At 70.6% G+C, this 95,043-nt stretch carries 87 protein-coding genes, 3 tRNA genes and 2 pseudogenes; 31 read left to right on the top strand and 61 right to left on the bottom strand.

What is annotated here, in order from left to right; translation table 11 throughout:
• On the top strand, window positions 1-900 hold a 900-nt coding region (locus IMZ11_RS20445), incomplete at its 5' end, for a beta-galactosidase trimerization domain-containing protein (RefSeq protein ID WP_228643801.1).
• 153 nt (window positions 901-1,053) lie between these two features.
• Here the strand turns inward: IMZ11_RS20445 and IMZ11_RS20440 are convergent.
• Window positions 1,054-4,623, bottom strand: coding sequence for a serine/threonine-protein kinase (locus IMZ11_RS20440; protein ID WP_228643799.1), 3,570 nt, complete (start codon window positions 4,621-4,623; stop codon window positions 1,054-1,056).
• A 426-nt stretch (window positions 4,624-5,049) separates the two neighbouring features.
• Between IMZ11_RS20440 and IMZ11_RS20435 the strand changes: the two genes are divergently transcribed.
• Together IMZ11_RS20435 and IMZ11_RS20430 are read left to right on the top strand one after the other, a co-directional pair.
• On the top strand, window positions 5,050-5,229 hold the full coding sequence (locus IMZ11_RS20435) for a hypothetical protein (protein ID WP_061257366.1): 180 nt from the start codon (window positions 5,050-5,052) through the stop codon (window positions 5,227-5,229).
• Between the two features lie 40 nt (window positions 5,230-5,269).
• Entirely contained in the window at window positions 5,270-5,911 is a 642-nt protein-coding gene (locus tag IMZ11_RS20430) for a pyridoxamine 5'-phosphate oxidase family protein (protein ID WP_228643797.1), read from the top strand.
• A gap of 5 nt (window positions 5,912-5,916) precedes the next feature.
• Here the strand turns inward: IMZ11_RS20430 and IMZ11_RS20425 are convergent, their stop codons facing one another.
• Complete coding sequence (locus IMZ11_RS20425) at window positions 5,917-6,327, bottom strand: winged helix DNA-binding protein (RefSeq protein ID WP_228643795.1); 411 nt, start codon at window positions 6,325-6,327, stop codon at window positions 5,917-5,919.
• Window positions 6,328-6,399: 72 nt separating this feature from the next.
• Here IMZ11_RS20425 and IMZ11_RS20420 point away from each other — a divergent pair, with 72 nt between their 5' ends.
• Entirely contained in the window at window positions 6,400-6,876 is a 477-nt protein-coding gene (locus IMZ11_RS20420; RefSeq protein ID WP_228643793.1) for a MarR family winged helix-turn-helix transcriptional regulator, read from the top strand.
• 18 nt (window positions 6,877-6,894) lie between these two features.
• Here IMZ11_RS20420 and IMZ11_RS20415 read toward each other — a convergent pair whose 3' ends face one another.
• The 3 genes from IMZ11_RS20415 to IMZ11_RS20405 all read right to left on the bottom strand — a co-directional run bounded on the left by IMZ11_RS20415 (window position 6,895) and on the right by IMZ11_RS20405 (window position 9,178).
• Window positions 6,895-7,407 (bottom strand): hypothetical protein, encoded by a 513-nt coding sequence (locus IMZ11_RS20415; protein WP_228643791.1) that lies wholly within the window; start codon window positions 7,405-7,407, stop codon window positions 6,895-6,897.
• Window positions 7,404-8,201 carry an SDR family oxidoreductase gene (locus IMZ11_RS20410; RefSeq protein WP_228643789.1) on the bottom strand — a complete coding sequence of 266 codons (798 nt, stop codon included), beginning with the start codon at window positions 8,199-8,201 and terminating at the stop codon, window positions 7,404-7,406. Before IMZ11_RS20410 ends, IMZ11_RS20415 begins: the two co-directional genes overlap by 4 nt.
• A 101-nt stretch (window positions 8,202-8,302) precedes the next feature.
• Window positions 8,303-9,178 carry an RNA polymerase sigma-70 factor gene (locus IMZ11_RS20405; protein WP_228643786.1) on the bottom strand — a complete coding sequence of 292 codons (876 nt, stop codon included), beginning with the start codon at window positions 9,176-9,178 and terminating at the stop codon, window positions 8,303-8,305.
• A 43-nt stretch (window positions 9,179-9,221) separates the two neighbouring features.
• Here IMZ11_RS20405 and IMZ11_RS20400 point away from each other — a divergent pair, with 43 nt between their 5' ends.
• The gene (locus IMZ11_RS20400) at window positions 9,222-9,656 is read left to right on the top strand and encodes a YbjN domain-containing protein (protein ID WP_228643784.1); all 435 of its coding nucleotides are present in this window, start codon (window positions 9,222-9,224) and stop codon (window positions 9,654-9,656) included.
• A 66-nt stretch (window positions 9,657-9,722) separates the two neighbouring features.
• Window positions 9,723-10,541 carry an Fpg/Nei family DNA glycosylase gene (locus tag IMZ11_RS20395; protein ID WP_228643782.1) on the top strand — a complete coding sequence of 273 codons (819 nt, stop codon included), beginning with the start codon at window positions 9,723-9,725 and terminating at the stop codon, window positions 10,539-10,541.
• A gap of 16 nt (window positions 10,542-10,557) precedes the next feature.
• Here IMZ11_RS20395 and IMZ11_RS20390 read toward each other — a convergent pair whose 3' ends face one another.
• Window positions 10,558-11,076 (bottom strand): helix-turn-helix domain-containing protein, encoded by a 519-nt coding sequence (locus IMZ11_RS20390; RefSeq protein WP_228643780.1) that lies wholly within the window; start codon window positions 11,074-11,076, stop codon window positions 10,558-10,560.
• Window positions 11,077-11,168: 92 nt separating this feature from the next.
• On the opposite strand from IMZ11_RS20390, the gene IMZ11_RS20385 reads away from it, so the two are divergent.
• Window positions 11,169-12,515, top strand: a complete 1,347-nt coding sequence (locus tag IMZ11_RS20385) for an MFS transporter (RefSeq protein ID WP_228643778.1) — start codon at window positions 11,169-11,171, stop codon at window positions 12,513-12,515.
• 86 nt (window positions 12,516-12,601) lie between these two features.
• Here the strand turns inward: IMZ11_RS20385 and IMZ11_RS20380 are convergent, their stop codons facing one another.
• A complete protein-coding gene (locus tag IMZ11_RS20380) occupies window positions 12,602-13,636 on the bottom strand; it encodes a nitronate monooxygenase (protein ID WP_228643777.1) in 1,035 nt (344 codons plus the stop codon).
• A gap of 270 nt (window positions 13,637-13,906) precedes the next feature.
• On the opposite strand from IMZ11_RS20380, the gene IMZ11_RS20375 reads away from it, so the two are divergent.
• Together IMZ11_RS20375 and IMZ11_RS20370 are read left to right on the top strand one after the other, a co-directional pair.
• On the top strand, window positions 13,907-14,071 hold the full coding sequence (locus IMZ11_RS20375) for a hypothetical protein (protein ID WP_228643775.1): 165 nt from the start codon (window positions 13,907-13,909) through the stop codon (window positions 14,069-14,071).
• Between the two features lie 28 nt (window positions 14,072-14,099).
• Window positions 14,100-14,498 carry a PPOX class F420-dependent oxidoreductase gene (locus IMZ11_RS20370; protein WP_228643773.1) on the top strand — a complete coding sequence of 133 codons (399 nt, stop codon included), beginning with the start codon at window positions 14,100-14,102 and terminating at the stop codon, window positions 14,496-14,498.
• Window positions 14,499-14,899: 401 nt separating this feature from the next.
• Here IMZ11_RS20370 and IMZ11_RS20365 read toward each other — a convergent pair whose 3' ends face one another.
• Both IMZ11_RS20365 and nrdR read right to left on the bottom strand, forming a co-directional pair.
• Window positions 14,900-17,758 (bottom strand): vitamin B12-dependent ribonucleotide reductase, encoded by a 2,859-nt coding sequence (locus IMZ11_RS20365; RefSeq protein ID WP_228643771.1) that lies wholly within the window; start codon window positions 17,756-17,758, stop codon window positions 14,900-14,902.
• Between the two features lie 108 nt (window positions 17,759-17,866).
• Window positions 17,867-18,328, bottom strand: coding sequence for a transcriptional regulator NrdR (nrdR, locus tag IMZ11_RS20360; RefSeq protein ID WP_228643769.1), 462 nt, complete (start codon window positions 18,326-18,328; stop codon window positions 17,867-17,869).
• Here nrdR and IMZ11_RS20355 point away from each other — a divergent pair.
• The 3 genes from IMZ11_RS20355 (at window position 18,323) to IMZ11_RS20345 (ending at window position 20,700) form a co-directional block, all read left to right on the top strand.
• Window positions 18,323-18,685: a hypothetical protein gene (locus IMZ11_RS20355; protein ID WP_228643766.1), complete on the top strand. Its 363-nt coding sequence runs from the start codon at window positions 18,323-18,325 to the stop codon at window positions 18,683-18,685. The two genes, nrdR and IMZ11_RS20355, sit on opposite strands and share 6 nt — an antisense overlap.
• A gap of 67 nt (window positions 18,686-18,752) precedes the next feature.
• A complete protein-coding gene (gene lexA / locus IMZ11_RS20350; RefSeq protein WP_061257356.1) occupies window positions 18,753-19,454 on the top strand; it encodes a transcriptional repressor LexA in 702 nt (233 codons plus the stop codon).
• 124 nt (window positions 19,455-19,578) lie between these two features.
• Window positions 19,579-20,700 carry a MalY/PatB family protein gene (locus IMZ11_RS20345; protein WP_228643764.1) on the top strand — a complete coding sequence of 374 codons (1,122 nt, stop codon included), beginning with the start codon at window positions 19,579-19,581 and terminating at the stop codon, window positions 20,698-20,700.
• Window positions 20,701-20,889: 189 nt separating this feature from the next.
• Here IMZ11_RS20345 and IMZ11_RS46755 read toward each other — a convergent pair whose 3' ends face one another.
• On the bottom strand, window positions 20,890-21,351 hold the full coding sequence (locus IMZ11_RS46755) for a cellulose binding domain-containing protein (protein ID WP_374462433.1): 462 nt from the start codon (window positions 21,349-21,351) through the stop codon (window positions 20,890-20,892).
• Between IMZ11_RS46755 and IMZ11_RS46750 the strand changes: the two are divergent.
• Window positions 21,263-21,514, top strand: a pseudogene (locus tag IMZ11_RS46750) (hypothetical protein); the annotation flags it as partial. The gene IMZ11_RS46755 and the pseudogene IMZ11_RS46750 sit on opposite strands and share 89 nt — an antisense overlap.
• Here IMZ11_RS46750 and IMZ11_RS46745 read toward each other — a convergent pair.
• Window positions 21,451-22,518: pseudogene (locus IMZ11_RS46745) on the bottom strand (glycoside hydrolase family 5 protein); the annotation flags it as partial. The pseudogenes IMZ11_RS46750 and IMZ11_RS46745 overlap by 64 nt on opposite strands.
• Window positions 22,519-22,850: 332 nt before the next feature.
• Window positions 22,851-25,313: a leucine--tRNA ligase gene (gene leuS, locus IMZ11_RS20335; RefSeq protein ID WP_228643760.1), complete on the bottom strand. Its 2,463-nt coding sequence runs from the start codon at window positions 25,311-25,313 to the stop codon at window positions 22,851-22,853.
• A 469-nt stretch (window positions 25,314-25,782) separates the two neighbouring features.
• On the opposite strand from leuS, the gene IMZ11_RS20330 reads away from it, so the two are divergent.
• Complete coding sequence (locus tag IMZ11_RS20330; RefSeq protein ID WP_228643758.1) at window positions 25,783-27,576, top strand: hypothetical protein; 1,794 nt, start codon at window positions 25,783-25,785, stop codon at window positions 27,574-27,576.
• Between the two features lie 108 nt (window positions 27,577-27,684).
• Here IMZ11_RS20330 and IMZ11_RS20325 read toward each other — a convergent pair whose 3' ends face one another.
• Window positions 27,685-28,956 carry a cytochrome P450 gene (locus IMZ11_RS20325; RefSeq protein WP_228643756.1) on the bottom strand — a complete coding sequence of 424 codons (1,272 nt, stop codon included), beginning with the start codon at window positions 28,954-28,956 and terminating at the stop codon, window positions 27,685-27,687.
• Between the two features lie 170 nt (window positions 28,957-29,126).
• Between IMZ11_RS20325 and IMZ11_RS20320 the strand changes: the two genes are divergently transcribed.
• Window positions 29,127-30,650, top strand: a complete 1,524-nt coding sequence (locus IMZ11_RS20320; RefSeq protein WP_228643754.1) for a long-chain fatty acid--CoA ligase — start codon at window positions 29,127-29,129, stop codon at window positions 30,648-30,650.
• A 31-nt stretch (window positions 30,651-30,681) separates the two neighbouring features.
• On the opposite strand, the gene IMZ11_RS20315 is transcribed toward IMZ11_RS20320, so the two are convergent.
• Window positions 30,682-31,941 carry a class I SAM-dependent methyltransferase gene (locus IMZ11_RS20315; RefSeq protein ID WP_228643752.1) on the bottom strand — a complete coding sequence of 420 codons (1,260 nt, stop codon included), beginning with the start codon at window positions 31,939-31,941 and terminating at the stop codon, window positions 30,682-30,684.
• Between the two features lie 3 nt (window positions 31,942-31,944).
• Entirely contained in the window at window positions 31,945-33,315 is a 1,371-nt protein-coding gene (locus tag IMZ11_RS20310; protein WP_228643750.1) for an FAD-binding oxidoreductase, read from the bottom strand.
• A 222-nt stretch (window positions 33,316-33,537) separates the two neighbouring features.
• Between IMZ11_RS20310 and IMZ11_RS20305 the strand changes: the two genes are divergently transcribed.
• Window positions 33,538-34,656 carry a CaiB/BaiF CoA-transferase family protein gene (locus tag IMZ11_RS20305; protein WP_228643748.1) on the top strand — a complete coding sequence of 373 codons (1,119 nt, stop codon included), beginning with the start codon at window positions 33,538-33,540 and terminating at the stop codon, window positions 34,654-34,656.
• Window positions 34,656-35,360, top strand: coding sequence for a nitroreductase family protein (locus IMZ11_RS20300; RefSeq protein ID WP_228643745.1), 705 nt, complete (start codon window positions 34,656-34,658; stop codon window positions 35,358-35,360). The genes IMZ11_RS20305 and IMZ11_RS20300 overlap by 1 nt, the downstream gene beginning before the upstream one ends.
• On the opposite strand, the gene IMZ11_RS20295 is transcribed toward IMZ11_RS20300, so the two are convergent.
• Window positions 35,324-35,797, bottom strand: coding sequence for an effector binding domain-containing protein (locus IMZ11_RS20295; RefSeq protein WP_228643743.1), 474 nt, complete (start codon window positions 35,795-35,797; stop codon window positions 35,324-35,326). The two genes, IMZ11_RS20300 and IMZ11_RS20295, sit on opposite strands and share 37 nt — an antisense overlap.
• Window positions 35,798-35,915: 118 nt before the next feature.
• On the opposite strand from IMZ11_RS20295, the gene IMZ11_RS20290 reads away from it, so the two are divergent.
• From IMZ11_RS20290 to IMZ11_RS20275, 4 genes are all read left to right on the top strand, one after another.
• Window positions 35,916-37,355: a GuaB1 family IMP dehydrogenase-related protein gene (locus IMZ11_RS20290; protein WP_228643741.1), complete on the top strand. Its 1,440-nt coding sequence runs from the start codon at window positions 35,916-35,918 to the stop codon at window positions 37,353-37,355.
• 127 nt (window positions 37,356-37,482) lie between these two features.
• Window positions 37,483-37,857: an FKBP-type peptidyl-prolyl cis-trans isomerase gene (locus tag IMZ11_RS20285; protein WP_061257344.1), complete on the top strand. Its 375-nt coding sequence runs from the start codon at window positions 37,483-37,485 to the stop codon at window positions 37,855-37,857.
• 95 nt (window positions 37,858-37,952) lie between these two features.
• On the top strand, window positions 37,953-39,440 hold the full coding sequence (locus IMZ11_RS20280) for a glycosyltransferase family 39 protein (protein WP_228643739.1): 1,488 nt from the start codon (window positions 37,953-37,955) through the stop codon (window positions 39,438-39,440).
• 35 nt (window positions 39,441-39,475) lie between these two features.
• Window positions 39,476-41,020, top strand: a complete 1,545-nt coding sequence (locus IMZ11_RS20275) for an ATP-dependent DNA ligase (RefSeq protein ID WP_228643737.1) — start codon at window positions 39,476-39,478, stop codon at window positions 41,018-41,020.
• 6 nt (window positions 41,021-41,026) lie between these two features.
• On the opposite strand, the gene IMZ11_RS20270 is transcribed toward IMZ11_RS20275, so the two are convergent.
• Window positions 41,027-41,656: a DUF1707 and DUF4870 domain-containing protein gene (locus IMZ11_RS20270; protein WP_228643735.1), complete on the bottom strand. Its 630-nt coding sequence runs from the start codon at window positions 41,654-41,656 to the stop codon at window positions 41,027-41,029.
• Between the two features lie 258 nt (window positions 41,657-41,914).
• Between IMZ11_RS20270 and IMZ11_RS20265 the strand changes: the two genes are divergently transcribed.
• Window positions 41,915-42,268, top strand: coding sequence for a hypothetical protein (locus tag IMZ11_RS20265; protein ID WP_228643733.1), 354 nt, complete (start codon window positions 41,915-41,917; stop codon window positions 42,266-42,268).
• A gap of 124 nt (window positions 42,269-42,392) precedes the next feature.
• Here IMZ11_RS20265 and IMZ11_RS20260 read toward each other — a convergent pair whose 3' ends face one another.
• The 3 genes from IMZ11_RS20260 to IMZ11_RS20250 form a co-directional block, all read right to left on the bottom strand.
• Complete coding sequence (locus IMZ11_RS20260; protein WP_228643730.1) at window positions 42,393-43,463, bottom strand: DUF4192 domain-containing protein; 1,071 nt, start codon at window positions 43,461-43,463, stop codon at window positions 42,393-42,395.
• Window positions 43,464-43,523: 60 nt separating this feature from the next.
• Window positions 43,524-44,300 carry an EI24 domain-containing protein gene (locus tag IMZ11_RS20255; RefSeq protein WP_228643728.1) on the bottom strand — a complete coding sequence of 259 codons (777 nt, stop codon included), beginning with the start codon at window positions 44,298-44,300 and terminating at the stop codon, window positions 43,524-43,526.
• Between the two features lie 61 nt (window positions 44,301-44,361).
• The gene (locus IMZ11_RS20250; RefSeq protein ID WP_228643726.1) at window positions 44,362-44,958 is read right to left on the bottom strand and encodes a nucleoside triphosphate pyrophosphatase; all 597 of its coding nucleotides are present in this window, start codon (window positions 44,956-44,958) and stop codon (window positions 44,362-44,364) included.
• 94 nt (window positions 44,959-45,052) lie between these two features.
• Between IMZ11_RS20250 and IMZ11_RS20245 the strand changes: the two genes are divergently transcribed.
• Window positions 45,053-46,918, top strand: coding sequence for a potassium transporter TrkA (locus tag IMZ11_RS20245; RefSeq protein WP_228643724.1), 1,866 nt, complete (start codon window positions 45,053-45,055; stop codon window positions 46,916-46,918).
• A 111-nt stretch (window positions 46,919-47,029) separates the two neighbouring features.
• On the opposite strand, the gene IMZ11_RS20240 is transcribed toward IMZ11_RS20245, so the two are convergent.
• From IMZ11_RS20240 to IMZ11_RS20225, 4 genes are all read right to left on the bottom strand, one after another.
• A complete protein-coding gene (locus tag IMZ11_RS20240) occupies window positions 47,030-47,521 on the bottom strand; it encodes a DUF1269 domain-containing protein (RefSeq protein ID WP_228643722.1) in 492 nt (163 codons plus the stop codon).
• A 51-nt stretch (window positions 47,522-47,572) separates the two neighbouring features.
• A complete protein-coding gene (locus IMZ11_RS20235; RefSeq protein ID WP_228643719.1) occupies window positions 47,573-48,538 on the bottom strand; it encodes a hypothetical protein in 966 nt (321 codons plus the stop codon).
• Window positions 48,539-48,645: 107 nt separating this feature from the next.
• Window positions 48,646-49,323, bottom strand: a complete 678-nt coding sequence (locus tag IMZ11_RS20230) for a peptidyl-tRNA hydrolase (RefSeq protein ID WP_228643717.1) — start codon at window positions 49,321-49,323, stop codon at window positions 48,646-48,648.
• A complete protein-coding gene (locus IMZ11_RS20225; protein WP_374462417.1) occupies window positions 49,320-50,624 on the bottom strand; it encodes an MFS transporter in 1,305 nt (434 codons plus the stop codon). The genes IMZ11_RS20230 and IMZ11_RS20225 overlap by 4 nt, the downstream gene beginning before the upstream one ends.
• A gap of 60 nt (window positions 50,625-50,684) precedes the next feature.
• Between IMZ11_RS20225 and IMZ11_RS20220 the strand changes: the two genes are divergently transcribed.
• The 3 genes from IMZ11_RS20220 (at window position 50,685) to IMZ11_RS20210 (ending at window position 54,044) form a co-directional block, all read left to right on the top strand.
• On the top strand, window positions 50,685-51,776 hold the full coding sequence (locus IMZ11_RS20220) for a GlxA family transcriptional regulator (protein ID WP_228643715.1): 1,092 nt from the start codon (window positions 50,685-50,687) through the stop codon (window positions 51,774-51,776).
• A 61-nt stretch (window positions 51,777-51,837) separates the two neighbouring features.
• Window positions 51,838-52,494: an ABC transporter ATP-binding protein gene (locus IMZ11_RS20215; RefSeq protein ID WP_228643714.1), complete on the top strand. Its 657-nt coding sequence runs from the start codon at window positions 51,838-51,840 to the stop codon at window positions 52,492-52,494.
• On the top strand, window positions 52,491-54,044 hold the full coding sequence (locus IMZ11_RS20210; protein WP_228643712.1) for a DUF6297 family protein: 1,554 nt from the start codon (window positions 52,491-52,493) through the stop codon (window positions 54,042-54,044). The genes IMZ11_RS20215 and IMZ11_RS20210 overlap by 4 nt, the downstream gene beginning before the upstream one ends.
• Window positions 54,045-54,081: 37 nt before the next feature.
• Here IMZ11_RS20210 and IMZ11_RS20205 read toward each other — a convergent pair whose 3' ends face one another.
• The 6 genes from IMZ11_RS20205 to IMZ11_RS20180 all read right to left on the bottom strand — a co-directional run bounded on the left by IMZ11_RS20205 (window position 54,082) and on the right by IMZ11_RS20180 (window position 58,320).
• Window positions 54,082-54,666, bottom strand: a complete 585-nt coding sequence (locus IMZ11_RS20205) for a DUF2087 domain-containing protein (protein ID WP_228643709.1) — start codon at window positions 54,664-54,666, stop codon at window positions 54,082-54,084.
• Between the two features lie 321 nt (window positions 54,667-54,987).
• Window positions 54,988-55,497, bottom strand: coding sequence for an NUDIX hydrolase (locus tag IMZ11_RS20200; protein ID WP_228643707.1), 510 nt, complete (start codon window positions 55,495-55,497; stop codon window positions 54,988-54,990).
• A 313-nt stretch (window positions 55,498-55,810) separates the two neighbouring features.
• A tRNA-Ala gene (locus IMZ11_RS20195) sits at window positions 55,811-55,883 on the bottom strand.
• A 76-nt stretch (window positions 55,884-55,959) separates the two neighbouring features.
• The gene (locus IMZ11_RS20190) at window positions 55,960-57,414 is read right to left on the bottom strand and encodes a von Willebrand factor type A domain-containing protein (protein ID WP_228643705.1); all 1,455 of its coding nucleotides are present in this window, start codon (window positions 57,412-57,414) and stop codon (window positions 55,960-55,962) included.
• A 157-nt stretch (window positions 57,415-57,571) separates the two neighbouring features.
• A complete protein-coding gene (locus tag IMZ11_RS20185) occupies window positions 57,572-58,090 on the bottom strand; it encodes a polysaccharide deacetylase family protein (protein WP_228643703.1) in 519 nt (172 codons plus the stop codon).
• A 157-nt stretch (window positions 58,091-58,247) separates the two neighbouring features.
• A tRNA-Ala gene (locus IMZ11_RS20180) sits at window positions 58,248-58,320 on the bottom strand.
• A gap of 94 nt (window positions 58,321-58,414) precedes the next feature.
• Here IMZ11_RS20180 and IMZ11_RS20175 point away from each other — a divergent pair.
• The 3 genes from IMZ11_RS20175 to IMZ11_RS20165 are packed head-to-tail and all read left to right on the top strand — an operon-like array spanning window position 58,415 to window position 61,315.
• Window positions 58,415-59,329, top strand: a complete 915-nt coding sequence (locus IMZ11_RS20175) for an RNA polymerase sigma-70 factor (RefSeq protein ID WP_228643701.1) — start codon at window positions 58,415-58,417, stop codon at window positions 59,327-59,329.
• Entirely contained in the window at window positions 59,326-60,495 is a 1,170-nt protein-coding gene (locus IMZ11_RS20170) for an FAD-dependent oxidoreductase (RefSeq protein WP_228643699.1), read from the top strand. The genes IMZ11_RS20175 and IMZ11_RS20170 overlap by 4 nt, the downstream gene beginning before the upstream one ends.
• On the top strand, window positions 60,488-61,315 hold the full coding sequence (locus IMZ11_RS20165) for an SMP-30/gluconolactonase/LRE family protein (protein WP_228643697.1): 828 nt from the start codon (window positions 60,488-60,490) through the stop codon (window positions 61,313-61,315). Before IMZ11_RS20170 ends, IMZ11_RS20165 begins: the two co-directional genes overlap by 8 nt.
• Window positions 61,316-61,465: 150 nt before the next feature.
• Here IMZ11_RS20165 and IMZ11_RS20160 read toward each other — a convergent pair whose 3' ends face one another.
• The 11 genes from IMZ11_RS20160 to nadD form a co-directional block, all read right to left on the bottom strand.
• Window positions 61,466-62,413, bottom strand: coding sequence for a DMT family transporter (locus IMZ11_RS20160; protein ID WP_228643695.1), 948 nt, complete (start codon window positions 62,411-62,413; stop codon window positions 61,466-61,468).
• Window positions 62,414-62,749: 336 nt separating this feature from the next.
• Window positions 62,750-63,523, bottom strand: a complete 774-nt coding sequence (locus tag IMZ11_RS20155) for a dienelactone hydrolase family protein (protein WP_228643693.1) — start codon at window positions 63,521-63,523, stop codon at window positions 62,750-62,752.
• 241 nt (window positions 63,524-63,764) lie between these two features.
• On the bottom strand, window positions 63,765-64,556 hold the full coding sequence (locus IMZ11_RS20150; RefSeq protein ID WP_228643691.1) for an SAM-dependent methyltransferase: 792 nt from the start codon (window positions 64,554-64,556) through the stop codon (window positions 63,765-63,767).
• 105 nt (window positions 64,557-64,661) lie between these two features.
• On the bottom strand, window positions 64,662-65,852 hold the full coding sequence (locus IMZ11_RS20145; protein WP_228643689.1) for an MFS transporter: 1,191 nt from the start codon (window positions 65,850-65,852) through the stop codon (window positions 64,662-64,664).
• A gap of 135 nt (window positions 65,853-65,987) precedes the next feature.
• A complete protein-coding gene (locus tag IMZ11_RS20140; protein WP_228643686.1) occupies window positions 65,988-66,599 on the bottom strand; it encodes an SRPBCC family protein in 612 nt (203 codons plus the stop codon).
• Window positions 66,600-66,655: 56 nt separating this feature from the next.
• The gene (locus IMZ11_RS20135; protein WP_228643684.1) at window positions 66,656-67,060 is read right to left on the bottom strand and encodes a hypothetical protein; all 405 of its coding nucleotides are present in this window, start codon (window positions 67,058-67,060) and stop codon (window positions 66,656-66,658) included.
• On the bottom strand, window positions 67,057-67,413 hold the full coding sequence (locus tag IMZ11_RS20130) for a hypothetical protein (protein WP_061257323.1): 357 nt from the start codon (window positions 67,411-67,413) through the stop codon (window positions 67,057-67,059). Before IMZ11_RS20130 ends, IMZ11_RS20135 begins: the two co-directional genes overlap by 4 nt.
• A gap of 109 nt (window positions 67,414-67,522) precedes the next feature.
• Window positions 67,523-67,595, bottom strand: a tRNA-Ala gene (locus IMZ11_RS20125).
• A gap of 96 nt (window positions 67,596-67,691) precedes the next feature.
• Complete coding sequence (locus IMZ11_RS20120) at window positions 67,692-68,327, bottom strand: histidine phosphatase family protein (protein ID WP_228643682.1); 636 nt, start codon at window positions 68,325-68,327, stop codon at window positions 67,692-67,694.
• Between the two features lie 34 nt (window positions 68,328-68,361).
• The gene (gene rsfS, locus IMZ11_RS20115) at window positions 68,362-68,766 is read right to left on the bottom strand and encodes a ribosome silencing factor (RefSeq protein ID WP_228643681.1); all 405 of its coding nucleotides are present in this window, start codon (window positions 68,764-68,766) and stop codon (window positions 68,362-68,364) included.
• Window positions 68,767-68,999: 233 nt separating this feature from the next.
• The gene (gene nadD, locus IMZ11_RS20110) at window positions 69,000-69,611 is read right to left on the bottom strand and encodes a nicotinate-nucleotide adenylyltransferase (RefSeq protein ID WP_061257321.1); all 612 of its coding nucleotides are present in this window, start codon (window positions 69,609-69,611) and stop codon (window positions 69,000-69,002) included.
• Between the two features lie 97 nt (window positions 69,612-69,708).
• Between nadD and IMZ11_RS20105 the strand changes: the two genes are divergently transcribed.
• Complete coding sequence (locus IMZ11_RS20105) at window positions 69,709-70,719, top strand: M48 family metallopeptidase (RefSeq protein WP_228643679.1); 1,011 nt, start codon at window positions 69,709-69,711, stop codon at window positions 70,717-70,719.
• Window positions 70,720-70,803: 84 nt separating this feature from the next.
• On the opposite strand, the gene IMZ11_RS20100 is transcribed toward IMZ11_RS20105, so the two are convergent.
• Genes IMZ11_RS20100 through IMZ11_RS20090 form a run of 3 tightly spaced genes read right to left on the bottom strand, consistent with a single transcriptional unit; the run spans window position 70,804 to window position 73,006 of the window.
• Window positions 70,804-72,351, bottom strand: a complete 1,548-nt coding sequence (locus tag IMZ11_RS20100; protein WP_228643676.1) for a serine/threonine-protein kinase — start codon at window positions 72,349-72,351, stop codon at window positions 70,804-70,806.
• A gap of 59 nt (window positions 72,352-72,410) precedes the next feature.
• Complete coding sequence (locus tag IMZ11_RS20095) at window positions 72,411-72,839, bottom strand: DoxX family protein (RefSeq protein ID WP_228643674.1); 429 nt, start codon at window positions 72,837-72,839, stop codon at window positions 72,411-72,413.
• Window positions 72,839-73,006: a hypothetical protein gene (locus IMZ11_RS20090; RefSeq protein ID WP_228643672.1), complete on the bottom strand. Its 168-nt coding sequence runs from the start codon at window positions 73,004-73,006 to the stop codon at window positions 72,839-72,841. The genes IMZ11_RS20095 and IMZ11_RS20090 overlap by 1 nt, the downstream gene beginning before the upstream one ends.
• Before the next feature lie 195 nt (window positions 73,007-73,201).
• On the opposite strand from IMZ11_RS20090, the gene IMZ11_RS20085 reads away from it, so the two are divergent.
• The gene (locus IMZ11_RS20085) at window positions 73,202-73,876 is read left to right on the top strand and encodes a response regulator transcription factor (RefSeq protein ID WP_228643670.1); all 675 of its coding nucleotides are present in this window, start codon (window positions 73,202-73,204) and stop codon (window positions 73,874-73,876) included.
• Between the two features lie 56 nt (window positions 73,877-73,932).
• On the opposite strand, the gene IMZ11_RS20080 is transcribed toward IMZ11_RS20085, so the two are convergent.
• The 17 genes from IMZ11_RS20080 to IMZ11_RS20000 all read right to left on the bottom strand — a co-directional run bounded on the left by IMZ11_RS20080 (window position 73,933) and on the right by IMZ11_RS20000 (window position 94,145).
• Complete coding sequence (locus IMZ11_RS20080) at window positions 73,933-75,189, bottom strand: glutamate-5-semialdehyde dehydrogenase (protein WP_228643668.1); 1,257 nt, start codon at window positions 75,187-75,189, stop codon at window positions 73,933-73,935.
• Between the two features lie 16 nt (window positions 75,190-75,205).
• On the bottom strand, window positions 75,206-76,324 hold the full coding sequence (gene proB, locus IMZ11_RS20075) for a glutamate 5-kinase (RefSeq protein ID WP_228643666.1): 1,119 nt from the start codon (window positions 76,322-76,324) through the stop codon (window positions 75,206-75,208).
• A gap of 14 nt (window positions 76,325-76,338) precedes the next feature.
• Complete coding sequence (obgE, locus tag IMZ11_RS20070) at window positions 76,339-77,691, bottom strand: GTPase ObgE (protein WP_228643664.1); 1,353 nt, start codon at window positions 77,689-77,691, stop codon at window positions 76,339-76,341.
• A 114-nt stretch (window positions 77,692-77,805) separates the two neighbouring features.
• Window positions 77,806-78,063 (bottom strand): 50S ribosomal protein L27, encoded by a 258-nt coding sequence (gene rpmA, locus IMZ11_RS20065; protein ID WP_067130520.1) that lies wholly within the window; start codon window positions 78,061-78,063, stop codon window positions 77,806-77,808.
• A 38-nt stretch (window positions 78,064-78,101) separates the two neighbouring features.
• Window positions 78,102-78,416, bottom strand: a complete 315-nt coding sequence (gene rplU, locus IMZ11_RS20060) for a 50S ribosomal protein L21 (protein ID WP_061257313.1) — start codon at window positions 78,414-78,416, stop codon at window positions 78,102-78,104.
• Window positions 78,417-78,602: 186 nt separating this feature from the next.
• The gene (locus tag IMZ11_RS20055; RefSeq protein ID WP_228643662.1) at window positions 78,603-81,413 is read right to left on the bottom strand and encodes an Rne/Rng family ribonuclease; all 2,811 of its coding nucleotides are present in this window, start codon (window positions 81,411-81,413) and stop codon (window positions 78,603-78,605) included.
• A gap of 103 nt (window positions 81,414-81,516) precedes the next feature.
• Window positions 81,517-82,233 (bottom strand): TIGR03936 family radical SAM-associated protein, encoded by a 717-nt coding sequence (locus tag IMZ11_RS20050; RefSeq protein WP_308066823.1) that lies wholly within the window; start codon window positions 82,231-82,233, stop codon window positions 81,517-81,519.
• Between the two features lie 120 nt (window positions 82,234-82,353).
• Window positions 82,354-84,276, bottom strand: a complete 1,923-nt coding sequence (locus IMZ11_RS20045; RefSeq protein ID WP_228643658.1) for a TIGR03960 family B12-binding radical SAM protein — start codon at window positions 84,274-84,276, stop codon at window positions 82,354-82,356.
• Between the two features lie 61 nt (window positions 84,277-84,337).
• Window positions 84,338-85,516, bottom strand: a complete 1,179-nt coding sequence (rodA, locus tag IMZ11_RS20040; protein ID WP_228643656.1) for a rod shape-determining protein RodA — start codon at window positions 85,514-85,516, stop codon at window positions 84,338-84,340.
• Complete coding sequence (gene mrdA / locus IMZ11_RS20035; RefSeq protein WP_308066825.1) at window positions 85,513-87,567, bottom strand: penicillin-binding protein 2; 2,055 nt, start codon at window positions 87,565-87,567, stop codon at window positions 85,513-85,515. The genes rodA and mrdA overlap by 4 nt, the downstream gene beginning before the upstream one ends.
• Window positions 87,568-87,589: 22 nt before the next feature.
• Window positions 87,590-88,093, bottom strand: coding sequence for a rod shape-determining protein MreD (mreD, locus tag IMZ11_RS20030; protein ID WP_228643652.1), 504 nt, complete (start codon window positions 88,091-88,093; stop codon window positions 87,590-87,592).
• 5 nt (window positions 88,094-88,098) lie between these two features.
• Window positions 88,099-89,145: a rod shape-determining protein MreC gene (mreC, locus tag IMZ11_RS20025; protein WP_228643650.1), complete on the bottom strand. Its 1,047-nt coding sequence runs from the start codon at window positions 89,143-89,145 to the stop codon at window positions 88,099-88,101.
• Window positions 89,146-89,157: 12 nt separating this feature from the next.
• Window positions 89,158-90,189: a rod shape-determining protein gene (locus IMZ11_RS20020; protein WP_061257307.1), complete on the bottom strand. Its 1,032-nt coding sequence runs from the start codon at window positions 90,187-90,189 to the stop codon at window positions 89,158-89,160.
• Between the two features lie 195 nt (window positions 90,190-90,384).
• Entirely contained in the window at window positions 90,385-90,795 is a 411-nt protein-coding gene (gene ndk, locus IMZ11_RS20015; protein ID WP_228643648.1) for a nucleoside-diphosphate kinase, read from the bottom strand.
• 118 nt (window positions 90,796-90,913) lie between these two features.
• On the bottom strand, window positions 90,914-92,488 hold the full coding sequence (locus IMZ11_RS20010; RefSeq protein WP_228643646.1) for a hypothetical protein: 1,575 nt from the start codon (window positions 92,486-92,488) through the stop codon (window positions 90,914-90,916).
• Between the two features lie 11 nt (window positions 92,489-92,499).
• Window positions 92,500-92,865 carry a DUF4233 domain-containing protein gene (locus IMZ11_RS20005; protein ID WP_228643644.1) on the bottom strand — a complete coding sequence of 122 codons (366 nt, stop codon included), beginning with the start codon at window positions 92,863-92,865 and terminating at the stop codon, window positions 92,500-92,502.
• Window positions 92,862-94,145 (bottom strand): folylpolyglutamate synthase/dihydrofolate synthase family protein, encoded by a 1,284-nt coding sequence (locus IMZ11_RS20000; RefSeq protein WP_228643803.1) that lies wholly within the window; start codon window positions 94,143-94,145, stop codon window positions 92,862-92,864. The genes IMZ11_RS20005 and IMZ11_RS20000 overlap by 4 nt, the downstream gene beginning before the upstream one ends.
• Between the last annotated feature and the right edge of the window lie 898 nt (window positions 94,146-95,043).

Genomic DNA, 95,043 nt, shown 5'->3' with positions numbered 1-95,043 from the left:
CCCGCCGCCACCGTGGGCATCGGGCAGGTCGGGCAGCGGACCGAGCGGGTCGTCGAGGCGGATGTCGCGATCCTCTGGGACGACGAGGCGTGGTGGGCGCTCCAGTCCCCCGGCCTGCCGTCCGCCGAGCTCGACTACCTCGACGCCGTGCGACAGGCGCACCGGGTTCTGTGGCGGCAGGGCATCACCGCCGACTTCGCCCACCCTTCCCACGATATTTCGGGATATCGCGTCGTACTCGTGCCGAGCCTCTACCTGATCACGGACGCGGACGCGGCGAACCTCAGGTCGTACGTCGAGCGGGGCGGCACGCTGGTCGTGTCCTTCTTCTGCGGCGTCGCCGACGAGCACACCCGGGTACGGCTCGGCGGCCATCCCGGCGCGTTCCGCGAGCTCCTGGGCGTACGGGTGGAGGAGTTCCAACCCCTGGCCGAGCCCGTCCCCCTCGCGGAGACCGCCTTCGGCGTTTCTCCCGCCGTCGACCGTGCCCCCGCCTTCGACCGTGCCCCCGCACTCGGCCGAGCCCTCGCCACTCCGATGATCCCGGCGTTCACCGCCACGGTGTGGAGCGAGGTCGTCCACCTGGAGGGGGCCGCGGCGGTGGCGGTCTACCCCGGAGGAGGTCCGGCGATCACCCGGAACGTCCACGGCGCCGGTGCGGCCTGGTACCTCTCCACCCGGCTCGACGACGACGGCTACACCCGGCTCCTCGCCGCCGCCGGGCTCTCCGGTACCGGCACACCCGGGGTCGAGCTGGTACGGCGGGCGGATCTGGTTTTCGCGATCAACCACACGTCGGCCGAGCAGCCGGTCCCCGTGCACGGCCGCGACCTGGTCACGGGCGTCCCCGTCACCGGCACGCTGGGACCGGGCGCCTTCGCGGTCGTCCGGGCGGACTGACCCGTCCGGACGACGTCACGCGTCGATGCCGGAACCGCGGTGCCTCGCCGGGGCGGCCCGCGCGATCAACGGGTCGCGGCGCGACGGTCCAGGAGCGGCCGGATCCTGACATCCATCTCAGTGCCCCCGCTCAGGACGCGCGGCCGCCTCGGCTCAGGACGTACGCGCGCACACGTCCTCGTACGGCAGGCCGGGGAGGTGGTCGCGCCACTCGTCCTTCGAGAGGGTGCGGCCCGCCCGCGCGCACACGGCCGCGGCGACGGCGTCCGGGGTCACCGGCCGGGCCCTGACCGCCCCTCCCGCGTCGAGGCTGGTCAGGACCGGCTCACCGGAACCGGCGGAACCTCCGGGATCGGCGGTGGCGCCGGGGCCGAAGGCCACGGACACCACGTCGGCCCCGTGGGTGCCGATCGGTTCCCCGATCGCCGTCCCCGAGCCGATGTCCCACAGCCTGACCTCTCGGCCCGCGCCCGTGGCGAGCAGGGCTCCGTCCGCGGTGAACGCCATCGCGCCCACCGCGTTCCGCTCGGTGCGGAGCACCGGACCGTGCCGTTCACCGCTGCGGGTGTCCCAGGCGATCACTCGGCCGGCACCGTCCAAGGTGACCACGATCGGGTCGCGCGGATGGAAGGCGACCGCTGTCAGCGTCTGGCCGGTCGCGGCGAAGGACCGCGCCTCCCCCGCGGCGACGTCGACGAGATGGCCGGCGTCCTGCCCGAGCACGGCCAGCAGCCGCCCGTCGGGGCTGAAGACCATCCGCGAGGCGCCCCCGTCGGGGATCTTCGCCGCGATGCGCCACTTGCCTGTGCTCAGGTCGGCGACGTGGATCTCCGCACTCGTCGCCGACGTCACCATGGCCGCGGCGGCTCTCGTACCGTCCGGGCTGACGGCGACGCCCAGGATGGAGGAGTTCGCCGCGTCCCGGACCGTGGTGGTCGCGAGCGTGCGACCGCTCCGGCGGTCCGTCACCCACGCCCGGCTGCCGGCGTCGTCGGCGACCGCCACGATCCGCGCGTCGTGGCTGAATGCGACCTGCTGCACCGACTCGGTGACCGCGATCGCCGCGCCCGCCGCCCGCCCGGTTCGCGTGTCGCGGAGCGTGACGGCGCCGGAGCCGTTCGCGTCGCCGGCGGCGAACCTCCCGTCCGGCGTGAGCACGGCCCCCTCGTTCGCGGGCCCGGCCGTGGCCGGCCGGGCCAGGTCCGCGATGTCGACCGTGTGGACCGTGTCGTCGAGGACGTACCGCAGCGCTCCTCCGTCGCGGTCGAACCGCACCTGCGCGGCCTCGCCGAGGGTGGGGTGAACGAGCAGCGGCGCGTGGTCGGCCACCCGCCACACCCTGACGGCGTCCTCGCCGCGGACCGCGAGGAAGCGGCCGTCCGCGCTGAAGGTCACCGCCGGCTGTCCCGTCGCGGCGGGCCCGAACGGCTCCCCTGTCTTTCCCTGCGCGAGATCGGTGAGGGTGATGCCCTCGTCGGCGACGCACGCGAGAGTACGGCCGTCCGGGCTGAACGCGAGCGCCTGCGGTCCGATCCCGTCGTCCGTCGGCGTCGGCGGCCCGGTGCCGCAGACACCCGGGGGCGTACGGCGCCGCGTGGCGCCGGGCAGGTCGAACAGCAGCGGGCGCTCGCCGACGCCGTCGATCGCCGCGATCCGTCCGGCCGGGTCGACGTCCGCCAGGTAACCCGGCCGTTTGGGACTCGCGGCTCCGGTGTCGAGGTCCCAGACCCGGACCATGCCGCTGAAGCCGATGACCAGCACGCGCGGGCTCGCTCCGAACGCGACCTCGATCGGGTAGTGCGGCTCGTACTCTCCGGCGTCGAGGGGCAGGCTCTTCCCCGTCGCCTTGCCGGTCCGCACGTCCCAGACGCGTACCCACGTGCCGGCGGCGACCGCGAGGAGGCGCCCGTCCCCGCTCAGCGCGATCGAGTGCAGGCGCCGGCCTCGGACGCCGAGGCCGGACCAGCCGCCCGTCCGCCGTCCTGAGGGCACGTCCCAGACGCTGACGCCGTCACCGTCCACGGACACGGCGGTCCGCCCGTCCCCGCTGAGCGTGTGGGCGGAGCCCTTCAGCCGCAGCACGCCCTGCTCCCGCTGGGAGAGCGAGGTGACCAGGCTGCCGCGTGCCTCCGCGGTGTCGCCCAGCCGCCAGGCGGCGACGCTGAGCAGCATCGCCTTGACCGGGTCGGTCTCCCGCAGCCGGTCCGCCAGGGAGGCGACGCCACGCGACTCGGCCAGGTCCCGCTGCTCGCCCACGACCGCGCTCTGCCGTACCGTCGCGGCGCCGAACCCGATCGCGAGCACCAGCAGCGCGGCGAGGGCGACGGTGACGGCGCGGCGGCGCCCCGCCCTGCGGCGGGCCAGCGCGGACCCGGCGTCGAGGAAGTCGCGTTCGAGGCGGCTCAGCGTCAGGTGGCGGCGGCCGGTGGCCGCCCAGCGCAGGACGGTGTCCAGCCTGTCCCCCTGGAGCAGGTCGCCGTCCCCGCCGTGGTTCCAGCGCCGCGCCGCGACCGTGATCTCGCGGAGTACGGCGAGGCCCTCGCGTTCGGCCTGGACCCAGGCGCGGAACCGGGGCCACGCCTGGATCAGGGCCGGGCGGGACAGCCCGATCTCACCGTCACGCTCGGCCAGCACGTACGCGAAGACCTCGATGATCCGGGCGACAGAGGCGGCCTCGTCCTCCGGGCGGCCGTCGACCAGTTCGGCGCGCGGCGCCCTCCTGGCGACGACCTCGCCGTCGTCGGTCACCGTGGCGAGGCGCAGGAACACCTCGGGGACCAGCTCACGCTCGGCCGCGGTGAGCATGCCGTACCCGTCCTCGGCGAGCATGCCGAGCCCCGGATCGCCGGGTCCCGGCACGGTCAGCAGCCCGGCCTCCGCGCTGCCGAGCGCCAGCAGGTCTCCCGAGTCGGCGCCGTGGGTGCCGGAGATCAGGCCGTGCAGCAGCTCGCGGGCGGCAGGGCGGGCCTTCGGGTCCTTCGCCAGCGCCGCGGACACGAGAGGGCGGAGCGAACGCGGCAGCACCCCGAGCTCGGGGTCCTCCGAGAGCACCCGGTGCATGACACCGCCGAGGCTCTCGGCCGTGAACGGATCCGTGCCGGTGGCGGCGAACAGCACGATGCCGCCCCAGGCGAACAGGTCGGCGGGCGGGCCGGCCCGTTCCCCGACGAACACCTCGGGCGCCATGTAGGTGGGGGTGCCGGCGACCAGCCCGGTCGCGGTGAGGGACATCTCCAGGGTGCGGGCGACGCCGAAGTCGATGACCCGCGGCCCGTCCGGGCCGAGCAGCACGTTGTCCGGCTTGAGGTCGCGGTGGATCACGCCGGCGTCGTGGATCGCCGCGACCGCCGTGGCCACGGCGGTGGCGAGGCGGTGCAGCTCGTCTCCGGCGAACCGGCGGCCCTCGCCGACCGCCTGGCGCAGGCTCACTCCCTCGACGTACTCACTCACGATGTACGGCCGGGGGCCGTCGAGGACGGCGTCGATCACCTGGGCGGTGCAGAACGACGCCACCCTGCGGGCCGCCTCCGCCTCGCGGCCGAAGCGGCGCCGCAGGTCGTCGTCCTCCGCCGCGTCGCCGTGCAGCACCTTGATCGCGACCCGGCGGCCGTCGGGGCCGTACGCCTCGTAGACCACGCCCTGCCCGCCCGCGCCGAGCCGCCCGGCGATCCAGTAGTCCCCCAGGCGCGCCGGGTCCTCGGCCATCAGCGTTCCCGATGTCATGTTCTCTCTGACGCGCGAAATTCGAACTCCGTTGGGTCGGACTCGGACCGGAGTCGCACTCTACGCTGCTCGTACTCCCTGGCGTCCGCCGACGATCGACCCGGCCCAGATACCGATGGGCCCTCGGCATCACTGCGGCGACCACCGCGCCGGCCGCGCTCTCCGCCGCCGTGTTCTCGCGGCCATGTTCTCGCGGCATGTTCTCGCGGCCATGTTCTCGCGGCCGTGTCCGGCCTGCCCCGACCGGCGACTCGGCCGCCCCTGACCGGCTCGCCGGACGGCGGCGGCATGGAGGGGTACCGGACCGCAGGCGGAACAGGGGCCACCATAAACTCAAAAACCTCAACTGCTTTACACCGGTCTTACGGGTAGATCGGTAGACATCTTGGTAAATAACGGAATCATCACGGTCGGGGGGATCGGAAGATGCTGAGGGTGGTCACGTCGCTCGACGAGTCGCTCGACATGTCGTTCGGCAAGGTGAGGGACATCAGGTCGGTGCTGCGCCGCAGGCAGAATCGCGATACCAAGATCGTCGATCTGCGGGCGTACACGGGCCGCAACGTCATCCGGTTCCCCAAGCCGGGACCGACCTCGGCCGCCTGACCTTTCCAGCGGCTCCGCCGTACTGATTGGATGTCACCTCATGGGTGATCTGTCCACAACTGACCGAACCCGGCACCGCAGACTGCGCGAGCAGGGCCGTACGGACCGGCAGGAGCTGTTCGACGTCCTCGGAGCCGGGTTCGTCTGCCATCTCGGGGTGATCGTGGACGGCGTGCCCATGGTGGTGCCCACGGCCTACGGCTTCGACTCCGAGCACGTCTACATCCACGGATCGGTCGCCAGCCGCAGCCTGACCGGCGAAGGGCGGACCGTCTGCGTGACGGTCACCCACGTCGACGGCCTCGTCCTGGCCAGGTCGGTCTTCGAACACGGCGTCAACTACCGGAGCGCCGTGATCTACGGGGTCCCGCGCGCCCTGGAGGGCGAGGAGAAGCTGGAGGCCCTCCGCCTCCTCACCGAGCACACCGCCCCCGGGCAGTGGGAGTACGCGCGCCGGCCGAACCGCAAGGAACTGGCGGCCACCACGATCCTGGCGATCTCGCTGGAGGAGGCGTCGGTCAAGATCCGGCAGGGCCCGCCCGACGACGCCGACGATCCGCATGACGTGTGGGCGGGCGTGCTGCCTCTCGCCACCACCTGGCAGGCCCCGGTGACCGACCCGTCGGCCGGCCACGACGTCCCCGATCACGTACGGCGCCGCGCGGGAACCCGTATCGGCTGAACCTCCTACCGCCCGGCCGTCTCCAGGTTCGCCGCCATCGTGCGGAGAGTGTGGACCGTGACCTGGTACTGCTCGACGGTGAGGCCGTCCATGATCCGCGACCGCGACGCGTGGACGGCCCCGGCGACCCGCTCGTGGGCGGCCGCCCCTTCCTCGGTCAGCGCGTGCGGCTCGCCCGGAGTGATCCACCGCCGGCGCCGGAGATCCGCGAGCAGCTCGCCCACCGAGATCTCCCCTTCTCCCCAGAAGGGACGCAGTTCCTCGGCCAGCCTCCCTTCGTCGGCGGGGCCTTCCCGGAGCACGTTGAGCGCCTGCCAGTGGCGTCGCCGCATCTCCTCCCCGGCGAGCACACGGGCGAAGTCAGCCTCGATGAGACGGTCCAGGTGTTTGATCCAGTACCCAACCGGCTTCTCCATGAGATCCCTCCTATGCATGTAAAATGACATCTATATGTCAATCAGTATGCAATATCGAAAGAGAGGGCCGCAATGGACGAGATCGCCGTCATCGAGCAGGCGATGGTCGCCATCAGGCGCTCCCAGCGACGCCGGACGCTCGCGGGCATGTCCGGCGCGACCGCACAAGGCGCGGTGTTCGACGTACTCGACGTGGTGGAGGCCGCCGAGCACGCAGGAGAGCCCGCCACCGTCTCGGCCGTCGCCATGGCGCTCGGCGTCGACCAGCCCCGGGCCAGCAGACTGGTGGCCGCGGCGGTCGAGGCCGGGCTGATCCGGCGCGAGGCGGATCAGGCCGACGGCCGCCGCGCGCTCCTGGTCCGTACGCCGGGTGGGATCGAGATGTCGGACCAGGCGCACGGCTTCCGGCGCGGCATGATCGAACGGGCGGTCTCCGGCTGGACCGGCGACGATCGAAGCGCCCTGGCCCACCTGCTGGCCCGGTTCATGACCGACTTCGCCCGCGTGACGTCGGCCGGCCCGAACAGGACCCCGGACTCCGGCACCTGACCGAAGCCGTCCTCGATCTCAACGCGCCTCTCCGGCCGCGTCCGACGCGGCACCCGGGCCGGCGGCGGCACCCGCGGGACGAGGTCTACGCGACGGCGGCTGAGGTCGCCCTCGGCCCGACGCGTACAGCAGGAGGATCGGAAGCACCGCGCCCAGCGTCAGGGTGACCACCTGACCGACCACGTCGAACACGGTGAAGTGGGAGAGGTGTCCCAGATGGAAGGCCAGATGGGTCGCCGAGTACAGCAGATACCCGAGCAGGACCGTTCGCGTGAGCAGGCGATCCAGCGTGACGGCCGCGATCATGAGCATGACCCCCATCCCGGTGTTGAGGCCGCCGAGGTCGCGCAGCAGGTGCTCGTTGTACGAGGGCAGCATCGCGACCCACGGATGCCCGGGGAGCGGGAAGTCGTCGTAGAACGACCGGGGCAGGAGCAACTGCCAGAGCCCGACGACGATCTCGGTGACGGCGAGGTATCCGAGCCCCAGCCGCGGCATGGCCGTACGGCGGGCGAAAGCGGGTCCGGTCATGCCCACGACCTCCCGTAACCCGCGGCGGGCCGTCCCCGCCTGACGCGCTCCGCCAGGAAATCGCGGTACACGCGACGCCCGTCCGCGTGGCCGGGGGCGAGGTGGACCCCCCTGCGGAATGCCTGCGAAACCTTCCCCGGGACCCGTACCGGCGCGAGGGGACGACGCCGACCGGCGGCGGCCAGGTACTCCCCGACGAACTCCCGGGCCGGGAGGATCTCGGGTCCGCCCATGTCGGGCACCCGCCCGGCCGGCTCACTCAGCGCCAGGGCGGCCATCCGGTCGGCCACCTCGCCCGCCTCGACCGGCTGGAAACTCCACCCGGAGGGGATCGGCGTCACGGGCAGCCGCGCCAGGGTCTGCGCCATGAAGAGCACCAGGTCGTGGAACTGGGTGGTCCGCAAGATCGTGTACGGCAGCCCGGAGTCCTCGATCATGCGTTCGACCACGTATTTCGCCTGGTAGTACGCGTACGGATGGCGGTCGACGCCGACGATCGAGATGAACACCAGGTGTCGCGTGCCCGCCCGCCTGGCGGCGTCGATCAGGCGGCGGGTGCCGTCGACGTCCGTACGCGGCCGGCGAGGGTCGCTCGCGAGGTGGACGATCGTGCCCGCTCCCGCGACCGCCTCATCGAGGCCGACGCCGGTGGCGAGGTCCCCGGCCACGGCGGTGTACGGCGCGCTCGCCCGCGGTGAGCGGGTGAGCACCCGGATGTCGCTCCCATGGAGCCGGTCGACCACGTGGCGGCCCAGGGTACCGGTGCCGCCGGTGACAAGTATCGATTCGCTCATGCCTACAGGAACCGGCGACCACCCCGAATCGTGACAGTCTCAGGAGTGAATCTCCGACCGGCCCGACGAGCCGGCGGACAGACCCGAGAAAGACTCGCGCATCAACGCGCGGCCTTCCTGCCCGCGAGCTGCTCCACGAGGAAAGCGAGCTTGTCCGGGTTGAGCACGGCGCGCAGGCCGAAGATCCGTTCTCCATCGGTCTCCAGCACGAACACCACTGTGACCGCCCCGTCGAGGGACGCGACCACACCGGCCTCCCCGTTGATCTCGGCGTGCGCCAGGCCGAGGGAGGGGCCGCCGAATTTGGCGGCCAGACCCGCGACGAACCGGGCCACGTGGGCCGCCCCGGACACCGCGCGGCGCGCGGCCGCGGCCTTGCCTCCACCGTCGGACCAGGCCACGACATCGGCCGCGAGCAGCCGTTCGAGCCCGGCGAGATCGCCGTCCCGCGCCGCGTCGAGAAACCGCTCCACCACGCGTCGGCGGGCGTCGGCCGTGGCGTCGAAGCGTCGCCGGTCCCCGATACGCTGCCGCGCCCGCCGGTGGAGCTGCCTGGCGTTCACCTCCGACAGTTCGAGCACGTCGGCGATCTCGCGATAGCCGTACGAGAACGCCTCGCGCAGCACGAAGACGGCGCGCTCGGCGGGCGTGAGCCGTTCGAGGAGGACCAGGAACGCCATCGAGATCGAGTCACGCCGCTCGGCGGTCTCGAACGGTGCGTCCGTGAGAACGGGCTCGGGCAGCCACGGGCCGATGTACTGCTCGCGCCGCGCCCTGGCCGAGGTCAGCCGGTTGAGGCAGAGGTTCGTCAGCACCTTGGCCAGCCAGGCGCCGGGCGACTGGATCTCGTCGTGGTGGGCCGCACTCCAGCGCAGATAGGTGTCCTGAACGGCGTCCTCGGCCTCGACCGCGGACCCCAGCAACCGGTAGGCCAGAGCGAACATCCGTGAGCGATGTTTCTCGAATTCGTCCACCATATCCGCCAGCTTATTGACGGTTACATGGTGCAGGATGGGGTCCGTGACCCCTTCCCCAGCGGTCGTCCAGCCTGATCAGGAGTTGATCAGAGAGATCCTGGACGAGTTGGACCTCGAGCACACTCTCGACTCCGAGGGTGACATCGCCATCTCCACGGCGGAGCTCACGGTCTTCTTCCTGTTCGGTTCCGAGGGAGACCTGTTCACGATCCGCACCTTCTACGAGAGGTACTACTCGGTCGACGACAAGCCGGTGCTGGTCACCGCGCTGAACGAGTGGAACGCCGACACCATGTGGCCGAAGGTCTACACCTTCACCCAGGACAGCGGCGTGATGCGCGTGGTGGGCGACTCCCAGCTCTACATCGGCGCCGGGGTCACCCGCGAGCACCTCACCACGGTTGTCGCCCACTGGGTCAGGTCCGCGATCAAGTTCCACCGCTGGCTGACCGACCGGCTCGCGTTCGAGACGGACTGACCGGCCGGGCGGGGACGCGGATAAGGTGGGCTTCCCCCTCCCCGAATCCCGGAGCGCTGCCCGCCGATGCCCGAAGGTCACATCATTCACCGGCTCGCGGCCGAGTACGGCCGGCGTTTCGTGGGGAACCCGATCACGGCGAGCAGTCCCCAGGGCAAGTTCTCCGACAGTGCCGCGCTGATCGACGGACAGCGCCTGGCCGTGACGGACGCCCACGGAAAACACCTCTTCCTCGGGTTCGACGGGTTCGACGGCAACGGCTGGGTGCGCGTCCACCTCGGCCTCTACGGAAAGGTGGCCTTCGGCCCGTTCCCCGCCCCCGCACCCGTCGGCGCCGTACGGCTCCGCCTGGAGGGTGGGGAGAGCTACGCGGACCTGCGCGGGCCCACGGCGTGCGAGCTGATCACCGCCGGGGAGAAGCAGGCGGTGCACGACCGCCTCGGCCCGGACCCGCTGCGTCCGCACGACGACCCCGAACGCGCCTGGTCGCGGATCAGCCGGTCACGCGGGCCGATCGCGGCGCTGCTCATGGACCAGAAGGTGATCGCCGGGGTCGGCAACATCTACCGGGCCGAGGTCCTGTTCCGCCACTGCGTCGACCCCTACCGCGCGGGACGCGACCTGAGCCGCGCGGAGTGGGACGCGATCTGGGCCGATCTCGGCGTGCTCATGCGCGACGGCGCCGCCTCTGGCCGAATCGACACCGTGCGCCCCGCGCACATGCCCGAGGCCATGGGACGGCCACCCCGGGTGGACGACCACGGTGGCGAGGTCTACGTGTACCGCCGGGCCGGCCAGCACTGCCACGTCTGCGGTGGCGAGGTCCGCACCGCCGACCTCGAGTCTCGCGGCCTGTTCTGGTGCCCCGCCTGTCAGCGACGGTGACGGCCGGGCGACGGGCTCAGGGCAGCGGCTCCAGCATCCGGTGCGGCCGCCGGAGTGTGACGCTCACGGGGTCCTCGCGGGTGAGGTCGGCGCCGGGACCTGGCCGGATCTCGACCTCCTCGACGGGGACCTGGACGCCGCAGGACGGGCACATCGCTCCGGCGCCGATCCCGCCGCCGCAGGTGACGTGCCGGAACACGCGGCGCGGCCCCGCCTCGCTCATGTGCCGCTCGCCCCATTGGGCGAGGGCGAGCACGGGGGGCCAGAGCTCCCTGCCCTTGCCGGTCAGGACGTACTCCTCACGCGGCGGGGAATCCTGGTAGCGGCGCCGTTCCATGACGCCCGCGTCGACCAGCGTGGACAGGCGCTGGGAGAGGACCGCCCTCGGGATGTCGAGGTGGGCCAGGAAGTCGCCGAACCGGCGCACGCCGTACAGCGCGTCGCGCACGACGAGGAGCGTCCACCGCTCTCCGAGCAGTTCCAGTGACCGGGCGAAGGAGCAGTCCTGCCCCTCGTAGTTCTTGCCGAGCGCCATCAGCGGTCCTCCCTTCCCCCCACCATAGTTCATTCACTGAACCATCACGTGTTATCGTCGCGTGAGTTCAATGACTGAACCTTGGAGGTTCCGTGCTTGCCGAGACCCCGGCTCCCGGCCGGGTACGGCCGGCGACCCTCGCGGTCGCGTGCGCTGCCCCGCTGCTGGCGTTGGTGAACTACACCGTGCCGATGGTCACGCTGCCCGAGACGGCCCGCGCGCTCGACGCGGGCCCCACGGGCCCGGTCTGGATGCTGAACTCCGTCACCCTGGGGCTCGCGGTGTCGCTGCTCCTCGCCGGGGGATTCGCCGACGACCACGGCCGCAGGCGCGTCTACGCGCTCGGGATGGCCTCACTCGCGGTGTCGAGCGCGATCGTCGCCCTCTCGGACGGCGTGCCGGTGTTCGTGTTCGGCCGCTTCGCGCAGGGCGTCGCCAGCGCGGCCGTGCTCGCCGCCAGCCTGGGCATCGTCGGGCACGCCTACCCCGCCGGCCCCGAGCGGTTGCGGGCCACCGGCCGTTACGGCGCGATGCTCGGACTGGGCATCGCCGTCGGCCCACTGGTCTCGGGCGGGCTCGCCGCGTTGTCGAGCTGGCGAAGCGTCTACTGGGTGATGGGCGGAGCCGCCGCCGCGCTGGCCGTGCTGGCGGTGCGGACGCTGCCCGAGTCACGGGCGGCGAAGCGGCGGCGCCTCGACGTCCCCGGCACCGTCACGCTCACCCTCGGCCTCGCGGCCCTGGTGACCGGTGTGACGGAGGGGCGCCTCGGCTGGACCCGGCCGGTCGTGCTCGCCGCCTTCGCCGCGGCGGCGCTGCTTCTGATCGCGTTCGCCCTGGTGGAGACCCGCCGGCGGGAGCCGCTGATCGACATGGACCTGTTCCGGCACCCGCCGTTCGTCGCCGCCACGGGTGGCGCGCTGGTGACCGGCGTCGCGATCATCGGGTTGATGAGCTATCTGCCGAGCGTGCTCCAGCTGTCCCTGGGCATGACGCCCGTGGGCACCGCCGCCCTCCTCGCCGTCTGGTCGGGGGCGTCGTTCGTCAGCGCGCTCCTGACCCCGCGCGTCCGGCTGGCCACCCGTGCCCGGCTCGCGCTCGGCCTGCTGCTCGCCGCGGCGGGAAGTCTCCCCCTGCTCGGTACGGTGGCCCACTGGTCAGCGGCTCCGGTGATCGCCGGACTCCTGGTCGCCGGGATCGGCAGCGGGCTCATCAACGCGTCGCTCACCCACCTCGCGATCGAGAGCGTGCCCTCGCACTGGGTCAGCATGGGATCCGGCGCCAACAACACCGCGCGGTACGTGGGCTCCTCCGTGGGCGCCGCACTGATGGCGGCCGTCGTCGGCGGACACGGTCTCGCCGCGGGCACCGACATCACGATCATCGGCTACGCGGTGGTCGCGGCCCTGGCGGCGGCGCTGATCCGGTTCGCCCCCTCCTGAGCGACCTCCCCGCCCTCTCACCCTCCCCGGCACGAAGCCCCGGTGGGATCGAGCCGGATCGAGCCGGATCGAACGGGGCGAGGGGGTCAGGCGAACGCCTCGCCGATCTCGCGTACCACTTCCGCCGCGGGCCGCTCGGCCGCCTGCCGCCAGGCCGTACCCGCCCAGAGGTTGACCCCGCCGGGGTCGCCCTGGGCCACGGCGGCGCGGCGGATCGGCGTCGTCAGGTGGTGAACGGCCGGATAGCCGACGGGGGCGTGCGCGTGGTCGAGGATGAACCTGTTGGTCAGGCCGCGAGCGGGCCGCCCGGAGAACGCGGTGGTCACCGTGGTGGACGTGTAACGCGAATCCCGTAGCGCGGCCCGGTGCACGGGGTTCGTCCCGCTCTCCGGAGTCAGGAGGAAGGCCGTCCCGAGCTGCACGGCCGACGCGCCCGCGCCGCGCGCCGCCACAGCGGCGGCGCCGTCCCCGATTCCGCCCGCCGCGATCAACGGCACGGGGGCGGCCTTCCCGACCGCGCTCAGCAGGTCGATCAGCCCGGGTTCGCCCTCGCCGTACGGCTTGCGCGGCACGAAGGAGCCCCGGTGCGCGCCCGCCTCCGGTCCCTGGACGCACAGCGCGTCAGCGCCCGCGGCCACGGCGGCCACCGCCTCACCGGGATCGGTGACGGTCACGATGACGGCGGTCCCCACCTCGTGCAGGCGGTCGACGAGGGGCATGCCGGGGCACCCGAACGTGAAGCTCACCAACGGGACCGGCCGCCGCAGGAGCAGGTGGAGCTTGGCGTCCCAGTCGTCGTCATCGTCGAGCGGGACCTCGGGCAGCTCGACGCCGTACCGCTCGGCCTCCGGAGCGAGCTCCGCGCGGTAGGCCTCAACCACGTCGGGATCGGCCGGCTCCCCCGGCACGAAGAGGTTCACCCCGAACGGCCGGTCCGTGGCCGCCCTGACCTGCTCGACCTGGTCCATCATGGCGTCGCCGCTCTTGTATCCGCCGGCCAGGAACCCCAGGCCACCGGCCTCGGACACGGCCACGCACAACTCCGCCGTGCCCGCTCCGCCCGCCATCGGCGACAGGACGACCGGGTGGGTCAGCGCGGCCAGGATGCGATCGAGGAGCATGGCGGCAGCCTAACCCCGCCCTCAGCGCTCATCCCTCAGCCCCGGCCGCCCTCGGGGGCGAGCGAGAGCGCATACATCGCGGCGTACTGCGGCACGGTAAGCCGGGCCCGTCGACCAGCCCACGGAGGAAGCATAGATCCATAAGAGATCATCCATAACAAGACTATCTGCTACAGTCCCTCGTGTGTTCGACCCACACAGGAGAACCTCCGAATCCCATCCGGGATCTCACCCACCCCGTCGGCTCGCTCTCGCCGTCCTCCACTCCGGGTGCTGACGGTCATCCTCGACGACGACATCGTGACCGTGGCCCTGCCCGCCATCCGGCAGGACCTGGATTCCTCCCCGACCGACGCGACCCGGATCGTCTACGTGATCGCGTTCGGCGGCCTTCCGCTGCGGCTTCCCCGACGTGCTCAACCGTCCCAGCCCTGACGCCCTACGACGAAGAAGGAAGATTCAGATGACGCAAACGAGCTTCGACGAGACCGTCCGCAAAATCCTGGACGGCAAGAACTTCGCCACGATCGCGACAGTGATGCCCGACGGCGCACCTCAGTCTTCGGTGGTATGGGTCAAGCGAGACGGCGATACGGTCCTGTTCTCCACCACCACGGGCCGGAAGAAGGCACGAAACCTCACCAAGGACCCTCGGATCAGTATCTCGATCTTCGACGGCGAGAATCCGTACGAATCCGTAGAGATCCGCGGCACCGCCGAACTGATCATGGACGAAGCCCATGAACTACCGCGCGAGCTCTCCCACAAGTACCTCGGTGAGGATCCGCCGCCGGCCGAGCCCGACGAGGTCCGGCTGATCGTCCGCGTGTCCCCACAAAAGATCATCCGCTTCTCCGCTTGAACCCTCGTGGCCGATCACGACGCGGGTGCCGATATTTCACCGGCACCCGCGATCGATCCTTGACGACACCCGTCGACCGCGTTGAGGGTGGGGTTTCGGCGTTTGCTGGTGCGGGTCGATGCTCAGCTCAGGCGGGCTGGCAGGAGGCAGGATTCGTTGGCCTTCGGGGTCGGCCGGACATGCCATCTGAGATGGCCGCACCGGGCAGGCCGGCTGCTTGAGCCACAAGAACCTCCTTCTCATCCAACGCAACACCGTTGAGGTGACATCGTCGTCCTGCCACCGACGTGCGGAAACAAGTCGAGGGGGACCCGGAACATCTCCGGATCCCCCTCGTCACCTGCAACGATGCCCGTCGCCGGTCAGGTCGAGTGTTGCGTCAGCGCCGCAACCGCCCGATATCAGCTGCAGCCGCTGGTGCTGCCGCAGCCCTCGCAGACGTAGCAGCTACCCGCCGGGCGCATCTTCGTGCCGCACGTCATGCACAGCGGCGCGTCGGCCGTACGGCCCTGGTGGCTCTCCAGGGAGTCCACCGAGGAACGCCTGGGCGTGGGCAGTGCCACCTCCGCGCGCTTCTCCTCGATCGGCGCGGACTGGGCGAGCGCCGCCGTGTCCACGACGTCCTGGAGCGCCGCCGGGTCCTCACCGCGCGCCTGCGCGGCGCGCTCGGCGGCCGAGAAGATGCCGAGGGCCGCGCGGTCCTCGAACGGCAGGTAGTCGAGCGCCAGCCGCCGGAAGATATAGTCCATCACCGACTGGGCCATCCGGACGTCCGGGTCGTCGGTCATGCCGGCCGGCTCGAAGCGCATGTTGACGAACTTCTGGACGTAGGTGTCCAGCGGCACGCCGTACTGCAGGCCGATCGAGATGGCGACGGAGAAGGCGTCCATGACGCCCGCGAGGGTCGAACCCTGCTTGGACATCTTGAGGAAGACCTCGCCGAGACCGTCGTCGGGGTAGGACGACGCGGTCATGTAGCCCTTCGCCCCACCCACGGTGAAGCGGGTGGTCAGGCTCGGCCGCTGGTTGGGCATCCGGCGGCGGGTCGGCCGCGGCACCTCGATGACCTGGACCTGGGGCGCCTGCTCGGCGGCCGCCTCGGTGATCTCCTCGGTGGTCTTCTCGGTGGTCTTCTTGGCGGCCGAGAGCGGCTGGCCGACCTTGCAGTTGTCGCGGTAGACGGCCAGGGCCTTCAGCCCGAGCTTCCAGCCCTCCAGGTAGACCTGCTCGATGTCGTCCACGGTGGCCGACTCGGGCAGGTTGACGGTCTTGGAGATCGCGCCGGACAGGAACGGCTGGGTCGCCGCCATCATGCGGACGTGGCCCATCGGTGCGATGGCCCGCTCGCCCATGGCGCAGTCGAACACCTCGTAGTGCTCGGGCCGCAGGACGGGGGCGTCGACCACGTGGCCGTGCTCGGCGATGTAATCGACGATCGCCTCGACCTGCTCCTCCTGGTAGCCGAGCTGCCGCAGCGCCCTCGGGATCGTCTGGTTGACGATCTGCATGGAACCGCCGCCGACCAGCTTCTTGAACTTGACCAGCGCGAGGTCGGGCTCGATGCCGGTGGTGTCGCAGTCCATCATCAGGCCGATGGTGCCGGTGGGCGCGAGCAACGACGCCTGGGCGTTGCGGTAGCCGTTCTTCTCACCCAGCCGGAGGCACTCCTGCCACTGCCGGGTGGCCTCGGCGTGGATGACCCGGTCCATGTCGTCGACCGTGCGCATGTCGTCGTTGGCGTGCGCGTGCTTGCGCATGACGCGCTTGTGCGCCTCGGCGTTGCGCGCGTACCCGTCGTACGGCCCGACGATCGCGGCGAGCTCCGCCGAGCGGCGGTAGGAGGCGCCGGTCATCAGCGAGGTGATGGCGCCGGCGATCGCGCGGCCGCCCTCGGAGTCGTAGGCGTGGCCGGTGGCCATCAGCAGGGCGCCGAGGTTGGCGTAGCCGATGCCGAGCTGGCGATAGGCCCGGGTGGTCTCGCCGATCTTCTCGGTCGGGAAGTCGGCGAAGGTGATCGAGATGTCCATCGCGGTGATGATCAGCTCGGTCAGCTTGACGAAGTTCTCCACGTCGAACGTGTCGTCGTCGCGCAGGAACTTCAGCAGGTTGATCGACGCGAGGTTGCAGGAGGAGTTGTCCAGGTGGAGGTACTCCGAGCAGGGGTTGCTCGCGGTGATCCGCCCGGTCTCCGGGCAGGTGTGCCAGTCGTTGATCGTGTCGTCGTACTGCACGCCGGGGTCGGCGCACTCCCAGGCGGCCTTGGCCATCCTGCGGAACAGCGACTTCGCGTCGACCTTCTCGATGATCTCGCCGGTCAGCCGGGCGCGCAGGCCGAAGTCGCCGTTGCTCTCGACGGCGCGCATGAACTCGTCGGAGACCCGGACGGAGTTGTTGGCGTTCTGGTACTGGACGGACACGATGTCCTTGCCGCCGAGGTCCATGTCGAACCCGGCGTCGCGGAGCGCGCGGATCTTGTCCTCCTCGCGCGCCTTGGTGTCGATGAACTCCTCGATGTCGGGGTGATCGACGTCCAGGACGACCATCTTGGCCGCCCGGCGGGTCGCGCCGCCGGACTTGATCGTGCCCGCGGAGGCGTCGGCGCCGCGCATGAACGACACCGGGCCGCTGGCCGTGCCGCCGCTGGAGAGCAGTTCCTTGCTGGAGCGGATGCGGGAGAGGTTGATCCCCGAACCGGAACCACCCTTGAAGATGACGCCCTCTTCCTTGTACCACTCAAGGATGGACTCCATCTGGTCGTCCACGGCCAGGATGAAGCACGCGCTCACCTGCTGCGGCGAGGCCGTCCCCACGTTGAACCACACCGGCGAGTTGAAGCTGAAGACCTGGTTGATCAGGGCGTGCTTGAGTTCGTGGTCGAAGATCTCGGCGTCCTCGTCGCCGGCGAAGTAGCCGTTCTCGATCCCGGTCCTGGTGTAGACGTCCACGACCCGGTCGACGAGCTGCCGCAGGCTCGACTCGCGCTGGGGCGTGCCGACGGCGCCGCGGAAGTACTTGCTGGTGACGATGTTGGCGGCGTTGACCGACCAGAACTCGGGGAACTCCACTCCGCGCTGCTCGAAGTTGATCGAGCCGTCGCGCCAGTTCGTCATGACGACGTCGCGGCGCTCCCAGGTCACCGCGTCGTACGGGTGGACCCCCGGGGTGGTGAAGACGCGCTTCATCTTGAGCCCCTTACGCGCCGGCCGCTTGCCACCCCGTCCCCCGGTGCCCGTCTCGGTGCCGTTCACGATCTCTGTCATGAATTCCCCCTCCCGGGGCCCGGTGGAGCCCCTCGCATCCGATCACGTGTCTGTTTAACCACCGTGCGTGACGGGCGTCCGCGTCGGCCGTCCCGCCAACTCCCGCCGCTACTGCTGGACGGCGGTGCGCGTGGCTCTGAGCTGCTCGATCTCGGCCTCGAAGTCGGCCAGCGTCTCGAACCCCCGATAGACGGAGGCGAAGCGCAGGTAGGCGACCTCGTCCAGCTCGCGCAGCGGCCCCAGGATGGCCAGGCCCACCTCGTGCGAGGCGATCTCGGCGCATCCGGTGGCCCTGATGCTCTCCTCCACGAGCTGCCCGAGCTGGGCGAGCGAATCCTCGCCGACCGGGCGTCCCTGGCAGGCCCGCCGCACACCGGCGACGACCTTGTCACGCGAGAACGGCTCGGTCACTCCGCTGCGCTTGCTGACCATGAGCAGAACGGTTTCCTGGGTGGTGAACCTGCGCCCGCATTCCGAGCAGGTTCGCCGGCGGCGAATCGCGGCCCCGTCCTCGGTAGAGCGGCTGTCGACGACCCGCGTGTCCGGGTGACGACAAAACGGGCAGTGCACGTCATCGCCTCCCTGGAAACGCTTGCGCCCACCTCACGAAATCGTCGTGAAGCGGTCACGGAAACACAAGCTGTGGTGAAGTACATCGCTGTAACTACTAGATGTTGTGGTCCAACCGTAGAAGTGCCCGACCTTGAACGCAAGTCGGCCGCGAAGGCTCGGGCGAAGTCGCTGTTCAACCTGGGGAATCACCTGAACCCCGGGCGTGTCGCAGGCCCCGATGGCATCGCGCGGGCACATTACAAGAAGATCGGCGAAATCTCGGCAATATCGAACACGATGTCGATCGAACTCCCGTACGATGTTGCTACATCCACACAGGTGGCGGTATTCACATCGAATCGAACAATTGTTTGATGATGATCTTTGATCGAGGTACCGTCGCTCTGTGCGACATGAAGAACACGGATTGGGAGGTGGTTTGGTGAGCGGGCAGGAAGAGAGTGTCAGCGACCTTGCGGTGCGCAGGCGTGACTCCCTTGGTCTCACCCCCAGGCAGCGCAAGATCCTCGAGGTCATCCGCGACTCCGTGCAGCAGCGCGGATATCCGCCCTCGATGCGCGAGATCGGTGAGGCGGTCCAGCTGACCAGCACCTCCAGCGTGTCGCATCAGCTCACGGCGTTGCAGCGTAAGGGGTACCTGCGCCGCGACCCGCACCGCCCCCGGGCGCTCGAGGTCCGCTTGCCCGGCGAGCCGGTGCTGTGGGTCGACCCGGACGCCGCGGAGGTGGAGCCCGGCTTCAGCCGCCCGACCGCCGCGTACGTGCCGCTGGTCGGCCGCATCGCCGCCGGAGGCCCGATCCTGGCCGAGCAGAGCATCGAGGACGTCTTCGCGTTGCCGAAGCAGCTGGTCGGTGAGGGAACGCTGTTCCTCCTCCAGGTCAGCGGTGACTCGATGATCGACGCCGCCATCGCCGACGGCGACTGGGTCGTGGTGCGCCAGCAGCCGGTCGCCGACAACGGCGACGTCGTGGCCGCCATGATCGACGGCGAGGCCACGGTGAAGACCTTCAAGCGCAAGGACGGGCATGTGTGGCTGGTGCCGCACAACGCCAACTACGAGCCGATCCCTGGCGACGAGGCGACCGTCCTGGGCAAGGTCACCGCGGTCCTGCGCAAGCTCTAGGTCCCCGGCCCGCCGAGCGGGCCGACCATCCGGACCGCGCATCCTGCGTCGCTCCGCGGTGACCTCTGTCACCGCGGAGCGGTCACGGAGCAATCAGGGTGATTGCCGCAAATAGGCTTGCTCTGTGACGCGCAACCTTGACCAGCTCAGCCTGGAGGCCGCCTCCCTCCGCGACGGGCTCAAGTGGTCGCAGACCTCGCCCGGCGTGATCCCCTCCTGGGTCGCCGACATGGACTTCCCCGTGCCGCAGGCGGTGCGCGAGGCGGTGGCGCGCCGCGCCGAGACCGACCTCGGCTATCCCTCGTGGCTGGACGAGCCCTCCGTCGGTCCCCTCGCCGAGGCGTTCGCCGAGCGTATGGAGACCCGGTACGGCTTCCGCCCCGATCCCGGCCACGTCCGGTCCTACAGCGACGTCAACCAGGCCCTCCAGGTGTTGCTGCACCTGACGACCCGGCCGGGTGACACCGTCGCCCTGCACACTCCGGCCTACCACCCGTTCCTGGGCACCATCGCCGAGATGGGACGGCGGCTGCTGTCCATCCCGATGCTGCCGGACGGCGACGGCTGGCGGTTCGAGGTGCCGGACGAGCCGGCCGCCGTGCTGCTGCTGGTCAACCCGCACAACCCCACCGGCCGGGTGTTCACCTCCGAGGAGTTGGGCGCGCTCGCCGAGTACGCCGAACGGCACGACACCCTGGTCCTCTCCGACGAGATCCACGCCGACCTGACGTACGGGCCGCAGTCACACATCCCGTTCGGCACGCTGTTGCCCGCCCGCACGGTCACGCTCACCTCCGCGACGAAGGCGTTCAACATGGGCGGCATCCGCTGCTCCGTCGCGCATCTCGGCGCACCGGCCGTACGCGACGCGGTGAACCGGCAGCCCGCACACATCTACGGCGCGCCCAACCTGCTCGGCGTGGAGGCGACCGTGGCCGCCTGGCGGCACGGCGACGCCTGGCTGGCCGAGGTCCTCGCCATCCTGGACCGCAACCGCCGGCTCATCGCCGAGCGGCTGCCGTCCCGAGTGGGCTACCGGATCCCCCAGGCCACCTACCTGGGGTGGCTCGACCTCGGCTTCCTGGATGAGGACCCCGCCGCCTATCTGGAGCGGGAGGCGCGGGTCAGGCTCAATCCCGGCCCGTTGTTCGGGCCGGGCGGCGAGGGTTACGCGCGGATCAACTTCGGTACCTCGGAGCCGATCCTGGAAGAGATCCTGACCCGGATCTCCACCGCGCTGTCCTGAGCCGCTGTCCTGAGCCGCTGTCCTGAGCCGGTTTTCTGGGCGTTGTCCTGAGCCTCCGTCCTGAGCCGCTGTCCCCGAACCGGTCTTCCGATCCGGTCTTCTGGGCCGCTGTCCTGACGGAGCCGCCGCCCGGTGCGGATCGGGCGGCGGCTCGGGTCAGGCGGTGCTACCAGCCGGACCGGGTACGGCTCAGGCGGCGGCGCAGGTGACCGAGGCCGGGGTTCCGTTGGTCCCGGACCAGGACGCCTGGAAGCCGAACGTCGTCGAGGCGTTCACCGCCAGGCCGCCGTTCCAGCTCAGGTTGGTCACCGTGACCGCGGATCCGCTGGCGGACAGTGTGCCGTTCCAGAGCTGGCTGATCGTCTGTCCGTTGGGGAAGGTCCACGTCACGGTCCAGCCCGACGTCGCCGTCGTGCCGGTGTTCTTGACGGCGACCTCGCCCTGGAAGCCGCCCGCCCACGAGTTGGTCACCGTGTAGGTCGCCGTACACGCCTTGCCCGCGTACGGGGACGCGGAAGGCGAGGCGGACGGGGACGCGGAGGGTGATGCCGAAGGCGAGGCGGACGGGGACGCGGAGGGTGATGCCGAAGGCGAGGCGGACGGCGATGCCGAAGGCGACGCCGACGGGGACGGGGAGGACGTGCCGCCCACCGGCGGGATCAGATACGGCTGCAGGATGCTCTGCTTGGCCTGGTCCACTGTGGTCCAGTCGTCCTTGAGGATGCCGCCCGTGTCGCCGGAGTTCGGGTTCCACGACCAGTACGTGAACGACATGCCGTTGACGCCCGTCCCCAGGTACTTCATCAGCTCCTGAAGCCAGATCTTGTCGACGTTGGCGGCCAGGGTGGTGCCGAACTCACCCACCATGATCGGGGCGATGTTCTGCTTGTACAGGTATCCCCAGTACCGGTCCCAGATGGCGGGCATGTTCGCCGGGTAGGCCGGGTCGTCGAACCACGCCTGGTGGTAGACCGAGGTGGCGTACTCGTGGGGCGAGTAGACCAGGCGGTTGGGCACGTCCAGCCGGACCGGGTAGTCCTTGGCCTTGCTGAGGTTGCCGCCCCACCAGCCGCAGTCCTCGTCGTTGCTGGGGTCGTTGTCCCAGATGTTGGACAGGCCGCCGCTCGGGCAGCTCACTCCCTCGACGAAGATCAGCCAGTTGGGCTGGACCGCGAGGATCGCGTTCCCCGCCCGCTCCGCCGCCAGCCGCCAGTCGCGGTTGACGTCACCGCAGCCCCAGCACGCGCCGGTGGCCGCCGGGTTGGTGCCCTCGGCGTGCGGCTCGTTGTGCAGGTCGGCTCCGATGACGGTCGCGTTGCCCGCGTAGTGCTGCGCGAGCGACTTCCAGTTGGCGATCCAGGTCGCCTCGGAGACCGTGGAGGTGTACCAGAGCGGCGACTGGCCCGCGCTGGACGGCCGGTGCCGGTCGAGGATGATCCGCATGCCCTTGCTGCAGGCGTAGTCCACGACCTTGTCGAGGATCTGCATCGGGGACAGGCCGACCAGGTCGGGGTTGGTGTAGGTGTTGACGCTCGTGGCGACGGCGCCCGGCTTGACCGCGTCGTCGGACCACGGGACCCGGATGGTGTTGTATCCGAGACTCGCCATCAGGTCGAGCTGGCTCTTCCAGGGGTTCCCCGACCACAGGCCGTGGAAGGTCTTGTTGTCGGTCTCCATTCCGAACCAGTTGATGCCGGTCAGCCGGACCGTCGTTCCGGTGCTGTCCACGATCTTGTTGCCGCTGGTGTGCAGGTATCCGGACCCCGTGCCCGCCGCCTGTGCGGGCGAGCCGGTCGCGACGAGCACAGCCGCGGCCATCGCCGCGACGGTCGCCAGCGCGCCGAGAATACGTCTGGACAAGACGTGCCTCCCATCCTGGAGGCACCCCGACGTGAGCCGGACGGTCAGGCGCACGCTCCAGGACCACCGCATGCGCGGTGGATGGTCGTGGCATGCCCTGACCGCACGCCTAACAATGTTCGATATGTGGCTCGCGCGCCATTTTGTCGGGCTGATCGCCCAGCGTCAACGGCCGGTGAGAGCGTCCAGTTCGTCGCCGAACGCCAGATCCCCACCAGCCCCGCGCGCAGGCATGAGCGTGGCCGCGGCACCCGACGGTCGCCGGGTATCGCGGCCACGCGCCACGGGCGTCACGGGACGATGTTGACCAGCTTCGGCTCGCGCACGATCACCTTGCGCGGGGCACCGTCGAGGTACTGCCGGACCTTCTCGCTGCCCAGGGCCAGCGCCTCCAGTTCGGCGGCGGAGATCCCCGGCGACACCTCCAGGCGGTCCCGGACCTTGCCGGCGACCTGGACGACGCAGGTGACCGACTCCTGCACCAGCAGCGCCGGGTCGGCGACCGGCCAGCCGGCCTTGGCCACCGACGGCTCGTGGCCGAGCTTCTCCCAGCCCTCCTCCGCGGCGTACGGCGCGACGAGTGACAGCATGACGGCCAGCGTCTCGGCGGCCTCGCGCACGGCGGCATCGCCGGCACCCGGGCCGGAGTCGATGGCCTTGCGCGCCGCCGAGGTGAGCTCCATCATGCGGGCCACCGCGACATTGAAGCGGTAGGACTCGAGCAGCTTGGTGACCTCGTCGATGGTGCGGTGGGTGACCTTGCGCAGTTCCAGGTCCCCACTCGCGGGGTCGGCGCCGGGCGCGGAAGCGGCACCGGCCTCGGCCATCACGCGGAAGGCGCGGGCCAGGAACTTCTGCGAGGCGGCGGGCGAGACGTCGGCCCAGTCGATGTCGTCCTCCGGCGGGCCGGCGAAGATCATGGTCAGCCGGACCGCGTCCACCCCGAAGTCGTCGATCTGCTTGCCGAGGTCGACGCCGTTGCCCAGGGACTTGGACATGGCCTTGCCCTGGTTGATGACCTGGCCCTGGTTCAGCAGGCGCATGAACGGTTCGGTGAAGGTCACCATCCCCATGTCGTGCAGCACCTTGATGAAGAACCGCGAGTACAGCAGGTGGAGCACGGCGTGCTCCTGCCCGCCGATGTACTGGTCGATCGGGCCCCACTTGCGGACCTGGGCGACGTCGAACGGGCCGTCCTCGTACCCCGGGGAGCAGTAACGCAGGAAGTACCACGACGAGTCGACGAAGGTGTCCATCGTGTCGGTGTCCCGCCTGGCGGCTCCGCCGCACTTGGGGCACTCCACGTTGACCCAGTCCGTGGCCGCGGCCAGGGGCGAGACACCCTTCGGCTTGAGGTCGGCGCCGCGCAGGTCGGGCAGCGTGACGGGGAGCTGGTCGTCGGGGACGGGCACCTCGCCGCAGTCCGGGCAGTGGATGATCGGGATCGGGGTGCCCCAGAAACGCTGCCGGGACAGCAGCCAGTCACGCAGCCGGAAGTTGACCGCCGCGTGGCCGGTGCCCCGCTCGGCCAGGACCTGCGTGATCCGCGCGATGGCCTCGGACTTGGACAGGCCGTCCAGCGGCCCGGAGTTGACCAGTGTGCCCTCACCGGGGGTCGCGATGCCGGTCTCGCCCGGATCGGCCAGGCCGGTGTGCACGACGACCTTGACCGGCAGCCCGAACTTCACCGCGAAGTCCAGGTCGCGCTGGTCATGGGCGGGAACCGCCATGATCGCGCCGTGGCCGTAGTCGGACAGGACGTAGTCGGCCGCCCAGACCGGGATCCGCTCGCCGTTCACCGGGTTGACGGCGTGCACGCCCAGGAAGACGCCCGTCTTCTCCTTTTCGGTGGACAGGCGCTCAATGTCGGACAGCTTGGCGACCTCGGCGCGGTACGCGGCCAGCGCCTCTCGCTGCCCGGGGGCCACGATCTCCTCGGCCAGCGGCGCGTCGGCGGCGACCACGAAGAAGGTCGCGCCGTACAGGGTGTCGGGCCGGGTGGTGTAGACCGTGACCGGCTCGTCCCTGCCCTCGATCTCGAACTGGACGTCGGCGCCGGTCGAGCGGCCGATCCAGTTGCGCTGCATGGTGAGCACGCGCTCCGGCCAGCCGTTCTCGAGCAGCTTCATGTCGTCCAGCAGCCGGTCGGCGTAGTCAGTGATCTTGAAGTACCACTGCGTCAGCTCGCGGCGGACGACGTCGGAGCCGCAGCGCTCGCACTTGCCCGCCACGACCTGCTCGTTGGCCAGCACCGTCTGGTCGGTGGGACACCAGTTGACCAGCCCGCCCCTGCGGTAGGCCAGGCCCCGCTCGAAGAAGCGGTTGAACAGCCACTGGTTCCAGCGGTAGTAGTCCTCGTCGCTGGTGTGCAACCGCCGCGACCAGTCGAAGGAGACCGCGTAACGCTTGAACGAGTTCGCCTGGGTCTCGATGTTGGCGTAGGTCCACTCGGCGGGGTGCGCGTCGCGCTTGATCGCGGCGTTCTCCGCGGGCAGGCCGAAGGAGTCCCAGCCGACGGGGTGCAGGACGTTGTAGCCCTTCTGGAACCAGTAGCGCGCGATCACGTCGCCGATGGCGAACACCTCGCCGTGCCCCATGTGGAGGTCGCCCGACGGGTAGGCGAACATGTCGAGCATGTACCTGCGCGGCCGGGTGTCCGCCGCGTCCTCCACCGCCGCGAAGGGATTCAGCTCCTCCCAGCGCCGCAGCCACTTGGCCTGCAGCGCCTGCGGGTCGTACACCAGCTCGTCCACGTCAACTCCCGAAGGGATGCTTTCCTTAAAGGCACGGTGAGGGCGCCTGCTCACGACAAAGCCCCCCGCTTCGCACGAGGGGCAGCCGCATCGAGGGGGGATCAGCCCAGACGATGCGGCCAGGCAAGCAGGGTCACGGCGCGCATATACCAAGGGTAGCGCAGACGGCAAGAGCGTCGCTTCAGGATCTAATGGGAGGCGTTACCCCCTAGACGGGCGATACGCGATGGTGATAGATCCGCTGTGACCGCCTATGTCCCTTTAGTTTACGCTCTTCGCTGTGGTGAACTCAGTCCAGCCGGGATCGGGCCCGGAATTCCCGCAGACGGACCTTCCGATGCAGGACCCGCCGACCGACCCGACGGGCGAGCAATTCCGCGGAGCATTCTCGGGTTTCCATGCGGCGCCCCCAGGTTCACATGAGATCATGCCAGGCGCACCCAATTCGGGCATGATCTCGGGAGGTAGCATGCCCTCGGAGCACAGTGAGCCGCAACGGACCCCGGCGTGGCCGGAGGTTCCACCGGCCTGGCCCGAGGTCCCCGCGGCCTCCTCTTTCACGCCGTCGGTCAGGTCGTTCGACACCACCAACCCGGGCACGGACCAGTCCGCGCAGCACCACTCGCCGTACCCACCACAGGGCCAGGCCCCGTCGCAGTACCCGTCGCCGGGCCAGGAGGGGCGGAGCGCGTTCATGCCCCCTCCTCCGTCCTCGTACGGCGACGCGCGTTCCGACGACCCGTACGGCATGCCGCAGTCCTCGCAGCACGCGGCGGGGGCCAACCCCTTCCTGCCGCCGCCCCCGGCGTCGTACGGCGCCGACCCGCTCGGCATTCGCCCGGATCCCATGCGTCAGGACCCGACCCGGCCTGACCCGATGCGATCCGATCCCACGCGCCCGGACCCGCTGTGGCCCGACCCCATGCGCTCGGATTCCGCGCGCCCCGACCCGATGCGGCCCGACCATCCGCGCGAGGACCCGCTCCGCGTACGGGAGGACCCGCTGGGCATGCGCCCGGACCCCATGCGCTCAGACCCGATGCGTCAGGACCCGATGCGGCCGGATCCGCTGCGGTCCGACACCATGCGCATCGATCCCCTGGGCCAGGACCCCTCGTCGCGGCCGGACCCGCTGAGCGCCGACCGCTCGCCGTTCGCCGCGGCACCGGCGGAGTCGACGATGTCGATGCCCATGTCGGCGGATTCCACGATGTCGATGTCCGCGCCCGCCGCGTATCCCCAGGCATCCCCCGCCGGACCTCCGCCGGGGGCCCCGGGGGTTCCCGGCTCCCCTGGTGTCCCGGGAGCCCCCGGAGCTCCGGGGGGCGCGCAGCCCGGTTTCCCCGGCCCGGCGGGGCCGTTCGACCGGCCGCAGGAGGGCATGGAGCGCCCCGACGACCCGTACCGCCCGTTCGTCACGGCCGGTCAGATCAGCGGCCCCAAGACTCCTCCGGCGCACCGCCAGGAGGAGCTGTGGAACACCGTCTTCGGCGACGGTGAACGCGGGCCGGACGACGACTACTACGACGACGAGGGCGGGCGGCCGATATGGCTGTTCGCGCTGATCGGCTCGGTGGTCGTCGCGCTGATCGCCGCGCTGGTGTGGGCGTTCGTCTCCGGCCCGCTGAGTTCGGGCGAGTCCACGGGCGAAAGCTCCCCGTCGGCCAAGCCGTCCGCCAAGCCGTCGGCGGTCGCGGCCAAGCCCCAGTCGCTGCCGGCCCTGCCGACCTACAAGGGCACGCCGTCCCCGGTCTCGGGCAAGGTCACCGACACGGCGGGGCGGATCACGCTGCCCCGGCTCGGCGGCCCGTGGCAGCTCGACCAGCGCGCCCAGCACATCCAGGACACCTACGGCTTCGCGACCCGGCAGTACGTCGCGGCGGGGATGACCCCCGAAGGCAAGCCGCAGTTCGCCCAGGTGATGACCGGCCCGCTGGTGGAGTCCCTGGCCGCGAAGTACACCTCCGAGGATGACCTCACCCCGGTCCTCAACGGGGTGATGCTCCAGGCACGGCAGAAGCTCTTCGACAAGAACACCAAGGTCTCCAAGTCGGCCCAGCAGCGGATGTCGCGGGGTGGCATGACCGGCCAGCTCATCGCCTACACGGTGAAGTCGGGCTCCGAGCAGACCACCGCGGTCGTCGCGGCGCTGAACGCGGGCGGCGACCTGCCGACCATCGTCTACATGCAGGTGCCGAAGGTGAAGGGCGAGCTGCTGCCCGACATCAACACCGTCTTCAAGTCGGTCCGCCCGGTCGGCTAGGGGCGTTCCGCGGATCCACGCCACGCCGCACCACGGCACGTCGTGGGTCCACGGAACCCGACCGGCGAGCTCGCCGCTCCCGGCGAACCCGGCGGGCTCCCGGTCCGGTCAGAACGTGCAGGTCATGTGCTTGGTTCCGTTGATGAAGCTGGAGAAGAGGATCTCCGGCTCGCCCGCCTCGATCCCGGGGACCCGGGTGAGCAGCTCGCGGAACATCACACTGATCTCTCGCCGGGCCAGGTGGGCGCCGAGGCAGAAGTGCGGGCCCGGCCCGCCGAATCCGAGGTGCGGGTTGGGGTCGCGGAGGATGTCGAACCGGAGTGGATCGGTGAAGACCGCCTCGTCCCGGTTCGCGGACCAGTAGTAGAGGACGACCTTCTCGCCCTGCCGGTACAGCGTGCCGTTCATCTCGTGGTCGCGGGTGACCTTGCGGCGCATGTAGTTGACCGGTGACGCGAGCCGCACGATCTCCTCGACCGCGCCCGGAGTCCGCCCGGCGAAGTCCTCCGTCCAGAGCCTCCGCTGGTCCGGGTGGAGCGTGAGCAGGCGCATGCCGTACGAGATGGCGTTGCGGGTGGTCTCGTTGCCCGCGACGACGAGCAGGATGAAGAACGAGCCGAGCTCCTGCGCGGTCAGCCGCTCGCCGTCGATGTTGGCGTTGACGAGGGAGGACGTGAGGTCGTCGGTCGGGCTCTCGGTGCGGTGCGCGGCCAGGTCCTGGACGAGTTGCTGCAGGTCCAGCCCGGCGGTGAGCAGTGCGGTGGCGATCGACTCCGGGTCGCTGACGTACTCGGGGTCGGAGGCGCCCAGGATGATGTTGGACCGGTCGAAGACGAAGCCGTAGTCCCGCTCCGAGATCCCCATCATGTCGCAGATGATCTTCAGGGGCAGGCGGGCGGCCACCTCGGCGACGAAGTCGCATCCGGGGCCCTTCGCCAGCAGGTCGTCCACGATGCGTACGGCCGCGGCTTCCACGTCGGCCTCGAACTGCTTGATCATCCTCGGGGTGAACGCCCGGGAGACGATCCGGCGCAGCCGCGCGTGCCGGGGGTCGTCCATGTTGATCATCGAGCCGAAGTACTCGACGAACTCGGCGGGCATGTCGACGATGTTGGTCGAGCCGCCGTCACCCGAGCAGAAGATCTCGGGGTTCCTGCTCGCCTCGACGATGTCGGCGTGCCGTACCAGGGCGTGGTATCCGGGACCGGCCGGGGCGAACGACAGCTCCGGTTCGGGGTAGAACGCGGGCGTCTCCAGGCCGCGCAGCAGCCGGAACGCGTGCTCTCGCTCATCGATGGGCCGGGCCCAGAAGTCCCAGTCGGTCAGGTTGACGTCGGCCGCCGTCCTGATCGGCGTGCGATCCACGGGCTGAGTCGTCATGGGACGGGCCTCCGGGCCTCAGAGGGGCTGGAATCGCGTTCGGTTTTCGATAGTGCCACAGCCCTCCCCCGTCCGCCAGATCCCCACACGATCATGACATTCGAGGCGATCTACTAGTACCTTGTTACCAACCGGTCGGTATGTATCCCCCACGGAACCGAGGAGCGGCGATGCTCAATCTCTCTGTCGTGCTCGAGGACAGCGCTCGGGAAACCCCGGACAGGACCGCCGTCGTCTTCGGAGACCTGCGCCTGCCCTACTCCCTGGTCGACACCATCGCGCGCCAGGTGGCCAACCTGCTCGTCTCCCGGGGGATCGGCAAGGGCGACAAGGTGGCGCTGGCCTGTCCGAACCTCCCCTACTTCCCCTTCGTCTACTTCGGCATCCTGAAGACCGGCGCGACCGTCGTCCCACTGAACGTGCTGCTCCAGTCGCGCGAGATCGCCTACCACATCGACGACTCAGACGCGAAGGCGTTCTTCTGCTTCGAGGGCACCCCCGAGCTGCCGCTCGGCGAGCGCGGCCTCAAGGGCTTCCAGGACTCCGGCGCCGAACACTTCTTCGTGCTCCCCGCGCAGGCGTTCGCCACCGAGTCCCAGTACGGCGAGACGCTGTGGGCCGCGCTCGACGGGATGTCCGGCGAGTTCGAGACGGTGCAGACGGCGCCGGACGACACGGCCGTCATTCTCTACACCAGCGGGACCACGGGCCAGCCCAAGGGCGCCGAGCTCAGCCACCAGAACATGCTCCTCAACGCGATGGTCAGCGACGAGATGTTCCCGCGCCAGGGGAACGACGTCTATCTCGCCACGCTGCCGCTGTTCCACTCCTTCGGCCAGACCGTGATCATGAACGCCGGGTTCCGGCGGCGTGCCGCCCTGGTGCTCGTGCCGCGCTTCGACCCCGCGGACGCGCTCGCGCTGATGGCGGCGGAGAACGTCACGCTGTTCGCGGGCGTGCCGACGATGTACTGGGCGATGCTGACGGCGGTCCACACCGGCGCGGCCGAGGTGCCTTCCACCCTCAAGACCGCCGTCTCCGGCGGCGCGGCGATCCCCGTCGAGGTGCTCAAGGACTTCTCCGCGACCTTCGGCACCGACGTGCTGGAGGGGTACGGACTGTCCGAGACCTCGCCGGTGGCGTGCTTCAACCAGCCGGGCAGGCCGGCGAAGGCGGGATCGATCGGGACCCCCATCTGGGGCGTGGAGATGAAGCTGATCGACGCCGAGTGGAACACCCAGGACGAGCTGGGTGAGATCGCCGTCCGCGGCCACAACATCATGAGGGGCTACTACAACCGGCCGGAGGCGACGGCCGAGGTCATGAACGACGGCTGGTTCCGGACCGGCGACGTGGCCAGGCGCGATGAGGACGGCTACTACTTCATCGTCGACCGTGCCAAGGACATGATCATCCGGGGCGGCTTCAACGTCTACCCGCGCGAGATCGAGGAGGTCCTGATGACCCACTCGGACGTCTCGCTCGCCGCGGTCGTCGGCGTCGCGCACGAGTCGCACGGCGAGGAGATCAAGGCGTACGTCATCCGCAACGCCGGCGCGACGGTCACCGAGGACGAACTGGTCGCCTGGAGCCGCGAGACCATGGCGGGCTACAAGTACCCGCGGATCATCGAGTTCCGCGACGCCCTGCCCATGACCGCCACCGGCAAGATCCTCAAGCGCGAGCTGCGGTAGCGGTCACGGACACGGACGGCCTCCGCCCGCCTCAGGGCCAGTCGAGCGACGGGCGGAGGGCCACGCGGGAACCGCCCTCGTTGTCGAGCTTGACGCCGAGGACCTGGTGGAGCTGGACCTTGTTCCGCTCGAAGCCGACGACGCATCCGGCCATGTAGAGCCGCCACACCCGGGCGGTGCCCCGGCCGACCTCGCGGACCGCCTCGTCCCAGTGGGCGTCGAGGTTGGCGCACCACTCGCGAAGCGTGAGCGCGTAGTGCTCGCGGAGGTTCTCCTCGTGCCGGATCTCGAAGCCGGTGTCCTCCATCTGCCGGACGAGATGGCCGACCGACTCCAGCTCGCCGTCGGGGAAGACGTAGCGGTTGATGAACCCGCCCTTGTTGAACGTCTTCTCCGTGCCGGTCGGCCGGGTGATGCAGTGGTTGAGGAGCCGCCCGCCCGGCTTGAGCTTGCCGTACAGGAAGGAGAAGTACGCCGGCAGGTTGTCCTTGCCGATGTGCTCGGTGAGGCCGATCGAGCTGATCCGGTCGAAGCCGCCCTCCTTGACGTCCCGGTAGTCCATGTAGCGGACCTCGGCCAGCTCGGACAGGCCCGCCTCGGCGATCGCCTTCTGCGCCCACTCGGCCTGCTGCCGGGAGAGCGTGACACCGAGGCTCTTCACGCCGTACTCGCGAGCGGCGTGCATGACCATGCCGCCCCAGCCGCAGCCGATGTCGAGCAGCCGCATGCCGGGCTGGAGGTCGAGCTTCTTGGCCACCAGGTCGAACTTGGCGTACTGCGCCTCCTCCAGCGTGGCGTCCGCCGTCGGGAAGACCGCGCAGGTGTACGCCATGGAGGGGCCGAGCACCCACTCGTAGAACCGGTTGGAGACGTCGTAGTGGTGGTGGATCGCCTCCGCGTCACGCTGCTTGGCGTGCCTGCTGCCGAGCCGGGCCAGCGTGCTGCGTCGCATCTCCTGCGGCGGCGGGGGCACCCGCATCAGCAGCGGCTTGGTGCCGAGGGCGCGCACCGCCGCGACCTTCTCGCTGAGGGGGAGGTCGTTGATCGTCAGCGACCACATCCGGTTGAGCAGCTCGTACATGTCGCCGTGCACATCGATGTGGCCGGAGATGTACGCGCGGGCCAGACCGAGTTCCCCCGGGGCCTGCGCAAGGTACGCGACCGCGATGGGCGACTTCACTTCGATGCGGACGTCGGCGGTGGGGGGACCCGCCTTGCTCCCGTCATATGCGACGAACTGAACGTCCGCGTCCGGGCCAACGATCTTCTCGAAGATCTCGGCGAGTTTCATGGATCACCTTCCCCGTACACACTTCTCATACAGGTCGAGCAACCGCCCACCGGGGTCGTAGGACCGTTTGACCGGCCAGTAGGCGTCCCCGTTATACAGCCGCCAGAACTCCTCCCGCTCGTAGAAGGAGGTGGAGTAGAGGGACTTGTGCCCCTCCAACTCGTGCACGGCGTTCTCGATCAACCGGTTGTGATGGCCGTCGTGCGAGCCCCGGGGTAGCGGCACCATTCCCCAGAACCCGAAGTTCACATAGAGCCGCCCCGGCTCCAAGGGGTAGAGGGACCACTCCCCCGTGGCCTTGAGCGGACACATCCAGACGGGCGTCATGCCCACCTGCTCCTGGAAGAACTCCAGGAACTCGGCCCCACGCTCGATCGGCACCTCGACGTCCTGGATGACCGACTCCTGCACCGGGTTGTTCCGCCAGCGGTCCAGCCGCGCGGTCACGCCGTACCTCTGGTCGAGGCCGACGAGCCGCCGGTAGACGTCGGAGCGGAGCCAGCGGCGCGGCAGGAGCGAGCGGACCAGCGGCTGCTGCACGCCGAACGCGCGCGAGCACCAGAACCAGTCGGTGTCCCAGCGCCACAGGTAGTCGCGGATGGTGAGCCAGTCGCGGGTGCGGGTGCGCAGCGACTGGTAGTAGATCCGCATGCCCGTGTAGTCGGAGGCGTAGGGCGCCTTGTCGGCGAACGTGCCGACCGTGACGTAGAGCTCGTCGGGTCCGAAGTACGTCCCGTCGACGAAGTCGACCCGCTCACCGTCGTACTCGCCGCTCTGGCAGATCTCCTGCATGGCGAGCATGCACTTGGCGGCGTCGGTGAACCTGACATGGGTCAGCCGGACGAACGGCTTGACCGGGGCCAGCTTGATCCGGATCCGCAGGGCGTAGCCCAGCGTGCCGTACGAGTTGGGGAACGAGCGGAACAGGTCGGCGTGCTCGTTGTCGGCGCGGGCGATGACGACCCTGCCGTCGCCGGTCAGGACCTCCAACTCCTCGACCGACTCGTGCGGCAGGCCGTCCCTGAAGCTGCTGGACTCGATCCCGAGCCCGGTCACGGCGCCGCCCAGCGTGATCGTCTTGAGCTGCGGCACGACGTACGGCATCAGGCCGTACGGCAGGGTGGCGTCGACGAGGTTCTCGTACGTCGTCATACCCTGGACCTCGGCCGTCATGGTCTCCGGGTCCACCTCGATCACCTGGTCGAGGTCGCGGGCCGAGAGCTTGGCCGTCTTGGCCGGCTCGCGGAAGCGGAACAGGTTCGTGGTGGCCTTGGCCAGCCGGGGCGCGGCGCCATCGGGAATCGCGGCATACGACTCCCTGATCTGCTCGACCGCCTTGTCATGGGCGGTCATACTGGCCGTGCGCTCTGGCATGAAACCACCCCCAGGAAAATAGAGATCGTCTCTAGGGCACGGTATCCCTGGAAACCATCGCAGACCAGACCGGACACGTTAAGCCCGAGAAAACTATCAGGGCTCAGAAATCGATGATCCGCCAGGGGGGCCTGGTCGGCGCCGCTCCCGCCCCCGCTTGCACGGACAGACCGAACCTTGTTCTACTTGGCGGGCCATGTGACAAGACCGGAGGAGGCTCCCATGAGTGAACCGAAGGGCCCGCTCGCCGGGATACGCGTGCTGGAGCTTGCCGGGCTCGCTCCCGGGCCGTTCGCCGGAATGATGCTCGCCGATCACGGCGCCGAGGTACTGCGCGTCGACAGGGTCGCTGCGGTGAGCGACCGGCCGCGCCGGGACGTGATGGACCGGGGCAAGCGCACGATCGGCCTCGATCTGAAGTCCCCCGAGGGCGTCGGGGCGTTCAAGAAGCTCGCCGCGGGCGCGGACGTGGTCATCGAGGTGTTCCGGCCCGGGGTGGCGGAGCGGCTCGGCATCGGCCCGGCCGACCTGCACGCCGTGAACGAGCGGCTGGTGTACGGCCGGATGACCGGCTGGGGCCAGGAGGGTCCGCTGGCGCCGAGGGCCGGGCACGACATCGACTACATCGCCGTCTCGGGCGCGCTGTCCTTGCTGGGCCGTGAGGGCGACAAGCCCACCCCGCCGATCAACATCCTCGGTGACTTCGCCGGAGGCGGTCTCATGCTCGCGTACGGCGTCCTGCTCGCGCTCTTCGAGCGGGAGCGCACCGGGCGGGGCCGGGTGATCGACGCCGCCATGGTGGACGGCGCGGCCGCCCTGTTCGCGATGTTCTACCACGGCGTCCAGGCCGGCGCCTGGGGTCCGCGGGGCACCAACCTGCTGGACACCGGCGCCCCGATGTACGACACGTACGAGACGGCGGACGGCGGGTTCCTCGCCGTGGGCTCGCTGGAGCCGCAGTTCTGGGCCGAGATGGTGGCGAAGATGGGCCTCTCCGACCTTCCCGACCGGGACGACTCCGCGAACTGGCCGGAGATCCGCAAGCGGCTGGCTACCGAGTTCCGCGCGCGTACGCGGGCCGAGTGGGAGGCGGTCTTCGAAGGCTCCGACGCCTGCGTGTCCCCGGTGCTCTCGATGGACGAGGCCGTGCGCCACCCGCACAACCAGGCGCGCGGCACGTTCGTCGAGGTGGACGGGATGACGCACCCGGCGCCCGCGCCCCGGCTGCTGGGAGCGGGACGGAGCGACCTGGCTCCCGCCACCCGCCTGCTCGACCTCGACGCCTGGGGACTGGACGACGCCGCCGCGGCCGCACTGCGAGAGAAGGGGGTACTGGCCTGATGGACGTCTTCGAGGCGCTGTACACCACCCGCGCGATGCGCCGGGTGCGGCCGGATCCCATCCCGATGGAGGTCCAGGAGCGCATCATGGACGCCGCGGTGCGCGGGCCGAGCGGCGGAAACACGCAGGGCTGGCGCTTCCTGCTCGTCGACGACCCCGACGTGAAGGCGCGGCTCGGACCGCTCTACCGCGACGCGCTCGCCGTGCTGTTCGAGGGCCACTACCGGCCGATGCGCGAACGAGCCGAGGCGTCCGGCGACACCGCGACGCTGAACGTGCTGAAGTCGGCCAAGCATCTGGCCGACCACTTCGAGGGCTATCCGCTGCTGCTCTTCGCGTTCACCCGGAACGACCCGGGCGGCGGCTCGATCTTCCCCTCGGTCTGGAACGCCCAGCTCGCCGCCCGCGCGTTCGGCGTGGGCAGCGCGCTGACCACGGTCCTGGGCCTGTTCCACGGCGCCGAGGCGATGCGCGTGCTCGGCGTGCCCGAGGACAAGGGGTGGGCGCTCGCCTGCACGGTCACCTTCGGCTACCCCACCGGACGGTGGGGCGTCGCCCCGCGCCGCCCGGTCCACGAGGTGAGCTATCGCAACCGGTGGGGCGAGCCGGTCGGCTTCGAGATCTCCGAGCCGCTCTGGAACTATCCGGAGCCCGCGCCGGAAGGGGCTCAGGAGTCGCCGAAGGACGGCAGCACCGCGACGTAGAGGTCGACGCCCGACGGATGGTGGATCTCCAGGTCGGTGGTGAACGCGCGCGCCGGGCTGCCGCCGGACTCGGTGTGGTCCCACACCTGCTGCCAGACGTCCAGGAGCGCGTCGGGCATCGGGCCGCGGGCCTCCATGCGGATGGCCGGAACGCCCGGCGCCCGGACGGCCACCATACCCTCGGGCAGCCGGGCCGCGGTGTGCACGGCGACGCCGACGATCTGGGTGTAGGCCCCGTGGTGGTCGCTCTCGTAGTCCGTCAGCACGGCGTACAGGTTCTCGTCGACGCGTCCCGGCACGTGCGCGAAGGCTCCGGGCGCGCCCGCGCGTGCCCACAGAGTCGGCAGCAGTGCCCGGGAGGGGTCGGCCTCCGCCGCGTTGGTCGTCCGTACGGCATGGCCGACGACGAGCACCTCCGGCCGATCCACGATGATCACAGTTCCTCCCCAATGGTTCCCTCGCCAACAGGGATCCTACGGAGCGGATCGCGCGTGCACGCCATCGGTGTGGCGGGGAATGCCAACTTTGTCCGTTCACCGCATAGGCTGGACAAACGTGCGATTCCTCAATGATCTGACGCCGCCCTACGATCTCACGTACAGCGACGTGTTCATGGTCCCGTCCCGCTCGGCCGTCGGGTCCCGGCTGGCCGTCGATCTGTCGGCGAAGGACGGCACCGGTACCACCATCCCGATCGTCGTGGCCAACATGACCGCCGTCGCGGGCCGCCGGATGGCGGAGACCGTGGCCAGACGCGGCGGCATCGCCGTGATCCCCCAGGACATCCCGTTCGACGTGGTCGCCGACGTGATCACCTGGGTGAAGGAACGCGACCTCGTCCACGACACGCCGATCGCCCTGACCCCGCACGACACCGTCGGCGAGGCGCTGAACCTGCTGCCCAAGCGGGCGCACGGAGCCGTCATCGTCGTCGACTGGGACAACCGCCCGGTCGGCGTGGTCACCGAGGCCGACTGCCACGGCGTCGACATGTTCACCCAGCTCTCCCAGGTCATGACGCCGTCGCCGCAGACCCTGGCCCAGGGCACCGACCCCAGGGACGCGTTCGACGCGCTGCACGAGCGCAGGCACCGGCTCGCCCCGGTCGTGGACGGGGAGGGCCGCCTGGTCGGCGTCCTGACCCGTACGGGCGCCCTGCGCGCCACGCTGTACCAGCCGGCCGTGGACGCCTCCGGACGGCTGCGCGTCGCCGCGGCGGTCGGCGTCAACGGCGACGTGAGCGCGCGGGCCAAAGAACTGCTCGACGCGGGCGTGGACGTGCTCGTCGTGGACACCGCGCACGGCCACCAGGAGAAGATGCTCTCCGCGCTGCGTGCCGTGCGCGCGCTCGATCCCGGCGTCCCGGTCGCGGCCGGCAACGTGGTGACCGCGGAGGGCGTCCGCGACCTCGTCGAGGCGGGCGCGGACATCGTCAAGGTCGGCGTCGGCCCCGGCGCCATGTGCACCACCCGGATGATGACGGGTGTGGGGCGCCCGCAGTTCTCCGCCGTCCTGGAGTGCGCGGCCGAGGCCCACCGACTGGGCCGGCACATCTGGGCCGACGGCGGTGTGCGGCACCCGCGCGACGTGGCCCTCGCCCTCGCCGCCGGCGCCTCCAACGTCATGATCGGCTCCTGGTTCGCCGGGACGTACGAGTCGCCGGGCGACACGCGGACGACCGCCGACGGCCGGAAGTACAAGGAGAACTTCGGCATGGCCTCCGCCCGTGCCGTACGGCTGCGCACGGCGGAGGACAGCCCGTTCGAGCGGGCGCGCAAGGCGCTGTTCGAGGAGGGCATCTCCACCTCGCGGATGTACCTCGACCCGGTACGCCCGAGCGTCGAGGATCAGATCGACGCGATCGTGGCCGGCCTGCGCTCCTCGTGCACGTACGCCGGCGCGACCAGCCTGGCCGAGTTCCACGAGCGCGCCGTCGTGGGCGTGCAGAGCGCGTCCGGTTACACGGAGGGCATGCCCCTGCACCAGAGCTGGTGACGGGCGGGCGACTCCACCGATCTCGCCCATGCGCCCCGGCCGGCCGCGGGATGCCCGGTAGAGTCATCCGGTTGGCCTGGGCGTGCGCCCGGGACCAGAGTGACGCGAACACGACAAGGAGAGCCAGGTGGCACTGGAAAAGCCCGAGATCGACTTCCCCGAGGGCGCTCCGCCCGCGGACCTGGAGATCGTCGATCTCATCGAAGGGGACGGCCCGGAGGCCAAGCCGGGACACACCGTGAGCGTGCACTACGTCGGCGTCGCGTTCTCGACCGGCGAGGAGTTCGACGCGTCGTGGAACCGCGGCGCGGCCTTCCAGTTCCCGCTGGGCGGCGGCCGGGTCATCGCCGGCTGGGACCAGGGTGTCGCCGGGATGAAGGTCGGCGGCCGCCGCCGGCTGACCATCCCGCCGCACCTCGGGTACGGCGACCGCGGCGCGGGCCACGCCATCAGGCCCGGCGAGACGCTGATCTTCGTGGTCGACCTGCTCGGCGTGAGCTGAGCCGATCGGGCGCGGGCCTTCACACGCGCGACGCGTGTCGTGGAGGCTCGTGCCCGGGGGTTCCCCTCCCGGGATTCCGCGTCGATTATGGTCGCGTGGCCACGATCACCGGGGTCCGTCAGGACGCCGCACTCCCCCGCTTCGCCATCCGGCCCGTCGGCGCGATCGCGCTGGCCGCGGCCGCCGTCCTCCTCGCGGTCAGCCCCTGGTACGGCTACCACCGCGACGAGCTGTACTTCCGCCTGCTCGGGGAACGCCCCCGGCTCGGCTATTTCGACACCCCGCCGCTCACGCCGCTGGTGGCCCGGGTGTCCACCGAGCTCTTCGGCGACACCGTCACCGCGCTGCGCGTCGTCCCCGCCCTCCTGGCCGGGGTCCTCGTCATCCTCACCGCCTGCGTCACGCGCGAGCTCGGCGGAGGCCGTACCGCGCAGATCCTGGCCGCAACGGGGATCGCGACCGGCCTGTTCCCGCTGGTCGCCGGGCACTCGCTGCTGACCCTGACCCTGGACCTGCCGATATGGACGGCGGCGATCCTGTTCATCCTGAGGGCGCTGCTGCGCGGCGACGGCCGCTGGTGGCTCGCCGCCGGGGCGGTGGTGGGCGTGGCCGCCTACAATCGGCAGCTCATCGTGCTCCTGCTCGTCGGCGTCGGTGTCGGGCTCCTGCTCGCCGGACCCAGGGCTCCCCTGCGCGACCCGCGCCTGTGGCTCGGCGCGCTGCTCGCGCTGGTGATCGCCGCGCCGAACGTGATCTACCAGGCGACGCACGAGTGGCCCCAGCTGCAGATGGCGGCCGCCCTGAAAATCGACGAAGGTGACGACAACCGCGTCACGTTCGTGCCGCTGCAGATCGTGCTGGTGAGCTGGCCGCTCATCCCCGTCATGGTCGGCGGGTGGATCCGGCTCTGGCGGGACCGCCTCACCCGATCGCTCGCGATCGCCTATCCGCTGTGCTGCGCGCTCGTCCTCTATTCGGGAGGGCGTCCCGACTATGTGACCGGGTTTCTCATCCTCCTCTTCGCCGCGGGGTGCGAGCCCGCGGTCGTGTGGCTGACCGGACGGCCCCGGCGGCGGGTCCTCCTCGTGGCGGCGGTCGCTCTCGGCGCGGTCAACAACGTCGTCTTCGCCCTCCCGATCATCCCGGCCGGCTCGCTGCGCGGTTCCCCGGTCGCGCTGGCGAACGAGGTGGCCCGCGAGTCGGTCGGCTGGCCCGGGTTCGCCGCGCAGGTCGCGGCGGTGGTGCGCGCCCTCCCTGATGCCGACCGGCCGCGCGCCGTCCTGCTCGCCGCCAATTACGGCGAGGCCGGAGCGCTGGACCGATGGGCCGGAGAGTACGGCCTGCCCCCGGTCCACAGCCCGCACAACGAGCTCTACTGGTGGGGGCCTCCGCCCGAGACGGCCCGCGTCGCGGTCGTGGTGGGAGCCCCGTCGTCCTTCCTGACCGGGCGGTTCACCCGCTGCGACCAGGCCGCCTCCATCGACGGCATGGCCGGGGAGGAGCAGGGCATCCCCGTGACCGTGTGCCGGGACCCCGTCACGTCGTGGCAGGCGCTGTGGCCTGAGCTGCGTCACTACAGCTGACCGCCGGTCCCCCCGGATGGGCAAAGGGTGGTGCGGTGAGGCAGGATGACGATGTGTTGCTGATCGACCTTGCCCGGACGTCCGCGGCCGTGGCGGCGGACTCGGCGCGGCTGGCCAAGATCGCGCATCTGGCCGAGCTGCTCGGCAGGGTGGCGCCCGAGGAAGCCGCGATCGCGATCGCCTATCTCTCCGGAGAGATCCCGCAGCGCCAGATCGGCGTGGGCCCGCGCACCCTCCACGAGGCCCCCGAGCCGCGTCAGGTCGCCACGGCCACGCTGACCCAGGTCGACTCCTTCTTCGAGCGGATCAAGGCGCAGTCCGGTCCCGGATCGCAGACGGCGCGCAGGGCACTCGTCGACGAACTGTTCAGCGCGGCCACCCGCCAGGAGCAGTCCTTCCTGCGTCGGCTCATCCGCGGCGAGCTCCGTCAGGGCGCCCTCGACGGCGTGATGATCGAGGCCCTCGCCAAGGCGGCCGGCGTCCCCGCGACGGAGATCAGGCGGGCGCTGACGCTGCGTGGCTGGCTGCCCGCCGTGGGCGCGGCCGCGCTGCGCGGCGGAGTCGAGGAGCTGCGCGGTTTCCACCTGGAGGTGGGGCGGCCGGTCTCGCCCATGCTCGCGCAGAGCGCGCCGTCCGTCACGGCGGCCCTGGAGAAGATCGGCGGCCCGGCCGCGCTGGAGTGGAAACTCGACGGCGTGCGCGTCCAGGCCCATCGGTCAGGTGACCAGGTCGGCGTCTTCACCCGCACGCTTGAGGAGATCACGCCGCAGGTGCCCGAGCTGGTCGAGGTCCTCCTCGGGCTGCCCGAGCGCGACCTCGTGCTCGACGGCGAGGTCATCGCGTTGCGGCCGGACGGGCGGCCCGAGCCGTTCCAGGTCACCTCCGGCCGGGTCGCGAGCAGGACCGACGTCGAGACCGCCCGCGCGGCGGTGCCGTTGAGCGTCTTCTTCTTCGACGCCCTCCGGGTCGGCGGCGCCGACCTGCTCGATCTGCCCGCCGAGGAGCGGCACGCAGCGCTGGCCGCGGCCGTACCCGCCGGGCTGGTGACGCCCCGCCTGGTCACGGATGACGCGGAGGAGGGCGAGGCGTTCTTCGCCGAGGCCGTACGGCTGGGCCACGAGGGGGTGGTGGCCAAGTCGCTCCAGGCGCCGTACGCCGCGGGACGGCGCGGAGCCGGGTGGGTCAAGGTCAAGCCCCGGCACACCCTGGATCTCGTCGTGCTGGCGGCCGAGTGGGGCAGCGGGCGGCGCGAGGGCTGGCTGTCCAACCTCCACCTGGGCGCGCTCGACCCGGAGAGCGGCGGCTTCGTGATGCTCGGCAAGACCTTCAAGGGGCTCACGGACGAGCTGCTGACCTGGCAGACCGCGCAGTTCCTCCGGCTGGCCGAGGGGCCGGCCGACGGCTGGGTGGTCACCGTGAAGCCCGAGCTCGTGGTGGAGATCGCCTTCGACGGGGTGCAGCGGTCGACCCGCTATCCCGGCGGGATGGCCCTGCGGTTCGCGCGGGTGCTGCGCTATCGGCCGGACAAGCGGCCCGAGGAGGCCGACACCGTGGCCACGGTCCGCTCCCTCATGCCCTGAGCGGCCTCACTTGACGAGGCGGACCGTCAGGGGATAGCGGAAGTCGCCCCCGGCGACGGCCGCGACTCCGCCGACGACGGCGAGCACGAAGCCCAGGATCCATATGAACGGGATCAGCACCATCCCGACGACGGTGAAGGGCAGCAGCAGGGTCGCCCCCGCCACGGTGAGATGGAAGTTCAACGACTCGACCGCGTGCCTCCTGATGAACGGGGAGGTACGACCGGCGGTCAGCAGCATGATCAGCGGACCGACCACGAACAGGCCGCACAGCGTCAGCAGGTGCGCCGCCGCTCCCCCCACCCGGTCGCCGCCATCGGCGGGCCCGGCACCGGGGTGCGCGGCACGCGAGTGGTATCCGGCGGCCCGCGGGTCGTACCGGGGCGGGGCCGCGGGCGGCACGTACTCGGCGGCGCGGGCGCCGTAGAGCTCATCCATGATCGGGATGAGGTCGGCGTGAGTGCGGGCGGTCATCGCGAGATGCAGCCGCTCGTCCATCTCGAACTTGTCCAGGCGGCCCTCGGCGTAGGCCGCCTTGACGTGCTCGACCACCTGGTCACGGTCCTGGTTCGTGACCCGCAACTCGGGGTGGATGGGCGTGCGCCCGGACCAGGATGGTGTCGCTGCCGCCGGCATCAATGCCCTACCTCCGTCGATGGAACGGCCGCACCGGACGCTCGTGACCTCCGGGACGGACGCGACCTGCCTGCCTCTCTCCTTCGAGTCTGCCTCGCCACCCGGGCGGCAGGGCATCTCACCGTCCATCTTCGTGCGGGCATGGTCGCGGCACATCCGGGATGTCCCCGACGTCTCCCCCGAGAACCCCCTAACCCGCACGCCACTGATCGCCGCTTCCGCCGCCGAATTGACGGTCGGGAACGGTATATAAGGGGTATGAGATGGCGAGATCGTTATGGCATCCGGCGACTACGCGGCCCCCGAGTCGCCAAGTTCGACCGGGAGGCCACGGATGACGACATCGAGGCGTTGATCGCGTTCGCCAAGTCGCGGCGCGGCGTCGAGTTCTATGTGGAGCCGGAGACGTTCGCCACCGACACCACGGCCGTGGCCGTGGCCCACGACGGCGAGTGGACCCGCCGCCGTGTCGGGTCTCCCGCCGTCATCGGCAGGGTCGCCAGGGATCTGGCGCTTCCGGTGTACGACGTGCAGCTCACCGGCTATCCCGCCCGGATGCGCGCCTACAACGAGCGCCGCCGCGAGCAGGAGCGGCGCCAGACCGAGCCCTAGACTTCCCCGAGCCCTAGACTTCCCCGAGCCCTGGCCTTCCCCCGGGAACCGTCCAGAGGGAGCTGCCCAAGCTGGGAACCGTCCAGGCCGGGAACCGTCCCGGGCAGGTCCATCCGGCCGAGGTCTATCCCGCCAGCAGGGGCCTCTCCTCGCCGAGCAGCGCGATCAACGGCACCAGCCAGCTCATTCGCGGGCGCCCCATCTGCGCGTCCAACTCCTCCGGCGCCGGCATGCGCTCGCGCAGCGCGTCAGGGGGAAGCAGGTGCCGAAGAGCCTGGCACAGCAGATTCGCCATCGAGTACGCCGGGTCGGCCGCCAGTGCCCGCTCCAGCGCGAGGCCGGCGAGGGCGCAGTCCCCGTCGCGCCACGCCGACGCGGCCAGCAAGGACGCGACCGGGGCGACGAAGCGGGGGTCCAGCCGCCGGGTGAGGTCCCGCCACAGGGCGAGATGGGCCTCCCTGTCGTCGATCAGCGCCCACGCCTCGTCACGGACCCTGATGACCGCCAGATCGAGGCCGAGCCGCGCGGCCTCCTCGTCGTCGAGGCGGCCTCCGGAGTCGTAGCGGCCGATCGCCGACCTGACGCGGGCGAGACCGTCGGCCACGAACGCGGCGGCGGTCTCGTCGGGCCGCTCCGCCCGGGTCAGCAGGGAACGGACGTCCGCCGCGACCCGCCGGGTGGCCTGGCTCATCGCCACCCGGCGGAGCCCGCCGTACGGCTCGACCGACCGGACCAGGGTGCGCCGGTCGGGCAGCGCGACCAGGCCGTGCACGACGGCCTCGGCGGCGACGCGGCCGGACACCGGATCGTACGGCGTGCCCTCGGGCGGGCAGCAGTCGACCCGAGCGCAGACGTAGGACCAGTAGCGCCCGCCCTCCGCCCGGAGAGCCTCGGCGACGTGCACGTCGCCTTCACGGAGCAACCGGAGCGTCTGGTCGACCGCGGGGGTCACCAGCGCGGCCGGGCCGTATCCGGCGAGCACGGCCATGGTCATCCGCTCGCGGCGCAGCAGCGCGGCCAGCGGATCGAGCGCCCCCGGCCCGATCGGCAGGTCCCACCGGGTGGTCACGCGCAGCGCGCTCCCCGCGAACGCGGCCACGACCAGGCTGTCCTGCGGGTGGAAGCCGATGAGGTACGGCACCGCCGCGAGGATGTCGGCGGGTGAGGAGAGCACAAGCGTCGAGATGGAGGTCATGGATCGAGAGCGTCGCGGACGCGCTCTCCCGCGAAGCGGCTGAGCCGCGTTCTGGGGATATCAGGTCCGCTGTGGAGGAAGCAGCCGCTCGCGGACCAGCATCGCGGCGCCCGCCACCGCGGCCGGCATGAGGACGACGGCGACGAGGGGAACCATGAAGGCGAGGAAGAGGACCACGCCGAAGCCGAGCGTGGCCCCCTTGTCGGCGCGCAGGAGGGCGAAGCGCTGCTTGCGCGGGATGCCGCGGCGTTCCAGCGGGAGCGCGGTCAGCTCGACGCTCAGGAAGAAGCCGGAGACGATCGCGCCGAGCACCGGCACGACGGTCTGGCCGATGACCGGCACGAACCCGAGCACGAACAGCGGGATCGTGAACAGCAGCACGTAGTAGAGGGTCACGACGCTGTCCCGGATCGACCGCCCCAGCGACCGCCAGAAGGGGGCGTCGACGGCGTCGGGAAGGCCGCCGAGATCCTCCTCGACCTTCTCCGACAGCTTCTCGTAGAACGGCTCGCCGATGGCCAGGGTCACCGCGGCGTAGGTGAGCACGGCGAACGCGAGGCCGCCCACGAAGATCAGGATGCCGACGAGCGTCCGGAACGCGTCCCGCCAGCCCCAGGCGTCCGCGAACGGGGTCGCCCACTCGGCCAGATCACCGACGTGCGTGCCCAGCCACACCAGCGCCACGGCGTACAGGACGAACGCGATCAGGGCCGGGATGAGTCCGAACAGCCACCACCGGGGATGCCGCGCCACCCATCCGAGCCCCCTGAAGACAGAGCCGACGCCGCTCATGAAGCCGCCGGCCTCTCGCCGGACGGGCCTCCCGATGCCATTCATGTCCGGCAGGCTAGCGCCTCGGATCATTCGTCGCGATCTCGCCCATCTCGCCCGTCGGAGGTCAGCCGGCGCCCGGCCAGAGACGCGTGACGGAGACGCCGACCGCGGCGAACAGGCGGCGGAGCAACGGAAGGGAGACGCCGAGGACATTGCCGTGGTCGCCGTCGATGCCGTCGACGAACCATCCGCCGAGGCCGTCGAGGGTGAACGCGCCCGCCACCTTCAGCGGCTCTCCGCTGGCGACGTAGGCCGCGATCTCGTCGTCGGTGGGAGTCCCGAACCGGACGACCGTCGCGCCCACGTCGGAGGCCCTGCGGCCCGACGCCACGTCGATGACACAGTGGCCGGTGAGCAGACGGCCGGTCCTCCCCCGCATCGACCGCCAGCGCGACACGGCGTCCTCCGGCGAGGACGGCTTGCCGTACGCGACGCCGTCGAGCTCCAGCATGGAGTCGCAGCCGATGACGAGGCCCACGTCGAGCGAGGACGCGACGACGGCGGCCTTGGCCTCGGCGAGGGCCAGGCAGAGCGCGGCCGGGGTCTCCGCGGTGATCGCGTCCTCGTCCACGCCGCTGACGATCACCTTCGGGTCGAGGCCGGCTGCGCGCAGGACTCCGAGGCGGGCCGGGGAAGCGGAGGCGAGAACGAGTTCGGTCACGGATGTCGAGTTTAGTGCTCACATTCCCCATGTCTTCCAGCCGTCAGCACCGATACCTTTTTGCGGTTATTGATCGACTTATAGGGAGATTTCGGTGGCGAGGGCGACAATCCGGGAACGGCTGCGCTACTGGTTCGACAACACGATGTCGAAGGGGACGGTGGCGCTGATCGGCTGGCTGGGGCTGGCGTCGCTCGCCCTCATCCTCATCGTCTCGGGGCTGACCCTGTGGATCACGCCGGACGAGGTGTTCGACCACGCCGGGTTGCCCGGCGTGCTCTGGATGACCCTGGTCCGGGCACTCAGCCCCAGCAAGATCGCGAGCGACTCGGGCACCGCGCCGTTCCTCGCCCTGATGCTCGCCGCGTCCCTCGGCGGCATCTTCATCGTCAGCACGCTGGTCGGCGTGCTGTCCGCGGGCCTCAAAGGCAAGATCGAGGAGCTGCGCAAGGGACGCTCGCGCATCATCGAGAGCGGCCACACCGTCATCCTCGGCTGGTCGGAGCAGGTCTTCACGATCGTCGGCGAGCTGGTCAAGGCGCACGCGAGCCAGCGCGGATCCGTCATCGCGATCCTCTCCGACCACGACAAGCCGGGCATGGAGCAGGCCATCCGCACGAAGGTGGGCGACACCGGCCGCACCCGTCTGGTCTGCCGCACCGGACGGCCGACGGAACCGGCGGACCTCTCCCTGATGAGCCTGGAGACGGCCAGATCCGTCGTGGTCCTCTCCCCCGAAGGGGAGGATCCGGACGCGCACGTCATCAAGACCCTGCTCGCGCTCGCGAAGCGCGACGGCGACCACCCGCCGGTGGTGGCCGCCGTCGCCTCGTCCCGGAACATGGCGGCGGCACGCCTCGCCGGCGGGCCCGGCGTCCATCTGGTCGACTCCGACGACACCGCGTCCCGGCTGATCGTCCAGTCGTCCCGGCAGTCCGGCATGTCGGTCGTCTGCATGGACCTGCTCAACTTCGACGGCGGGGAGATCTACCTGCGGCCGGAGCCGTCCCTCGCCGGCGTGCCGTACGGCGAGGCTCTCGGGGCGTATCGGAGCGCGACCGTCATCGGGCTGCGCGCGGCCGGGAAGGTGGTGCTCAACCCGCCGATGGACACGGTGATCGGATCGGACGACGAGATCATCCTGATCGCCCACGACGACTCGCTCATCCACCTCTGGGGCGGCGCGCCCGCCGTGGACGAGGAACGGATCGTCGGCATGGCGCACGAGCGGCCCGGCCCCGAGCGGACCCTTCTGCTCGGCTGGAACGGCCGGGCCGCCCAGATCGTGCGCTACCTCGACGGGTACGTCCCGGCGGGATCGGCGATCGACGTCGCCAGCGACCACCCCGGCGCGGGAGGCGGCCTCACGGGCCTGGCCAGGCTCACCCTGAACACCAAGGAATGCGACATCACCGACAGGTACGCGCTCGAGTCACTCAGCGCGGGCCTCTACCAGCACGTGATCGTGCTCTCCGACGACCGGTACGGCACGCACCACGCGGACACGCGCACCCTGATGACTCTGCTCCAGCTCCGCGACATCCAGACCACGCTCGGGGACCGGTACTCCATCGTCAGCGAGATGCACGACGAGAACAACCGCGCGCTCGCCGAGGTCACCCGGGCCGACGACATCGTGATCAGCGACACGGTCATCGGACTTCTCCTCGCGCAGCTCGCGGAGAACCCGCGCCTGGCCGACGTGTTCGGGTACCTCTTCGACTCCAGGGGATCGGAGATCTATCCCCGCCCCGCGGAGGACTACGTGGTCATCGGAACGCCGCTCGCCTTCTCGACGGTGATCGAGTCGGCCAGGCGGCGCGGTGAGACCGCGATCGGCTACCGCCTGGCCGCCGGGATCAACGAGCCGCCGAGGTTCGGCGTGGTGCTGAACCCGGACAAGGAGTCACCGATCGCGTTCGCGCTCGGGGACGCGGTGATCGTGCTCGCCGAGCGCTGAGACGCGGCACCCCCGGCGTGCGGGGGATGGTTGCGCCCCCCGGAACAGGGCGAGGGCCCGGTGACCGATGTCACCGGGCCCTCGCGGCGGTGCCGGTGCCGCCTGGCGGCCTCAGCCCCGGGCGCCCGCGAGCGCCTGGCGCAGGTTCTCCTCGGCCTGGTTGGACAGCGACGTGTGGATGATCTTCCCGCCGAACGGCGCGATCTGCGGGATGACCTTGTCCGGCGTGCTCTGCGTGACGAGCACGAAGAGGGCGGCCGCGCCGGGCTTGAGTTCCTCGCCGATCTTCTTCATGAACTTGTCGTCCACGCCCACGTCGGTCATCGCGCCCGCGGCGGCACCCGTGGCGGCGCCGACGGCCATGCCGATGAGCGGCATGAGGAAGATGAGCCCGATGAGACCGCCCCAGAGCGCGCCTCCGGCGGCGCCGATGCCGGTCGTGCTGGTCGACTGGTGCAGCTTGATCTTGCCGTCCATGGTGCGCTCCGCGACCGCCGCGTCCGCGAGCGTGATCAAGTTCTGTTTCTGTAGCTCGAAGAGCTTCTCCCGGACGGTGTTCGCGGTGGCGACGTCGTCGTACGCGACGGCGATCAGATTCGACATATCGATCCCCCCGATTCGGATGGCCGTAATCATCCCCCGGAGGACCACTTCCTAAAGCACGCGAATGTGCGACATGACGGTATTAATGTCGCGCCAGTGCTTTCTCTGGGTGTCGGGGATCGTCATGAACACCAGGGCGGGCTTGTCCTTCGGCACGTCGACCAGGGCGAGGGCCGCCATGGCCTTCCGCTTCTTGCCCTTGATCGTGTAGTTGACGGTGAAGCCGAGCAGCCAGCCGTCCCGGTCGCTCACGGTGATCGGCTGCGACGCGGTCCAGGCGATCGTCGCGCCGGACGGGTGGTGGTTCAGCGTCCACCGGGCGGCCAGGAAGGCCGTGTCACGCGGGCTCGCCTGCACCGGGATCGGCACCGGGCAGGACACCAGCAGGCCCCGGAAGTTCGTGCCCTTGACCTTGGGCAACATCTGACGGGTGGCGAACGGGCTGGCCGAGGCGAGCTTCCACACCTTGGCGAACCTGGGGAACGCGACGCCCGACCGGTCGTCCTTCAGCGCGCCCCGGGCCGGAGCCGCCCGGCCGTACAGCCGGCCCAGCCGCCGGTCACCCTCGGGCAACGCCGGAATGCGCGGGTCGGAGAGCGCGGCCTGCATGACGGCCGTGGCCGTCGCGGCGCCGGTCGACGGGGTGGCCGTCACGGAACCGGAGGACACCACCGGGGAAGCCGCGGGCGAGGCGGCCTCGGGGGTCGCGGCCGGAGTCATCGCCGGGGTGGCGGCCGGGTCGCCCGTCGTGGCGGCGCTCACGCCGGGGGTGCCCACGGGCGGGCTCGCCACCGCGGTATGGGCGGCGACCACCGACGGGGCGGAGGCGTCGTCATCCCCGCCGCGCAGGACGACGAACCCCGCGACGCCCACCGCCGCGACGGCGGTCACGGCCGCGATCGTCCGGTAGACGACGCGCATCGGCATGTCGCCCAGTCCCTTGCCGCCGCCGGGAGCCGGCGGGGGCGCGGGGACCACGATCTTGGGCAGCGGCGTCGTCTCCGCTTCGGCCGCCACGTATGTCGGAACAGCTTTCGTCCCATTGTCCCCAGGTGACACGATCGGGAGCGTACGGCATATCGCTGTATTTCGGGCGCGATCCCCATCACACTTCGGGAACGGGATCATGTGGCGCGGAGCGGCCCCCAGCCCTCGGGACGGAAGCCGCCCTGCCTGAGCCAGGGAGCGTCGGCGATCACCGTGACCGACCCCGGCTCGATCTCCGTGAAGCCGGCGTCCCGCACCGCCGGCAGGCCGCTGTCCACCAGCGACGCCCACATCCCGGGGGTCGCGGTCCGCACGGCCACCATCGATCCCCGGCCGCGCCACGCGGTCCTGGCCCGCCCGTCACTGCCCCACCACGCGAGCTGGGCGCCGTGCCCCGCCTGTGCCATCGCCTTGCCCGCGGTCATCTCCAGATGCGGATTCACCCAGAGGACCACGCCGTCCCGATCCGGACCGACTGGAACACCGGAATCGGTCAAATCGGTCCCGGAGACCTGGAGCCGCTGGAGATCCTTGGGCCAGTCGTCGAGCGGTATCGGCGGGTGCACGCGCACCTCGGCCGTCCGCACCTGGACCGTGATGCCGGGCAGGCCCAGCACCCGGCGCCACTCCGCCCCCCGCGCCCGGCGGACCACCTTCCTGATCCCGATCCGCTCCCACTGCGCGATCGGCTCGGCCCATTCGTCCTGGTCGAGCAGGCTCAACACGGCGTGCGCCGCCGCTTCGAGGGCATCGGTGCGCTCAGGGGGAGCGGCACGCTCGATGCGTACGACGAGAGGGAGGACCCATTGGTTCATCGGACCAGGATTCCAGCCTCCCGCGTCTCCCTCACTCTCGCGGCGATCCTGGCCGACATCAGGGCGGCGGCCAGGCACAGGACGCCCGCGCCGTACCAGGCGAGGTCGTAGTTCCCGAGGTGGTCCCGGGTCACCCCGGCGAGGGTGGCGGCGAACGCCGCGCCGATCTGGTGGGAGGCGAACACCCAGCCGAACACGATCGCCCCGTCGGCACCGAAGATCCGCCGGCAGAGGGCCACCGTCGGCGGCACGGTCGCCACCCAGTCCAGTCCGTAGAAGATGATGAACACCAGCATGCTCGGATGCGCCGTCGCGGCGAAGAGCTGCGGAAGGATCAACAGGGACAACCCGCGCAGCGCGTAGTAGACGACCAGCAGGCGCCTCGGGTCGACCCGGTCACTGAGCCAGCCGGAGAACACGGTCCCCACGATGTCGAAGACCCCCACGGCCGCGAGCAGCCCGGCCGCCGTGGTCTCGGTCATGCCGTGGTCGTGCGCCGCCGGGATGAAATGGGTGCCGACCAGGCCGTTCGTGCTCGCACCGCAGATGGCGAAGCCGCCGACGAGATACCAGAACGACCGGTTGCGCGCGGCCTCGCGCAGCACCCGCAGCGCCCGGGCCGCCGCCCCTCCCCCGGCCGGGCGGGCGGGTGGCGGTTCCGCGCCCTCCTCGGCGCCGTACGGGGTCAGGCCGAGTTCTTGGGGGGTGTCGCGGAGCAGGAACCACACCAGCGGCACGACGACCAGCGCGCACGCGGTCACGGTCAGCGCCGCCGCCCGCCACCCCGACATCTCGACGAGATGGGCCAGCACCGGCAGGAAGATGAGCTGGCCGGTGGCACCACCCGCCGTCAGCACACCGGTGACCAGCCCGCGGTGCCGTACGAACCAGCGGTCGGTGATGGTGGCGACGAACACGAGCGCCATGGAGCCGGTGCCGAGCCCGACGAGCACTCCCCAGCAGAGCACGAGCTGCCAGCTCGCCGTCATGAACACGGTGACGCCGCTGCCGAGGGCCACCAGGACGAGGGCGGTGGACACGACCCTGCGCATGCCGAACCGGTCCATCAGCGCGGCGGCGAACGGCGCGGTCAGGCCGTAGAGCATGAGGTTCACCGACACGGCCAGGCCGATCGTGCCCCTCGTCCAGCCGAACTCCTCCTGGAGCGGCGTGATGAACACTCCCGGCGTCGCCCGGAAACCCGCCGCACCGACGATCGCGACCAGGGCCACCGCGGCTACGATCCACGCGCGGTGGAGGCGCGTGCTTCTCAATCTTGTCACCCTCACCCCGGACATCATTCCTGGGGGGAAATGTCGCCTACGAGTGGCCTGAAAGCCAATATGTGAAAGAATCCGGCCATGGCCTCCAGCACTCCGGAATCCGGGCCCCGGACCGAGCCCGACGCGGGGCGCCCGGCCCCGTCTCACGCCGTCCCGGACGGCGCAGGCGGCGCACGCGGCGCGTCATCGGCCGGGAAGCGGCACCGCGTCGCGATCGTGGCCCTCGACGACTTCGCCCCTCTTGACCTCGGCATCCCGGGGCAGGTCTTCCAGGTGGCCGAGAACGCCGGCTGGGAGAAGCTCTACGAGATCGTGGCCTGCTCGCCCGGAGGAGCTCCCGTACGCACCTCCGCCGGGTACCGCGTGGTGCCCGACCACGACCTCTCCGTCCTGGAGACCGCCGACACCGTCATCGTCCCCGGCATCCACGGCGGGCCGGCGCTCGTCGACGGCGAGATCGACGCGGAACTGCGCTCCGCCCTGCGGGCGGCGGCGGGACGGTCCCGGCTGATGTCCATCTGCACGGGGGCGTTCGTGCTGGCCGCGGCCGGTCTGCTCGACGGGCGTCCGGCCACCACGCACTGGCGCAACGCCCGCCGCTTCAGGTCGCTCTTCCCCCGGGTACGGCTCGATCCCGACGTGCTGTTCATCGACGACGGCGACATCCTCACCTCGGCGGGGGTGGCCTCGGGAATCGACCTGTGCCTGCATGTGATCCGCCGGGACCACGGCAGCGAGGTCGCCAACCGCGCGGCCCGCCGGTGCGTGACCCCTCCCTTCAGGGAGGGCGGCCAGGCGCAGTACATCGAGCGGCCCCTGCCCGATCCGCACGGCACCAGCACGACGCCGACCCGGACCTGGATGCTGGAACGGCTGCACGAGCCGGCCGATCTGGCCGACCTGGCCGCCCACGCCAGGATGAGCGTGCGCACGTTCACCCGCCGGTTCCGCGAGGAGACGGGTCTCAGCCCGGCGCGCTGGTTGACCGGCCGCAGGGTGGAGCAGGCCAGGCACCTGCTGGAGACCACCGACCTCACCGTGGACGAGATCGCCAGGAGGACCGGATTCGGGACCACGGTGTCCCTGCGCCAGCACCTGCACGCGGCGGTGGGTGTCGCTCCTCTCACCTACCGCCAGACCTTCAGGTCCCGTCCGCCGCACACCGGCTGACCGGCGCCGCACGGAAAGCGGCGACCCGCGCGCTCCGCGCCGATCCGGTTAGGCTCGGGTGGTGCTTGAACCGATCATCGTTGTCGAGAACCTTCACGTCGAGATGGGCGCGAACCCCGTCCTCCGCGGGGTCGACCTGACGGTCCGCGAGTCCGAGATCGTCGCGGTCGTGGGTGAGAACGGGAGCGGGAAGTCCACCCTGCTGCGCTGCCTGGCGGGACTGCGAACCCCAACGTCCGGAGAGGTCACCGTCTTCGGCGCACCGCCACGGGACGACGCGACGTTCTGGCGCGCGGTCGCCATGATCGCCGCGGAGCCGGCCTGGTATCCCGGCCTGACCGTACGCGAGCACGTCGAGCTGATCCGGGTCACCCACGAACCGGTGGGCGACGCCTGGCCGGGCGTCGGCGAGGTGCTGGAGCGCTGCGGGCTGACCGAGCGGGCCGACGCCGTCCCGTCGACGCTCTCCACCGGCCAGCGGCAGCGGCTCTCCCTGGCCACGGCACTGGTACGGCCGAGCCGGCTGCTGCTCCTCGACGAGCCGGAACACGGGCTGGACACCGCCTTCCGCGGCCGGCTGGCCGAGATACTGACCGAATACGCCGCGGACGGAGGAACCATCGTGATGGCCACCCATGACCCGGGGCTCATCGCGGCGACCGGCGCGCGGCACAACGTCCTGTCCTCCGGCCGCCTGGCCGCCGGAGCCGCCCGATGAACACCCTCGCCGCCGCTCGCGCGATCATCCGCGCCCCTCGGGCGAGACGGACGCGGACCTGGCAGGACCGCTACACGCTGGTCTTCGCCGTCGTGCTGCTGGGCGCGATCGCCGCCGATCCCCTCTCCCGGGCGTGGAACCGCCTGCTGGCGCCGGTCGCCGACGCCGATCCGACGACGATGGGCACCGGCCTGGCCCTGATCGTCCTCGCGTACGCGGGCCTGGTCGCGCTGGCCCGCCTGGTCGGTCCTGTCGCGCTGTCTCCGGCGGACGCCACCTGGCTGGTCCTGTCGCCCCTCGACCGGCGTGCCGTCCTCCGGCCCGCGGTGGTCCGGCTGCTGGTCGTGTCGGTCGTCGCCGGAACCGTGCTGGGCATCGCCGCCCTGGCCGTGCTCGGAGTCCCGGATCTCGTCGCGCTCCGCGTGACCGGCGCCGTCGTCATCGGCGTCGCGGCCTGCGTCGGCGGGGCGGCCCTGGCCGTACTGGCCCAGCGTTCGGACACGGAGGGGGGCTGGCTGAGCGTCGCGTTCACCGTGATCGCCGTCCTGGCGATCGTCGCCGGGCTGGCGGCGGCGAGCGGTGCGGTCCTTCCGTGGCGCTCCCTGCTCACCTCGCTCCCCCGTCTGCCCGCGAGCGCTGTCATGGCGGCCGCCACCGGCGCCGCCCTGGCCTCGGCAGCCGTCGCCGTACGGGCATGGCGAGCGCTGCCCGGCTTCCCCACGCGGGCGGTGATCGCCTCGTCCGTGCGTACGGGGCAGGCGACCGACGCCCTTCTCACGCTGGAACCCACGCTGCTCACCTGGATCGCCGAGGACAACCACTGGCGGGCCCGCCGGTTGCGGTCCCGGCGCTGGCCGCGGCTGCCCGCGCCGCTCGCGGTCGCCTGGGTGGAGGCGCGCAGGCTGGGCCGCCACCCCGCTCGCCTGGCGGTGCTTCTCGCGGTGGCGGCGCTCCCCGCACTGGCCGCCGTCGCCAGTGGTGGCATCACACCGCTGGTAGTGGTCGCGCTGCTCGCCGGCGCCCTTTCCGCCGCGACCTCCGGCACCTCCGGGGCCCGCCGGGACAGCGAGAACCCCGGCCTGGGCCGACTGCTCGGCGCCACGCGGGAATGGACGAGAGCGGCACGAGCGATCCCGCCCGCGTTGCTCGCCGCTGCCTGGCTCGCGGCCGCGCTCGCCGGACTGGCCGTCACTGGACTGGCCGTCACCGGGCCGGTCGTCACGGGAGCGGTCGCGGGCGCGTCGTGGTGGGCGTTCGTGCCGCTGTGCGCTCCGCCACTCGCCGTCGCCGCGCTGCGCATCGCGGGGTGCGGGCCGATCGACCACTCACTGCCCGTGATCGACACCCCGGGCGGCCCGGTCCCGATGGGGCCGCTCCTGTGGGCGTTCACCGGGATCGACGTCGCGACGCTCGGCTGCGCCCCGGCGCTCGCCGCCCTGCTGGCCCGACCGGCGTCACCTGCCGGGTTCCTGATCGCCCAGGCCGCGGCGACCCTGCTGACCGCCGGCGTGTTCCTCGCGTCCGGAGCCCGCCCACGCCGCCGTCCCTGACCACGTCGGCGACGGGATCGACTTCCGCGGAACCCCGCTATTCGAGGCCGACGGCCCTGACGAAGCGCTCGGCGACGCCGGGTTCGGGAGCCGGTTCCCCCTTCACCCGGTAGACCCCGCCTCCCCGGGTGAGCAGGCCCATGTCGATGAGGTACCTGCGAATGGCCACATGGTCGACCTCGCCCCCCTCGCACCACTCGCGAAGCTTGTCGTTGACGACACGCTCCTCGTACGCGACGCCCGGTTCGAAGGACCGCGCCACGATGTGCTCGAGAACGACGTACCGGCGGCGCTGCTGCGCGGGAACCGTGGTCAGCCGCCCGCCCTGAACGAAGGGCAGCAGGGCGGATTCCGTCGGCTCGCCGCCCTCCGGCCGCGACGAATCCGCTATTTCACGCGACAGATTCCTGAGTCGCTCATAATCCACACGCAGCCCGTCGTCGCCCGCCACAATCAGATCGTGGTCCTGGAGCCGTTGAGCGGCCTTTGACGCGTCTTTCGCCGACAGTCCGGACGGCTCAGCGATGTCGGACGGCGTGTTCGCTCCGAGTGCGATCGCCGCCAGAACCCGCATTCGGCTCGGCTCCGCCAGCAGGCGTACGAGATTCTCAGGTGTCATCATCCGAGCGAGGCACGGCGCCGGAGAGGCCGTTCCTCTTTCTCCCCTCGAAACACGATCCCCGTGGCGGAGCGACCGGCGAGCGGGGCATTCGCGGCTCTCGCGACCTACGCCGTCCGATTTCGCCCTCACGCTATGAGGCGTGGACGCGACGCCGCAATCGGATTACCGCTCACGAGATCCCGTCAACTGCCCTGCAGCAGCCGTCTCAAGACGGCCCACGAGTGGGGCGTTCACGAGAGCGAATGACGTGTTGGAACTGACGGCGACCGAAGATCGCTTCCCACGCGCGAGTCGATCGTTTCCCAGGTCGTCGGGGGGGACCTACATGTCCAGGGCCAACGGTTCGCTCGGCAGGCACCCGTTCCCGTCCAGGACATCAGCGAGCAGCAGGGGCAGCCCGGGAGGGAAGAAGGTCTGCGTTGCCTGGGCAGAGGCCAGCTCCTCGAAAGACCACCACCGGTGTTCAATGATCACATCGTGTTCAGCGGGCTCTAGATACATGCGACTGATGCTCTGGTTGTTGCGGATTCGGGCGAGGAAGTACCTCTCATGCGCGTGGATGGGCTCTCCTGACCAGTAGGCGTTCACGTCGCGAGTCCACAGACATGGGCCCCAGTCGATGTCGGTCAGGCCGGTCTCTTCAAACAGTTCCCTGTGGGCGGCCTGGAGAAAGGTCTCACCGGTCTCAACGCCGCCGCCAGGCAGAATCCAGAACGACGCCGGTGCGGGACGACCGGGGACGACGATGACACCATCGTCTCGGACCTGCATCATGAGCAGCCGGTCATCGGGATCTAACAATACGATTCGAGCTCCTTGCCGGGTTCGCACCTGGCAATTCCCTTCTCGTTCGGTCTGCGGGTTTCGCAGCAGAGCTCAATAACTTGCCAGCCTGGCGTGGTGCGCGACCACGTCCGCGGCCGATCGAGCGTTCGTGCTCTGATCTTCAACGGGTGCGCCGCCCGCTACGGTATCTGGTGGCGGTTTGTCGGCACCGCAGCCTTTCGCGACACCGCTCCGCGGGCCCCAAACTCCGCCGAACCGAGCTCGGAGAACCCCTGAAACGACAAAATCCCGTCCGATCCAGACGATCGGACGGGATCCCGTCAACTGTCCTGCAGCCGTCTCGAGAACGGCCCACGAGTGGAGCTATGGGGATTCGAACCCCAGACCCCCTCCATGCCATGGAGGTGCGCTACCAGCTGCGCTATAGCCCCTTGGTGACCCCGCGACGGGTTTCCCCACGCGGCGCCACGCCAGTGTATAGGACTTCCCGGCCCAGGCTGTAACCGATCAGCTGAAGGACCGCGTCCGGTTGATCAGATCGGCCAGCTCGGTCACGTCGCGATCCTCGGTGGCCGCCGCGAGGCGGGAACCTTGGTCCGCCAGGTCGCCCAGCCCCAGCCCGAACCGCTCGCTCCGGTCCGACCACGGAGCACGCAGGTAGTCGGCGAAGGCCGCCGCCACCGCGTCGACCTGGAGTCGGATCGGCGCCGAGGTCCACAGGTCGCCGCGCACGTCACCCGTGTCCACCGCGCGGCTGATCTCGGCCGGCCTGCGGCTGTCGGGGTCGAGCCAGCGGACCGTGGCCGTCGCGAGCTGCCCGGACGCCCCGGCGCGCAGCCGTACCCAGTAGAGCGCGGTCACGGAGTGGCCCGGCCCGACCTCGCCCCCGTCGCGCGAGTCGTCGCGGAACTCCTCGGGCGCCAGCTCCCGGTTCTCGTATCCGAGCAGGCTGTACGACTCGACGGTCGCCGGGTTGAAGACGACCTGCGCCTTGGCGTCTCGGGCACGGAGGTCGAGGTTGGCCGGGAGCCGGTCGACGAAGACCTCGCGCGCCTGCTCCTGCGAGCTCACGTAGACGGCGGCGCCGTCCCCGTTGTCGGCGAGCTGCTCCATCAGGTGGTCCCCGTATTCCCGGCCGACGCCGACGCAGAGCAGGGTGATCTGCTTGCCCGCGTAGTCGCTCACCCGGTCGAGGATGCCCTGCCACGCGGTCTCACCGGTGTTGGCGAGACCGTCGGAGAGCAGGATCACCCGGTTGGTGGCGACGGAGCGGAACGCCCGGGACGCCTCCTGGTAGCCGGTGACGAGGCCGTCCTCCAGGTTGGTCGATCCCTCGGTGTTCAACTCGTCGATGGCGCCGTGCAGCCGCGAGCGTTCCGTCACCGGGACCATCGGGCTGATCAGGCGGGCCGAGTCGCTGAAGGACACGATCGACACCTGGTCCCCCGGCATGAGCTGGTCGACGAGCGTGTGCAGGGCGTCGCGCACGAGGTCGAGCCTGCCGGTCTCGGCCATGGATCCGGAGACGTCCACCACGAAGGTCAGGCTGGCCGGTCGGCGCTCCTCCGTGCCGACGCCGCGCGTGCGCAGCCCCACCCGGACCAGCGCGCCGCCGCTCGTCCTGGCCCCGTCGACGTGTACGGCGAAGCCGTTGTCGTCCGGCTCGGCGTAGTCCTGCTCGAAGGAGTTGACGAACTCCTCGGTCCTGACCTGGTCGCGCTCGGGCAGCCTGCCCTCCAGGATCGCCCGGCGCGCGTAGCCGTACGACGCGGTGTCGACGTCGAGGGCGAACGTCGAGATCTGCTCGGCGGTGGCGTCACGCTCCTGGCCGTCGGCCACCGCCGCCTGGTCGCCGGGGGCGGCCCGGCCGGCCGATGACGGTGTTTCTCTCCCTCCACCGCAGGCGGCGAGAGTGACTGACAGCAGGGCGATCCCCACCAGGACTGGTAAACGCGGCTTCATCCGGCACCTCCGTCGGCTCCCGTTCGCCCCTTACGACGCCATGCCGTACGGCGAAGCCGAGCCCGTCACGTAAGCGACGGCAAACCGTGCTCATCGCGTGATATCAGACAATCCGGCAATAGACCTCCACGCGAGCCACCGGTATCGCCCGGATCCGTCAGCGATGCCGCAGCAGCGTGGAGAGCGTGACCGGCCGGAGCCCGCGTTCCCGGAGTCCCCGGACGATGGCGGGCAGCGCGGCGTCGGTCAGCCCGGACGGCTTGCCGCCGCCCAGGTGGAGCACGACGATCGACCCACCGCGCACGCCGTCGAGGGTCTGCTTCACGATCGCGTCCTTCGAGGTCGCGAACGCGTCCCCGCCGATCACATCCCACTGGACGGGCGTCAGGCCCTCCGCGGCGACCGCCTTCAGCGCCGCCTTGTCGAAGCAACCTCCGGGGAACCGGAAGAACCTCGGGTGGCCGGGGTCGAGCCGGTCGAGCAGGGCCTCGGTCCTGCGGAGGCTCCGCCGCATGTCGTGGGTACGGCCCAGCCCGTAGCAGGGAGTGACGAACGCCTCGTGATCGTAGGAATGGTCGGCCACCTCGAACAGCGGATCGGCCGCGAGCCCGGCCGCCACGCGGGGGTAGCGCTCGATCCACATCCCGGTCATGAAGATCGCGTGTGCGCGGTGCACCCGGAGACGAGGAGAAGCGGCATCAGGAAGGCTGCCCGCCGGCTCAGCATGATCGGCATGTTACGACCGCGGGAGGCGCCACCCCCGCCCCGGTGGCGAAACGCGGAAGGCCGGCGCGCTCCCTGTGATGGAACGCCGCCGACCCTGATCGAACGAGTGGAGCTATGGGGATTCGAACCCCAGACCCCCTCCATGCCATGGAGGTGCGCTACCAGCTGCGCTATAGCCCCTTGCGACGCCTGTCAGTGTATAGGAATCGGCGCGCCGGACGGTAACCGAACGCGGCGATGTCACATCGGTGGTCCGTGATACGTCTGAGGTCCTATGAGCACCGAACTGTTCGTCAGCCATCGTGACCTGCTCACCGGGGTGGCGTACCGCATCCTGGGCAGCGCGGCCGACGCCGAGGACGTGGTGCAGGACGCGTGGTTGCGCTGGTCCGAGGTGGACGCGGAGGCGATCGGGAACCCCAGGGCGTACCTGGTGCGCGTGACCACGAACCTGGCGATCGACCGGTTGCGGCGGGTCAGGGCGCGGCGCGAAGAGTATGTCGGCCCGTGGTTGCCCGAGCCGGTCAGCACCGAGCCGGACGCGGCGGAACACGCCGGCCTGGCCGACGGCGTGGAGCTCGCCCTGCTGGTCGTTCTGGAGACGTTGTCGCCGCTGGAGCGCGCGGTGTTCGTCCTGCGGGAGGCGTTCGGCTTCTCGTACGCGGAGATCGCCGGGATCCTGGGCCGAGGCGAACCCGCCGTCCGGCAGCTCGCCAGGCGGGCCCGCGACCACGTGCAGGAGCGCCGGCCGCGGTTCGACGTGGACCGGAGGGAGCGCAGGCGGGTGACCGAGCGTTTCGCCGACGCCTGCGCCGAAGGCGACCTGCGCGGGCTCATGGAGCTCCTGAAGGCGGACGTCACGTTCGTCGGCGACGGTGGCGGCAGGGCGAAGGCGCCGTTGCGGGTGATGACCGGACGGGATCACGTCGCGCGGTTCCTCATGGCCATCGCGTCCGAGAACGGGGTCGCCCGGTTCCTGACCTCGATCGGGGCGGGCGATCTCACCTCGATCGGCTTGGAGATCACCGACGTCAACGGCGGCCCGGCGCTCGTGGCGACCGCCGAGGGCCGCGCCGTCACCGTGATCTCCCTTGTCGTCTCCGACGGCAAGATCGAGACCATCTATCTCATCGCAAATCCGGAGAAGATGTCACGAATCACGCCCAGCGGCACGTCCCGGAGTACATGAGCCAAAACATCACCATCATCGGCGGCGGACTGGCCGGGCTGACCGCCGCGATCGCGTGCGCCGAGGGCGGGGCGGCCGTCACGCTGCACGAGGCGCACCGGACCCTCGGCGGCCGGGCCCGCTCCTCCGCCGCGCCGTACGTCGCGAACGACGGCACGCACGTCTTCTACGACGGCGCGCCGTTCCGGTGGCTGGCGGAGCGGAAGCTGGTCCAGCCGTACGTGAGCCTGCCGCTGAGGGTACTGGCCCGGAGCAGGTTCAGGTACCGCGACCGGCTGACGGCGCGGCCGCCGCTGGGCCTGCTCGCCATGACCGCCCGGCGGGGGGTGCGCGCGCCCGTGGACGAGGACTTCCGTTCGTGGGCCGGGCGCCGGTTCGGTGCGGGACCCGCGCGCGCCGCCGCGGGCCTGCTCGGCGTCGTCACCTACGACGCCGATCCGGGCAGGCTGTCCGCGGCCTTCGTCTGGGAACGCCTCCGGCGCGCCTTCTCGCCGCGCTATCCCACAGTCCGCTACGTCATCGGCGGCTGGGGACGGGTCGTCGACCGGATGGCCGCGCACACGCGCGACCTGGGGGTGCGCGTCGAGACCGGATCGCGGGTCGACGAACTCCCCGCAGGTCCGGTGATCGTGGCCACGTCGCTCGACGCGGCCAGGAACCTGCTCGGCGACGACACCCTGCGCTGGGAGGGCGGCCGCGCCGTCCTGCTCGACCTGGCCGTACGCCGGAGGCCGGGCGACCTGTTCCTCGTCTCCGACCTGGACGAGGGCGGCTTCTTCGAGCGGTACTCCCTGCCGGACCCGTCGCTCGCCCCTCGCGGTGAGAGCCTGGTCCAGCTCCAGATGCCCATGCGGCCGGACGAGTCGAAGGCCGCGGCCGTCGCCAGGCTGGAGCGGATCGCCGACCTCGGCCTGCCGGGCTGGCGGGACCGCCTGACCTGGCGGCGCGACGCCGTGGCGGCGGGCCGGACCGGCGCGCTCGACCTTCCCGGACGTACCTGGCGGGACCGGCCCGCGATCGACCGGGGCGGCGGCGTCTGGCTCGCGGGCGACTCCGTGGCCGCCCCCGGACTGCTCGGCGAGGTGTCCGTCCACAGCGCCCTCGAAGCGGCGGCGGCCGTGCTGGCGGGAAGGGATCGCTCGGCTAGGCTCGGGATCCGTGGTTGAGATCGCGTTGAAGACCCGCGCCCAGGTCGCCGAAGGACCCACATGGCTCCCGGAGACGGGCGAACTGCTCTGGGTGGACATCCCCGCGGCGGAGATCCACTACTTCTCCCCGTCGACCGGCTCCGACACCGTACGGCACGCGCCGCAACACGTCGGCGCGGCCAGACCCCGCGCGAACGGCGGGCTGGTGCTCAACCTGGTCGACGGGGTGGGGCTGCTCGACCCCGACGGCGGGTTCCGCTGGCTGGCCGACCTGGCGCGCGAGGGCGTGCGCGGGAACGACGCCGCGGTCGATCCCCAGGGGCGGCTGTGGGCGGGCACGATGCGGTACGACCAGGCGCCGGGCGGCGGGCGGCTCTACCGGGTGGACCCCGGCGGCGCCGTCACCACGGCGCTGGAGAGCGTGACCATCAGCAACGGCATCGCCTGGAGTCCGGACGGCACGCTCATGTACTACGCCGACACGCCCACCCGGCGGCTCGACGTCTTCGACTACGCACCGAGCGGCGACATCTCCGGCCGTCGCGTGTTCACCGCGATCGAGGGCGGCCGGCCCGACGGGATCACCGTGGACGCCGACGGATGCGTGTGGGTCGCGGTCTGGGGCGCCGGCCAGGTGCGCAGGTACACGCCCGACGGGCGGCTGGACCGGGTGGTGGACGTTCCGGTGGACCAGCCCACCGCGTGCGCGTTCGGCGGCCCCGGCCTGACCGATCTCTACATCACGTCGGAGGCCAAGGAGGGGCAGCCGCTCGCCGGGTCGTTGTTCGTGCTGCCCGGCGCGGGCGCGGGCCTGCCGGAACGCCGCTTCGCCGGGTAGCGGCGGAGTCGGACCGTCCCGCCCCGGTGTACGGGACGGTCCGGTTCGACGACGTTCCGCCGCCGCACGCCGTGGCGTCCCGCTCAGGGTGGTGCTGCCGCCCGTGTCGTGGAGCGTGGCCCGCCTGGCGTGAACCGCGGCCGGTGGGAGTCAGGCGCGGCCGTCGCCCTCCCCCGCCGGGCCGGCGGCGAGTTCGGCCCGCCCGAGCCGGTAGACGGCGGCCATCAGCAGCGCGCCACCGGCGAGTTGGAGCGGGGTGAGGTGCTCGCCCAGCAGGACGACGCCGATCGCCCCCGCGACCAGCGGTTCCAGCAGAACGACCACCGCCGCCGTGGTGCCGCTGACCACGCCCAGCCCGGCGAAGAACAGCCCGTACGCGAGCGCGGTCGGGACGATGCCCAGGTAGGCCAGCGACAGCGTCGCGGCGAGCGGATCACCTCCTGAGGGAAGCACGCGGTCCGCCAGGGCGAGCGGCAGCAGGCAGACGGCACCGGCGACGAAGGACCAGGCGACCGTGTCCCCGCGAGCCTCCCCTTCCCGGTCAGCCGGGCCGGACCGCTTCGCGCCGCTCAGCAGCGTCATCGCGGCGTAGGCCGCCGCCGACAGGACGGCGTATCCCGCGCCGGCCGCGGAGAACTCGCCGGGTCCTCCGGCGAGCATGGCCAGTCCCGCCACGGCCGCGCCGACGCCCGTCTTCGCGGCACGGCTCAGCCGCTCGCCGAGGAGGAGCCGGCCCCCGGCCGCGACGAACAGGGGGTTCACCCCCATGGCGATCATCGTGGCGAGGGCGACGCCGCTCTCGGCGATCGCCGCGAAGTACGCGACCTGGGAGACGGCCATGGTCGTCCCGAGTGCCAGGATCATCCGCCACGACCGGCGCGGATCGGCCCGGCGGGAGCCCGCCGGGCGGCCGATGAAGGTCACGCCGAGCAGAAGCGCGGCCCCGATCACGAACCGCCAGAAGGTGACGGCCACGGGGCTGAGATCTCCCGCCCGCCGCAGGAAGTCGCCGACCGCGCCGCCGGTCCCCCAGGCGATCCCGGCGGCGGACACGAAGATGAGGCCCCGGCGTACGGGCAGGGCAGGAACGTGCGTCATCGATGTCTCTCATGTGAGTGGTGGGAAGGGCCCGGAGAACGGGCAGCCACCATCGGCCGGACCACTTCGGGCCCGGCTCACGAGAGGGTCCGCCCGCTATCGGGCGGGCGGCGGAGAGATGATCAATCGCACGCGTGCACGCTATCGCGGCTCAGCGGCACCGCGCACGCGGGTTTCCGTCCGATCGCTCCCGGCTGGAACTCCTCATTTCGGGAACGAATCAATATTCTGGGAAACGGACCGCCGAAGGGAATTTCCGAAGGGCGGGGTGAGGCCGTACCCTTGCATGGTGGTCGCCCGAGGCGAGGTCAGGTCGCCTCGGGCGGCCACTCTTGTTCACGCCCCGGCCGTCGCGGCCGGGCGATGCCCGGCCAGGAACGCGAGGGTGCGCGTCCAGGCGTCCGCGCAGGCCCCGGCGAACTCCTCCATCCCGAGCTCGAAGAACCCGTGCGGCGCGCCCGGATAGGTGACGATCTCGTGTTCGACACCCGCGTCCGTGAGCGCCGCGCCGAACGCGGCGACCATGTCGGCGGGGATGCCCTCGTCCCCTCCCCCGAACATCGCGAGGATGGGCGCCTCCAGCTCGGGGGCCAGCTGCGTGGGTCCCGCCGCCCCGAAGAGCACGCCGGGATATCCGTACAGGCCGATCGCTCCGGCCAGGCCGAACCGGGGAAGGGCCGACGTGAACGCCATCCGGCCGCCGAAGCAGAAGCCGAGCGAGACCACCGCCGAGCAGCCCTCCCGCCTCAGCCGGTCCGCCCCGGCGGCGATGTCGGCGTACAGGCCGTCCCTCGTGAGCGCGCCGAGATGCTCCATGAAGGGGAACGCGTCGGGGTCGCGCGGTTCGGTGCCGGCCGTCCGGCCGAAGTAGTCGATCGCGAGCGCGTGGTGGCCCTGTTCGGCGAGCCGTACGGTGAGCTGCTCGTAGAAGCCGGACAGCCCGCGGTTGTCGGGCAGCACCAGCACGCCCGTTCCGGACGCCCGCCCGGGGCGGGAGAGATACGCCGCGAACTCGGCGCCGTCGGCGGAGGTCAGCGGGAGGCGCGTGGAGGCGGCGGTCGTTACGGGCGCTCCGTGGATCGGCGGCACGGCATCGGCGTCATAGCACACAGGCGGATTCCCTTTCGGATCGGAATTACGCCCACAATGCTAATGACGAATAATAATGAATACGCCTATCATAACAGAGGCAAATAAATTACCGGCCACCGTTCGATAAACATCCTATTTCTGTGTGCGAATTCGGCGGGGCCGCGGGGAACCGCCGCTCCAGGGATGCCGACCGACCCCCTCCGCCGGCAGGCGCGACCCGCGCCCACCGACTCCGGCACCCCTGGCGAACGGGAGAGATTCAGCGCTTACGGCCCAGCCCGCAGTAGCCGGTCTTGGCCAGGTCCTCGTCCATGAACATGGGCAGGTCCTCGGGGATGGTCAGATCCCATGGGGCGATCAGCTCGAAGTCACCGAAGAAGGCGGCGACCTCGTCCCGCGAGCGCGGCCGGAACGGGGAGTTGGCCTGCTCGTAGAGCTTGGTGATCCGGGCCATCATCTCCGGTTGGGCGTCGCTCCCCGCGTGCGCGATCGCCAGATAGCTGCCCGGCGCGAGCGCCGCGCGGTACTCCTCGACGAACTCGTGCGGCCGGTCCTCGTCGGGGACGAGGTGCAGCAGGAACATCATCAGCACGCCGACCGGCTGGTCGAAGTCGATCACCGCGCGCACCTCGGGGTGGTCGAGGACGCTCTTCGGGTCGCGCACGTCCGCGTGCACCATGGCCACGCGCTCCGGCTCGGCGAGCAGCGCCCGGCCGTGCGCGCAGACGACCTCGTCGTGGTCCACATAGACCACGCGGGCGTCCGGCGCGACCCGCGTGGCGATCTCGTGGACGTTCTCCCGGGTCGGCATGCCGGATCCGAGGTCGAGGAACTGCCTGATCCCCTGCGCCGCGAGATGCTCGACGATCTCCCGGATCGTGTCGCGGCTTTGGAGCGCGATCTCCCGCATCTGGGGGAAGATCCCCAGCACGAGATCGCCCATCTCCCTGTCGGCGGCGAAGTTGTCCTTGCCGCCCAGGTAGTAGTCGTACATGCGGGCGGCGTTGGGGATCTGCGGGTTCACACCGGCCGGGGCAATGGGGTCAGACACGATCACTCCTCAGGTTTTGGGAATGATCGTAAGGGGTATCGCTGGCGAATTTTCCACTTTTGTGTGGCTTGCGCCGCCCCCGTGGAGACGCAAGCCACACCGGTGTCATTCGTCCTCGATGACCCTCTGCGCCCCCGCGTACCAGCCGGCCACCATCTGGGCGGCGACCACGGCGAACAACAGCGCGAACGGCATCGTCCAGCCGCCGCTGACCTCGTACAGCACGCCCACGGCGAGCGGGCCGGCGCCGGCGATCAGGTAACCGGCGCTCTGCCCGAAGGCGGACAGCGCCGCCGTGGCCTCGGCCGTCCGGGCGCGCAGCGCGAGCATCGCCAGCGCGAGCGGGAAGGAGCCCATGCCGATGCCCACGACGATCGTCCACGCCCAGAGCGCGTGCCCGGTCAGCAGCCCGGCGAACCCGATCACGTACGCGGCGCCGAACCCGATGACCAGCAACCGCTGGTCGGCCATCCGGGCGGCGAGCGCCGGGACGAGCATCGAGATCGGGATGCCCAGACCGGTGAACACCGCGAGGATCGTTCCCGCCTGCCCCGACGTGTACCCGTTGTCCTGCAGCAGCTGGGGAAGCCAGCCGAACATGACGTAGGCGATGAGGGACTGGGTGCCGAAGTACGCGGCGATCGCCCAGGCCAGCCTGCTGCGCGCCAGCTCGCCGAGTCCCGTCCCGCGTACCCGGTGCCGCTCCGGCTCACTGCGCACGAGCGCAAGCCACGGAATGGCGGAAACGGCGGCCAGAGCCGCCCACACACCGAGTGCCACGTGCCAGTTGCCTCCCGCGGCCCGCTGGATGGGCACGGTCGCGGCGGCGGCGAGCATGGTCCCGACGGCCATGGCCGTCGAGTAGACAGTGGTCATCATCCCGGCCCGCGCGGGGAAGTGGCGCTTGATCAGCGTCGGGATCAGCACGTTGCCGATCGCGCCGCCGGACAGCGCCACCACGCTGGCCGCGAGGAACACGCCCGAACTCTGCACCGCGGAGCGCAGCAACAGCCCCGCCCCGAGCAGGACGAGCGCGGTCAGGAGCAGCCGGTGCTCGCCCACCCGGTGGGAGAGCGCCGGGGTCATCGCCCCGAAGAGGGCGAAACAGAGCACCGGCAGCGTGGTGAGCAGCCCGCTCGCCACACCCGACATGCCGAGGCCCGCGCTCACCTGGTCGAGCACGGGGCCCACGCTGGTCACGGCGGTTCGCAGATTGAGCGCCGCGAGAACGATACCGAGCCCGACGAGCCAGGCGACCGATCCCGATCTGCCCCTGCGTACGACGACGGCGGTCATGCCGGTGACAACCCTCTTTTCAGTGTCGATTCATCCTATGATTCGACAACCATACCAGAGGGCGTGTTCCCGACATGAACCGTAAACACTGCCGTAACACCCGTACGGACACTCCGGCGTGCCGGGGCGCGCAGGTCAGGTACGCGGCAGGCGCGTTCCCGGGTCGCCCGCCGGCGGCACCGGTCCGGGACCAGGCGCGGGGAGCGGCGACTGGGGCGGGTACTGCGGGTTCACCGGCTGGGGCGGCATCGGCTCGCCGATGTCGTATCCGGTGCCGGATCCGCCCTCCTGATGGCGGGCCGGGATGTCACCGCGCCAGCCACCGCTCTCGGTGCCGCGCGACTCGATGAAGGTCTTGAACCGCTCCAGATCGCCCTTGACCCTTCTCCGTACGATCTGCAGCACGTCGGCCGCGGTCTCGGCCACGCCCTCGGGGTCGTACTCCAGCTGGAGCGTGACACGTGAGTGATCGTCGTCGAGGCGGTGGAACGTCGCCACCCCGGACTGGTGCGGCCGGTCCAGCGAGCGCCAGGCCACCCGCTCGTCCGGATGCTGCTCGGTGACCTCCGCGTCGAACTCGCGCCGGATGCCGCCGATCTCGACGACCCAGTACGTCCGGGTGTCGGTGACCTGCTTGACGGAGTCCACGCCTTCCATGAACTCGGGGAAGCTCTCGAACTGGGTCCACTGGTTGTAGGCGGTGCGCACCGGGACGTTCACGTTGACCGAGTGTTCGATCGAGCTCATGCCTCTCCTCCTGTCCTCGTGGGTTCGGAGGATTGCCCTGCCCCGCGTGACCCGCTCTAGTCCGATTCGCCGGTACGGGTCACGACGGCGCGGCGACGCAGCCAGAACAACCCGAGGATCGGCAGCACGAGCGGCACGAAGAGGTAGCCGGCGCCGTAGCCCGACCACACCGTCGCATGCGGGAACGCCGCGGAGTCGACGAGGCTGAGCGTGCCGACGATCAGCACGCCCGACAGTTCGACGACGCAGGCCGCCAGGGCGAGCCGCCGCTCCCCGCGGGCCAGGGCCACGGTGAGCAGGATGTACACCACGGCGGCGAACGCCGAGAGCAGGTACGCCAGCGGCGCCTCGCCGAACCGCGTCGCGATCTGCACGGCGGCGCGCGCGGTGGCCGCGAGGGCGAACACGCCGTAGACGGCGACGAGGACCCGGCCCGGCCCGGATGTCACCTGAGCGCTCACGCCGTACCGTTCCAGAGTTGGAGGAGCCGTCCCGTCATGACCGCGACGGTGAACCCGGCGACCGCGATGACGCCGGGGCCCCAGCGGGTGCGCTCCGCCTTGCCCCACCAGACGGCGGCGGGCGGGATCACGACGGTCCCGGCGAGATAGCCGACGAAGGTGGCCGTCTCCTGCTCCAGGTCGGACAGCCGCGTCACCGCCAGGCCCGCCTGTACGAGCAGGGCCACCTCGATGAGCGCGAGCCCGGCAAGCAGGACGATGCCCATGGGCCGGTTCCGGATGGCCGTGATCAGACTGATCAGGGCGAGCAGGAGGGCCGCGCCGATCAGCCAGCCGGAATAGGCACCGATCATCGCGCGTCAGGGGTCGGGAGCATGGCCAGTAGGTTACCGCCACCACCGGCCGCCCCGGATTTCGCCTCCGGCGGTGGTCTGTCGCGCGGCCTGGGCCGCGAAAGATGGGTGGAGCTATGGGGATTCGAACCCCAGACCCCCTCCATGCCATGGAGGTGCGCTACCAGCTGCGCTATAGCCCCTGGTCACCGCTTCGAGTCTTCTCGACGCGGCGCCCGAGGAGCATATAGCGACCATTTGCCGTTTACCTAATCGACACCTGGAGGGAACCGCACGCGTCAGCGGTCGGTTTCCGCTTCCGGCCTGTCGTCGCTGCTCACGGGCTCGGGAAGCGTTCCCGCGTTGTGCTCGAGCAGCCGCCAACCTCGACGGCCCTCCTCCAGGACGGACCACGAGCAGTTGCCGAGCCCGCCCAGGGCGGACCACAGCTCCTCGGGCAGGCCGAGGAGGCGGGCGATGCCGAGCCGGAGCGCCGCGCCGTGGGAGGCGACGACCAGCAGGCCGTCGTCCGGAAGGCGGGTGACCCAGCGCCGGATCGCCTCCGAGACGCGGTCGGCGACGTCGGCCACCACCTCACCGCCCGGGGCCTCCCACGCCTCGAACTCGGCCGGCCAGCCCGCCTTGATCTCCTCGCGGGTCAGCCCCTCCCACGCGCCGCCACCGCGTTCGCGCAGCTCCTTGTCCACCTGCACGCCGAGACCGGTGAGCCTGCCGAGGGCGGCTCCGGTGTCGTAGGCGCGTTGCAGGTCGGAGGAGACGATCGCCGTGGGCTTCAGCGCGGCCAGCAGGGACGCCGCCCGGGCCGCCTGGGCCACCCCGGTCCTGTCCAGCGGGATGTCGCTGTGGCCCTGAAAGCGTTGTTCGACGTTCCATTTCGTCTGGCCGTGGCGCAGACAGACCACCCGCCGGCTCACGCGGGCCTCCGCGCCGCCGGTTTGAGGCGTTCGGTCACCGGGCCGCCCCGCCGGCCCGCTGCGCGGCCACCTTGGTGACGCTCTCCGGAAGCTCGATCGAGGGGCAGTCCTTCCAGAGCCGCTCCAGGGCGTAGAAGGTGCGCTCCTCTTCGTGCTGGACGTGAACGACGATGTCGATGTAGTCGAGGAGCACCCAGCGCCCCTCACGCTCGCCCTCACGGCGGACCGGCTTGGCGTCGGCCTCGATGCGGAGCTTGTCCTCGATCTCGTCCACGATCGCGCGGACCTGACGGTCGTTGGAGGCGGAGCAGAGCAGGAAGGCGTCGGTGATGACGAGCTGCTCGCTCACGTCATAGGCGATGATGTCGTCGGCCAGCTTCTCCGCGGCGGCCTCGGCGGCCACGCTCACGAGCTGAAGCGATCTCTCAGATGCGGTCACGATGTGGTTCTGTCCTCCATTGCCGGGCACACGTTCCGATCGGCTCCTCCAAGGGTGCCCACCGGACGGCGGGTGATTCAATCCCGTTTTCGCGCCCGACCCTATCCGGACGCACTCCCGCCGTATCAACGTACGCCACCGGGCTACCGATTCCACCCCTCGCGCCTCGTCCGGGGCCCCGCGCCAGTCAGCCGCCCGCCAGGCCCCTGAACAGCGCCTCGCCGCCCGTCAGGTCACCCCTCCGCGTCGCGGTAGAGGCCTCGCTTGTTGATGTACTGGACGATCCCGTCGGGTACGAGGTACCAGATGGGCTCCCCCGCTGCGACCCGCTCACGGCATTCCGTCGAGGAGATCGACAGCGCCGGGATCTCGATCAGACTCACCCTGCCTTCGGGGAGGCCGGGGTCGAGCAGCGCGTGCCCCGGACGGTCACAACCGACGAAGTGGGCGATCGTGAACAGCTCGTCCACGTCCCGCCAACTCAGGATCTGCGCGAGTGCGTCGGCGCCGGTGATGAAGTACAGCTCCACATCCGGTCCGTATATGGACGCGATATCGCGCAACGTGTCGATCGTGTACGTCGGTCCCGGACGGTCGATGTCGACCCGGCTCACCGAGAAACGGGGATTCGACGCCGTCGCGATCACCGTCATCAGGTAACGGTCCTCGGCGGCGGTGACCGTCTTGTCGGCCTTCTGCCACGGTTGCCCGGTGGGTACGAACACCACCTCATCAAGCCGGAAGTGGTGCGCCACCTCGCTCGCGGCCACGAGGTGACCATGATGGATCGGGTCGAACGTCCCTCCCATGATGCCCAGCCGTCTGGTCGCCGCCCCGTTTCTCATGAAACGGACCCTAGCCTGCAAGTCGTACTAGACCGGAACTACCCCTCTAAATCACTCTCCCGCGCGCGGCCCGTTCCACCGACATAGCATGCGGAGCATGACCACTCCCGATCGCAATCGCGTGCAGCTGCCCGGCATCAGCTCCCGCGCCTACGAACACCCCGCCGACCGTTCCGCGCTCGTCGCGATGCGTTCGCTCAGCGGATTCGACTCGGTGCTCAAGCGCATGTCCGGCCTGTTCAGCGAGCGCCGCCTGCGCCTGATGTTCCTGGCCTCCGCGGTGCGCACGACGGACACGCAGTTCCGCGCTCTCCACGACATGGGCCGCGACAGCGCGTACATCCTCGACCTGCACCGGATCCCCGAGATCTACGTGCAGCAGGATCCTCAGGTGTCCGCCATGGCCATCGGCTTCGACGAGCCGTTCATCGTGGTCTCGACCGGCCTGCTCGACCTGATGGACGAGGAGGAGCTCCGCTTCGTCATCGGGCACGAGACCTCCCACATCCTGTCGGGCCACGCCGTCTACGGCACGATGCTGGCGATCCTCACCCGCCTGGCCACCCGGGTGGCCTGGATCCCGCTCGGTTACATCGGCCTGCGGGTCATCGTGGCCGCCCTGGAGGAGTGGCAGCGCAAGGCCGAGATGTCGGCCGACCGCGGCGGCCTGCTCGCCGGGCAGGACCCCGACGCCGCGCTGCGCGCCCTGATGAAGCTGGCCGGAGGCTCCCGCCTGCACGAGATGAACATCGAGGCGTTCCTCGACCAGGCTCGTGAGTACGACACCGGCGGCGACGTCCGCGACGGCCTGCTCAAGGTCCTCAACCTGCTCGGCACCACCCACCCGTTCGCGGTCACCCGGGTCGCCGAACTCGACCGCTGGCGCCGCTCCGGCGAGTACGAGAACATCCTGGCCGGGAACTACCCACGCCGCGCGGACGACGCCAACGCCAAGATCACCGAAGAGGTCAAGGCCGCCGCCAACTCCTACCGCGAGTCGTGGGCCCAGTCCCAGGACCCCTTCATCGGCGTCCTGCGCGACGTCGCCGAGGGCGCGGTCAACGCCGGTGAGCGCATCTTCAACAAGTTCGCCCGCAGGGAGAACTAGGAGCCGGGTCCGGGGGGCGCCTCCCGGACGGCACGGCGACACACTCGCCGACGGATCCATCCCGTCCGGAGTTCGGACGGATACCTAGACGAAGAACGCCACCGCTCGCACGGCAGCCGCGCACAACGCGACGAAGCCGCCGAGCACGGCGAGCGCCCGCAAGCCCTCTCTCCGCAACTCGGGCACCCGAGCGCCGACGCGCTCGACCTCACGGCCGATGATCCCGCCGGTGACGACGCCGAAGGCGATCCCCGCGACCGTCACGGGCACCGCCTGGGTCCACCACTCGGGTTCCAGGCGTGCTCCGGCCGTGAGCCAGAGCGCGGCGAAGGCCGCGGCCGCGGCGGGCAGCCCGGGCCAGGCCACGGCCGAGACGAGCGAGCCCGCCAGGGTCAGGGGAAAGGTCAGCACCCGCAGGACGCCCCGCACCCGGGGTGACTCCCGCTTGCGCACCAGCCAGTGACCGCTCCACAGAGCCCTGATGAGGACCGCGAGCGTCCCTGTGATCGCGAACGTGGCGAGAGGGAACACGAGCGACGCCACCACGCACGGGATCGCGAGCAGCGCGAGCACCAGAAGCGCGGCGCTGCCGGTGGGAAGGCCCGGCGTGCTCGCCGCCGCGGCCTCGGCGGCGAGCGCGGAACCGGGGCGCCGTACGGTGCGCCGCCCGCGTCGCCGCGCCTCGGCGGGGATCGCCGGGGAACGGTCTCGCGCCCCCTCCGCGGCCTTGTCCGCGCTCCTGTCCCGGATCCTGGCCCTGCTCCCGTCGTGCGTCTCCTCCGGCTCTTCAGGCGCGGCACGGCGCCGCCCGCCGCTCGTGAACGCCGGTTCGGCGGAGGCGCGGGCGAGCCGGGCCAGCCGGTCGGCCAGCACGGCGGCCGTGGGACGCCTGCTCGGGTCGCGGTGCAGGGCCGCCCGGATCAGCGGCAGCAGCGCGGCGGGCACTCCGGCCAGGTCCGCCTGGCCGTGCAGGATCGCGTACATCTGGGACTGCACGGTCCCCCTGCCGAAGGTGGGCCGTCCGGTGGCGGCGAACGCCACCGTCGCCGCCCAGGCGTGCACGTCGGCCGGTTGTCCCACGGTCTCGTCGGCGAAAAGCTCGGGCGCCGCGTACCCGGGAGTGCCGAGGAAGGTCCCCGTCATGGTCAGCCTGGTCGCGTCGAGGACCTGGGCGATCCCGAAGTCGATCAGCACCGGCCCGTCCACGCCCATCAGGACGTTCGCCGGTTTGAGGTCGCGATGTACGACCCCGGCGGCATGCGTGATCGCCAAAGCGGTCGCGAGCCCCTGGGCGAGCGAGATCAGGTCGCACTCGGCGAGCGGCCCCGCACGGCGCACCGCGTCGAGCAGGGTTTCGCCCTCGATGTGCTCCATCACGAGATAGGGCCGGTCGCCCGACAGGTCGGCGTCCAGGACCTGCGCGACGTACGGACTCTCCACCCTCCGCAGGGCCCGTACCTCACGCTCAAGGCGTAATCGGGCGTCAGGATCGTCGCCGAGCGGGTCGCGGAGCATCTTCACGGCGACCTGCTCGCCCCGGCGGTTGGCCGCGAGGTAGACCTCGCCCATGCCGCCCCGGCCCAGCCGCTCCAGCAGCGCGTACGGGCCGACCCGCCCTAGACGTCCACCCATAGGAGGGACAACCATAGCGGCCTCCGGGGACAAATCCGGGGAGGCACGCCGGGCGGATATCAGGCCGAGACGGGGGCGGCCCCCTCCCGCCGCCGGCGCTCGGCGAGCAGATGATCGAGGCTCAGCCAGCCCGGTCCCGCGACCGCGATGACCAGAGCCAGCGCACCCAGCGCGAGCACCAGTTCGAGGCCGCCCTCACCGGACCCGTGCGGTACGTGGACGTACAGGAACGCCCCCGCGGCCACCATGCTCACGGCGACTCCCACGACGGACGTGAGCAGCCCCAGGATGAGCAGTGAGCCACCGCCGAGTTCGGCGAGGATGGCGAACATCGCCGAGACGCCCGGCATCGGAATGCCCGCCGTGGCGAACTGCTCGGACGTGGCCTCGACGCCGTTGCTGTACTTCTCCCAGCCGTGCGTGACGAAGATGACCCCGAGCACCGACCTGCCGATCAACGCGACGACGGCGTAGAGCACCCGCTTCATCACGAGTCCTTCAGCAGGAGCTCCAGCTCCGTCTCGGGCTCCGCGTTCAGCCTTCTGGGCCCGGTGCGCCGCCAGTTGACGTGCCCACGGCTCTCCAGCCACAGCATGAGCCGGTCGGCAGCGACGACCACGCCGACGGCCATGCACAGGGCGACCACAATCTCCATGCGCACAGCCAAGCCCCACCGCGTCGCCGCCCCTAGTGACACGCTGGTTACTTTGCGCAACATTGGCCCCAGCGAAGGCAACCACAAGTCATTCTCAAGCGCCCTAGACAATCCTTGGGGGTGGTCCGTCGCACCGGGGGAACGCGTGCGGCGGCAATCGGGAGAACACAACCAAGAAAGCGGTGGTTCACCTCAATGGACACCGATCGCACGACCGGGCGGGGCACCGGACAGGTCACCGTCGTGATTGCCGACGAGCATCCCCTGTATCTCGAGGGGATCCGGTCCGCACTCCACGACTGCACCGACATCACCGTCACAGGAGCCGCCTCGGAGCCCATCGACGCGATGCGGCTCGCCGCACGGCTCCGCCCCCGCGTCGCCCTCATCGACGTCGCCATGCCGGAGGTCGTCGACTATCTGACCCGCAGGTGTCCCGCCGTACGGGTCCTCACGCTGGGCACAGGAGACGACGGGAGGAATCTACTCACCGCCCTCAGGGCCGGGACCTACGGGCACCTGCTCAAGGGCTCCGAGCCCGGCGAGGTCGCGGCGGCGCTCCGTTCCGTCGCGCTGGGACAGATGGTGTTCGGCCGGGGCGTCGGGACGCGGCTGCTGGCCCACCTCAGCGCCCCCGTGATGCGTATGCCGTTCCCCGGGCTGACCCAGCGCGAACGCGAGGTGCTCGAATACCTGGCCGACGGCCGTTCCAACGCCGAGATCGCCCGAGAGCTGTGCCTGGCCCCCAAGACCGTGCGCAACCACGTCAGCAACGTGCTCAACAAGCTGGAGGCGCCCACCCGCGTGGACGCCGCGCTGCGGGCCAGGGACGCGGGCCTCGGCTCACGCCTCGTCCTCACCCACGTCTGACGCGGAACGCGTCCGCTCCGGACCCCGTCCGGGTCCGGAGCGGCTCCGGTCGGCGGCTACCCTCGGACGTGCCCGTCGCCGGTGTAGATCCACTTGGTGGACGTGAGCTCGGGCAGGCCCATCGGGCCGCGAGCGTGCAGCTTCTGCGTCGAGATGCCGATCTCGGCGCCGAACCCGAACTCTCCGCCGTCGGTGAACCGGGTGGAGGCGTTGACCGCGACCGCGGCCGAGTCCACGGTCGCCACGAACCTGCGCGCCGCCCGCTGCGATCGGGTGACGATCGCGTCGGTGTGGCCCGAGCCGTACGTCCTGATGTGCCGGACGGCGTCATCGAGCGAGTCGACGACGGCCGCGGCGATGTCCAGCGAGAGGTACTCGGCGAAGAAGTCCTCCTCGGTGGCCACCACGACGTCGGCGCCGTGCGCGCGCACCCGCTCGTCGCCGTGGAGTGTCACGCCCGCGTCCTTGAGCGCCGTGAGGGCCCGCGGCAGGAACTCCCCGGCGATGTCGGCGTGCACGAGGAGCGTCTCGGCCGCGTTGCACACCGAAGGCCGCTGCGCCTTCGCGTTGATCAGGATCGAGAGCGCCGTCTCGATGTCGGCGTCGGCGTCCACGTACACGTGGCAGTTGCCCACGCCGGTCTCGATGACGGGCACGGTGGACTCCTCCACCACACTGTTGATCAGCGACGCGCCACCGCGCGGGATCAGCACGTCCACCAGGCCGCGGGCCCTCATCAGCTGCTTGGCCGACTCCCGCGTCTGCCCCGGGACGAGCTGCACCGCCGCGGCGGGCACCTCCGTCGCCGCCAGCGCATCCTGCATGATCCGCACGAGGACGGTGTTCGAGGAGTACGCGCTGGAGGAGCCGCGCAGCAGCACGGCGTTGCCGCTCTTGAGGCACAGCGCCGCCGCGTCCACGGTCACGTTGGGCCGGCCCTCGTAGATGATGCCGATGACGCCGAGCGGCACCCGCACCTGGCGCAGCTCCAGCCCGTTGGGCAGCGTACTGCCCCGCACCACCTCGCCGACGGGGTCGGGCAGCTCGGCCACCTCGCGTACGGCAGCCGCGATCTTCTCGATCCGGCCGGTGTCGAGCCGTAGGCGGTCGATCATCGCCTCGGACACGCCGCCCGCGCGGGCCTTCTCCACGTCGGCGGCGTTCGCCTCGACGATCTCGGCCGAACGGGCCACCAGGGCGTCCGCGACGGCGCGGAGCGCGAGATCCTTCGGCGCACGCGGCAGCGGGGCCAGCACGGTGGCGGCGTCCTTCGCCGCGCGGGCGACCTTCAGGAAGTCTTCTACCTCAGACATGCTCCGCACTCCAGAACTAGTGGTGGTGCCCCAGTATGACGATGTGGTCCCGGTGGATCAGCTCGCGCTCGTATTCCGGACCGAGCGCCCTGGCCAGCTCCCGGGTGGAGCGGCCGAGCAGCTCGGGGATCTCGCTCGCGTCGTAGTTGACCAGGCCGCGGGCCACGACGACGCCGGCCGGACCGCAGAGGTCCACCGGGTCGCCCGCGGAGAAGTCGCCCTCGACCTTGACGACACCCGCGGGAAGCAGGGACTTGCGCCGCCCGACGACCGCCTCGACCGCGCCTTCGTCGAGGTGGAGCCGCCCCTGGCCGGTGGCGGCGTGGGCCAGCCAGAGCAGCCGCGTGCCGGGATGGCGGCCCACCGGATGGAAGTAGGTGCCGACGTCGTCACCGGCCAGCGCGTGCGCGGCGTGCGCGGCCGCGGTGAGGACGACGGGGACCCCGGCGCCGGTGGCGATGCGGGCGGCCTGCACCTTCGTGACCATGCCGCCGGTGCCGACCCGGCCGGACGTGCCCAGCTCGACGCCCTCCAGGTCCTCGGGCCCGCGGACCTCGGTGATCCGCCGGGCGCCGTCCTTGCGCGGGTCGCCGTCGTACAGGGCGTCCACGTCGGAGAGCAGGACCATCGCGTCCGCGTACGTGACGTGGGCGACCAGCGCGGCGAGCCGGTCGTTGTCACCGAACCGGATCTCGTCGGTCGCCACGGTGTCGTTCTCGTTGACCACGGGGACGATGCCGAGCTCAAGCAGCCGCGCCAGCGTGCGCCGCGCGTTGCGGTAATGGGACCTGCGCATCATGTCGTCCGCGGTCAGCAGCACCTGGCCGACCCGCAGGCCGTACCTCGCGAAGGACGAGGTGTAACGGGCGACGAGCACGCCCTGGCCGACGGAGGCCGCCGCCTGCTGGGTGGCCAGGTCCTTGGGACGGCTCCTGAGCCCGAGCGGGCCGAGTCCCGCCGCGATCGCGCCGGAGGAGACCAGCACGATCTGCCCGCCCGCCAGCCGGCGCGCGGCCAGCACGTCGACCAGCGCGTCCACCCGGTCCACGTCGATGGTGCCCTGCGGGGTCGTCAGCGACGACGACCCCACCTTGACGACCAGCCGCGCGGCCGTGCCGACCTGCTCCCTGCTCATCCGCCCATCCCCTCTCAGGCGAGCCTGCTGTCCGTACCGCGGGGCCCGGCCATCCGGGTCTGCGTGCCCTGGGACGGCTGCCAGTCGAAGACGTATCCGCCCTCCATCGGACCGATGACCACCTCGGCGCCGACCTGGGCGCCCGCCTCGACCAGCGCCTCCTCGACGCCGAGTCGTTCCAGCCGGTCGGCGAGGTAGCCGACGGCCTCGTCGTTGGTGAAATCGGTCTGGCGGATCCAGCGCTCGGGCTTCTCGCCCGTGACCTGGAAGGTGTTCTCGTCCACCCGCTTGACCGCGAACCCGGTCTCGCCGAGCTGGCGCGGCCGGATGACCAGGCGCGTCGGCTCCTCGACCGGAGCCTCCGCCCGTGCCCGGGCCACCATCTCCCCCATCGCGTACGACAGGGGCGTCAGGCCCTCGTGCGAGGCGGCGGAGATCTCGAAGACCCGCAGGCCGCGCTCCTCCAGCATGGGCCTGACGATGTCGGCGAGGTCCCGCCCGTCGGGCACGTCCACCTTGTTCAGCACGACCATCCGCGGCCGGTCCTGGAGCGAGCCGTACGCCGCGAGCTCGGCCTCGATCACGTCGAAGTCGCTGAGGGGATCACGGCCCGGGTCGAGGGTGGCGCAGTCGAGGACGTGCACGATGGTCGAGCAACGCTCGACGTGCCGCAGGAACTCATGGCCGAGTCCCTTGCCCTCCGACGCTCCGGGGATCAGACCGGGCACGTCGGCGACGGTGAACACGGTCTCCCCCGCGGTCACCACGCCGAGATTGGGGATCAGGGTGGTGAACGGATAGTCGGCGATCTTCGGCCGGGCGGCCGACAGCGCCGCGACGAGAGAGGACTTGCCGGCGTTCGGGAACCCGACCAGCGCCACGTCGGCGACGGTCTTGAGCTCCAGCATGATCTCGGCTTCGTCACCGGGCTCGCCGAGCAGCGCGAAGCCGGGGGCCTTGCGCCTGGCGTTGGCCAGCGCGGCGTTGCCCAGCCCGCCGAAACCGCCCTGGGCCGCGACGTAGCGGGTGCCCGCTCCAACGAGGTCCACCAGCACCTCACCGGTCCTGGCGTCCTTCACGACGGTGCCGTTCGGGACCGGCAGCACGACCGTCTCGCCGGTCGCGCCGTCACGGTTGGACCCCATGCCCTGCTTGCCGTTGGCCGCCCGGCGGTGCGGGCGGTGGTGGTACTCCAGCAAGGTGGCCGTGTTGGGATCCACCTCCAGGATCACGTCACCGCCCCGGCCACCGTTCCCGCCATCGGGGCCGCCGAGCGGTTTGAACTTCTCCCGGTGGATGGAAGCGCAGCCGTGACCGCCATCACCCGCCTTGATGTGGAGGATGACGTTATCGACGAAATCAGCCATTGCTTCCCCTCATGGGAGGGGTCGGCGCGCTTTCACCGCTGTGCCCCTCAGAAAAAGAGATGAGGCGGACCGAGAATTCGATCCGCCTCATCTACAACCGTTTGCCGAGCGGATTCACTCCGCGATCGGGACGATGCTCACCGCGCGCCGGCCCCGCTTGGTGCCGAACAGCACGTGGCCCGCCGCGAGGGCGAACAGCGTGTCGTCGCCACCACGGCCGACGTTGTCACCCGGGTGGAAGTGCGTGCCGCGCTGGCGAACGATGATCTCGCCGGCGTTGACAAGCTGACCACCGAAGCGCTTCACGCCCAGACGCTGAGCGTTCGAGTCGCGGCCGTTCCGGGTGGACGAGGCGCCCTTCTTGTGTGCCATGATTCACTCCCTTTCGGGGGACATCCCCCGGGAAATACTTACTGTCCGGGGTTGATGCCGGTCACCTTGACCTGGGTGTACCGCTGGCGGTGGCCCTGGCGCTTCTTGTAACCGCTCTTGTTCTTGTACTTCAGAATGCGAATCTTGGGGCCCTTGGTCTCACCGAGAATCTCGGCCGTCACCTGGAACCTGCCAAGCGTGGCAGCGTCGGTGGTGACATCGCCGTCGTTGACGACGAGCACCGCCGGCAGCGACACCGAGGAGCCAACCTCGCCGGCGACCTTGTCCACCTCGAGGACGTCCCCGACGGAGACCTTCTGCTGCCTGCCGCCGCAACGAACGATCGCGTACACCGCGGAACCCTTCTTCTGGCTAAATGCTTAGATGCTGCGCCCCGCATCCAGCTGCTGTCGATAACACGACCGGCGAACCGGGTAGGCGCGCGAAGCCAGGCGCGCCACCGGGCGCACCGGTTGACTAGGGTACCGGATTACCGGTACCCAGGTCGAACCGGGCGGAACACCGGGAAAGACGAAGTCCTATTCTGCCGTCTTCCTGCGGGAACGGCGACGTCCCCGAGGCTGACCGGCGAGAGCGTCGTCTCCGGCGTGAAGAGCGTCGGTGACGCTGTCACGGCCGTTGACGGACGCGGCGACGGCCGTGCCCTCACTGGTGGAGAGCTTCTCGGCCACGGCCTTCTCGATGGCCATCTTGCCCTGCGTACCCCTCGGCTCGGGCTTCGCCTCGACCGGTTCGGACGAGATGATGACGCCACGGCCGTGACAGCAGTCACAGGGTGTCGAGAACGCCTCAAGCAGGCCCTGTCCGACCCGCTTGCGGGTCATCTGGACCAGGCCCAGAGAGGTGACCTCGGCCACCTGGTGCTTGGTCCGGTCCCGGGCCAGGCACTCGAGCAGCCGCCGGAGCACCAGGTCACGGTTGCTCTCCAGCACCATGTCGATGAAGTCGATCACGATGATGCCACCGACGTCCCGCAGCCTGAGCTGGCGGACGATCTCCTCGGCCGCCTCCAGGTTGTTGCGGGTGACGGTCTCCTCGAGGTTGCCGCCCTGGCCGGTGAACTTACCGGTGTTGACGTCGACGACGGTCATCGCCTCGGTCCGGTCGATCACCAGGGAGCCGCCCGAGGGCAGCCACACCTTGCGCTCCATCGCCTTGGCGATCTGCTCGTCCACGCGGTAGCTGGCGAAGACGTCGCCCGACTCCTCCCACTTGGAGAGGCGGTCGGCCAGGTGCGGGGCGACGTACTGGACGTACTCGTCCACGGTCTCCCACGCGTCCTCGCCCTCGACGACCAGCGAGGCGAAGTCCTCGTTGAACACGTCCCGGACCACCCGGATGGTGAGGTCGGGCTCGGCGGAGAGCAGCTCCGGCGGGCTGGCCGACTTGGCCTTGCGCTGGATGTTCTCCCACTGCGCCGACAGCCGGGCCACGTCGCGGCTGAGCTCCTCCTCGGAGGCGCCCTCGGCCGCCGTGCGCACGATCACACCGGCGTTCTCCGGCATCACCTTGCGCAGGATCTGCTTGAGCCGCGTCCGTTCCTTGTCGGGCAACTTGCGGGAGATGCCCGTCATCGAGCCGTCCGGCACGTAGACGAGGTACCGGCCGGGCAGGCTGATCTGGGAGGTCAGCCGTGCGCCCTTGTGCCCGATCGGGTCCTTGGTGACCTGGACGAGCACGGACTGGCCGGACTTCAACGCCGCCTCGATCCGCTTGGGCTGGCCTTCCAGCCCGGCGGTGTCGAAGTTGACCTCACCGGCGTACAGCACGGCGTTGCGGCCCTTGCCGATGTCGACGAACGCCGCCTCCATGGAGGGCAGCACGTTCTGCACCTTGCCGAGGTAGACGTTGCCGACGTAGGACTGGCTCGCCTCCCGGTCGACGTAGTGCTCGACGAGGATGCCGTCCTCCAGGACCGCGATCTGCGTGCGACCGCCGTGACGGCGCACCACCATGACCCGCTCGACCGACTCCCGCCGGGCCAGGAACTCCGACTCGGTGATGATCGGCGGGCGGCGACGACCCAGCTCGCGTCCCTCGCGGCGGCGCTGCTTCTTGGCCTCCAGGCGGGTCGAGCCGCGTACGCCCTGGACCTCGTCCACGGACGTGGCGCGGGTCGCCCGCGGCGCCCTGATGCGCACCACGGTGTTGGGCGGGTCGTCGACCGTGAGCTCGGCCTCCTCGGTGCCACGGCGACGACGACGGCGACGGCGGCGCGACCCGGCCTGATCGCCGTCGGCCTCGTCCTCACCGGCCTCCTCGCCCTCCGGCTCCTCCGCGGCCTCGGCGGACACGGTCTCCGCCTCGTCGCCGTCCTCGGAGTCGCGGGTCTTGACGCCGCGGCCGCGGCCGCCCCGGCGCCGCCGACGGCGTCGGCCGCCCGCCTCGCCGTCGTCCTCGCCGTGCTCGGCGCTCTCGTCGGTGTCCGCGCTCTCGGCCTGCTCCTCCGCCTCCTCGGCGGGTGCGGCCGGCTGCGGCCGGACCGCCGGGACGGAGAACGGGTCGGGGGCCTGGAACAGCGGCTGGAACACCGCGGCGGGAGCCTGGAACATCTGCGACGGAGGCTCGGCCAAGCGCTGGGCGTGCAACCCGAACGGGTCGGCCACCACGCTCCGTCCGGGCGCCTCGACATCGGCGTCCTCGTCCTCAGCGGTCTCAGCGGTCTCAGCGGTCTCGGAGCCCTCGGCGGCACCGATGTCCTCGGTGCCCTCGGCCTCCTCGGCGGGAACCTCGTCGAGCGGCTCCTCATCCGGCAGCGCCAGAGACATCGCGGCGGCCACCTCGGCCTCCGCCGCCGTCATGGCGCTGGATCGTTCCGGCGTCGTCTCCTTGCGCGTACGGCGCCGCCGGGTGGGGGCCGGAACCTCCTCGGCCGCCGTCTCGCCCACGGGCTCCGCCGGCGCTTCGGCGACCGGCTGCGCGGTCGTGTCCGGGACCGGTTCCTCGGCGGCCTTGCGCGTACGGCTCCGCCGGGCCGGCTTGACCGGCCCCGCGTCCTCCGCGGTCTCCTCAGCGGCTTTCGCGGTGGCCTTGCGGCGGGTCGCCCGCTTGGGCTTCGCGTCCTCGGCGGCCTGCGGCTCCGCTTGCGCGGCCTTGGCCGGTGCGGCCTCATGCTGCGCGGATGCCGGCTCCGCGGCCGGTGCGGTCATCGTGGCCGGGGGGGTGTCCTCGGGCTCCGGCGGCGGCCCGGCGGGCCTGCTCGCCGAACGGCGACGCACCGAAGTGGTGCCGCCACCGGCTCCGCTCCGCGTCCCCCCTGCCGTGCTGTCAGTCGTCGTCGTATCGCTGCCAAGGCTCACAGCCCCGGCATTGGGCTCGTTGTCGAGCATGCGGGCGCTCTCCCGTCAGCTCCCGGGCACGTCTCCGCGCCGCGCGGGAGCTCTCGTCTCTCGCGGTCCGCCGGGCTCCCTTGCGGTGCCTCGGCGGCAAGTCTTATCGGTCTCCGCCCACCCGATCGAAATCGAACGGATCGGCGGGCTCACCGGTCGCCGCGTCGAGCGGCCCCTGCGCCAGCCTGGTCACCTCGGGGGGTGACAGCGGCGCGAAGCCCGCCACAAGACGCAGTCCCGTGAGTACGTCATCGGGTCGAACCGCAGGTGTCGCGTGCCGAACGACCATGCGAAGTATGACACACGGTCGATCCGGCTCCTGGCCTGCTGCTCTCCCCTCCCCTTCCTGAACGGCCAGAGACTGCACCGCCTCGCGGGCGTCGAACCGCCGCAAACCCTTCTTGGTCAGGCGTTCGACCTCCACGCGGTCGGCGGCGACGAATGTCTCGACCGCCTTCGCGGCCACCTCGGGATCCATCCCGGGCAGCCGCAGCTCCCACACCGAACCCTCCAGCCGGTCGGCCAGGCCGCTGTCGCGCGCCTCGACCACGTCGAGCACGTCCAGGCCGGGCGGCAGCGAGGCGTCCAGGTCGGCACGGAGGCGGTGCGGGTCGCACGGCCTGCTCACACCGATCTCGAGGTACTCGGCCTCGCTCGCCACCCCGGTCGGGGCCGCGCCGGCATAAGAGATCTTGGGATGGGGGCTGAACCCCGCGCTGTACGCCACCGGGATGTCGGCTCGCCGCACCGCCCTTTCGACGGCACGGGAGATGTCGCGGTGACTCGTGAAGCGCAGCCGTCCACGCTTGGCGTAGCGCACACGAAGGCGCTGCACCACGGGCGCGGGCGGGGGCCCATCAGGAACGGGTTTCAGTGTTAAGTCGTCCTTCCGGTGTCGGTCCGTCGTCTTTCAGGATAAGCCTCGCGTGGAAGTCCCCTGTCAGATCACGGTGAGGGGCAGCAGCTTCTTGCCGGTCGGGCCGATCTGGATCTCGGTCCCCATGGTCGGGCAGACGCCGCAGTCGTAGCACGGCGTCCAGCGGCAGTCCTCGACCTCGACGTCGCTCACGGCGTCCTGCCAGTCCTGCCAGAGCCACTCCCGGTCGAGACCGGCGTCGAGGTGGTCCCACGGGAGCACCTCGTGCTCCTCACGCTCGCGGGTGGTGTACCAGTCGACGTCCACGGGCTCGTCGGCCAGCGACTTGTCGGCCGCCACCATCCAGCGCTCGTAGGAGAAGTGCTCGCTCCAGCCGTCGAACCGGCCGCCGTCCTCCCAGACGGCCCGGATCACGCGGCCGACACGGCGGTCGCCCCTCGAGAGCAGTCCCTCCACGATCGACGGCTTGCCGTCGTGGTAGCGGAAGCCGATGGCCCTGCCGTACGCCTTGTCGCCACGCAGCGCGTCGCGCAACTCCCGCAGGCGGCGGTCGACCGTCTCGTGGTCGCACTGGGCGGCCCACTGGAACGGCGTGTGCGGCTTGGGCACGAACCCGCCGATGGACACCGTGCAGCGCACGTCCCTGGAGCCGGTCGCCTCACGGCCCGCCTGGATGACCTTCTTGGCCAGGTCGGCGATGCCGAGGACGTCCACATCCTCCTCCGTCGGGAGGCCGCACATGAAGTACAGCTTCACCTGACGCCACCCCTGGCTGTACGCCGTGGTGACGGTGCGGATGAGGTCCTCCTCGGTGACCATCTTGTTGATCACCTTGCGCATGCGCTCGGAGCCGCCTTCGGGAGCGAAGGTGAGCCCGGAACGGCGCCCGTTGCGGGAGAACTCGTTCGCCAGGTCGATGTTGAACGCGTCCACGCGCGTGGACGGCAGCGACAACGACGTGTTGGTGCCCTCGTACCGGTCGGCCAGGCCCTTGGCCACGTCACCGATCTCCGAATGGTCGGCACTCGACAGGGACAGCAGCCCGACCTCGTTGAAGCCGGACTCCCGGATGCCGTTCTCGACCATGTCGCCGATCGTGGTGATCGACCGCTCCCGCACCGGACGGGTGATCATCCCGGCCTGGCAGAAGCGGCAGCCGCGGGTGCACCCGCGGAAGATCTCCACACTGAACCGCTCGTGGACGGTCTCGGCCAGCGGGACGAGCGGTTTCTTGGGATAGGGCCACTCGTCGAGGTCCATGACCGTGTGCTTGAAGACACGCGACGGGACACCCGCTCTGTTCGGCACGACGCGCATGATGCGCCCGTCCGGGTGGTACTCGACGTCATAGAACTTCGGGACGTAGACGCCCCCGGTGGAGGCGAGACGCATGAGCAGCTCGTCGCGGCCGCCCGGCTCCCCCTCGCCCTTCCACTCGCGGATGACCTCGGAGATCGCGATCGCGATCTGCTCTCCGTCCCCGAGGACGGCGGCGTCGAGGAAATCGGCGATGGGCTCGGGGTTGAACGCGGCATGGCCACCGGCCAGCACGATCGGGTCCTCGTCCGTCCGCTCGACCGCGTCCAGCGGGATGCCCGCCAGGTCGAGCGCGGTCAGCAGGTTGGTGTAACCCAGCTCGGTGGAGAAGGACACCCCGAGGACGTCGAAGGCGCGAACCGGGCGGTGCGCGTCGACGGTGAACTGGGGTACGCCTTCGGATCGCATGAGCGCCTCAAGGTCGGGCCAGACCGCGTAGGTGCGCTCGGCCATCGTCTCGGGCAGCTCGTTGAGGATCTCGTAGAGGATCTGCACACCCTGGTTGGGCAGGCCGACCTCGTAGGCGTCCGGGTACATCAGCGCCCATCGGACGCTCGCCTCGTCCCAGTCCTTGACCGTCGAGTTGAGCTCACCCCCGACGTACTGGATCGGCTTCTGCACCTTGGGCAGCAGCGGCTCCAGGCGAGGAAACAGTGACTCGACAGACATGGCTCAAGCGTATCCGCTTCAAAAGGCGCTCCAGGTCCGCTCGTCCACAGGCCCGATCCGGCTACGCGCCACCGCCGCCGTAGGGACGATCCCGGATGTATATCGCCTGGAGCAGACCTATGGCGATCATGTTGGCGAACGTGGCCGTACCGCCGTAGGAGACGAAGGGCAGCGGCAGACCGGTGATCGGCATGATCCCGATCGTCATTCCGACGTTGATGAAGGTCTGGAAGGCCAGCCAGCACACGACGCCTCCGGCGACCAGGCCGCCGAACCTGTCGTTGCAGAACCGGGCGATGCGCAGGCTGCGCAGCAGCACGACCCCGAGGAGGACGACCACCGTGGCCGAGCCGAGGAAGCCGAACTCCTCCCCCACCACGGTGAAGATGAAGTCGGTGTGCTGCTCGGGAACGAACCGCCCGGTGGTCTGCCCGCCGTGGAACAGCCCCTTGCCGAAGAACTCCCCCGATCCGACCGCGATCAGCGCCTGCGTGCTGTTGTAGCCGGCCCCCCGCGGATCGCTCGCCGGGTTGATGAACGCGGTGAACCTGGCCACCTGGTACGGCTTCAGCAGTCCCATGGACCACACCGCCATCGCCCCGGCGACGCCGAGTGCCAGGACCACCACGATCCAGCGCTTGCGCACGCCCGCCAGGACCAGCATCCCGCCGGTGATCATGGCGAGGACCATCGTGGTGCCCAGGTCGGGCTGGAGCATCACCAGGATCGTGGCCAGCCCGGCGGCGCCCAGGCAGAACGCCACGCTGATGGCGCGAGGTCGGTCCGTCCGGTCGGCCGGCTTGGCGAGCAACGTCGCCAGTGTCAGCACCAGAGCCGGTTTCGCCAGCTCCGACGGCTGCACGGCGAAGCCGCCACCCAGCAGGATCCACGAATGCGACCCGTTGATGGTCGAGCCGAGCGGCGTGATGACCAGGATCAGCGAGAAGATCGCCACCGCGTACGCGATGGGCGCGGCCGACTTCAGCCACCGGAAGTCGGACATCGCGACCACGATGAACAGAGCCGCGCCGATGGAGAGGTTGAGCACATGCTTCTTGACCATCCCGGTCGGCTCGACCGACGACCAGCTCCGGGTGGACGACCAGACCAGAAGTGTCCCGATCACGGACAGGGCCGCGACGGCGAGCAGCATCAGACCGTCCATCCGCCTGATCGCGGACCCCCGCCCCACCGCGCGCTTCGCGAAGGATCGCTTGCGCACGGCCGCCTGCTGAATCATTGGGCGACCGTCCCGTCCTGCTTAATGACCGGCAGGTGCTCCACGGGATGCCCGGAGGGCAGCGCGGCCGCGCGCTGCTTGCCGTTCTCGTTCTTGCCCAGGCCGTAGATGCCCTCCCAGATCTGCCTCGCCGCCGGAGCGGCCGACTCCGCTCCGAAACCGCCCTGGGAGACCAGCACCACGACCACGAGCCGCGGGTTCTCGGCGGGAGCGAACGAGGCGAACCAGGAGGTGTCCCGCTTGCCCCACACCTCGGCGGTACCGGTCTTGCCGCCGATTCGCACCTGCTTCATCGGGAAGCCGTTGAACGCGCCGGCCGCGGTGCCGTCCGAGGTCACCTCACTCAGTGCCGCACGGATGTAGTCCCGGGTCTCCTTGTTGATCGGCAGCTTGCCCACGACCGGGACCTTGATCTCCCTGACCAGCGTGCCGTCCGGGCGGAACAGCGCCCGTCCCACCCTGGGGCTGCGGAGCTTGCCGTCTCCGACGAGCGCGGCGTACGCCCTGGCGAGCTGGAGCGGGGTGACGAGCACGTCACCCTGGCCGATGGAGAAGTTGGCCGCCTCGTAGGCGTGGTAGATGTAGCCCTCCAGGCAGTTCTCGTTGGCGAGTCGCTTGGAGAAGGCGGCCCGGCCGGCATCCTTGATCTCCGGATAGCCGGTCTTCGCCCGCTTGCACATCTCGTTCCTGGTGGCGTTCCACAGGTCGCGCTTCCACGCGCGGTCGGGGATGAGGCCCGGGGACTCTCCCGGCAGGTCGACGCCCGTCCGCTTGCCGAAACCATAGGCGCGAGCCATGCTCGGCATCGGCTCCTTGACCTTGGACTTCGGTTTGTTTCCGCCGTCCCGCAGCCACTCCTCGTACCCGGCCCGGTAGAAGACCGTGTCGCACGACTTCACCAGGGCGGTGTGCAGCGAGATGGCGCCCAGGCTCATGCCTCCGGCGTTGGGGAACGCCCGCCCGTTGACGTTGTACGAGCTCGGGCACTGGTAGGTCCCGCGCAGCGGGGAGCCGTCCGCGACCATCGCCGACACCGAGGAGATCTTGAAGGTCGATCCCGGCGCGAACTCGCCCTTGATCACCCGCGAGATCAGCGGTTTGCCGGACTTGTTCGACAGCAGGCGCTGGTACTCGTGCTCCGAGATGCCCCCCGTCCACACCGCCGGGTCGTACGTCGGCATGCTCGCCATCGCGACGACACGGCCGGTCTTGACGTCGAGCACCACGCCCGCGGCGCCGTCCGACGCCGGGTTGCTCTTCATCGCCTCGGCGACCGCCTTCTCGACGACGGACTGGACCCGCGCGTCGATGCTGGTGACCAGCGTGTCGCCTGTCGTCGGTGACCGCTGCTGCTCGACGGCGATCTGCTTGCCCATCCGGTCCACCTGGACGCGACGCAGGCCCGACGTGCCCCGCAGCTCGGGGTCGTACACGGCCTCCAGCCCGTCCCGGCCGACCAGGTCGACTCCGGAGAAGCTGGCCTTGAGTCCCTGGCGCTTCTCCAGCTCGTGCTGGGTGACCGGCTGCAGGTAACCGAGCAGCTGGGCCGCCTCGCTCCCGCCCGGGTAGTAACGGCGCGCCTGAATCTCCGCCGTGACCCCCGGGAAGTCCTCCTGCCGCTCCAGGATCTGCAGCGCCTCACGCGTGGTCGCGCGATCGTCCACCGGGATCGGCTGGTACGGCGAGCCCGGCCAGCACGGCCGGGTCACTCCCGGCCCGCAGGCGCGGATCTGCTGCTTGAGCTTGTCCGGTGCCATCTCGAGCACCTTGGCAAGGCGGGTCAGCACGGCCGCGCCGCCGTCGGGCATGCGCTCGAGCGTCGTCCGATCCACGGAGATCACCAGGCTGGTGCGGTTGCGCACGAGCGGCCGGCCGGACGCGTCGAGGATCTGCCCGCGCAGCGCCGGCACGACCACGTCACGGGTGCGGGTCTCGGTGGCGACCGCCACGAACTCCCGCCCGCGCACCATCTGGACCTGCCAGAGGCGCACGACGAGAATCACGATCAAAGACACCACCAGAATCTGAAGAACGATCAATCGCGCACGCATGCGGGTCATGCGGCCCCCTCGCTTATATCCGTCTCCAGCTGGGCATCAGCACGGCCTGTCCCCGCCGCTCGCGGTGGAGTCGCCGTACCGCCCACAACACGATCGGGGCGGCGATCAGATTGCACAGCGCCACCCACGGCCACACGGTTCGCATATAGGCCCAGCCGACACCGTCGTCCGTGATCAAGGCTCCGACCCCCACCGTGAGAGCCGGGGCGAGGACCGCGCACACCTCCGTGGCGACCAGCGGGGCGTGCGCGGCCAGCCTGCCCGCCACGAATCCGGTGATGCACAGGACCAGGGCGTACTGGCCGATCACACCTCCTGCGGGGGGCAGGATGTCGGCGGCGAGGCCCGCGCAGAAGCCGATGATCATGCCGGCGTGTGCGCCCCTGACCGCGGCCAGCGCGATCACGACCAGCAGGACCAGATCGGGGACCACGCGGACCGGCAACCGGTTCAGGACCGTCACCTGCACGACAAGGGCGACGAAGACCAGCAGCCCGGCGACGAGGTTGCGCGCCATGGCGATCAGTCCCTCCCCTCGCTCTGGCGCGGCTCCGCCGCTGGGTCCGGCTCGTTCACCTGTCCGGCCGGGTCCCTCGACTCGGCCTGGTCACGCCGCTGAGCCTTCTGCTTCTCCTTGTGCGGGTCCTTCTGCTTGTCCTTGGCCTGGTCCTTCTTGCCGGGAACGGCCTTTCGCGGCTCTCCCGGCAGTACCGAGTCGCGAGGATCGCGATCAGGGGCCCGGACGACGACGCCCACCACATCGAGCGCGGTGAAGTCGGCGTACGGCCGGGCGTAGGCGGTCCGGGTCAGCTCGCCCGGCGTCACGTCGACCCGTTCGATCTCCCCGATCGGCACCCCCGGCGCGTACGGCGTGCCGTTCTGGGAGCCGAAGGAGACGATCCGCCGCCCCCTCTTCAGGGGCGCGGTCGAGTCGAGCAGGCGCAGCCTGATCAGGTTGCCGCCCCGGCCGTTCTCGCCGAGTCCGCTGACGACGCCGAGCTCGTTCCCGCCCTCCAGACGGGCACCGGCCAACGATCCGGGATCGGTGAGGAGCACCACGGTCGAGGTGCCCGGCCCGGTGCGAAGCACCCGGCCCACCAGTCCGTCGCCGTTCAGGACGGTCATGTCCCGGCGCACACCGTCCCTGGAGCCGACGTCGATCTCCACGCTGTCCTCGAATCCCGCCGTGTGCCGACGGGCGATCACCTGCGCGGGGACCACCCGGTAGTGGCCGAGACCGGACAGCCCGAGCATCCGGTCGAGTTCCTTGGCCCTGCCCTTGTTCATGTCCGCGGCGGCCAGCTTGGTCTTGAGCCGGGCGTTCTCCTTCATCAGGCCCTCGATGCGGTCCTTGGCGCCGGGCGCGTCCCCCAGCATCGAGAAGAACCGGGACACGGGAGCGGTGACCGTGGTGGTCGCCCGCTCGGCCGTGCCGAAGACGGTGGAGGCGAACTCACGCAGCGGCCCGGCGACGGAGGAGTCACCGCCCCGGTGACCCACGGTGATCAGCACCAGCGCGGCGGTCAGCAGAGCACCGAAGACCACGCGGGCGCGGCGAGAATCTCTCATGTCGCCCCCTTATTAGTGGCGGGGCTCCGGCACCAACACCTGCTGGAGCGCTTCGAAGTCCTCCACACACTTGCCCGATCCGAGGGCGACCGAGTCGAGGGCGTTGTCCACGAGGTGCACCGGCATACCGGTCTCGTCCCTCAACCGTGCTTCCATGCCCTTCAGCAGGGCGCCGCCGCCGGTGAGGGCGATGCCGCGGTCCATGAGATCGCCCGACAGCTCGGGCGGGCATCGGTCCAGAGTGGTCTTCACCGCGTCGACGATCGCGTTGACCTGCTCCGCCGTCGCCCGGCGGATCTCCTCGGCGGAGATCACGACGGTCTTGGGGAGGCCGGTGACGAGATCCCGGCCGCGGATCTCCGCGTGGATCTCCTCGTGGTCGTGGTACGCCGACCCGATGGCGATCTTCACTTCCTCGGCGGTCCGCTCGCCGAGCATCAGGGAGTACTCCTTCTTGGCGAAGCTCACGACCGCCTGATCGAGCTCGTCGCCGCCGACTCTGATCGACTGGCAGGTGACGATGCCGCCCATCGATATGATCGCGACCTCGGTGGTGCCGCCGCCGATGTCCACCACCATGTTGCCGGTGGGCTCGTGGACGGGAAGGCCGGCGCCGATGGCCGCCGCCATGGGCTCCTCGACGATGTAGACCCGCCGGGCACCCGCCTGGTATCCCGCTTCCTTGACAGCACGCTGCTCGACGCCGGTGATCCCGCTGGGGACCGCGACGATGATGCGCGGCTTGGCGAACCGCTGGCGCCTGTGGACACGCTGGATGAAGTACCTCAGCATGCGTTCGGTGATGTCGAAGTCGGCGATCACCCCGTCACGCAGGGGACGCACCGCGATGATGTTTCCGGGTGTTCGCCCGATCATCCGTTTCGCTTCGATACCCACCGCGACGATCTTTCCGGTGGAGTTGTTGATCGCTACGACGGACGGCTCGTTCAGAACGATGCCGCGCCCCCGGACATAGATGAGAGTGTTCGCCGTGCCGAGGTCAACCGCCATGTCACGGCCCAGGAATGCCAGCTTGCTCCCCATGCTGAAGAAGGCCTTTCAGGTGGTTTGCGGGATAACGCATCGCACTCGAATCGTAACTTGTTGTACCCATGGCCCGGCACATCGAGCCTTCAGCGAGCGGGAAAATCTTCCAGGTCAGGGCCATCAAAAGCGTCACTGCCAGGGAAAACACGAGAGGCCCCGGTTTGAGCCGGGGCCTCTCCTGTGGTCGAGCGCTCAGAAGCGGTCGGGGAAGAAGATCTTGATCTCGCGGGCGGCGGACTCGGGGGAGTCGGACCCGTGGACGACGTTCTCGCCGATCTCCAGAGCGTGGTCGCCGCGGATCGTGCCGGGGGCCGACTTCACCGGGTCGGTCAGACCCGCCAGCGCACGGAACGCCTCGACGGCCCGGGGACCTTCCACGACGAGCGCGACCAACGGCGCGGACGTGATGAACTCCACCAGCTCGCCAAAGAACGGGCGCTCGGCGTGCTCGGCGTAGTGGCTCTTGGCGGTCTCGGCGTCCAGCGTGCGCAGCTCCATCGCCACGACCTTGAGGCCCTTGCGCTCGATGCGGCCGATGACGTCGCCGATGAGACCACGACGGACTCCGTCCGGCTTGATCAGGACAAGCGTGCGCTCCGACACGAGAATCTCCTCTGTTGCGATCTTCAGCCGTACTCGACGACGGCTTCGACTGGGCGGCCCTCCACAGCAAGGCGATCTCATGGCCGCGCTCGCTCGGGTGCTCCGTGCAACCCGCAGCTTACCGGTCTGAGGTGGTTTCCCCGCTCTCCGTACCCGCCTCCTCGGGCGAGGGGGCGGGCGACGGGATCAGCACCTGCGCCTCCCGCCTCGACGACCCGGGCTCCCTGCGCCCCAGCCACGACGCGACCACGATGATGCCCACCACGGCGAAGCCGCCCACCAGAGCCCACATCCACAGCGCGTCGACGAACGCCTGGGCGACCAGCTCCGGCTTCGTCGAATCGCCCGACTGAGCGATCTCGCGCAGGTGGGTCAGCTGAATGCCCGTCCCCAACAGGAAGCCCGCGAGCACCGCGGGGAAGCACAGGGAAAGGCCGAGCAGCGCCGTACCGATCCGCACCGGCCTCAGCGCGGCGACCAGCGCCACCGCGGAACCCCCGGCCAGAAGCGCGAACGGCACCACGAGCAGCGGACCGTCCGGGGTCGGCGCGATCAGCCTGATCGCGCAGAGACCGGCCACCACCGCCACCAGGCCGGCTCCGACGAACTTTCCGGCCTTCTGCTCGCCCGCGGCCCCCACCACGCAGGCGGCGACCACGGCGATGGCGGCGGCCACCGTGAACGGCAGCCACAGGCCGGACAGCCCGGGGCCGCCGCGCACGCCGCCCATCTCCACGTACGTCGTCTGCGCGGCCGTCGGCAGGACGACCAGCCCGACGGCGACGTTGGTGAAGGCCAGCGCACGCCCGCCGGGCCCATCGAACGCCGCCACCGCGCCCAGGCCGAGCATCGCGACCACCGCGACGGCCGCCGCGGCGATGACCAGGACCGGCGGCCAGTCGAACGTCGTGCCGACCGCGAGTACGGCGATGCCCGCCGCCGGCACCGCCGCCAGGGTCAGCCGACCCCGCTCCGCGGCCGACGGCCGTTCCGCGTCTCCGTCGTCTCCGTCGTCTCCAGCGTCTCTAGCGTCTCCGTCGACACCGTCGGCACCACCGTGGACGTGGACACCGCCGCCGCTCGTGACGATCCAGAGCACGAGGTACACGGCGGCGAGCGCGAGCGCGACACCGGTGAGGAGCGGATACGGCTGGAGCGTCACCTGCCACGAGGTCGCCCTGGCCAGCGGCCACAGGGCCAGGGCCTGCGCCCCGGCCAGGCTCGCCGCGAGCATCCCCACCCAGAGCGGCAGCAGGAACCTGCGCCGCGGACGTTCCCACGCGGCCACCAGCGTCGCGGGCAGCAACAGACCGGCGCCGACGCCGTGCAGGACGCGCAGCACGCCGACCATGACGGGCGACCCCGCGTAGCCTCCCGCCGCGTCGGCGGCCGCGAGCAACGTCAGACCCGCGACCAGGACCGGCGCGGCACGGAAGCGGCGTACGGCGACCGCCGCCAACGGCACGGCCAGCAACATGACCGGCAATGCGAGCCCGTGCGCCCGCATCATCGCGACCTGTGAGGCGTCAGGCGGCAGCAGGGCCGCCACAACAGAGATGGTGTTCGGGATGGCGACGATCGCCAGTGGCAGCGCCACCGCGACGAGGAGCCCGACCACGATGTCGAGCAACAGGGGAACGCGAACGCCACGGACCGCCACGGCGGTCCGGGCCTGAATCGGGGGGACGGCCATGCTGGCCGACTTTAGCGCTTCGTCGCGCCTTCGACACGGCGAGCGACGAATATCGCCGTAATCCACAGGGCCGCGAAGAGCACTCCGAGGACGAACATCGTCGGCACGAGGAAACCGGTGGCGATCGTCAGGAGCTGGACGAAACTGCCCGCGATATAGCCGTACGGCCGCTTCAGCATGCCCGCGACCAGCACGCACAGCACCGCCAGCCCGATGCCCACCGACACGGCCACGGTGGTGTCGATGTGCGACACGGCGATCGCGACCGGAGTGAACAGGGCGACGACGATCGCCTGCATGCCCAGCACGCTGGCGGCGAGGCGCCGCATCCCCGGGGTCACCTCGAACATGTCCGCACCACGACGCCCGCCGCTCATCGATCCGCCTTCAGCAGGACGCGGGCGTCGCCCGCGGTGACGACGGACCCGGTGATCAGTACTCCGGACCCGAACTCGTCGCCCTGGTCCGCCAGGCCGACCGCGAGATCGATGGCGTCGTCCAGTCTGGGAACCTCGTGGACACGCTCGGCCCCGAAAACGCTCTCCGCCTTCTCCGCGAGATCCTCCGGAGACATGGATCGTGGCGAGGTGTTCCTCGTCACGACGAGCTCCTCGACGATGGGCTCGAGGAGCTCCAGGATCGTGTCGACGTCCTTGTCGGCCATCACGGCGACCACGGCGATGAGCCTGGTGAAACCGAAGGACTCGGAGATCGCGTCGACGCTCGCCTCCATGCCGCCCGGATTGTGCGCGGCGTCCAGAACCACCGTCGGCCCCCGCCTGACGACCTCCAGCCGCCCAGGGCTGGTCGCCTGCGCGAACGCCTGCCGTACGAGATCGTCCCCGAGAGGCTCGTCACCGGCACTCAGCGCCTCGACAGCGGCCAGCGCGCTCGCCGCGTTGCTCGCCTGGTGCGCGCCGTACAGAGGGACGAAGACCTCCTCGTAGACGCCCTTCAGCCCCTTCAGCTGGAGCAGCTGACCCCCCATGCCGAGCTCGCGATGCAGAACCCCGAACTCCAGGCCCTCCCGCGCGACCGTCGCGCCCACCTCCGCGGCCCGGCGCATCAGAACCTCCGCCGCCTGGAGCGGCTGCTGCGAGAGCACGGCCGTCGCCTTCGCCTTGATGATGCCGGCCTTCTCCCCGGCGATCGTTTCGACGTCCGGGCCGAGATAGTCGGTGTGGTCCAGCGAGATCGGCGTGATCACCGACACCGTGCCGTCGGCGACGTTGGTGGCGTCCCAGGTCCCGCCCATGCCGGTCTCGATCACCGCGACGTCCACGGGAGTGTCCGCGAAGGCGGCGAAGGCCATGCCGGTGAGCACCTCGAAGAAGCTGAGCTTTCCGACCTTGGCGTCGATGATCTCAAGGTACGGCGCGATGTCCTCGTAGACCTCGGCGAACCGTTCCTCCGAGATGGGAGCGCCGTCCACGCTGATGCGCTCACGCATGGAGTTCAGGTGAGGGCTGGTGAACCTGCCGACCCGAAGGTTACGCTCACGCAGCAGCGACTCGATCATGCGGGCGGTGCTGGTCTTGCCGTTCGTCCCCGCCACATGGATGATCGGGTACGCCTTGTGAGGGTCACCGAGCAACTCCACCAAGGCGGTGATCCTGTCGAGCGTGGGCGTGAAATCCCACTCGACTCCCCTGCGCATGATGGCCTGTTCGACCTCTCGATACTCCACGCATCAACCTTACTGTCAGCCCGCATGGCCGCCGCCCCCGAGGACATCGCACGGCGAAACCGCAGGAAACGGCAGGCAAAGGGCACCGGCTGATCCTCGGCGGAGCTGCGCCGCGTGAGCCGCGCACACCGCGGTGCCTCATCCTGAGCTTCCAGGAGTGCACCATTTGAGCCCAGCGACTGTGAGGACAAGCCGCAGTAGCTCTTGGCCGTGAACGCAACCGTGAACGCCGCAACGTGGGGCGAGCCACTGTGGCTGGAATCCCAGGCGCTGCGCGGAGCAGCAGTGGCCGGTACCTGTAGACGCTGTGTTGTGGGCGGAGCCGCCATTGCAGGTGTTCTTGCGGCCTGCGGCTGTGGGGGGCCGGCCCGGTCGCGGTGGCCAGTGCCTGTAGCCGCGGTGTTGTGAGGCCAGTCACGGTGGTTGGTGTTCGTAGGCGCTGCGACGGGGGCTTGCTCCGGCCGGCCGTGATACCGGGCCTCTGGTGATGCCGCTCTCGCGGCCATCGCGGGCGCGGTGGTTGCTGGCACGGTGGTTGCTGGCACGGTCTTACGCCGGCCTCCACAAACCCCCACCTCCGCGCCCCCCTTTCCCACCGCAATCCCTAAAACGCACCCGGAAAGCGCTTACCCCGAATACGGCAACCACCACACCCGCAAAACAAAAACAGAACCCACCAACAACAGAACCACCCAAACCCACAACACCACCAACCCAGACCGACCGGCCCACACAACAAAAAAAGAAGGGGGCCCCGGCACCCGGAACCCCCCAAAAAAAGAGAAAGGGCCACCCCGACAGGGTGACCCTCTCCCACAAAAATTGTCCGGCGGCGTCCTACTCTCCCACACCGTCCCCAGTGCAGTAC

This window comes from Microtetraspora sp. AC03309, from assembly GCF_020826795.1.
GTDB lineage: Bacteria > Actinomycetota > Actinomycetes > Streptosporangiales > Streptosporangiaceae > Microtetraspora > Microtetraspora glauca.
Note: the sequence above shows the minus strand (reverse complement) of the source record. Positions and strands in the feature narration are given on the sequence as shown.

Coding starts and splice junctions, on each gene's coding strand:
- nadD (WP_061257321.1), bottom strand. CDS start 69,611: ATGAGAAACGGGGCGGCGACCAGACGGCTGGGCATCATGGGAGGGACG.
- IMZ11_RS20170 (WP_228643699.1), top strand. CDS start 59,326: ATGAGCCAAAACATCACCATCATCGGCGGCGGACTGGCCGGGCTGACC.
- IMZ11_RS20430 (WP_228643797.1), top strand. CDS start 5,270: ATGGGTGATCTGTCCACAACTGACCGAACCCGGCACCGCAGACTGCGC.
- IMZ11_RS20190 (WP_228643705.1), bottom strand. CDS start 57,414: ATGAAGCCGCGTTTACCAGTCCTGGTGGGGATCGCCCTGCTGTCAGTC.
- IMZ11_RS20300 (WP_228643745.1), top strand. CDS start 34,656: ATGGACGTCTTCGAGGCGCTGTACACCACCCGCGCGATGCGCCGGGTG.
- IMZ11_RS20160 (WP_228643695.1), bottom strand. CDS start 62,413: ATGACGCACGTTCCTGCCCTGCCCGTACGCCGGGGCCTCATCTTCGTG.
- IMZ11_RS20140 (WP_228643686.1), bottom strand. CDS start 66,599: ATGAGCTCGATCGAACACTCGGTCAACGTGAACGTCCCGGTGCGCACC.
- IMZ11_RS20310 (WP_228643750.1), bottom strand. CDS start 33,315: ATGCCAGAGCGCACGGCCAGTATGACCGCCCATGACAAGGCGGTCGAG.
- mreC (WP_228643650.1), bottom strand. CDS start 89,145: ATGAGAGATTCTCGCCGCGCCCGCGTGGTCTTCGGTGCTCTGCTGACC.
- IMZ11_RS20020 (WP_061257307.1), bottom strand. CDS start 90,189: ATGGGGAGCAAGCTGGCATTCCTGGGCCGTGACATGGCGGTTGACCTC.
- IMZ11_RS20330 (WP_228643758.1), top strand. CDS start 25,783: ATGCCCTCGGAGCACAGTGAGCCGCAACGGACCCCGGCGTGGCCGGAG.
- IMZ11_RS20105 (WP_228643679.1), top strand. CDS start 69,709: ATGACCACTCCCGATCGCAATCGCGTGCAGCTGCCCGGCATCAGCTCC.
- IMZ11_RS20305 (WP_228643748.1), top strand. CDS start 33,538: ATGAGTGAACCGAAGGGCCCGCTCGCCGGGATACGCGTGCTGGAGCTT.
- IMZ11_RS20220 (WP_228643715.1), top strand. CDS start 50,685: ATGGCCTCCAGCACTCCGGAATCCGGGCCCCGGACCGAGCCCGACGCG.
- IMZ11_RS20230 (WP_228643717.1), bottom strand. CDS start 49,323: ATGAACCAATGGGTCCTCCCTCTCGTCGTACGCATCGAGCGTGCCGCT.
- rodA (WP_228643656.1), bottom strand. CDS start 85,516: ATGATTCAGCAGGCGGCCGTGCGCAAGCGATCCTTCGCGAAGCGCGCG.
- IMZ11_RS20010 (WP_228643646.1), bottom strand. CDS start 92,488: ATGGCCGTCCCCCCGATTCAGGCCCGGACCGCCGTGGCGGTCCGTGGC.
- IMZ11_RS20425 (WP_228643795.1), bottom strand. CDS start 6,327: ATGGAGAAGCCGGTTGGGTACTGGATCAAACACCTGGACCGTCTCATC.
- IMZ11_RS20270 (WP_228643735.1), bottom strand. CDS start 41,656: ATGCCGGCGGCAGCGACACCATCCTGGTCCGGGCGCACGCCCATCCAC.
- IMZ11_RS20410 (WP_228643789.1), bottom strand. CDS start 8,201: ATGAGCGAATCGATACTTGTCACCGGCGGCACCGGTACCCTGGGCCGC.
- IMZ11_RS20435 (WP_061257366.1), top strand. CDS start 5,050: ATGCTGAGGGTGGTCACGTCGCTCGACGAGTCGCTCGACATGTCGTTC.
- IMZ11_RS20365 (WP_228643771.1), bottom strand. CDS start 17,758: ATGACAGAGATCGTGAACGGCACCGAGACGGGCACCGGGGGACGGGGT.
- IMZ11_RS20255 (WP_228643728.1), bottom strand. CDS start 44,300: ATGAATGGCATCGGGAGGCCCGTCCGGCGAGAGGCCGGCGGCTTCATG.
- IMZ11_RS20405 (WP_228643786.1), bottom strand. CDS start 9,178: ATGGTGGACGAATTCGAGAAACATCGCTCACGGATGTTCGCTCTGGCC.
- IMZ11_RS20265 (WP_228643733.1), top strand. CDS start 41,915: ATGAGATGGCGAGATCGTTATGGCATCCGGCGACTACGCGGCCCCCGA.
- IMZ11_RS20100 (WP_228643676.1), bottom strand. CDS start 72,351: ATGGGTGGACGTCTAGGGCGGGTCGGCCCGTACGCGCTGCTGGAGCGG.
- IMZ11_RS20395 (WP_228643782.1), top strand. CDS start 9,723: ATGCCCGAAGGTCACATCATTCACCGGCTCGCGGCCGAGTACGGCCGG.
- IMZ11_RS20145 (WP_228643689.1), bottom strand. CDS start 65,852: ATGACCGCCGTCGTCGTACGCAGGGGCAGATCGGGATCGGTCGCCTGG.
- IMZ11_RS20095 (WP_228643674.1), bottom strand. CDS start 72,839: ATGAAGCGGGTGCTCTACGCCGTCGTCGCGTTGATCGGCAGGTCGGTG.
- IMZ11_RS20005 (WP_228643644.1), bottom strand. CDS start 92,865: ATGAGCGGCGGGCGTCGTGGTGCGGACATGTTCGAGGTGACCCCGGGG.
- IMZ11_RS20380 (WP_228643777.1), bottom strand. CDS start 13,636: ATGCTCCTCGATCGCATCCTGGCCGCGCTGACCCACCCGGTCGTCCTG.
- IMZ11_RS20260 (WP_228643730.1), bottom strand. CDS start 43,463: ATGACCTCCATCTCGACGCTTGTGCTCTCCTCACCCGCCGACATCCTC.
- obgE (WP_228643664.1), bottom strand. CDS start 77,691: ATGGCTGATTTCGTCGATAACGTCATCCTCCACATCAAGGCGGGTGAT.
- IMZ11_RS20440 (WP_228643799.1), bottom strand. CDS start 4,623: ATGACATCGGGAACGCTGATGGCCGAGGACCCGGCGCGCCTGGGGGAC.
- mreD (WP_228643652.1), bottom strand. CDS start 88,093: ATGGCGCGCAACCTCGTCGCCGGGCTGCTGGTCTTCGTCGCCCTTGTC.
- IMZ11_RS20370 (WP_228643773.1), top strand. CDS start 14,100: ATGACGCAAACGAGCTTCGACGAGACCGTCCGCAAAATCCTGGACGGC.
- mrdA (WP_308066825.1), bottom strand. CDS start 87,567: ATGCGTGCGCGATTGATCGTTCTTCAGATTCTGGTGGTGTCTTTGATC.
- IMZ11_RS20320 (WP_228643754.1), top strand. CDS start 29,127: ATGCTCAATCTCTCTGTCGTGCTCGAGGACAGCGCTCGGGAAACCCCG.
- IMZ11_RS20325 (WP_228643756.1), bottom strand. CDS start 28,956: ATGACGACTCAGCCCGTGGATCGCACGCCGATCAGGACGGCGGCCGAC.
- IMZ11_RS20240 (WP_228643722.1), bottom strand. CDS start 47,521: ATGTCGAATCTGATCGCCGTCGCGTACGACGACGTCGCCACCGCGAAC.
- IMZ11_RS20210 (WP_228643712.1), top strand. CDS start 52,491: ATGAACACCCTCGCCGCCGCTCGCGCGATCATCCGCGCCCCTCGGGCG.
- IMZ11_RS20045 (WP_228643658.1), bottom strand. CDS start 84,276: ATGTCTGTCGAGTCACTGTTTCCTCGCCTGGAGCCGCTGCTGCCCAAG.
- IMZ11_RS20225 (WP_374462417.1), bottom strand. CDS start 50,624: ATGATGTCCGGGGTGAGGGTGACAAGATTGAGAAGCACGCGCCTCCAC.
- IMZ11_RS20420 (WP_228643793.1), top strand. CDS start 6,400: ATGGACGAGATCGCCGTCATCGAGCAGGCGATGGTCGCCATCAGGCGC.
- IMZ11_RS20390 (WP_228643780.1), bottom strand. CDS start 11,076: ATGGCGCTCGGCAAGAACTACGAGGGGCAGGACTGCTCCTTCGCCCGG.
- rpmA (WP_067130520.1), bottom strand. CDS start 78,063: ATGGCACACAAGAAGGGCGCCTCGTCCACCCGGAACGGCCGCGACTCG.
- IMZ11_RS20090 (WP_228643672.1), bottom strand. CDS start 73,006: ATGGAGATTGTGGTCGCCCTGTGCATGGCCGTCGGCGTGGTCGTCGCT.
- IMZ11_RS20085 (WP_228643670.1), top strand. CDS start 73,202: ATGGACACCGATCGCACGACCGGGCGGGGCACCGGACAGGTCACCGTC.
- IMZ11_RS20130 (WP_061257323.1), bottom strand. CDS start 67,413: ATGATCGGTGCCTATTCCGGCTGGCTGATCGGCGCGGCCCTCCTGCTC.
- proB (WP_228643666.1), bottom strand. CDS start 76,324: ATGAGCAGGGAGCAGGTCGGCACGGCCGCGCGGCTGGTCGTCAAGGTG.
- IMZ11_RS20175 (WP_228643701.1), top strand. CDS start 58,415: ATGAGCACCGAACTGTTCGTCAGCCATCGTGACCTGCTCACCGGGGTG.
- IMZ11_RS20205 (WP_228643709.1), bottom strand. CDS start 54,666: ATGATGACACCTGAGAATCTCGTACGCCTGCTGGCGGAGCCGAGCCGA.
- IMZ11_RS20080 (WP_228643668.1), bottom strand. CDS start 75,189: ATGTCTGAGGTAGAAGACTTCCTGAAGGTCGCCCGCGCGGCGAAGGAC.
- IMZ11_RS20315 (WP_228643752.1), bottom strand. CDS start 31,941: ATGAAACTCGCCGAGATCTTCGAGAAGATCGTTGGCCCGGACGCGGAC.
- IMZ11_RS20055 (WP_228643662.1), bottom strand. CDS start 81,413: ATGCTCGACAACGAGCCCAATGCCGGGGCTGTGAGCCTTGGCAGCGAT.
- IMZ11_RS20000 (WP_228643803.1), bottom strand. CDS start 94,145: ATGCGCAGGGGAGTCGAGTGGGATTTCACGCCCACGCTCGACAGGATC.
- IMZ11_RS20415 (WP_228643791.1), bottom strand. CDS start 7,407: ATGACCGGACCCGCTTTCGCCCGCCGTACGGCCATGCCGCGGCTGGGG.